We start from the raw sequence: 115,343 nt of genomic DNA, 5'->3' as shown, positions 1-115,343 counted from the left end.
TCAGGCCGCACTCGCTTTTTTGCATGGTTAATCGCTCGTGCGGCCCGACCCATTGCTTTAGACTACAACAAGCTTCGGGTGTTGCTTATGGAATGAGGTGCGAGCTTGATAAGCTTTTGCAATAGAAGTGATCTGCATCTCGCCCCAAGCGCGGCCCATCATCGCCATACCCGTCGGCAAGTTGTGATCGCCGAAGCCGTTGGGAACGCTGATCTCCGGAAGGCCGGCGAGATTGCCGGGACTGCCGAGGCCGGTGACGCCGTTGAATTTTGCGGGGTAGGCTTTTTCGAACTTGATGCCGACCGGATATGAAACCGTCGATCGCGTTGGATGAACGATCGCGTCGTAACCGGCGAAGGCCTTTCCAACGGCTTCGTTCAGCAGTGTCCGGCGGCGCATTCCATCCACATAGTCGACCGCGAGCGCGTTGTAGACTTGATAGCCGCCCAAGCGATCGTCGGTAGATTGCAATTCGCGGGACTTTCCGCTTTCGATGAGATCGCGGAACGCCGAAGCGCATTCGCCCGCGAAGATCGCCTCGAAGACGGAGCCGTACGGGCCGCGCGGCAGCGCAACATTTGTGGTGACGTCGGCGAATTCGCGCAGCACGTCCAGTGAAGCGAGAAAGTTCGTGGCGACTGCCGGCATGATGCGCTCGGTCGATCGCGCCAGGACGCCGATCTTCGGCTTGCGGCCGCGGATACCCAAGAACGGCGCGTCGAGCGACGTGCGATCGGCGGGATCGTGGCCTGCAATCGCGCGGAGCACGAGCTCGGTGTCACGTGCCGAGCGGCACATCGGCCCCAGTTTGTCGGAGGTCCACATCAGCGCCATGGCCCCGTGACGGCTCACGCGCCCGTACGTCGGACGCAAGCCGGCGACGCCGCAGTACGCGGCCGGTGCCATGATCGATCCATTCGTTTCGGATCCGATCGCAAAGCCGACCAGCCCGGCGGCCACAGCCGCTCCGGGTCCGCTCGAAGATCCGCCGCTCCAGTAATCGCGATTCCACGGCGTGCGTCCCGGGCCCGTGAACGATGCGTCGGCATCGTCGTAACCGAAACCGCCGGCCAATTCCACCATGGCGAGCTTCGCGAGCAGTACGCCGCCGGCCGCGCGCAGCTTCTGCACGACGGTGGCGTCAAAATCGAAGACTTGATTGCGGTATGGCGCCGCACCCCAGGTGGTCGGCGCGCCGACGGCTGCCAACAGATCTTTCACGCCGTACGGCACGCCGTGCAGCGGCCCGCGCGATTTTCCGGCCGCCAGCTCGCGATCGGCGCTGCGCGCCTCGCGCAGCGCGCGGTCGTACATAATGGTAACGACTGCTCCGTACGTACTGCCGTATTTTTGCAAGCGTGCGAGATAGAGTTTGGTCAGTTCGACCGACGAGACTTTCTTTTTTGCGATCAGCGAGCCGAGCGTCGTCGCATCGGAAAAGGCGAGTTGCTCTTCGGTCATGACGTTATCACCTTAAATGAAGTAGCCGGCTCGATCGAATTCGGGATTGACGTGCCCTTCGGATTGACTGCGCGGCCGATCTGCAAGCCTCCGTCGATACCTTCGGCGATCGTCTGAAGCTCGTCGTCGGTGAGTTTCGGATCGAAAGCGCGCATGCGCGCGGCGAGCGCCGTCGCTGCGTCGGACGGCTTTCTCGGCGCCGGCGTGGCTGTGGGTGCGGGCGTGGGGGCGGATTTCGCCCCGGCCGGAGCTGCCAAAATGGCCCCGGCGCTAACGGCCGCGGCGATGAACTGTTTGCGCGTTTTCAAAGTTAATCAAACCTCCATTACTACCGGCACGATGATCGGCCGGCGTTTGTAGCGGGCCATAATGGCCTTGGCTAGACCCTCGCGAATGTGCTCCTTCACCGTGTTGACGTCACGCAGACCTTCGACTGAAACCTCTTGTATGAGCGTCGTGAGTTCGGCGCGCAGCTCTTCAATGACGCCGCCGGCGTCGGGCATGTAAAAGACGCCGCGCGAGATGATGTCGGGCCCGGCAATCACGTGCGCTTCCTCGGCGTCGATCGTCACGACCACCATCATGAAGCCGTCGGCCGCCAGCAGCCGGCGGTCGCGCAAGACCGCTTCGCCCACGTCGCCGACGCCGGAGCCGTCCACAAAAACATGGCCGCCGTACGTCTTACCGATCTTGTCGCCGTAGTCGGGCGTAAACTCGAGCACGTCGCCGTTCTCTACGACGAACACGTTGCGCGCCTCCACGCCGGTTCGCTGCGCCAGCTTACCGTGCTGCACGAGCATGCGATACTCGCCGTGCACCGGCACGAAAAACTCGGGGCGCACCAGGTTGAGCATCAGGAGCAGCTCTTCTTGCGATCCGTGCCCGGAAACGTGCGAACGCCCGTCGGTGCCGTGCACGACGATCGCGCCGAGCCGGTAGAGATTGTTAATCGTTTTGTAGACGCCTTTTTCGTTGCCGGGAATCGGCGTCGCGCTGATCACGACCGTGTCGCCCGGCACGATCTTCAGCTTTGGATGATCGCGAACCGACATGCGCGTCAGCCCGCTCATCGGCTCGCCTTGAGACCCGGTCGTCATGACCACGACTTTATCGGGCGGCAATTCGTCGATCTCCTCGACGCGAATCGTGCGATCGGACGGAACGCTCAAATAGCCGAGTTCGGATGCAAAGTGCACGACGTTGGTCAGCGAGCGTCCCAGAAACGCGATCTTTCGATCGAAGGCAATCGCGTGTTCGATCACTTGTTGAATACGCGGAACATTCGAAGCGAAGGATGCAACGATGATCCGGCCCTTCGCGTGCGAGAAAACATTTGTAAACGCTTCGCCGACGATCCGCTCCGAGAGTGTGTGCCCCGGACGTTCGGCGTTCGTACTGTCGGAGAGCATGCACAGCACGCCCTCGTCGCCGACGCGCGCGATCGCAGCGAAGTCCGCGGGCCTTCCGTCGATCGGCGTTTGGTCGAATTTGAAGTCGCCCGTGTGGAAAACCGTTCCGACTTGGGTGCGCAACGCCAGCGCGCAGGCTCCCGAAACCGAGTGGTTGATGTGGATGAACTCCGCGTCGATCGATCCGTAGCTCACGCGGTCGCCGGGCTTGACCGTGACCAGCTGCGCGTCGCCGATCATCTTATGGTCGCGCGACTTGGCCTTGATCAACGCCAGGGTCAGCGGCGTTCCGACGACCGGTACGTTGAACTCGCGCAAGAGGTAAGGAATTCCGCCGATGTGATCTTCGTGGCCGTGCGTGACCAGCAGCGCGCGAAACTTGTCGCGGCGCTCGCGTAAGTACGTGAAATCGTTGATGACGATGTCCACGCCGTACATCTCTTCGTCGGGGAACATCAATCCGCAATCGACGGCGATCAGGTCGTCGTTCGTTTCGATCACGGTCATGTTGCGCCCGATCTCCCCGCAGCCGCCCAGCGGAATGATCCGCAGGTATGGGCCGGCCGGAGGCTCGGGGACTGTCAGTGCGGTTGGGTGCACAGTATCGGGATACTACACGCGGGAATCCACGCGACCCCGGCCAGGAGCAGCGCGAAAATGCAGGGCAAGGTCGAATTCTGTCTCCGCGGCGCCGGTCGAGGGCGCCGTGGGGCTCGCGTCAGGCGCGGCAGGACGTGCCGAAAATCCCTCAGGACGAGCTCGCCTACTGCCGCGTACAGTCGCGGATAGCGCCTCAGCATCGCTTCGCAGTCCGAAACCATTGCCTGACAGCATTCCTCCTCTGGACACACAAGGTGATGCCCAAACGCAGCGGGGCTTCGAAGAATCTCTTCCACGGCGTTTTCCATCTCGACAAGCAGAGCCTTCTGGTGAGAGCATGCGCCGCGCTGTCTGCAATGCGCGCTTGTTTCGCGACAATTCGCTCTCAAATCAGATTCCAAAATCCCTTGGAAGCCGTACCGCACCGCGATGTATTTGCTCTGCGTCTTTGGTCTGTTCTGGTTGGCTCCATCTTGAACCAGAGCCGCCCAGTCATCACGTGACATTTTAAAGTGGCGAGCAACTTCGAGCAGCAATTGCGCACAAAACGACGCTCTCACTCGGTCAACGTACATCGCCTGACGTTGACGCACGGCACACTCATTCTTCAACATTCACCAAAACACAGCGGAGCCACCAGGGGAAAAACCACGCTCACCGAATCAGCATACGTCGCACGCGCGCGTTCTCTCCTGCGCCTGCCCTCCATCAAAAAAGGTGCGAGGAAGACACCAATTGAACGCGAAGCCGCCGCCACTTCTTGGTCCAAGACCAAGTCTTGTAAACAAAACTTGTCGACGCGGCGAATGCACATCGCGCTTGCCGGCGCAAACGTACATCCATCGTCAATTTACGCAAACTGCCGCAATAAATTAAGATGCTCTCCTTCTGAATTGAGGAGGAGAGCAATGCATTTTGTCGCCGATCCCGATGCGCGGGTTGGGCGCACCGCCAACCGCCGTAAACCAAAGTCCGGGCCAGTTTCTTGGCCACGCCCCAGCGCGTCCAGCGTGGCCGATCGACGTGCTCGCCTGAAGGAATTCATGCTTTCGGAACCGGCGCAATCCGTTCGAGAAATGTCGTCTGAGCTGGCCGGCCTGGTCGACCTTGCACTAGAACAAGCGGACGAGGATCGCCCTAACACGGAACGCGCGTACGCAGGCGATCAACGCCATTACATTGCGGCGACCGAATCGGCAAAGCTCGATTTCCTAATGCCGACGCGCGAGTTCTGGAGGAGTTATTTCACACAGCTGGCGAGTGAACCACAAGCCGAAGGGCGACCGTGTCGGCGACATCGCACCGTGCTACGGCACGCGGCCGGGATTGCCGCGTTATTCCGGCAATACGGCCTAACATCTCCCACGCGAACGTCCGAACACAAGAGGCTCATGCGCAAGCTGGCCCGTTTTGATCACCGGGCTACGCACAAGGCTAAACCATTGTCTCGACCAGTCATTACCAAGCTGTTGTCGCATGAAACTGAAACGCTACGCGGCGCAAGGGACGCTGCGATCGAGACGTTGGGGTCAAATCGAGGCTTCCGTGGCGCTAGCATCACCAGTATTCGGCTAGAGCATCTGACGTTCAAGCCAAAGGGAGTGCTTATAGGCTGGCGACACCAAAAGACCGACTCAACCTATGAACTCTACTGGGTCGGCGTTCGGCATCAAAAGAAACATGTCAATTGCGCGCCGTGCGCATTGCATCATTACGTCCAAAAGTTGAATTTACCGCGCGGGCCTGCTTTTCGTAAGATAGACCGCTGGGATCACGTTGGCGAACGTGCGCTTTCCCCAAAATCCGTGAGCTATTTACTGAGACATAATCTTCGTCGGGCTGGTGTCCCGCATTATGAACATTATACAAGTCATTCGTACCGGCATTGGGTAGTCAAGGAAGGCATCCGCCAGGGCTGGTCTGACGAGGAGATCATGCATACCACTCTCCATCGTTCACGTGCCGGTTTACGCGCATATATTGAGCAGATCGATCCATGGCAGCGGGTGCCGTCTGACTCACTTCTCGATAAACAAACCGCCGAGTCCACTGATCCGGATCGCGGATGGCGTCATGACGCGTGACGTTCAGCGGCGCACTCATCGCGAGCAACTTGAAGCTTTCGCCAAAGAGTGGTTCTGTGTTGAGCCAGATATGATCCGAGAAGATCCCCACATCTTCGCTTTTCTTTCGTATTGTACAACTCGACCAGTTACTTATGATAGAACGGGCCGCACAGCAGAACGGCCGTTTCGCCGAACATTGCCCGACCTTGTTGTCAGCATTGAGAGCTCATACCGCGCTTCCGGACAACGCTGCCCGATCACGCGGCGCTCGCACGCCTTCGCGCGACGCCTTTGCAAGCGCCTGTGCGAAGCGCCGCGCAAAGCCAAGCCACTTCTCCCCCGGCTGATGCGCAAGTGCGCGCAGGCTCTTAGTGCTAAATATCCCTGGCAGCGTCGGCTGAAAGCGATTCTGTTGCTGCTGTGTGATACCTGGTGTCGACCGAGCGAAGTACTCAGGCTACGATATCCTGCCGGCATACTTGCTGCATACGACAAGGGAATCGTACTGACAATCTCGCGTTCAAAAACAAATCAAAGTGGCGATCCGGAATTCATTCCGGTTGCGCACACAGCAGATGCCTCGATCTGTCCAGTCTGCGCGCTGAAAGATTGGATCGATTTCCTTGGATGGAATCATCGAGGACTACTCTTTCCAACGTTCCGGCCCGGGTATAAGATCGGATGTTCAGTGGTGGCCACCGGCAGTTTCACGCGATCGCTGAAAGATACGCTCCGACGCGTAGGTTGCTCGCCCAAGGGCTACTCAGCCTACTCCACACGACGGGGGGCGGCGACCGGCGCAGTGGTTGCAAATTGGCCCTGGGACAGAATTCAACGTAAACTTCGACACAAACATATTTTCGCAACTTTCGGATATGTCGACGATGACGTGCTAATGCAGCGTGCGCGGTCCGCACTGGACCCCTCTCGGTGAAAGCTCGGCAAAACGTGCTCGCCTACCGCAAGCGATTTCGGCAGTTCTTGGCAACACACGGTGTGGTGGATCGTCAAGTCAATGCGATGCACAAAATTGCCTGGCTGGAATCCTTCGTTGACCCGGATAACGGATATGCCTACCACACGCTCGACAATATGGCCCGTGCTATTCGCCAGATCGGCCCAAATCGAAAGGCAGAACTCGAGGAACAGCATGAGCTTGTGCTGGCCTTTCTTGCACAGCTCAAACGAAGCGCCCACGTAAAGCCACCGAATGACCCTTCACCGCTCATGCTGAAATCGGATTTTCGGCAAGTCTTGGCAACTTTTCGTCCCGACACATTCTTCGGTTCAAGAGCCCGCGCGACGCACTTGCTTGTCTGGTGGACCGGTCTAGCCGAGATAAGTTTGTCCCAGCTGAAACTCGGTTGGATCAAGCCAAGGCGAAAGCTAAAGGGGATAACGTTGCGCTGGTTACCATCTCACGCGCACGCTTATCGGCAGATGGCCGTACCTAAATCCAAGGATCCGACCTACTGTGCCGTCGCAGCCGTCGAAGATTGGCTGCGGATCGCGGGGGCTCCAACTGACCCTCAAGCATATGTATTTCCGCTGACACAGGGTTCGGCCAGGATCAACACCTGGTATGAGCCATTTCAAGAGGTGAACGCGCTTGTAGGCGTTCCATTAAGACTTGCTCTTGCAAAAATTGGTCACGGGCACAAAGGCTATAACACCACGTCGATACGGCGCGCACACGCGCTGCGGTCCCTCAAAGAGCTAGGCCCGGGGCTGGCGCTCTACCGAAGCGGCTTCGGCGAGGAGCGATCGTTCAGGCGCCTCCTGCGAGCCGAACCGGATTGGAACAGCCTCCCGCCAAGCCTGCTGGATTAGGGCCTTGAACGAGGATGTTGCGGACACGCTGGATCGCGTTAGAAGACTCGCGAACGCAGTATTCGGCGATGAACAATTGGCGAAAAGGTGGCTTTCGAGCCCAAAGGCGCGTCTCGACGGCAAGACCCCACACGAAATGCTCCTGATTCCCGACGGAGCGAAGATCGTGACTGAACTTCTCCTTCAAGCTTACTTCGGAAACGTTGGCTAATGTTCGGCGGCGCGCACACTCGCTAGTAAGCGCAAATAAACGCGACTCTTCAAAAAACGAGTTTAACCTTCGTGCTCTTGCCCTTTTTTCCCAGTCTTGTAGCTGTCGCAACAGCGTGCCCCTCATCGGTCCCGCGATAACAGTTTAGAGTCACGATCATGCGTTACAGAATCGACCCAAGTCGGTTGCGTCATTTATCCCGCAATTCCAAGGCAATGGCAGCCCAGCCGTGAACTCATTCCGCAGGGTTCCATGTTTTAGTAAGCGGCGCCCGGTGAACCGTTCGTACCACGTCAGGAGACGGTCCATCGTTGGCGTTTCGACACCTACAAGCTCCGCAAGCGATCTGAGGACGGTAAGTCCGTATTCAAAGTCTTCTACGAAATACGGCGACTGAAGGTCCGCGACATATCCGGTGTCGTCTCTGTTTTTTATGAGCGGAGCGTAGACGTGGTCTTGCGCAACGATATTGCGCATACGTTCGGTCAGCTCAGCACAACATGTGACTTCGAAGTGTTGTAGGACGTGCCTGAGGCTCGAGGTATCAGCCGGCAATGATCGACTCAACGCGCTGAGTTCATCGTCCAAGGAGAGGAGCATATGAGAGGCTTCGGTATCCCAATCGGCCAGGAAACGAGGTACCTCCGGATAGACGTAATCTTGAGCAGCACCGTTAAAGAGTGAATACACTCTCGGTGGATGCGCGATCGGGTTCGTCGTCGCAAGCATGACGGACATACAACCAGCGTCCGGGTCGATCGGCATGTTGAGCGCTCCGGATATTACTGCCGACAGATGCCCTGAAAATGATGATGGCCGGGTGCCCAAGAGCAGCCTCCTGCGTATCCCGGTCACCTCGACGGATTTCCCGTAATCAACTGCGGCTCTGACGTATGGCACGCGGTCAGTCCCAAAGAGCACGCGATCACCGAGAGCCGCCGATGCGGTCCAAAAGAAACCGCCAGCCGCGGGAAACGAACCTACAAACGCCCGGCTTTTTAGATAAGGTTTTATATTGGATAGTAGTTCGATGCGCTGAGACGCTGGAACGGCGCAAATCACGATATCGGCGGACCGTACCGCGGTACGAGCATCGTGCGATGCTAAGATGCCTTGGCCGACGAGAACGCAGTCTTTGTAGTAGAGGAGCAGGGTCGAACGCCACGCCTCCGCGTCAGGCGTTAATACTGTGACTTCTAAGCCGGCTGCCGAGAACACGACGGCTAATGCATGCGCGAGGCTCCCGTTCCCGCAGATGCAGACGTTCACACAGGCACCGAGCACAAGCCACGAAGCGCCTCAGTGATTGCCTGCAACGTGGGAACGGGTGTTCCCGCGCAACGGGCCGTCTCGAGCATTGCCGGCAGCCCGCACAGTGCCTCCTCCTTAACAATGCGATTCTCTACGTCCAGAACGTAGTGATCTCCCGATTTTCGCATTGGAATCATGGCGCCAGATAAAGATGCCAACCCTCGCAGGCGCTTCGTGAGCTGTGCAGCCGTAACAACGCCGTAATGCTCCTTCAAGGTTGGCAAATCGTTGATACGCAAAGCCTTCGTGACCGTCTTGATATCTTCGTCCATGCGCAGGGCAATCTCGCTCGCGCAGTCATCCCACTCTGAATACATACCTAACGGTCGAGACAGTGCAGCACCATTCATCATTACACTGACGAGGCGCGCGGAGTGCATTACCGCGTTTGCCGGACAAAGTGTAATACTCTCGAAAGACGACACTAATCTCACCGGAATATTCAGTGAGCTTTCCAGCCATGGGACGATGTTCTGCGTGTCACCTGAACCGGCAAGTTCAATGCAATTTGCAACACCCGTCACTGCAGCGTCGAAATCGAAACTCGATCGAACCGTGAAAGGCGTCCGGCGCGAGCCCAAAAACGAGTGCTGGGTTACGGCGCGGATCTGTCGATCAAGTCCACCGTTGCCGGGAAGCGACAATAAGCACGCGTGACGAGGCAAATACGGCAGAATGCTAGATAGGATATCGCTTCGCACATGTGAAGGAACCGCGAGAAAGACAATATCGGCGTCTTTGACCGCTTCAGCCGGATCGTGAGAGATCAGGTTGACGTAACCTAAAAGGATGTCGCGCCCAACCAGAATCTCGAATTGTCGGCGCCGCGCACTCCTCGAGCCGGAGAGAACGCGGACGGAGGTTGCTGGGTCTGTAGAAAGTACAGCCGCAAGGGTGCTGCCCACGGCGCCGGCGCCACACACTGTGACGTTCACGAAACTGCTTTAGCGGAAGTCTGCTCATACAGCTCTTCAAAATAGGTTCGAAAGAAGGCTCCGATCTCACGCAAGTACTGTAAAATCTGTTCATTCCCAAACCGCCGGCCTAACCCCGCGGCCAATGTCAAGATCATGTTGTAGTGATCCTCACCGTCGTCGATCTTCAGATGCGCGCGAGAACCACGAACATGATCGCGGGAGAACTGCGACTCAACCTTATCGGTCACTAATGCAGAATAGCGCTCAGAATTCCATTCTACGAACAGCGAGTAAGCGATCGTAGCGGTCGGCCCGGTTGTTTCGATCTCCCGCTCCAGAGCTGAGATCATTCGCAGCGTACTGGGAAACGGTTGAGTGTCCGCCACCATTTTAGCGGTGACACCATGAGCCTGAAGGTCCGCCAAAAACAGACGATCGTGGTCAAGCTCAGTGCAAGCATACCGAGCCCACGTGCGCGCGGCCTCGTAATCCATTACGATAAACTGAGCGAGCGCTAAAGCGTCTAATCGAGCCGTTAGTCTAATCCGCTTTATCGTTTCAATGCGGTGTCGTAGGTAATAAGCCTCGTTTAGGCGACCTTCACCCGTGAGGTGACTTGCATATGGAACGGTGCGGAGAAACATGGTGACTTCGTTTGCGATCGTAGCATCGACATCGTCGCGAAATCCCATGTTTGGGCTACTTGATAATGTCCATACCGTTCGGAAGCCGCGCGATGATCCGTCGGCCCCCTATCTCACCAAGATCCCCCATTTCTACGCGTTCTCTGAGCATTTGATCCAGAATCTCGACGTCCGAGTGGCTCAATTCACTCTTTCTTAGCCTCTCTCGAACCGCATTATAGTCCGTATTACTCATTCGATTGCTCCTCAGATTGATTACTGTCCCGGTTCGGCTGCCCGGCGCTTATCGGCGCTGTTCGACTAAAATGTTGACTTGCCCGATTCGCACGGGCGACAACACCTTCGGAGTTGAAGGTTTACCGTTGATCAGAATGCCGTGTGGCACCAATGTCGCAGTGACACGCTCCTCATTTAGCCGTAACGAAGCCGCCACCGCCTTATTTATTGCATAGCTGAATCTCGCCGGCTGGAACTCGCGATTGCCGTGGGTATCGCTTCTTATGCCCGTCCCAAAAAGCGAGAGATTGCCTACATAAAAGGGGCCTTTTGGGTTCGCTGCGGCATTCGCAGGCAAACCAACGTACACTTCCCAAACGACGCCCGGCTGACGCTGCGCGACCACGTTGCTAAAATCCAACATGAGCGTTCTTGTCTGGCTCTCCGCTAATCCGAAAAGCTTTTCTCTTAGCGGAGCCGTGTTGAATAATGGAAACGAGACTCTTTCTTGCCCAAGCGTCTCCGGCGGAACGGGAATGTGGAGAAAAGGAACCCGATAATAAAGAGGGATAGGCGGTTTGAAAAAGAGACGACAATACTCATTCACTTGAGCCGGCTCGCCCTCATACCGGTAGTTGAGCTGCAGCGCGGCGCGCAAAACATCGCAACTGGTCATGTGCACGGTAGCGCCGTTCTCGTCGAAAAAAGTCCAGATTGTGTTTTTCCATGGATTGTCTGCCAGCGGATCCGTCCGTCCTCCGCCCTGCGCGAGCCACAGATTCCACAGGCGATCGATGTTGCTGTGATGCAAATAGAAAATCGGATCCTGCGCCGCCGTAGGCACGTCGCCCATCCAGCCGCCGATGTCAACATGGACGTCGCCATGTGGAGTTCCCTGGATAAAGCCGTTTGCGTCCGCAAAGCCAGCAAACGCGAACGCCGCGCTGTAATCGACGTCCGTCGCCGGAAGCGAGCCGGTCCCATCGTTGAATGAAGGATTCCGGTTCGGCGTATACAGCTCGCTAGTAACATCGCGGAACATCGACGGGAGGTGCCGTTCGCTAGCGGATGTCCAATTCCAATATGGAAGCGCCCACGTCGGATCGCTCGACATCTTACGGACGATCCGCTCGAACCAGTACAAGTACATCCGGTGCCAGGACCAAAAGAACAGCGTTCCATGCTGACACGTGTTCCAGGCGAGCTTCGTGGGCATCGTCCGGGTCCCGTGAATTGCGGCTTGGTACGCCCACCCTCGCGGATCGTTAGGATTATTCATCGAAAGCGTCTGCATAGCTTTGACGGCCTTTCGATACGAAACGATGATCGGATCGGTCGCCATCAAGCCGCCAATATCACGTCTCACAAACGGTCCGGCGCCCTCGGCGATTCCAGCGTTCAATAGAGACGAGCCGATTAGCGTAGTCGATGCGATAGCGCCTGCGGCGCCGATAAAACGCCGCCGCGTTGGGCTAGTGGTCATGATAGAAGCTCCATCTGCACTTGCTTCCAAGGCAGCCGTATTGCAGGTCCGAACCCGACGGACAACTGAGCCTCGACGTCTGGCTAAGGAGCCACACTCACGACAGGCTCCAACGGTTCTTCTCTCGCCCGCTGGAAATCGGCCCTCATAATTCTGCGCCTGACGAAGGCGCGAGTCAAGGGGAAAACTGACCCATTTGTGCTAGTTTTGATCGGGCCCGCGCCCGTGGAGCCGCGGGCCAGTCGCCACTCGATCGGGTGATCGGTCCTCAAAGGAGACACTGCGCGTTGCTTCGATGGCCGCTCGGCGCCACTGCGGGTGCCGTGATACCCCAGTTCCCCGCTTCCTTTCGCTTTGGCGTCGCAACCGCAGATCACCAATGTGAGGCGCACATTCCCGGCCAGGACGATATTCGTGATCGGTGGGAGGCAGTGCGCGGTCTGACCGCGCGCGGGAAAGCAACCGATTTTTGGAATCGGTACAGCGAAGATATCGAAACGGCACGCCAGCTGGGATGCCGCGCGTTCCGACTGTCATTGTCCTGGGCGACGTTGGAGCCGGCAGCCGGCCAGTGGGATAGCCAGGCCTTCGCGCATTATCGACAGGTGCTGCAACGGATCCGCGACGCCGACATGGTCGCCGTCGTCACATTGCACCACAATACGTGGCCCATTCATGTCCAAGCGTCCGGAGCCGGCGCAGGACTTCTCGACGCGGGATTCCCCGAATTGTTCGCTGCTTATGCGCGCCAGGTTGCCGAGCAACTCGGCGATCTGATTGACTATTACGTTACGATAAATGAACCGAATCAGTTGGTCTACGGCTTCATCAAAGGCTGGGGGATGCGCGCTTATCCAATGCCGCCCGGGCTAGAGCCTTTTGCCACCTCAGCCGAGCAGATGGATGCCGTATTGCGCTTAATCCCAAATCTGTTTCGCGCCCACAGCCGCGCGCGAACAGCGATTCGTGGAGTGCACCCCACGGCTAGAGTGGGAGCTAACCCGCTTATTTTAGGATTACCGCGATGCTTGCAGGCTCTTGTTGATCGGCGAGCTACACGTGTTCGGAACCCCGCAGACGTACGCAAGCAAAGTCGTACTTTGTCACAGCGCGAGTTCCTGGAGTCCGGCGCCGTCGACCTTTCAATCGCGCAGATCACCCTCACACAAAATCGGATGGACCAGGTCTTGTTCTCGGAGCCCTACTTCATCGCACATCTTTGCGCTCTGCATCCGGCAACGCTCAGCTTGCCCGCCGATTTGGCCACTTGGCCTGGCCGCATCGGCGTAACGCGCAACACCGCCCCAGCCTATCAAGCTCCAACATTCTTCCCCGCGGCTTCGATTATCAGCTTCCAAAAAACGGCGGATACGATGGCCGGCCTTTCCCGTGGCGAAATTGACCTCGTTTTTGACGATGACGTCGTTCTGCGACAATACGTGAGCGACGGGCTCGTGCTGGTCAACGTCGCCGGGAGCGACCAACCGTTTGCAGCTGCCATGGCTCTTGGGAGCCGCACGCTGTTGAACGCCGTGGATATTGCCCTTCGCGAGTTCAAGCTTCGCGACGCTTCGGGTCTTTCACGCTGGGACCAAGCGATGGAAGCGGCTTTCCCGGGATTAGCTCACGACAGCCCGCCAAACGTCGATAACCGCAAAACTGTAGCGAACATCGGAAAGGCGGCGGCTCAGCCAGTCTGCTCGAGCTCACGCATCGAAGTGCCTGATCTCGACAAGTCACTACAAGCAATACGAAATCGGGGACTGCTACGCGTCGGCGTGCATCCCGGTGTTGTTGGGCTTTGTATGCAGGACGCCTCGGGTAGCTACAGCGGGCTTGAAATAGACCTCGCGAACTACGTGGCTCAGCGAATTCTCGGTCCCGGGAAGGACCGTGTCTTGTTCGTTTCCTTGAGTGGACAGGCACGGTTGAACGCCACTCGGTCGTGGTTGCGTTTTCTCGATCCGCTCCGCAGAACGATCTCGATGTTAACCACGATCGTCGCGACTAACTGGTGGAATCTTGGCATGGCCGGCAAGCTCCCCGAATTTTTGTGCCCGGCAGAATGCATCGGTCAGCTTGACTACGTTGGACTGGACTACTATTGGGGAGTAAGAACGCTTTGGCCATCGAGATTGCAGCATCTCGCCTCCGCAGCCGAATCCCGCTATGCAAACGCACCTGTCTGGCCGGAGGTATTGTACGATCTGCTCCGAGAGCAGCAGCAACAGTTTCCCGGGAAGCCTATCATTGTCGTCGAGAATGGGTGCGTTCCTAGTGCTGACGGAGTCTCTCGTTCCCAATATCTCGAGCGGCACATTTACCAGGTCCAACGTGCCGTTGCCGATGGCGTTCCAGTCGAAGCTTATCTGTGTTGGAGCATAACCTCGAATCGGGAATGGGGGCTTACGTTCGACGAAAACAGCGATTTCGGCATCTATCGCATCGACCTCGATCACGATCCTAATCTGGAGCGCGTGGCAACTCCCTCAGCGAAACGATACGCAGAGATTATCGCAAAGCGTTCCGCAATCGGATAGTAATGGAACAGCGATTTGACGCGGTCATCGTCGGTTCAGGGTTTGGCGGCTCCGTCATGGCGTATCGCCTTGCGCGTGCCGGCAAGCGCGTCTGTCTACTCGAGCGTGGAAAGCCGTATCCGCCAGGCTCCTTCTCCCGCACTCCACTCGAACTCAATAACAATTTTTGGGACCCAAGTGAGGAGCACTACGGACTCTTCAACATCTGGTCATTTCGTGGGATGGCTGCGGTTGTCTCGGCCGGATTGGGCGGCGGCTCCTTAATCTACGCGAATGTCCTTATTCGCAAAGACGAACGCTGGTTTGCCGATTCACTGATGCCAGGCGGCGGTACGTGGCCAATAACACGCGCGATCTTGGATCCCCATTATGACGCAGTCGAACAGGTTCTTCGCCCGTCGGCCTACCCGATACAATATCAGCGCGATAACAAGACCGCGGCTATGCGCGCTGCTGCGCGAAAGCTGAGCATTCCCGAAACAACGGGGGATGGCAATCCTTCTGAGCCGCAGTGGTACCTACCCCATCTGGCCGTTACGTTTAATGTCGAGGGCGAAGCGCCACTTCCCGGACGAGTGTTTGATCCCGGAGAGAATTATCACCAAGCGCCTCGGGAAACGTGTCGCCTTTGCGGTGAGTGCGACGTCGGATGCAACTATGGGTCAAAAAACACCCTTGATTACAATTACATTACGCTTGCAAAACGGGCCGGCGCCGAGATCCGAACGCTTACTGAAGTTAAATCGTTTGCCCCGGAGCCTGCCGGCGGATACCGTATCAGCTGCGTAAAGCATGATATCGCGCAAAAAACCGTCCCCGGCGTCCTTCCGGTGGGGCGAAGCTACGAAATTATTGCGGACAAGCTTATCTTGTCAGCCGGGACGCTCGGCTCTACCTATCTTCTGCTCAAAATGAACGCCCTTGGCGGATTCGATCGAATCAGTGCGGCATTGGGCACGCGTTTCTCAGGAAATGGTGACCTCCTCATGTTCGCCACTAGCTGCATGGATAAGGATCGAAATCCCGTCCGCATGAACGCTTCGAGAGCTCCGGTCATCACCAGCACGTTTCGCTTTCCCGACACCCAAGACAATCCAAACGAAGGGCGTGGCTTTTATCTTCAGGATGCGGGATATCCGCTAGCGCTCGACTACCTTTGGGAGTTGCTGGATAGAAACATACTTAGTCGCGCATTCCGCTTCGCGCGGGGCTTCATCCAAACATGGATAACCGGGAACGCGCGCGGCGAGATTGACCGGCAACTTGGCGACCTTATCGGCGAAGGAACTCTTTCATCGACCTCGATGCCGCTACTCGGCATGGGCCGCGACGTGCCCGACGGCCAGATGACAACGAGGATCGATCCGAAGACCGGCGTGCCCCTTCTGCAGCTTGCGTGGAATGACGCGCGTTCCCGAGGCTACTTGAAACGCGCTAACGCCGCAGGTCGCCAAGTCGCTCGGGCACTGGGCGGCCGATATTCGCTCAACCCATTGACGTGGCTGTTTAATAATTTGATCACTGTGCACCCGCTCGGAGGGTGCCCGATGGGTCACGACGTCAGCGAGGGCGTCGTCGATTCTTATGGACGAGTCTTCAATTATCCAGGACTCTATGTAGCCGACGGATCGATTATGCCGGGGCCTGTTGGCGCGAATCCAAGCTTCACAATCGCGGCCTTGTCTGACCGAATCGCTGATGCCGTGCTAAACGACCCTTAGGAAAACTGCACGCCTGCCGCCGTCTGCCGATTCTAAAGAAATAACCGGAAGACTCAAATCCTAGCACTCAGCTCGCGCGCGATAAGTTCGGATCGCGACTTGACACCGTATCGCAGGAAAATAACGCCCAGGTAGTTGCGCACGGTGTATTGGCTAAGGCGCATGCGCTTGGCTATCTCTTTCGTACTTAAGCCTTCCAGAAGCAAATCGACAACGCGCGCCTGTTGGGCAGGCAGCTGTTCATAGACGGACATTACACCCTCCCTCAGCGGCGGCCGGTCCGTCCTGCACTCTCGCCCTAAAAGTGTGATCGCAATCAGCGTTCGGAGACCTCACAAAGGCGCAGGAATCGGACCACTAACTAGTACATTTATGCTAGTCTCGCCGGCTCGGTCTTTTGTTGGCCGCCTATTGTAGCGAGGCCTAGCGGCGATCCCCCACGGAGGTCACTACTTTAGTGGGGCACTCGATGCCAGAGTGGTCCAAATGGACTACGGGAGTCTTGGAATGAGCGCATCAGCCGTCAACCAATCGTCTTCACCGCGTGAAGCGCCCGCCTCGGCCCTGATGAATTTCGTCGACGACGCGTCACACAAATCCGATCGGCCTGGTGACGAGCCGCTGCTCTGCATCGACAACATCCAAGGCAACAGCATAGCCGGCTTCAACAAGGACTTTCAGACCCTCGTCTTCTTGCGAATTAGCGACCCGGCGGCCTTCAAGGCGTGGTTAGCAAACGAGGTTCCCTTCGTTTCCACGGCCGCCGAAGTGCTTAGCTTCAACCGGCTCTTTAAAGCTTTACGATTCCGGCGCGGCGCCGAGAAGCGTAGCATTAAGGCGACTTGGTTCAATATCGGCGTTTCAGCGGCAGGATTGCGCCTGCTCATGGATCCGTCGGAAGTAGACGCTTTTTTGGATGCTCCTTTTAAAGCCGCGCTATTCGCGCAGTCTGCATCCTTGAACGATCCCAGCGATGCCGCTTCGGACGGTGCGCCGCAGAATTGGCTCTTCGGCGGCAACGCCGATTCGGACGCACACGTTGTCCTTATCTGTGCAAGCGACGATCAAAGCGATCTTGATGCAGAGATCGATCGCATTCAAGCAGCCATCGAGGGTACGACCGACACCCGTCAGGCCGCTACCGCCCATCGTAGCGGTGCAACAATCCTGTACATCCAGCGAGGCGCGACGCTCCCTCAACCGCTAACTGGTCACGAACATTTCGGGTGGCTAGATGGCGTGTCACAACCGGGCATTCGAGGAAAACTCTCGGCCAACAACGACGACCTGCTAACGCCGCGTCAGAATCCCAATGAGCCGGGGCAAGGGAAACCCGGACAAGACTGCCTTTACCCTGGCGAGTTTGTGTTCGGCTACCTCAAACAAGATGCTGGCGCAGCTGACCCCGCCGCCCCAACCGGCACGTTCTCGAAAGCGCGAGGCTCGGCGGGCGCGGATTGGACGGATGACGGCAGCTTCTACGTTGTGCGGCGATTGCGTCAGGACGTTGCCGGATTCCATCGGTGGTTGAGTGACACCGCCGCGCAACACGACCTAAGTGCGGAGGAGCTCGGTTCGGCGCTCGTCGGACGACATCCACACGGAGCGCCGGTGCTCGCGGCGACGGCTGATGATCGGGTGATCGGGAACGACGACTGCCGAAATAACTTCTTCGAATTTCAAAATCCGCCGGCCAGCGGACAAGCGCCCAAAGACGACAGCCAATGTAACCCGGGGCCTGCAGCGGCTGCCGATCCGCAAGGCCAGCGTTGCCCGTTTAGCGCTCACATTCGCAAGGCGTATCCGCGTGACGACAAGAGTACGCTGATCGCGCAACTGACCGAATCCGATACCCAGACGCACCGTTTGCTGCGGCGCGGAATTCCTTTCGGAGACCCGATCGCCGATGAAGGAAACCTGTCAAAAGATACCGGTGATCGCGGCCTCCTATTCGCGGCATATCAAACCTCAATAGCCAATCAATTCGAGTTCGTCACGAAGAATTGGGTCAACAATCCAAACTTCAAAGAGGCCGGCGTCGGACAAGATCCTATTCTGGGACAGAACGCACAGGATGGCCGGCAGCGCCAATTTGTGACCGCATTCACCGATGACGACAACAACTTCCACGACCCGACCCTGACAATACCGGCTGACTTCGTCGTGCCGACCGGCGGCGGTTACTTCTTCACGCCTTCAATCGATGGGCTCTACCACATCGCCGGAAGGACGGACGTTCCACCCGTTTGCCTCGGAGGTCACGTGCCTCCGCAACCCCCGCAGCCACCCACGCCCCGCTATGGCGGATAATACGCAATTTATTTTGGAGGTTCGCATGTTCAAGAGAATCGCAATCATCACTGCAACCGTCATCTGTTGCCTGGCTCCGGCGGCCGCGTCGCCGACAGATTGGCATATGACCGCAGCATCGACCGTTCACGCGTTTCGAATTGCATCCGGTATCCAGATCACTGCGAGCGTCGAATTGGCTAACCCCTGTTATGAGGCAGCCGTTCATCGCTCACCGCTAAAGATTCTTCCAGTCCAGTATCAAGTCGTGACCCGAGTCAAGCCAGCGAATGCGCACAAGGTGTGCGCGATGGTGATCGTGCCCGCGATAGCGAAAGGCGATTTTGTTGTGCCTCAGGTTCCCCCGACCGTCGTGGTACATGCCACAAACAAACGGTTCATCGTTCCCGTCGAGATTTCGGCCAAATAGCGTCTCATGTCTTGAGCGCTTAAGCTAATAACGAGGGCGGTGTGTCGTGAATAGAGCCATTCTTCTCTGTATCGTGGTGGCGGCCGGACTCGCTTGCAGCTTCACGATGGGCGCATCGGGCAGCGCAGTCGCGGCTCCGATAACCACTGCAACCTGCGACAATGCGGATGCCCTTCAAATTCTCAAGCTACTACCTGCTAGGGGTCAGCAGCCGATGGGCGATGATATCTTGAGGTCGCGAATCACGGCTTGCCGCAAAAAGATCTCAAAGACCCTGAGTGACCTACCCACACCGCCACCCGACGATCCCTGGTTTGCAACACCTTCTCCTAACGAATCTTGCACTTCTCAGGAAGGCATTAACGAGGCCCAGCTTTACAGCATACTCACGGATTGCGTGGCATACCTCAAGGAGCTTTCTGGTCCCAGCGCTTCGCCACTTCCGTTCCTGGCAAGGCGTCCAACGTTCTATGTTTTCTCAACGGGCATCGTCGACCAGACGACCAATGCCATGATTGTCCGATCAATCGTTGACCGTTTATCAAAGACGCTCGCCCTTCCATCAAAGGCTGACGACTGGGAAGTAATCGGCAGGGGCGACTGGACAAGCGTAGCGAGTTTCGATTCGCAATGTCAGCTCGATCCGCAAACGCAAGGAGCAATCGTCGTTGAGGCCGATTACCCGCAGCCGTATTCCAATTCGTTTCTCATTTTAGTAAACAATGGGACTCGAATCGATGCCAACGTAGAGGTGCTTGGGTGCGGTCCCGAAGACCACAACTCCTCGGCGTCACCATTAAATCTATGGAGCGCTAAGGACGTTGATGGCCGAGGCAGGCAGCTGGTTGCGCCGCTGAACATCCTCGCTAGCACCGTTGCCCTGTTTGCGCAGAGCAGGAGCACAAACACAACAACAACTCTACAAACCGGGCCAACGCCGATTTCGAGTGCAGCGCCCGGGACAACCATTCAAACCACAACGACCTCAACTCAGGCTAATCTCTCGCCTCTGCTTATTGCTAGCACTGTCGCGGGCTCGCTCAGCTCGCAGACGGTACCGTCAAGCAACCCGAGCGGTCAGCTCAGCGAAGCAGCGTGGGAACTTACCAACAGGCTAATGACCCAATTGAGCGGGGGCTGCGGCGACGCTGTCGTGGTCGAGATCCAAAGAGTCATCCAAACCGGTACATACACGAAGGACCCATATGGTGCGGATTTCTATCGCGGGGCGTATCAATTTGGTCGATATTGTAAGCGTTTCAATGGCTTCCGCACGCTACCGGGCAGGTGAGTCACGTCGATATCACGCCGACGCTAGGGTGACTTATAAGGCTCCGAGGTTTCGACTGAATAGCTAAACACTGGTGAAGACCGCAATCCGATTTCCGGTCCCTCGCAAGAAGAGCAGGCAAGCGTCGATGTACGCATGGCGACTTTGCCATTCGAAAACTAGTCAATTCGAACTAGTCTCTCCTAGGCCTCTTCCCCAGGGCTGTCGCATGAGTCGCCTCTAGCCTTTGAGCTAGCACAAACATACTAGTCCACTGAGTGGACAAGGACGACAAAAATCATGCGACTATTGCGTGTTTCTTTTTTCGTATTTCTTGCCTTGACTAGCGCATCTGCGTGCACGAGTCGTAATCTCGGAAATGGGTTCGTACCAAGTACACGACACGTGCTTGACACCGGCGGCGGAAACCCCGGCATGCCAGCTGATCCAAACAATCCAGATCCCGGACCTACGCCAACGCCCTAAGGATCGTAGGAGGGGCGTTAGCCAACGCCCCTCCTTCATCGCTGCTGTCTTCGGCTCTCTTTATGGAAGCAATCCGCGTTTCGATGCTTCCGCTAAGAGCGCCGTGCGACGGTTCACGCCAAAAGATTCAAACACCAACCTCAAATGGTTTCGCACGGTAGATTCGCTGAGTTTAAGCCGCGTCGCGATTTCAGTCGTAGAGAATCCGCGGCAGATTTCCAAAAATACCTTCTCCTGCATCCGCGTCAGGTCAACGCCACCTTTAGTGACTTTCATCAAGTCTTGTCCAAGCCAGCTCGCGGTATAGTTCTTGAGTTTTTCGCGTGCGATTGCAAGAATCGAGCGATCGCGCGTAGCCTCATAGATGCGTAAGGCGGCTCGGCCAGCCCGCCAATCATATCCAACTCGGTCGAAGATCGCGAAACTGTCGCGAAGGGAACGTAGCCCTTGCTTGCGGTGATCCAGCGTGAGTTCAACGACTCCGTGGACATATTTCGCAATCGCCTGCAAACGTTCGTCGCCGGAAGCAAAATTGAGCAACGGATCACGTAAAGTGCCCGGAGATCCGAATTGAGCCAAATAGAAGGCTGCCTTTCCGCGATCGAGCGGCGCGAAAAGCTCGGCGAACAAGAGGAGCGCGATCCGCTCCTCACCGTCTCTGCTGCGCCAATCGACTCGCGCCGATACTTCTTCGGCTTCGGCAAGCTCTTGACGCGACCACGCCGACTCGCCAATGCATTTGGCGAGATACGCCCGATCCAAAAGCGCCATAGTTCTCCATGCATCGTCAGGCGCGGTCGAGGCGGCCGCCTTCAAGTACCGAAACCCGTTGAAGTGGTCCCCTTGGAGAGCACAGCTCCACGCCAGCGCCTTTTCCGTTTGAAAGCGGTTCTCTCGAAAATATTCGGGCCAGGATTCAGCTAGCTCTGACTCGATGACTGCTCGCGCGCTCGGAAGATGCATTTCGCGAGCGAGGCCTGCTAATGTGTGTGTGGCCCAGACGGCGAATTCCGGCGCCGGCTCTCGAGATTGATCTATGAAGTGGAGCAGCTCAGTTAGCGTCGCGGCCTGATCTTGATATCTTTGCCGCCGGCCTTCAATCAGACTCTGCAAGTCGAGGGCTCGCACTCGAGCCTTAAAGGTCCGAGGATTTGCAAGGTTAGAAAAACTGCCTTCGGCTCGCTCCAGGTCCCCGATTGCGACAGACTCTCGTGCCGACCAATACACGATTTCGGAAAGCAGGTCGCGGAGTTTGGCCGATTGCGCGAGCCGCTGCGCGGTCCGAAAATGCTCTTCAGCAAGATCGTGATCTTCCGAACGACCGTAGGCCATGCCGAGAAGCATGTGACGCTCTGCCTCAGCCGCCGGAGCACCTTTGGGTGCAGGGTGATCGATCAGGAATCTGATCGCAGCGGCAAATTCTTTCTTGGCATAGATACGCGCACGCCACAGCACAGCCTCATAGGGCAGGCGGGCAACAGCATTCGCGTCAAAAACGGCTGCCGCGATTCCGAACTCAGCCGATCCGTACGCTCGGCTCATCTCTTCCAGCCAATTGCGCGATCCTGAGAGTCGGCGAGACGGAACCTTAAGGGTCTTAGGTAGCACGAGGGTTGTTCCTTAGGCAAAAGCTACTAGTCATCTTCATCGGACGATCAAATGTTTTCAGCGCGTCGAAGGGTTGCGCCTTGACGGTAAGCCCGCTGAGCGAGCCGCAACGGTGATATCGCCCAGGTTACTAGCGCAGCAAGCGACAGTAGGGTACAATCTCATATATGCACGGCAAGGATAACGAAGGCGCGGCAGCAGCCATGCCGGACCTATCGCCTGAAGAGTACGGTTCGCTGCTCCAGGAGACGATCGGTTCCGTTGCTGAGGGCCAGCCCTCACGCGTCCAGCGTCTTGTCAGCTCTTCTAGCCCAGCGGCGAGAATCGAGAAACTGCAGACGTTGCGGGAGAAACTCGGCACCGATTAAACTTCGTTCCTGATTTTGTTTTGAACGTCCGGCGAAGTGCTAGCCGGGCGTTTTGCTTTGAGCGGCTGCTGCAGCGATCTTCAGAGCCGAGCGCGCCGCTGCGCTCCCCATGGCATATGCCAAGACCTGCGCTAACGCGCAAGCTACATTCTCCTGCTCCGGCGCAAAGTACGTTTCTTGTTTGCGTCGCACGCACAACATTCCCAATTTCTGATTCTCGTAGCGAATCGGCACCAAGAGAATCCCTTTGTAATCCTGATATTCATTATGAACAGGGACGAAGGCCGGTAACGCCTTCGCGTTCTTTTCATTCCACAGCCGTTGCTCGAGAAATGCTTGCCCTAAGCAACCCTCGCCGACCCGCCAAATCCGAGCGTGCACGGGCGCTTCGCCAATTTTCTTCGGATAGAGAACCTGTAAGCCGTTTTGGTCGTAATTCCAAACCGACAGCATGAAACCGTCGTCGCCCGGAGCGCTCAGCCACTCTGTTGCTTCACCCGCACGATCACGAATAAATCCGAAGATTCTATCCGGGGCGAGCACAGGATCGTCGACCAACCATCCAGCTAGCAGGTTGATAGACTCCGCCCAGTTCCGTAATAGCTCGGTCGCGCTCTCGGTCAACGCCCCGATGTTCTTAATCGTATCCTTGAGTTTGAACGTCGCGCCGGCAAAGCCGAACTCCTCGAGTCTGGGAAGCAAAAATCCTAACAATGCTAACGCGACCCAACCCAGAGCAACAAGATCAAACGCGGGGACATAACTCGCCGAGCCCTTGGTTTCGGTCCAGAATATGTGCGCTAGACTTCCGCCAACACCAACAAGAATCAGCAGCAATTGCATGCTGCGCATGGCGTCCTTGTCTGATACGTCGGCGCCGAAACGCGCAGCAAAAAAAGCATAAATTGCAACGGCAACCAGGAAAAAAATGAGGATCAGCGCCTCGATTTTCCAAAAACGAACCCACGAGAGCGACAGGCGCGTGGCCTGATCAAGGCGCGCATACTGCGCCGGCTCGGATGGCCCCAACAAGGCCGTGCTCCCAGAAGGCGCGGGAGCGTGTGCGACCTTGGAGGGATTTTTCGTCGTGCGATGTCCATTCGAAACGGGCGGTCTGTGCACGAGCACGTTTGGAGTCGATTGCGTGCTCGGAACCGCGCGGCTGGCATGGACTAAGATCTGAAGCTGATTGAGCTCCGCGTAGTTATACGCCGTACACAAAATAAATGCAGACAAACATATTACAAGCCAGCGCATCAGCTTGCTACCGGCCCTAGCAATATCGGAACGCTAGGATCATGCACCGAGCTCCTCAATAAGACCCCCGGCCCTCATAGCTAGGCCATCTGTCCTGGCCTGCGGCGCCGCAAAGCAACGGTCCTTCCGGCCTGAAACCGGGCCTTTCGTGGCCCTCAGAGGCCCGGGCTAGGTTATTTGTGCTAGTTCCTGCGCTTGCCTCGGCCGGGGAGTACGGTAGGCCCGGAGAAGGCCCGTTTTCGGGAGAGAAATCGGCCGGCGGGAGGCGACCCATATGAACCATTCAATCGCGGCAACTCCGTTCGTGGCCACAAGCCGTCACCAGGCCTCATTCTAGCTCGTTGGTGGGTCTTGATTCGCACATTGCTACGGTGGAGAGCATGGATGATATAAGAATCGCGTCGACGCTCCATACACTTGAAAAAGCGTTGTGCGACGCAGACGATGACGAGCGCTTCGTGAACTTTACGCTTGCCGTTATCAACGGTTCTCTATACTATTCGGAAAGCACGCCGGAAGAAAAACAATACGTAAACAGGATTGAGAACCTCATTTCCACCGCAGCATATCAACAAAAACATCTGTCCGATCTTGCCGCAACGCTTCGACAGCTGCGCGAGGAACTCAACTTTATCGCTGAGGGCATGCGGATGCGGCACTTCGGAGGATCTTTCGAGATAAACATGGATCAGCAAGTTCTTTTCTTGCTGGCCAAAATCGAGCAAGATCTGAAGGAATACGAATCGACATCGCTGAGCCGGAACAACACTCTGTCGAAGCTAAACGAACCCAAACCGCCGCCATTTCGGCTAAGCTAAGTCCGCGATAGAAATTTCCAGCGCACGCCAAACATCTTCCTTGACCAGCGGCCGCAATCCGATCGTAAACAGCACTTCCTTAAAGGCACTCGAAAAGGTGCGGAAGCCCTCACTTCTGACGCGGTCAACTCGGTATCTGCAAACCTCTGTGACGAGCCCCAATGGAATTGGGCCGATCGTTAGTCCCTTGCGATCGCAAATGGTTCCAAGACTATCGCCAATGAACTTGACGTTAAACATCGCCTGCCATGAAAGCCCGAGAACATCGTCGAGACTCATGTACTGCATCAGACGAACGACCAGCCTGAGTGCGATATTATCGAGTGTTGACTGGTCTCTAGCGACGTCCATTGACCCTCAAGACGCCATCCAGCGTGACAACTAAACCGCCGCACGCGACTGCTACAGCTTTCGCCAACGCTCGCTTTTCTTCGATCTCAGCGGAAAGCCAGAGTTCGGCCGCCTTTTTAACTAGTTCCCGGGCATGGTCAACCTTGGTTGTCCTGGCATCATCGGTTACTAACTGATTCTCAATCGCGGCGACCGTCGACCCCAAAGCGAGCTCGACGTCAGTGAGATCCGAAAGTCGCCACTGCAGGTCGCTCTTGGAAATCGCACCGCTTTCGAATGCTTCGAAGATTTTGCGCCGGCTGCGCTCCACCCCGCCCAATTCACGTTTGCGTGCGCTCAGCTTTGCCGCGAGACTCTTACGGCTCGGGCCCTGATTCTGGTTTGAAACATACCGTTCGAGTAAGGCGTCGTCTGCCGACAGACGCTGGAGCAGATCGACGAATTGTGCGTCGATTTTTGCGATCGGGTGGTGACGAGAACGCCCGTCGTGTTTCTCGAGGTGCGAGCAATGATAGTTGCGCCATGGACCCTTGCTTCGACTGGAGCCGGTATGGCCGGCCAGGGTGTAGCCGCATTCGCACTGGAGCGCGCCGCCGAGCGGATACTCGATCTTCTGCGTCCTGCGACGAACCTCGCGGCGGCGCTGCGCGCTCTGCCAGGTCGCGACGTCAACAATCGTCCCACGGTAGGCAGGCTTGATGACAAGTTGGCGAACACGATCGGCCGACCAGGCCTGTGGAACGGCGCGACCACCCTTTAGAATCATTGGCGGCGCTGTCGCCCGAATGCGTTTGGCTATCGTATAACTGCCATAGCCCTCCAATCGTAGATCATAGATTTGGCGAACCGTGTCGGCTTCAGGAAGATGCTCGACATAGCGTCCGTTGACATATTGCAAACCATAGGGAGGGCGATTGCTTAACGCAATCGCGGGGTCGGTTTTGTTCGCTTCGCGTCGGCGCGCATATTGCGCGTGCAGCTTGTCGCGGCGGACCTCGTTTTCGAGTCCTCCGATAAAAAACCGAAGAACCGGAAAAAGCAGCTCGCTCGCCCGGTCATACCCGACGTCACCATCTAGGCGGGTGTGGACAACTATCCCCAGCTTCCTGATGCGCAGAAAGCTTTCCATCGCCTCAAGCCCGTTACCGCGTCCCAGCCGTTCGAGGCGTATCATCAATATGCGTTGCGGCCGCGACTCCGCCGGAAGCTCTTCGAGTTCGACAATCATCCCCCCAGCGAGGGCTCGCGTTCCGTGTTTTCCGCTTGAGACGCCGGAAAACGTGCGCGTGATCGCCCAGTCGTTTCGCTCGGCGGTTTCCCGCGCCCAAGCCTCTTGATGCGGCAGCGTCTCGGCTTGCCCGGAATCCGAAACGACAAGTAACGCCCACGCCGTGGACGGTGCGAACTTCTTCTTCTTCGGCTGCTGCTTCATCTAGGAGACCCTCGGATTCCCGAGGATTGCCGTTTGCCAATCGGCAACTCCTACATATTGATGAATGTCAACGAGCGCCCTCTTGGAGGCTGAGGGCGCGAAGTCCGCCACGCAATTGGTGTACGAATATGCTGTCGCCGCTGGCCGAACGGTCTCCGCTCGAGAGCTCGTTACCGCGCTTCCGGAGAAAACGCGCTCGTCGATCACCTTCGCCCTGACCCGCCTTACCCGCGAAGGCAGCCTCAAACGCCTCGAACACGGCCGATACCGGGCTACGATCGGAACCGAACGAAACCCCTCAATCGAGCGCGAGGACGACCAATACCTAGCCGAGCTTTTCGAACGAATCCGGCCGCAATTGCAATTCGCGGACCTGGCCTTTCTGTACGAAATTGTGGCCGCGTCGCGGCGGCTCATACCGGAGACTTTTCGCGTGGCTCGAGTCCGGGCCAAGCCGGGCGAAACCTCGGCGCCGACTACACCCAGCGACTGACGCACGTTACTTGTCGTCACGACGCTTCGCCGATTTACGTTGGGCGGCGATCCGGTCCAGAACCGCCAAAACAGCCATCCCTTCAGCGTTATCAGCCAGCAGAAATGGCTGAGCCTCAGAGGCTTTTCCAGCTAAATGGAGGTCTGACTCAGTGGCTTTATGCTTGATGACCAACCATCCTAACCGCCGATAAGCATGGTTATCGCCGGTGAAGGTGGCCGTGTTCAAAGAGCACTGTGGCAATCTCCCATTAAGCCACTCCGTCTCTCAGAAATTGCTATTTGGCAATTATTTGTGCTTGATTTTCGCAGTAGAGAACCGGGGACCGATGTGGCAAACCAGCCCTAATGCCCAAATCCCTCGGCCGCGCGATCAAGTCCATGCGTGAGCAACGCAATCTGCAAGCCAAGACGCTAGCCCGCGCCGCGCACCTCAGCCAAGCCACGTTGACGCGCCTGGAAAAGGGCGAACGCGAAGGCATCAATCTAGTAACAGCCTGCCGGCTGGCGCAGGCTCTGGGTGTTTCTCTGGACGAGCTTGCCGCGAAGGCCGGCCTCTTGGATATCCCAAACGTCGTCTATGCCGACGTCGGCGGGCAGGGTGCTCAGGTCGCCCAAGCAGTGGACGCGGCTCAAAAACGCCTGAAGGCGGCTCTCAAAGATCTGGACCGCGCCGGCGCAAGCCTTAAGAAAAAGGTGTAGCGCAACGCGCGGGTACGATGGTCATTAGTGGCTATTTCGTGCTTGCGAATCGGCGGCGCGACCCACTAATTAACATTTGAAACTTAGGTCTCTCCAAATCCGACATCACTAAGCGTCAGGCTGGCGCAGATTGAGACCATAGTCTCGCGACACGGCGTCGCGACTACAGCCGGGCTCTCTACCTAGACAAGACTCCCGATGTCTATTTTGCCGACGCGCTAACGCGATAGTTTGGGTTGCAAAATGGTGCCTGGACAGGCATCCCCGGAAGATGTGGCGGAGGACTTTCGGCATACTTTTTGACGTCTGCAATTGGCTCGCTCGGAGGCGGCGGGATCGGTGTTTCTTGCCCAGGCCTGTTCGTCTGGCCCGGAGTCGGCGTCGGCCAGGCACAGTTCATTTCGCGAACGATATTGTATACCGCGCCCTCGATCGCGTTCCAAGCTTGAGCGTCGTCCGCCGGGATAACCGGAAGCACCGTACTGTTCGTTGCGGCCGACGTTAATAAAGCCTGCGACTGCGTCCCAAAGCCAGAATTCGTCGACGACGTCGATGAACTGGTCATCGATGACGGCCAGCTGCTTGGCAGCGGCGGCGTGGGCGAAGGAAAACTTGTCGTGGAAGACACCGTGAACGACTTCGACGGCGCGAAGGCTTCGTAGATTGCGACAAACGATAACAACGCCGTTACGAACGAAAAATAACGCGCCGTGTTTGTACTCGTCTTCCACTCTTGGCCAAATTGCGTATGGGACGACCAGATGTAAGCGTAGACAGGCGGCGGCGCCGGGGCAGCGCTAGGACTTGCAGACGGCTTAAGCGTTCCGTGATTTTTCGAAGGAACAAACTTTGCGAAATCAGCTTTCGGCGGTGACTTCTTCTTAAGAGCACAATCGGCATACAGCACGTTGACGCCGGCTTCTACTTTCGAGCGATATGTCGTAAAGGCGTCATGCAATCCCGATGCGAGTGCCACTACGGCAATAACGAGCGCGCCCTCCTTTGGGGCGTTGGGAAGTTGGCGGTCTGCCTCGCATTGGGTAACGAAATCGTCCGTAGTCCACGTCGGCTCGGCAACCAGCCTCGCGTCGTCTGCCAAATAATAATTTTGAAGCTGATCGGTCAGCGTTGCTACGAGTCTTCCTCGCGTTCCCTGATCCGCTGCCAATCCGATCATAAAAATGACTCGTTCTTTTGCGTTACAAGCCGCAAGTGGATCGCCCAAGATTGGCGCTGGGTTGACGGCAAGGCAGTATGGGATGATGCTCGGGGGCTTGCTGGGTTTGGGCGCAGGCGTTAATACCAGTATGGGAGTCGGCGACTCCGTCTGCGCCGCTCCCTGCGCAACTGCGGCGGGCGACATGCCGCTCCACGTCGTCACCAAAATGGCAATAAGACCGACGGATAAGAAAACGCGCGCCTTCACTACACCCTCCGATACGTTCCGCAGAACTAAGCCCTGGGAGCAGCCCTATCGTAGACCTAACGGAACAAAAACTCCAGCCTATTAGGCAAAAAGGCCCACACCCGAGTTTTCAAAAGAAAAGCCGGCGGCGACTGCTGAAAGTTCCACCTAAGGTTTGAGAAATTACGCTTAACCGTGAGAAGTACACCTAGTGCAGGGAAATAGGTGCGCGCGCGTGCTTGGGACCCACGGCCGCGTAAAGACCCGGTTTACACTTAATTCGTTAGTTGACAAAGGCGTTGATCAGGGATAGACTCCGCTAATCAATCATTTCTAAATCAAGAGGCCGGTAACGATGAAAGTACATTCGATCCGGCGCGAGATCCAGATTCTGCGCGTCTATACACTAGTGTCCACGGTCGCAGCCGGCGCATTTTTGCTCGGCGCCGTGCACGAATCCAAGAACGCCTCGTTCGATACCGTCACCCTCCACCAGATCAACGTCGTCGATCGCGAGGGCAAATTGGCGATGGTCATCACCAACCACGACAACGCTCCTGATGCCATCATCAACGGAAAGCACGTCAGGCGGAGCGACGCTGGCGATGACAACGAGATCGTGTTTTACAACGAACTCGGGAACGAACAGGGCGCGCTCGCATGGAACGGACGCATTAAAAAGGACGGAAGTTTTCAATCCGGCAACGTCCTGTCGTACGACTCCGTCAAGTCCGACCAGTTGCTGCAGGTCGACGCCTTCAACGACAATGGCCACCAGAGCGCCTATATGATCGGCTGGAACGAGCCCGACAACAGCACCTCGGAAGCTCAGGCCTTTAGCCAGGAATGGCATGCCGCTAAAACCGACGCACAGAAGCGAGCCGTGCACGCGAAATATCCAAACCAGCGAATCTACGAACGTTTCTTCTTCGGTAACGATGGCACTCAGTCAAGGGTGATGCTGCACGACGCGAAGGGCCGGCCACGCATCAACATGTTCGTAACGAACGACGGACAGGCGGAGCTACAGTTCTTGGATGCGGACGGCAAAGTTACGTACCAACTCCCTCAATAAGCCCCAACCCGCAAAGCCCTGTCCTTCGGCCGGGAGTCTTTTCGAAACAGCAAGCGAAGCTGATGCAACATGGACCTAGTGCAAGCGGCAGTGATCTACGCATCGACAATTCTAGCAAAACGGAGTACCCTGCGAACACTGTATTACGATTCCCTAAATAGTTGGCAGGAATCGGAAATACTGGGAAAGCGCCGTGATGCACTTTACGTCCATCGGCCTGATGGCTCCGATGTGGTCCGACCAGGCCACGAAGCGGAAGAGCGATATGTGACCGAGTCGTCGACAATTGAATTGTCGGTATCGCAAGATGCCGCGAACGCCTTCGTGCTAATTGTTGACTATTCACTGGAACGGTTCGCGGAGGAAGCTGACCTCGATTCTAAAGATTGTCGAAAACTCGGCGTCGAGACGTACGGTGGCGTCAAACTCAATGACGCGATCTACGCTCTGGCAAACCACGCGCGCCATCTTCACAGTTGGAGGAAGGACCCGAAAAATATACATGCGATCAACCGGGACACCCTGAAGCAGCTCGGCATCGACCCGTTGGACGATCACGCCGCCTGTCGTTTCCTGCATAATGTGGCAATACCATCATATCTAGACCTCGAAGCGTCGCTTATCATTACGGCGCACGAAGCACTTGCCGGCACCGGGCAGCAACTGGCCTTCACTCATCGTGGCGTAGATGCTGTTCCAATCTCCATGCCGCCTATTGTGCCGTCCCGCACCTAATTCATCGAGAGATGTCCCATGACGTCGTCGGATTGCTCGTAAGCTTCCGGCGCTTGTTTTGATCACTCTCGAAAAACCGCGAACAGAACTCGCCACTCCACCAAAGCAGCCTAGTTGCTTTCGCAGCCCGTCCTTCCTGAGCGACGGGACTGTTGATTGCATAATGATAGCAATTTATGCTACCATACCCCTATGGGCGCTACGTTCAATATCCGCGATATCCCCGACGACATTGCTACTTCAATACAAGCAGCAGCAGCAGCAGCCGGTGCGCGGTCTCGTGAAGCATATCTGCGTGACCTCCTCGGAAGAGTTTTCGGTCCGAACGAATCGCTCGTAGCCGCGGTCTCAGCGCGTGCGCGGGCGGCGGTATTACACTTTGAGGACTTAGGACGTTTTCGGGTTTTACAGCCGGCTCCCACGATTTCGAGGATCGCTCGCGCGCTCGGGCACGAGGATCCGAGCGTCCTTGAAGCCGAGTTGCGCGGTGACCGGCCCCTTTCATTCTCTGACGGAGATCGGCTCTGCGATTTGCTGAGTTTGGATGCCGAGTGGCTTGAGTCGGGCGGGCACGATCAACCGCGTTTTCGGACGCGCGCCCAATATCACGACTGTCGTTTGCTACTGCGAGCGTTTTTGGAGGCAGGCGTGAACTATGATGAGCTCTACTTCACGCTTTCTGACGGCGAAGGCAGCGAGGGATCTATTATTGGACACACCGCGAGTGAAGATCCCGCCATTGGCTGGCGCTATGATCTCCTCGTCGCCGGCATACCCATACACAACAGCGTAGGGGCAACTGGAGCAAGGCAACGACGAGACTTCGCTGACTTGATGATCGCGCTGTACGATGAACGCCTTTTTCCTGATTCGCCGACATGCATAGGCCGTTTGGTGCCTCATTCGCAGTATCTGGCGATGCTCTCAGGGTACGTGCACCCAGCAACGCTCACGAACACTTATGCGCTTGGTAATGCGCAGCCGATGGCACGGCAGTCAGATTGGCACGAAGATTTCTGCGAATTCGACAGCGTTGAAAGACACACACGAAGTTACAGCGCGGGACATTCAGCTCTTTTAGAGGATCTAAAGGTGGACGGCATCACCTCGACCGACCGTTACCAAGAAGCAGTTAGAAAGAGGCTCGCGTCTTGGAAAGTGCAAGGCGCCTTGTAATCGGTGGGCAGCTGGCCCTCGCTCAGTATGACATGGTGAGCCTTGACGCGGTGGTCTTCGTGCTTCTGCGGCTCGCTGCCGAAGCAATCATCGATGAGCAAGCGAATCCTAAGTGTCGCACGGAAAGCGAGAAGACATCGAACACAAGCGCGTAGGGCGGGCATCGCGCGCCGAGCGACGCGCTCGAGCACCTAGCGTTATCGAAATCGAACGTGCCCTGGGTAACGCCAGACATTACCTCGACCTATTGCGCACCCATGAGGCTGCGGCGCAGACGGCCGATTCACGCAGTGACGCAGCGCAATTGCAGGAATCAAAGAATGCATTCTTTCGTGACCTAGAGGCGTGCCTGAACGCGGGCAGGACAGCTCGAAACTATCTCTATGCGGCGGCGGAGCCGGCCGGCGCTCGCGCATGGCTTGACGAGCGCCTGGCCGCACCGCTCTATAAGTTTCATGCCGACGTCGCTGGTACCGATTTCCATGATCGGGCAATTAGCTTAAGCAATAGCTTTGGCGTAGAAATTCACATGGGGAGCGGCTCGGCGCAATTCGAGATGATCAATATGCCGGACGGCGCCATCGGGGTGAAGGGACTAACTAAAAACGTTTCGGTCATACCGCGCCGCTTTATTTACAATAGACCAGATTTGGGGCCTAAGCTGGATGCCGAACTCGAGAAGATCAACCCGAAGCCCGAACCGATCGTCGAGTTGCTGCAAATTTTCCTTACTGGACTGCAGCAGATACTAAAGAATGCCGTTCGCAACAATCGTTTCTAAATTCAACGCTTCCGCGGGTCCGCTCAGACTAGACTCTTCTTTGCGCAGGGCTCCTTTTGTCAGAACCCCAAATGCGAAGCTGGTCAGCATCGGCTGCAAAAATTGCGCAGCGCGGAGTCCAAGAAGGTTGGGTCATCCTGATAGTAACCGATTGTGAGGCTTTGAGCGGGCCCACGACGTCGGGTGTGAGCGATCTCCGATCGCACGCCGCGAACCCGCGCCCGCCTCTTCCTTCACGCAGCATCGCCACCTTTGCCGCCGGGACGCCCGCATCTCCGGGACCCGCAAAAGCACCCAGCTCCCCCTGAATCTATACCGAATTTAACCAAAGTTATCGATGCATGCGCGATTTTCGAACTTCGCTAACTTCTGCATACTTTTAGCCGCAGGAAGGTGCCAGAACAGCGCTCGTTGGCTGAGGGACAATCTGACAACGCGAGTCAAAAAGAGCTGCGGCCGGCATCAGCCCATTGCGATCACTGCCATCGCACCAAGGAAAATACTTTGTCGATGCCGACGATAAAGCGGACTTTAGTCTCATCGTCAACGTCGCTCAGACATGATGATCTGGTGATATACTTTTAGCCATGGCTTCAGACTCGCAAATACCCAAGCAGTCGATCACCTTCGAGGTGACTGTTAACAAGGGTAACCGAATCACGATACCAAGCCGCGCCGCCACGCTATTGGCGATACGCGAAGGCGCTGTTATTGTCTTGGAAATCAACGACGGCTCTGCGACGCTTCGGCCGGTCTTAAAGTCGTATGCGAGCATCGGTAAAGGCAGCTACGGTGACGCAAACCGCTACGTCGGCCAGGAACGTTCAGATTGGGAGTAGACGTCTGGCGTGCCGTTCGTAGATTTCCGCCCGTCTTCGGCGCCTTGCTGCTGGCAATTGCTGCGTGTTCAGCTCCGGTGGACAATCCTAACGGGTCCTCTGAGTTAGAAATGTCCCGACAGGTCAAGCCGTCCGTGTCAGCGGCGAAGATTGCCGGGAACCCGCTGAAGTATGTCGGCGTTGTCGTGAAGCTGAGGTGCACCATTGTCGACGTCCCTAGCGCTGACTTCGCAAACGCGACGTGCGGACCAAAGGATCCCGATTTTAGCGTTCCGTCGACTGCGAATGTGGACTATACGGATCCGGACTCCATCGCTAAGTACGAGCAAAGGCAAGAAGCTGCGTTCGCCAAGAGCGCCGAAGCGCTGAAGGAACAAGGATCCCTGGTTCTCGAGGGCGAGGTTGCCACGTTTGATGCAAATCAAGTCATCACACTCATTGGTACTGTCGTGCAACCCATGAACGGGAAGAACCGAATGGGAGTGGAGCAAGACTTCCCCGCCGTCCGAATCGACTATGTCATTACGCCGAACAGCCCTAGTACGATACAAGCGAGAGTTCATGCTCAGACGTCGTGCGTCAGGCGCTTTGAGTTGCGAATGGACGTCTTGCCAATGCGCGGCCACCCATTGACCGACAACGACATCTCGAGTTTTCTGGACAGAGTCTTTGATGGTATAGAGCGCTGCGACGTTGATAACGGCTTCGCGTTCATGCCATCGGATGAGATCAGCAAAATAGGTAGTGGAGAGCTTTATCCGGTGACAAAGGCGGCACCGACCGCTTTGCCAAGTGCCCCTCCAAAAACGAGCCCTCTGTCGTCGCGCATCGCTTATCAAGCGAAATGTGTGAAGTATATGTCCGACTACTATCCATGGTTTGTTAAACATAACGCTAAGAACGCGCAACAACACTGGTCAGGGCTGGCGGCGGACCTTTTCAATTCCCTTGAAGACTGCGATGACCTGAGCGGATTGGGCAGCGTTGATTCTGACCGTATGATACGGTGGGCAAAGAAGGCGCTGAGATAAATAATATCCACTGAACCAGCACGAGCTAAGGGTAGGGTGCCACAGAATGAAGCACGTCATCGCGAGCAATGTCCGTCGCGCACATCTGGGCGGGACTCAGCCAAAGTGGTTTGTCGATGCCGATAACAAAGTATACGTCGTGAAGGCACCGGCCGATCCTGCCGGCGCCGCTCATGGCGGCACGAACAGCAAGGAGCTGTTTAACGAGCTTTTCGCCTGTGCCCTGGCAGATCGCATAGGGCTTCGTGTCCCCGAACACGCGCTCGTTGAAATAAGTGACAATGCAAATGCCGGCCTTCCGCGAGGTCGCCACTTTGGCTCTGTTTTTTTGGCAGACTATCGGCCGCTTCCAGACGGCTCTCATATCGTCTCGACCCTGGATGACTACGACGCGCGCGATCTGTACTTGCTCTTAGCGTTTGACGAGCTGCTGCGGAATCCGGATCGGAAAGCTGGTGATATTCTAGTCCCAGATTCAGCGAATGTCAGTCGCCCGGTCAAATTCCTCGCCATCGATCACGCAAATGCGTTTACCGGCAGTCATTGGGATGCGGCCCATGTCGCCGCGAATCGCACCGGTAACTCAGGCTACAACGACCCCTGGCTATTTTGGGGGCTCAGTAATACGAAGTTGGCGATGCAAGCGGCGGAGCGGGTCTCGAAATCAAGTAGTGAGTTCGCGGCCATCGTCGCTGATGTTGCTGCCTGTTCCGGCGTCGACGCCGCCGAGCAACGTGCGATTGCGGATTTTCTGAAGGCGAGAGCGCATAATTTAGAACGTTGGACCTTGAAGGCGCTGGAGATAGCCCGCAAGGATTGAGGCCGACGGACAGTAGATTTGCGCCAGGTCTCTCCGTCATTTCCCGCGCATGATATCAATCTGTAGTTGAATGTCATCATCCAAACGCCTGGCCGCCTCGGCAAAAATTCCTCGAAGCGCTGCGGTCTGCCGCATGAAAGCATCATATTTTCTCAACGCCGTATGCTCATCTACTTCCTCGCGGAGCGATTCTAATCGTTTGCGCCAAGCTACAACAGGATCTGATTTTACTTTCCACGGAAATGTTTCGATAAACCATTGAACGAGTTCAAAATGATTCTTCGCTGCGTAATCTCGGCTTGACGCGAATTTCCGCCCTTCTTCTGAGAACGCCAGATGCCACGCTTGAACGGAAATAATTTCCTCGTCGCGTGAGTGTGCATTGGGATTGTTTTCGACCCAGAACTCAAGCGTGCCATCAAAATCGTCAATTGTTGCCTCCATGTCCGATGCGAGGTCTTCAATCATACGTTTTTCGAACGCGTCGGCGACCTCTGAGAGTCGGACATAGGCGCTTTCTAGAGGAGACGCGCTAAATAGTTCCCTCGAGGAGCCGATGTATTTCCGAGCACGATGCGAAACCGAATCATCGCTACCGTGCGACTGTACTCGTGGCTTGTATTCTCGTAGGAGCATGCACGCGTTCTTGGCATAGAAGATTGCCAAGGAGTGTAGGATGCCCTCGTGCCGGACGCCACGATGATATGCTGTATTTCTGAATGCATGCAGCGTTCGAAGACTTTGTGCCGATGCTTCCGACAGAAGCCCCAAGGAGCTTGCCAGCGCAACTTTCGCCTTGAAATCATTGTTCAGTGCTCGCTCAACCGCTTGTTCATCAAACTGCGGAGACTCCTTGTAATAGCGGTACACCTTGTTTTCCTGATCCATGTCTTCTGCAAATTTGTGTAAGGTGAGCTCAACAACATTGTCTATAAGGAGCAAGGCGAATCTGTCAAAATTGCGATCCGATACGGCAATTTGGTCCAGCGCCAAGTCTACTTGGTCGATAGCGTCAGCGAAGAATTGAAACGTTGTTACCATAAGGCGTCAGCGCGATCACCATCTACGCGGGTCACTAGAAACGCCCTATGTCTTGGCATGTTTCGTGGTCCACCGGCGGAACGAGCGAACCCGGTGGACGAGGGGTTCCCGTTTAGTCATCGTGACCATCTAACAAGAACTGGTCGAAGCCACTCAAATGCCGCTGCTGCCGCCGTGCCCAGTAACCCGCCAACCAGCACGAGAAGAATATCCCGGAATTGTTCGGCATCGACGTCGCGCCAAGAAACAACGACGTCGCTGCTTCCATTTGCGATCACGCGATTGTCGCGCATAACACCGCTGGCGTGAACGTCATGTTGCTGCGAAAACCGCGAGATGTCGAACAACACCTCTTGAGACCGCGCTGGACGAAATTGATGAAACGCTGGCGCGCCAAGCTCATCAATGCTCACACGTAGTTCTCGTTCCGTGAAGGTCTTGTGAAAGGGCGGGATGTTAAAGGAGCAGATTATGTAGCCGTTCTTACTTACTAGAAATGCAGAGCGATACAGCTGTGTTTCGACGCCGTTCTTGTCATTTGGCCCATTAGCGGCGCCTTCGTGCGTAACAGTGCTCTCATCCATGCATTGGATGTCTCGTACGCCCGATATAAAAACGGCAATTGGCTTACGCACGAGCGATCGGCCTGCAAAATATGCGCGTAGTTCCACCAGGACGTCAGAGCCTGGCAAATCTGAAAGAAATGCTCCCTGAGGCATGTTCATGTAGACATCGCCAGCGCGCAACTGACCCAAACCAAGGAGCGTGACGACAACGCCTCTGTAGGTCGTAGGGTCGGCATACTCATGGTGCGTCAAGACCTGAGTAATAGCAGCCGAGGCCACTAGACAAAGTAGAGACACGGCGCCCCAAAAGTGGCGAGCCGCGACTCTTCTTATTCGAGAAAGCCTTCTTGCCAGCCTCGGCATGATCTCGTATCGCACCGAATTCCGCAGTCGCTTCTTGTTTATTTTATTCCGTGAATGGCGGCGTAAAACTTCACTGCGACGACTAGGGACGTGATCACAACAAGCCCCCAAATACCGATACGCAGGTTGTTCAGTTTCCGCTCAATCTTCGGGTTATTAGATTCCAGTGAATCTACGATCGCCCCAACAGCGGCTTTGAGAGTCGTAATCGGATACCACGGAAACTTTTCCTCAAATTCGCGCGGATTTGGAGCATCCGTGTACGTGACCGGTAAGAGTGCGATGAGAAGGAACACGATCGGGATTAGATATAAGCCGGCCGCGATTGTCGCGTAAATCGAGCCCGACTTGTCCAATGAGAATCCAAGGGCGGCAAAGGCACCGGCAATAACCACGGCGATCTTTGATTCGATTCGGTCGAGCCGCTCACGGTCATCATCGCGGCGTTTTGTTAGAATTTCGAGTTCATATCGGTAATCGACCGGCGAGCCGTAAGGCAATGGCTCGTCTTCTTTGCGCGGCGGTCCGGGGTCTTGCGCTGACAAACCCGCGCTATCGATCTTTCGGCGGATTGCCCTCAGTGAGGGGTTGAACCATCGTATCGCGGTCGGGAGGTGGGGGTGGGGGCGGTGGTGGCGGTTCGCCATTTCCGTCTTTGGCGCTTGGCCTTCCAGTCGAAGGCGCACTCGCCGCATGCGGCGCGGCCGAGGCAGTTTTTGCCCTGGGAACTCCGACCGCTGTCTCACCCGCCGCGTGTGGCGCCGTTGCTGCAGCTTTTGATGTGCGAATGCCGACTTTAGCCTCGGTCGAGGGCTTCTCGCCCGCGCTTATAGCGCAAACGGTCCCAGACATGCTGAGACGTGTGGGGGGAGACGGCGCCGATACCTGCGGCGCGGCCTTACTGCTGTCGGCATTGGGAATCACCATTTTGTTCCATTCTAGTGTTTCGCGACCCGGGCCCCCTCCGAAAATCCGGGCCGAATACTTTCGATCTGTTTCGTGAATGAAGCCGACCCGGGAAGACGCGATGTGACCTTCGAGGCGTGGTGCAAGCACGAATGGTTCCTTGTCATGGGGTGACGGACGCTTATCAAGCGCGCGCGTAAGTCCGCATCTCGTCAGGACCTACCGATAGGACTGTTAGAATGCAATCCTTCCCGATTTTGACGCTGAGAGGCAGGCGCCAAATCCCAAACTGCTCGACAGCATTCGCGGATCCCGGACAAGCTGAGAGAACGCGCGACTGCCGGGCCTGAAGCGCAGATGAATGGCTTGAATCGCTCCCTGTCGAGGCGTAATCCGCAACTATCTTCTCCGGTGATGAGCGGAAATTTGGTGCCGTCAGATGGCTCCTAGAAAGGCCAGATCCTCGAGGCACAGAGCTCCGGCGAAATCGCCGGCGCCGGTAGATCGGCGCAAGACCCTTGGGGCCAGGCGGCGCCTATCTAAGCAAGACCTTAGCCTATTGCTAAACACCGCGATACTGATAGTGACTATTATCGAGGCCCTTGTGCGAAGATGACACTTCGTACAAAATGGCGATTCGCGCACCAGTTCGGGGTTCGCAAACGACGGCATGACTGGAACCCTAACGCCGCAAGAGGACGTCAACCAAAGTCACAATGAGTCTGACAATGTTGATCAGGACGTTCACGTCAAGTCTAAATTCCGGCTTTGGATTGGCGGGAACTGTGACATGCTTGACCGCCGATTCAGAAAAATTCTTGCCATGCGGCGAACTCTTTCGCGTTCGGCAATTGCGTTTTTTGTCGTGCAACATTTGACAAATCATTCGCTGCGCTCAAGGCACACTATATGATCGGCGGTGAACCCAGATCAGGACGCGATTCACAAAGACCACGGGCAGCGCTGTATAGTGCGGTGAGTGCGGGCACGACGTCTTGGTGCGCGAGAACACGGGAGGGAGCTTCGGACCGAAGGCGGATCTCACGGATGCCGAATCCGAAGTGCCGTTTCATATCGTAACCCCTCCGCGCCGGGCCCACAGCATCAGGGCGACCGCCCCGTTCATTACAATAAGGGAGCCAGGGTAGAGCCACGTCTCCAGCGAGTATGACTGAAGCGCAATGATCGCGACGACATACTTGGTTGAATTCAGCGCGAAGGGCAACACCATGTCCTCATTCGGTTTGAGCCATCCCTTACGGAGGGTCGGCCCGTAGCCCAAGACATCGGTCGCGGTTAAGGCGATTACGGATAATGTCACATTCTTGGCCACAAACCACAGAAGCAGCGCGAGTAAAGACCCGCAGAGGAAGGCCCAGTCCAACGCATGGAAACGCCGGTCGCTCACCCTTAACGCCAAGATGCCTATTGCCGCGCAAGCGACGGAGCTGGCTCCCGTCGCCCAAGCGCCGGCTCCGCCGCCTTTCACAACTTGAGCCGCAAATGCCGTTCCCGTTAGGAGAGCCCAAAGAAGCCAAGAGAATGCGTGCGGCTTGGTGCTGCCACTAGAGATGCCGTTCAAATACGTAGCATACGCGATTAGAGCGATCACGATAGCGACCGCCCCAAGTATCGTCTTTATTTCAACGTAATGCATAGTGCGCGCAGCTTTCGGGATCGCAATCGAGCTGGGTAAGCCGAGGTCGACATAGTCATACACTTGAGTTTGCGAATTAGATTATATCTGTCGCATCCGTCCCAAATGCGATCTTACCAGAATACAGGGCTTTCGCTAGACCGATAAAAATTGACGTTTTTAGGGGTGCTAAACCACTGCCGTAGATGCCGCACACTCCAAGAACTTATATTCTGGCGCTTGCGTCCAGTGGTTCTCGAAGACACTCTTCAAAACAGAGATCTTCCTGGGTCGCTCATCTTTCGCCACAAGCAGTGTAGAAAAGGCCCAACCCCTTTCCTCAAGCTTGGTTTCATTGAAAACGTAAATTGCTCGCTTGCCTGAAAGCCAGAAGGTAATTGCCGGCGGCAGGGCCCCTGCGCGTTTGAGCGCGACTCCGCTTCGAAGCAACATTTCCTCAAAATATCGTTCGCGCGACCAGAGCAGCGCCAGAAGAGGACCCCCGTCATCCCGGCTTGCAGTGAACGTTCCAGCGGGGTTGTAAACCGTGGAGCTGGCACGATTCATCCAAGCACAGAGCTCATCGGCGCTTGGAACCTGGTCTTGCTGAGCATAGCACTTCACCCAAGACAGTATCTCGCGGCAATCGTCCGCTTTGTGCTCATCCAACCATTCTCTGAACGGCTGCGCGTCAGTGCTCTTCTCGTCTCTTAGATACTCAATATAGCGATTCAGATACTCGATGAAGTGCATATCGGCCATGCGTTCTTCGTGCTTCATTTCAATAAACTCGGCGGCGCTTGTTATAGGCCGAATTGGTCCGGCAACCAGCATTCGGATCGCGCGCCCGCTCTTACGAAGATCAACTAGCATTTTGACAATTAGACGATGTAGAGCTGGATGGAAGAAGCTTCCGTAGTCGGCACAATCCACCAGTATATCGACACAATCGCGTGGACGCTGGTTCACCAGCCTTCTCAGGGCTTCTAAGTGAAAGGGAAATGGGCCGCCGTAGGTTCGCCGTGCCAGGTTATTTATCTCGACGAGCTGATCTTTGAGGCTATTGGCTCGCTCCGAATCCTGTGCGTAGCTTTCCTCAATGAACTTGTTGATTTTTGCCAGGGTCTTCGGGCGCGCGGCCTGCGTCTTCCCGTCATATATATCCTTAATAGTATCCGTTTTGCAGCTCAGTTTTTCCGCGAAGGCCTCTACGCTGAGACGTTTCTCCAATTGACGATTTTTTAAGAACGCCGCAAGCGGCGGAGGTGGTAAGACGGAACGCGTCATGTCGGCATAATGCTGAGGGCTCGGGCTTTCACCTTTTTGCGTAAGGAGCCGATCGCCGTAGGGGAGAAACCGGACCCAGAGAGTTGTGACGTCCGCGACCAGTAGCGGTTCGAGCACGCGGACAGTGGCGTTGAAGTTTATTAAGTCGACAGGGAGGTGCACGTCTTATGGCAACTTTTCTTGTAAGAGTCGAGCTGCATGGCGCCGAGCATGACGCCAACGTATACACGAACCTCCATGCCGCCATGGCAAACGCCAATTTTGCGCGGTTCGTGCACTACTCAGATGGAGATTATTGGCTTCCGACGGCCATGTATGTTATCGAAGGGCAGTCCGGAACCTGTGCCGATGTGCGTAACGCTGTCAGCATCATCGTAAGGCAGACAGGATACGCATTCCAATCGTTTGTTTGCGAGATCTACGGCAGTCAGTACTGTAGCGCCGGCCTTATCAAGAAAGGTTAGGAACCCGGCTCACCCAGTCCGATACGTCGAACTCGCCCAGGAAATCGCTCGGCTCAATTTGCCTGAACGTTCTGGCTCGGTGGTGTTGCCTCGATATTCTGGGGCTCTTTAATAGTGATTAGGACGGGGATCCGCGCGACGTTCTCCCACGCCTCTCCCTTCAGAAGCGCAACGCTGAAATAATATCGACCTTTGTCAGGCCAGGCGAACTTATTGATTGCAATGCCACTGCGGGCAAATCCCTCAGCCTTAAACTCTACCGTGTACTCTTCAGATGCACTAAGCTCATCGCCCTGGGCGTTCGAAAACATGATTTTATACTTGCTGGTTTCAGGAGCCTCGCTGAACCAGCTTGTAAATATTTCGAAATCTATTCCCGACTCATCATTCGCTTTTAAATCTATCTGCTCAATCAAATCGACTAAGGAAACTTTTCCCGTCTGGCTATCTACCAACGATCGCCGGCATAAGACACTCCACCGGTGTTCCAATTATTTTCTCACCAATTACGACACTTTGCGTTCCAAATGACCATAGACGAAGAATTCGGGAACGTTAGCCCGCTGGAGCTTTACTCCGTGGTGATTGAGCGCGAAATCTAAAAATATCGGACCCTTGGCAATCCATTCGCCGCGCGGATTTACCGGAAATGTCTTGCCACGGCTCAGGACCTTGCCGGCGTCTGTCACCAGGAACGCACGAAGCGGAACTTCTCCACCGAGCTTTGCAGCGCTCGATTCCGCGACATATTTCTGCGAAAAGGCGAACGGTTGCAGATGAGATGCTAGTCTGCGTGCCCACCAGAGATCGCGCCGGGCGGCATACTGATCTATGATGGGTAGCGAGTAGTCTTTTCCGGCGCAGTCAAGAATCGCAAGATAGGCTGCTAGCGCTGCGTCTGATGGATTACGATAAGCAGGATCAAAGCGCCGTTCCAAAAGATCCTTGACGCGGTCCATCAGCGGCGCGAGCATCTGCGGATCGCAGCGCTGCTTCATTAGCTGTTTGAATTCGTCTTGCTCGTTTAGCAGATCAACGAACGTCGAGAGACTATTCGCTATACCAAGGCGCGCGCTGAACTCCAGCGACTCAATCGAGTCAAATGGGAGGGACCGTCTAGTCATTTTCGATCCGTAATAAACCGCTTGTCGCGCCCGTAGATCTCCGGAACATCGTCAATCTTGTGAATGTACTCTCCACCCTCGCCCCACTTGCTCAAGACTAAAACGTCAAAACCGCCAAACTCATTCTTGCCGATTTGGGTGATTACCCCAACATGCTGGGGATTTCCGTCCCGGTAGTAGACGACTAGGTCCCCCGTTACCGCTTCGGCCAGGCCTCCACCCAGTTCCCTCAGGCAATCGTCTTTGCCGAAGCGGCCCAAGAAGCGACAATCGATCGTGGTCCGCCTGGAGGCAAAAGCGACCCCCATACAGTTGTAGACCGCGGTAAGCGCACGCATTAAAACGGGCGAGGTCTTCGAGGTGGCATCCCGATGAATTGCGTTCAATTCCTCGGCCGATCTCTCTGACGGCCTCTCGTTCTCGACAAAATTGTTTGCCCGCGTATACAGTTTGTACGCCAGCGGGTCGAGCTCGGTTCCTCTTCCAATAATCACCCAAAGTACTGAATCGCGCGCCGGGCAAACTACTCCTTCCCCGAACGCTCTCCAATCTACGTTGCCTGATCGAAGGGTATGCCTTCCGAGGCGAGCTCCCGACGCCCCGAACTGTCCATCGCTTCAACCTTCGAATAGCTGGGGTCTAGAACCGAGCGGTAATTCTCGGTCCCGAACCAGCGGGTTTTGTTCAAGCCGGCGATCACGCCATATAAGAGTCAGCTTCAGATCCGTTATTGTTTCCTTCTCAACGGAGCCGCCCGAATACGCCCGATCAACTATCGTAACCGTACTGCCCCTGTAGATCAGCTCGTCTCCGACCTGCGGAATCGGAACGTGATCCGGCCAGTCTATATCAATCTCCGATTTTTCCGGACCTCGAATGATCTCGAAAGCGGAAGGCTTCCATCCTATTAGCATAGTCCGATACTCCGATTTATTATCGCGGCTACCTGTGTATCAACAGTAGTCTTCATCCGACAACGAAGTCGCCAGCCGTTTGAACATGTTAATGCCAGTTCGTTCGCAGGTCGCCGCCAGCCACATACTGCCAGTGTTTGGTAATTTTCGGCTCGACATCTTCTGGGTCGGTTACTTTTCCGGCGGTTCTGAGCGCATACATGAGGGGTCGACGAGCCATTCGCACCACCGTGTCGCTTGAAAAGTCGACATTGAAAGGGAACTCGCCGTCACCAGCTAGCCGTTCTGCGCCGAGACCCCCGACCGTACGATGACAGATCAGCGAACAGCGGGCCCGGGGGCCCAAGCCCAATGCAAGCAATATCTGCGAACCCATTTGGTACAGATTGCAGAGTACGCTGATGAGCGACTCTTCATACGATCCTTCAACCTCAGTTTCGCGAAGTTCGAGACGGCCGTCCGCACCGACGTAGGCCCGCCGGCTCCAACGAACGCCTCGCGATTCGTCGATCACAACCGCGCGGTCGGAAACCGGCCTGAGCTGTCGCTCAAAAAGGACACCTTCCGGATAAGGAATCGGAATCGCATCGGTCAGCTTATTTACGTGCCCAACAATCCGTTCAATTTCATTCTGACGCGATTTTGAAAGCGGCTCATCTTCTGCAATGGTTTCCGGAAACAGCATGGCTCCGACGAACCCATCAGAGACCGAACGGTCAAACGACAGCATCGGATGCCAATTAGGACGCTGTATTATGGACACATCGGCCGAACCGTCACGGCGCCGTATCATCGTCTCGAGTTCGCGCAAGCTCATGCCTGCGATCGCCGTACCGCGGCGAATTAAGAATCGCCCGCGATCATTCAAGTGTTCGTGCGGTGCAGACATACTCGAGGCGACACGGAGAACTAGGGCTTTTTCGTTGCCATTACTCGCGGTGTAACCCGCAGCTTCTAACGATAAGCTCGGATAGACTCGACTCTGGATCTTACTAAGAAGCCGCCGGCGGGCCGGTTCGTCGATCTTATCGGGAAAAGAGAACGGTTTGAGCGGCGTACCCTCCATAGGATCGTCGAAGCCCACCACAACCAGTCCACCGCTTCCGTTTGCCATGGCGACCGCCTGCCGGGCTAGTTCCTCCGGATCGATTTCGCGCTTGAATTCCAACCGCTGCGTTTCGGATCCGACATCTCTGAAAGCTTCGCAGAGCGACTCGTACGTGAGTTGGTCGAGCGGCGCTGTAAACGGGTCGAGCAAAGGACCATCGTAGACTTTCGGGCTAACCGGGGCTGCAGACATAGAAACCAACCTTTTTGGGCGAGTGCTGAGGTGGAAATTCGATGCTTACTATTCTCCATCGAAGAGTGCCGACTGTATGGCATTCTGGCTTTCGCGCGACCCAAAAAAAGCCATCACGCGTCAGGCCGCTCGCTCGTTGCCGAATCGAAGGGTGCTGTACTAGCCACGGCGGCAGCGCCCATCGCCCCCAAAACGGCTCCTTCGATGACTGAGGTCACGGTCGCGCCGTCCGTTGCCTGGCTTTCGACCCAGCGTGAAGCTTTGGGAGACAGTCTAACGGAAAAGGGCACTCGGCAGTGAGCCAGGCCTTTTGTTGGCCGGCCGGCGGGGTTGTTGCGAGAGCCTTTGGGTGCGGCCATAGTCAGGGATTAGATAATGTATTACAATATCTAACAGGAAGCAAGAGCCCCGAGCACGGCGCTGAACCCCTTGTGGGCGCAGGCCGTTATATGGAAGAGACGGGTAAAAGGTACCACTCGGGCCGAGGTGCAGCAGGATGAGGTTACTACGCGAAGGGCTAAAAGTGGCGGATGCCGCGCGACGCGCGCTGTCCGGCCGGCGTCATCGCCGTGACAGCTCGGGGAGTCATATTGTGAACAACAGCCAACAGGTTTCCGGGACCGGGTCGGCAGGTTTGAATCTACCCGAATCCCCTTCGTCTCAGCCAATTGATCTCGCAGATGCCGTGAGGGAGTCCGATGCTGACGTCAAGCGCTATCTTGACGATCATCAGGTAACTCAACGCACCCTCGACCTTGTCATAAGCGTTTAGGCCTTCTCTCCGGGTGCCGTTCGAAGTCCGTCCTTTTAACAAGGACGCTCTATATGAGTGTCTTTCCAATCGCTACGTTTCTGCGACGTATATCGAAGCGCACTTTCGACAGCCGCAATACCTGGTTGGATATTTGGGCGAGCTCGGCGCTAAGACGATCGTCGACGAGAAAGAGTACATTGACGGAGACTACCTCGATGATTACGCGTCGTATTACGTTCGTTGCTTCGATCAATACGGTAACCGGTGCCGACGGCTTCATTTCTTCCGCAATGTTTTTTTAGACGCGGACCTCCAAAAATGGATCACTGAGCCCAACGCGAGCTCTGACAAGAATCTACAGAAATCGTATCTTGGTTACGTCGTGGTGAGGCCGCTTCCGGAAGCCGTGATCGGAAGGACTGCGCTGATCACCTACGAGCCTCAGCCATTGCGAACGTATAGCGCGCTGAAAGAATACAAGGTAAGTCTTTTCGGCATTCCATTAACCATTCGAAGCTTGGCCTATCAGCAGCAGGATACCGTTGTCGCAGCGTGTGCGACCGTCGCTCTCTGGAGCGCATTCCACAAGACGGCTGATCTATTTCAAACGCCGGTCATGCGCCCTGCCGCCATCACAAACGTCGCCAATCAGGTGAAGGTCCCGGGCCGCGCAATGCCTTCTCACGGCCTACGGCTTGAACAAATGTGCGAAGCAGTCCGACAAGTCGGCCTTGAGCCGCTCGTCGAGCCTGTAGGGCCGAGCACACCGCTCTTGTCGATTATTCACGGCTACCTCGAGTACGAACTTCCGATCGTTTTAGGTGTGGGAGTTCGACGTGAGGAGAATGGCAAAGTTAGCTATCCGGCACATGCGATTACAATAGTGGGCTGCAAATTAGCAGACAGTGTGCCTTCGGTATCGGAGCCGAAACGCGACAACGTTCAGTCTATTGGGTCACGAATTTACAAGGTGTACGCCCACGACGATGAGGTGGGTCCATTTGCACGTTTCGCGGTGGAGGCACTGCCACGCGAACTCAAACCTCATTCTAGAGAGTTCGGCCACATTCGACCACCGTTCGTATTTTGCGGATATGGCATCACCGGCTTGCCGGAAACGACCCTGGCTCCCCTCTTCGTACTCGTGCCCGTTTACGGGAAGATCCGTGTCACCTACACCGAGGTTGATGCCTGGGCACAATACTTTGCGAATCTGCTGAAACTCTTTGATCTGGACCCGCTTGCTCTCGAGTGGGACATCCATCTTACGGACACGCAACGATATAAACAATTGCTCCGCGAGAAATACATTGCCGTTCCAGGGGTGCGAGACCTTATTGTGCAGCCACAACCGCGTTTTATATGGCGAGCCGTCGCGAGATTTGAAGAAACAGTCTTGTTCGAGTTTGCTGCCGATGCAACCGGCTTGGAGCGATCGTGCCCACTCTTTGCCCTTATCTGGCACGATGGCAGTTTTGAGCGTTGGTTTAAAGCAAACCTAACCCGGACAACCAAGGACCAAGTCGCTAGACTTTACACTCAGCGGTTCGCCGACCTTATCTTTTAAACGACCTGTCAATTCCGTGAATTAGAGCTACCGTTCGTAGGAGTCGAGCACCCGTGCGACATACGCCCGTGTTTCGGCATATGGTGGAACGCCGCCGTATTTGTTAACCGCACCGGGCCCAGCATTGTAGGCGGCGACCGCTAACTTCACGTTGTTATGGTAGCGCCTCAGTAAACCACCCAAATAACGCGTGCCGCAGTCCACGTTCTCAAACGGATCGAACGGATTGCCGATACCGCAACCATGAGCAGTGCCCGGCATCAGCTGCATCAGCCCTTGCGCGCCCGCGCTGCTGAGCGCATTGGGCCTGCCCGCAGATTCAGCCATGAGCACTGCGTGCACTAATCCGCTGGGCACCGCATACCTCCCGGCAGCTGAGGTCACAATGCTCTCAAGGCGAGCCGAGCTTAATTTGGAGATAGGCGGTAGATACCCGCTTCCGCTACAACCGGATATTACGGCGCAAAGGAACGCAACCGGAACAAAACTTCCAATACAGCTAATTTTCACTGCGGATCACCTTCGTCTTCGTACGGATGACGAAGTCGACGTCCGCGACACGACGCTCACGGGAATAGGAATTACTGACGACGTCCCATCGTTCTTGCTGGCTGTCAGCGTAAGCTGGATGGTTGCATTAGGCACAGGCAATCCAACTAGCGTGAATGGGAACGTTGCCGCCCACTGGCCCGCCCCGCTCTGCGCGATCGAGGTTTGCACGCCGTTGTAGCTGAGCGTGACGTTGTTCACGTTGCTCGTCGTGATCGCGTTGAGAGTGATCGGCGTTCCATAGGAAACGACAGTCGGGGAGAGCGACACGTAGAAAATCTGCACGGCATCGCCGGGCGCGGCGAAATTATTGGGTGGCGGCGATCCAAAGACAAACGTATTGGTTTGCGCAAAGGCCGACGGCATCGGTGCCGGCATTGGCGTCAGCAGCGGCGTGGGCGTAAACAGCTTCGATACTACAACCGGAAGCCGTCGGCCGATCGGGTGGAACGGCGCGGGCGGAGTGGGTAAATTCCGCGCAAAACTGAAGTTACGCGGCAGTGCCGCGGACGAAGGTAGGACCGTTCCTGGCGCTAAGGTCGGCAACGCTGCCGGCGTAGGAACGGTTTGCAACGGCGCGCCCGGATAGAGTCCATCCGGTGTTCCCGGTATCACCACATGCGGCGTGACGGTAATGATCAACTCGTTACTCACGCCGTTGAGTGTTTCGTTGCGGAAAAGATGGCCGACGAGCGGAATGTCGCCTAGCACAGGAATCTTCGATTCGGTGCGCTGTGTGTTGTCCTGAATGAGCCCGCCGATCACCAACGTTTGATTCTCGCGAAGCGCAACGGTGGTTTGCGTGTCGCGCGTGGAGATCTGTGGAATTCCGTTGAGGATGCCGGTTAAGCTGTTAACAACCGGATGAAGCGCCACTGTAATGAGTCCGTCGTCGTTGACGATCGGCGTGATGTCGAGCGTCACACCCGTTTGAAACGTCTGTATTTGAGTGGTCGCAACCGTTCCCGCACCGCCGCCGGCTTGGAGTTGGATCGAGAGATTGTCGCCGGCGCGAATCGTCGCCGTGTGACCTGAGAGCGTGGTGATGCGCGGATCTGCGAGGACGCGCGCCGAGCCGTGCTGGATTGCCAGATTAAGCTGGAAGCCGAACGCGATCGGCGTGCGAATGAGTTTTGTTGGCCGCATCAACCCGGGCGTGATGCCGGTAATGGGGTCCGGCGACGGCGTCGACTCGCCGATCAGCGTACCGATGCTGAAATCTCCGCCGAAGAGCGATGAGAGCTGGATACCGAGGTTCTTAGCCGTGTTCTCGTCGACCTCAAGAATCTCTGTATCGAGGACCACTAGCTTTTCTGAGACGTCAAGTTTTGCGATCAAATCCTTGGCCAGCTTTATCGAATACGGATTGCCAGTCAGGATCAATTTGGGCGCGTCAGGCGAGACCGTAATATGTAAGTCCGGCGCTTGCGATGACAGGGACTGGGTCACAAGCGTCGCCAGATCACTGGCGGTCGTGGAATTGCTGCCATTGGTTGCCGGCAGCGCAGCCTTCAGGGTATAGATTTCCGCGGTTCCACCCCCACCGCCACCACCGTTCGAGCCTGGAGCCGGGCTCGGTACTGCGTCGAGCTGCGCAATTCCGTCGGAAATGCGCCGCTGGTCCGCCGCCGTTGCGGAGACACTGAGCGCGTTGATCTCCGCGTCAACTGTGACTTTGGCGTTAGGATAGGATCGCGCAATGAGATCGCCGACTGACTGAGCATCGAGCGTTCGGAGTCGATAAACCGCGGTGTACCGCGCCCCAACTGACGGCGCATCGAGTACTGCGATAACCTCCTTGGCGCGCGCGACGAGATCTGGTGCGCCGGCTAGCACAATGGTTTGACCGGCCACTCCGACGCGCAATCCGTGAACGGCGCCGGCGACCTCCCTCGCTATCATCCGAGGGCTTGCTTGCAAGATACGCACCACCTCAGTATCTGGTGCGCTTGGCAGCGGCCGTGGAGTCGGGGTTTGCGGAGGCTGATCGATTGCTGAAACCAGCGCCTGCATTTGCTGCAAATCAGAATTGACCGCGCTCACTAGGAGGGTATGCCGGTTCACGATTGACAGTTTTGCGCTCGGATAGAGTGGGTGCAAGCGAGCGGCAATCTGCTGAGCATCCATACGATGTAAAATGAACGACGTCGCTACTGGCGTCAGCGGGTTTTTCGTGTCGATTGCCGCGCCGATCTGGCGAAGCGCGGCAGCGTCATCCGGTCCAGCGAGGACGACGACCGCGTTCGCGGCTTCATCAATGGTGAATGACAGGTGCGGATAGAGCCGGCGCAATACGCGCGCGGCATCTTGCGCGCGCACCGTCGTGAACGTCAGGACGATTGGGGTTGGCGATATGTGCGTCGCACGATGTTGTGCAGCCGAAAGTCCGCCGCAGAGCGAAATCACCAACGACGTGGCGCAAAATAGAGAAAACCAGTAGCGGCTTTTCATTAATCACCCGATCATGTTACGCCAACTTTACTCTACCGCATCCCCACGATCAAGAGCATGCAATCAGAAAACAAGAGTTATCCACAACTTTGTTTGTAAAACCTGTTGACGATGTATTTTTTCAGCTCTATCATCTTGCCATTCAAGTAAGCGACTGCGCGTTTGCGCTTTGTTGCAAACTTGAAACGGGGAGGGTGGACCGGGTGAATACGTTCCGTCACGAACGCCTCGATCAGCGCATTAGAAACGGAACTTAGCAAAGTGCACCGCTATGGGTAAGCGGTGCACTTCTGTTATCTGTTAGCCGTCTTTATTTGTTTTGGCTTGATTCAAGCCGCTGCTTCGAGGAGATTCTCATATGCGTCGCTTCATCTGCGCAACGCTCCTAGCAACATTTTGCCTCCAGGCCACCGGCGCCGCCGCTGCACCAGTAACAAGCTCAGACAGCATCGGAGTCCTTGATCAATTTCGACTTGATATGCGAGGCCTCGGGAACTGGTGGTCTCAGACTCCGGTTCTCGCCTTGATTGTAGATCCAGCGCGGTATGCGGCCATGCACGCGTCGAGACCAAAGCGACCTGTCGCACCGCGTTTGGATCCGAGCATCGCCTTCCACCACAACCTCGCTAGACCGACAACAGCGGGACCTGGTAGCCGTGGCAATCCGCCCGCGATGTTATTGCGGCCTCTCCTACCGAAGGAAGCAGAAAAACTTCGTCCACCCACTGCCGCCGCAGGAAGTCCAGCCCCAAGCGTCCGAGCGCAGAGCGCTCGCGCACTCCCGGGTATCTCACGCGTTACGTCACCGCGACCGACGCGCGTTGGTAGCTTACGTAGCGGCGCCCACCCGATGGATGTCACCATGGGTGCAGCAAATCCAACCGGAACCAATTCGTGGTGGACATATCGCGGGGGTGGCCTTCCCGGGGTAGGCGAGTACATGGTCAATGTCGCCAATGGTAACTTGGTCGTGGAAACTACGGATGTCGATGTGCACGAACGGGGAGTCAATCTCACCTTCCAACGGAACTACAACTCCCTGAGTCTACGCAATTGGAACGCAAATGGGCAAAGCGATGACGGCGCTCCTACGCCGAGTACCTATGGTTCAGGCTGGACCAATACTTTTGACACCCATCTGGCAGGCAATTCCTCTGGTGGCATTTCTGTTTTTGACGCTGACGGCGCGCGCTATGACTATACGCCGAATGGCACCGGTTGTTTAACGGCGCCGGCGGGAGTGCACACGACGCTTTGCTTTGATGGCGGTTGCGGGTATCTGTGGGGCAAGAAAGATGGCACGGTCTACTACTATTGGACACCGTGGCTCGCAACGAATTGCTTGGGCGGTAGACCGGATCTTGCGGCATATTCCGGCCGCCTCTATATGATCTTCGGCCGCAACAACAACAACTGGATCCGTTTAACATACTCTTGGGCAGGCGGAGACTCTTCTACGACTTCCAACCTCACGCAAATAGTTGCCCAACATGAAAACGGACAGGCCCTTACGCTCTCGTTTGGTAGTCTCAACGGAAAAATACTTCTCTCGAGCATCACGCGCCCGGATAATCAGCAGATCATTTATCAGTACGCCCCCAATCCTGGCGGGTCAAACGCCTACAGCAACTTAGAAGAAGTTGACCTCCCCGGCAATAACGCAGGTACCATTCACCAACAATACGGTTACTATTCGGACACAGGTCTCATGTACTGGGCCAATTCACCCAGGTGGTTCGGCAGCGGCGCCGGCGAAGGTTCCTTCACAATCTTTTACTATGATGGCAGTGCTCGTATCAGTGCGGTTGACCTATACGGCTGGGGCAATTTTACGCCTGCAGATGGTACGGGAGCCGTACTCCAATCCAATTATCCAAATCAGTACGGCACGATACGATACCTAACTCTTTCGTACTCTTCAGGCGAAACACAGTTTACCGACCTCGATGGGCACGCGACGAACTGGTTTTTTGACACACTAGGCCGAGTCACCCAGACTCAAAGTTGGACCGGTTCTCTCTGGCTGATCTCATCGGCTACGTGGAACAGCGACAATGCTCCCACGGAAATGGTAGACCAGCGTGGAAATGCCTCAGACTACGCTTACGATTCAAACGGAAACATTATCGCAGCAGCGCTTCCGGCCGTCTCAACGAGTCAGGGGACTTTCAGGCCAACGAGCTTATATTCTTATGATCGCACGAACAATGCGAACAACATCGTAGCCTATTGTGATGCTACTCGAACGCATGCTCTAGGCCAAGACTGGGCCGGCAGTCCCGGCAGCAGTGACTCGCTCTGCCCGAACCAAGCCGGCGCAACGCGATACAGTTGGGATTATAGCGACGGCGCCGAGCCCTTTGGACGAATCACGAGCTCTTTTACGCCGTTGGGCTATCACCGATCGTTTTCATACGATTCCGGAGCACAGGGCGGCGACTTCGGCCTACCTACTGCCCAAACGGGTGACTGCGTCTCACAAAATGACGGCACCAACCGGTGTCCATCGCAAACGTATTCCTACGACGGCCTCGGCAATCTAACGTCGCATAATAAAGGCAACGGCACATGGACATCGACGTTTGATGCAATGAATCAGCCTGTTTCGACAACGGATCCGGATGGCGTGACCATCCGCACCTGCTATTATTCGAATGGACAAATCAGCGCGCGGCAATCCGCGTTACAATACCAAATGGACGGGGGAACGGTCTGCGGGTCGCATTCTGTCGCGTTTACGTATGATTTCAATGGAAACGAAAAAACTGAAACACACCATTTTGGAAACGTTGCGGCGACAACAACAAAATGGTATGACGGCGTTGACCGTTTGGTGGAGGTTAAGCAGCCTCAAGATCCGCAGGACGTCTATCAGAACGCTTGGATCACTCGATACCTGTACGATCTATCGCAAGGTGGAACCGTAAGCTTCACTAACGGAACTACACAATACTACGCTGCACACGGAAGTCTTTTTAAGACCCAAGAACTCCTTGCCGCAACGTCGACTTGGTACTGGGGGCTTGCCCAGCTTAACAACAACGCATTCCAAGACATCAAGGGCACAGCGCGTGATGCGCTCGATCGGGTAGTCTCGAGATATGGTCCGAACGAGACATTTACATACGATAGCTCGCCCGGCACGTACGGCGCTCTGGCTCAGCATTGCAACGCGTTGAACGTTTGTGGGAATGTTTCATATGACAATGCCGGTCAGACCATCCAAGTATCATTTACCGATGGGTCTACTCCGTCAGCAACCGCTATGTATGATCCAAATGGTCGCGCAGTCAGCCTGACCTCTTCCGTATTTGGGGCGCAGTCCTATAGCTTTGACGCAGACGGCAGGGAGACGCAATCTGTAGAGCCATCGGGCGGCGGGGTGACCTCGCCGGCGACAATAACCTATCACTACTACGCTGACGGCCGTCGCTCATCACTGGACGTATCTTCGTCGGGGCTAAGCCAAGCGAATCTCTTGAGCTACTCCTACCGCGCCGACGGCAAGCTCCAACAGCAGCAGATTAATTTATCCAGTAACGCAATCGTGGGAAATAGCGCGATCAATATGACCTACAGTAACGGCGGCCGAATCGTTCAGCGAAGCGAGAGCGGGCCGGCGGCCAACCCGACACCCACGACGGTATCCTACGACATAAACAACGGCTCAAACACGGGAACCGTCACCGCCCTAAACTATCCCGCCGTGAATGTCAGTGGGTTCTCATACGACGCGGAAGGCGATCTTCTCAGCTATCAGGACTCAATCGTTAACGTTGGAGCGTCAACGCGCTCCTTCGCATATACTGATCGGCACGAAGAGCAAATGGATTCCCGCTCAAATGTTCCGGCAGGTACAAACGCAAACGCCAACTTTGCGAATGGCGTCATGGTAGCAGGCACGTATAACCAGAATGAATTGTCTTGGAACGCGACAGGCGGAACCGCCACAGGCTGGGATAATCCGTCAAACAGTGAGACCGGCAACTCGACCGCTTTTGGCTACGATACCGCCGGGCGACAAACATCTCGCGATGACACAATTTACAGGTTCGGAAATCCTTTCAGCTACGTCTCGACCCGCCAGTACGACGCGGAGAACCGTATCATCAGCGGTTCGCAACAAACGCGCGGCCTGGGATTAGCCGGCACATACAATACCCTGACAGCCGACCAATGGGGTCCAAACGGCCATCCAATACTGATCGGATCCACTCCGAGGGTATCAAACGCAACTCCTTCGACGTCACAACTCGCTTATGACACCTTGCATTGGGATGGTGGCCGTTTGCTCTTCACCACCAATTCGCAAGGGCAGGTCGACGATATCAAGCTAGCGGCTGGAGGAGACGTAACGCCGCTCGACGCCGGATACTCAGGACTGACTTTCTGGGACCGTCTTGCTGGGTCTGTGGCCTTTTGCCATAACGCAACCGGTGCAGCAGGCAACGACGCAAGCTCGACAACGCACACAGCCAACGGTTGTACTCTGGTAGGTGGACAATCTATGCAACAGCCCACCTCAATTGCTTGGAGCAGCGCGGGGTTGGCTGGAGGTGTGGGCCAGGGTCATATTCTGGGCATGCCGGGAACCGACGGGCTCTCGGACGGAACCGGAATTCTTCAAGGTGTCAGGCTATACGATCCGCAGCTGGGCGGATGGACAACTCCCGACGCCTTCCAAGGCAGACTCGACAGTCCCATCACTCAGAAGAGCTATGTCTGGAACAACGACAACTCGCTCGCTTTCAGCGATCCGAGCGGAAACGATCCGGCCGGCGAGACCTTCTGGGGTACCGTCGGCGGAACGGTCGGCTTCATACTGGGCGCCGTCGCCGTTGTCGCCGTATGTGTACTGATAGTTGCGGCTGCGCCGGAGGTCCTTGCAGCAGTCGCCGTAGTTGCGGGGGAGGCCGCGCTTGAATCCACGGCGATTGAGGTCACCGCGGCGGATGTCGTAGAGGGACTCGATACCGTTGCCGGCTTTGACGTGCCGCTCTTCAGAATACCGTTCGTCAGAATTCCTGCGATAGCGCAGCCACTTGCGAAAATGGCGGGTGCCGTCGGCGCCGCAATAGGATCGCACATCGGCGAGGACTATGCGAAATCCAAAGACACAGCTCCGTCGCATAATTCGTTTGTCTTTACATACATCTGGGGAGATTTCGAAACTATGGACCATCAAGTACTCCAGTATTTCTATGTGACAAGGGTCCATAATGCGGAAAACTACGGCTTCCATCATGGCGTACTCCACGACCCATTCGAGGGACTAAACGGTGCATACGACACGATGCAAAGCGCCCTTAACGGCGGCCCGGGCATGATGAACTACTGCTGGTCCTGCGATCACAGTAGCTTTGCGCCCGCTGGAAATCCGTTCCCGCGTTAAAGGTCGCGGCACGATTAGTATGACTTTGCCCGCGAAGGCAAAACGGGGGATACCGCAGATGCGATATCCCCCACAAGAATGGACGAGCCATTCTCGGCGGCTACGCGCTCTTGCCTTGACGATCACTGGCGATTTGCTATGCTTTCGTAATGAGCGATAAAACACGACGAAGCCCGCCGATCTGGGCGCTAGCTGGGGCGTTTGTCCTGAGTATCTTGTTTTCGGGATTTGCGAGATTTGCGCAGCTCTCTACCCCGCACGAAAGTGCGGCATACCCATGGTACGCGGCTTTTGCATACATAGGCTGGTTTGCCATTGTGGTTACCGGAGTCGCGCTCTCCCTGCGCGTGATTAAAGCAAGAACGCGCTAAGATGCGCCGCCCGGGCGAGGGACTGGTTTTCGGGATGTCGAGGGGAAAATGAAATACGCATCAATACTCCAAGAGGCAAGGTCTAGAAAATAAGGCCCTCATCACCTCTGCTTACAAAGGAAGTAAAGAATTGACAACAAGGGTGGCATTTCGCTCAGAACAAGAGGCCGGTCGAATTGCGGTTCTCATTTCTCGGAAAACTATAGTTGAAGCGGATGAGAACGGCCTGAGGTGGTTCATCCAAAGACAGCTCTTCGGCTGGAATCTGGTAACCATAATAATGTTCGACGTCCGCTGGGATGAGCTAGCAAGAGTTGAGCTCCGCGGCTCGGGCGATAACGCGCGGCTTCGGATAATTCCGCGAAATCCCGAACTTTTCAAGAGAAACGCACAAATTCAAGGGGCCGTAGGCCAAACGACTGCAGCTTACCGGATCAAGAGCGATGCTGAAGGAGCTGTGTATTTAACACAGGGCCAGCGCGCGCAAGATCTCTACGGCGCCTGCATTGGATACTTACCGGGCACCGTAGGCGATGAGACTGCGGGGTCGGCCTGATCCGCGATGCCGGGACCTCAGATAGAGGCTAAAAAGGCGATGTAGTACGCCGAGAGGGTGTGTTCACCGCATCTTTACATTCGAGGGGCAGCGCGTGATTGGTAGAGCGGAGGCCATTATGCTCGACCGATACCGCGCCGCGCTGGCGCTGACCTCGCTCCTCGCACTTGGGGCCGCGCCCGCTTACAGCCATCACCGTCACCCCGCGCGTCACCGGCCTATCCTGGCCGCGCCGCCGGCGGGCATCGAACTCTACTCGCGTCGCGCCCTGCGGCGAGCGAAGATTATCTTGCAATTAAGGCTGCTCGAACTTCATGAGGAAGAACTCGACCGCGTCCGCCGCGCCGTCGAGCGGCATCTACCGATCGATCTCTCCACCCCGCGTCCATAAAGGCGGGGCCCGGCGGCCCGTGAAACATTCGGTTTGCCGACGGCGTATTGCCGAGCGGCAAGCTTCCGTTTGTAGGGGAGGTCCTTTTCATGGAGACGCCAGCACCGGCTGCTGCTAAACAAAGCGGTTTATCGACCGTTGTCAACACGATCGCATCGCCATCCGAAGCATTCGAAACTCTTCGCACCGCGCCGACCTGGGGTTGGGCGTTGATCTTCGCGATCATTTTGATGATCGTCGGGACCTATTTGCAAGGACCGGCGGCGCGTCACGCGGGCGTCGTGCAGACGCAACAAATGATGTCGACGAACTCGTTCTTTGCGAGCTTGACGCCGGCTCAGAAACAAGAGGCGATCGCCCGCGCGGGCCGGCCTTCACCCTGGGCTTATGTCACAGTGATCTTTGTGCTGTTCTTCGCCGCCCTCTTCAATTCGCTCATCATGCTGATTGGCAACGCCGTCGGACGCGGCCAAGCCGGTTTCAAACAGCTGTGGGCCGGGTCGATGAACATCGCGGTGCCCACTCTGGGGCTGGGCGCCGTTGTCTTAGGAATCATCACGATGCTGCGCAGCCCCGACTCCTTCAACAGCACGCTGGATGTCGTGAAGGCGATGCCAAGCTTGGCATATCTGGCACCGCATGCGTCGGCCGCGACCGTGGCGTTCTTGTCCTCCATTAGCGTATTTACACTCTGGGGACTCTTCCTCAACGCTACAATGCTGCGCGTTACCGGACGCACCAGCAGCGGCGTTGCATACGGATTCGCGGCGTTAGTGACTCTACTTGGCGCGGTTTTCGCCGCCGGAGGCGTGGCCATGCTTCACAACTTCGGGATGGGATAATCCACGCATGATCGCTCGCGGGCGTACGATTGCAACTTCATGTCTGCTTCTCTCGCTAGCGGCGCCGGCATCAGCCGGCGCCGCCGGCCTGACGCTGCCCGACGCGGTGAAATACGCCGTTACGCACAGTCCTCAAGTTATTAAACAGCAATCCGTTGTCGCGCAACTTCACGAGCAATACGTAAAACTGCACTCGGCATCGCTTCCGAACGCGACGGGGCAGCTGCAAAACTTCTCGCAAAAATCCAATAACCTGCAAGGCAACTTTGCCATAGCCGGCATCTCGCAGGCGCGCACGTTCAGTCAAAACACCGCGCAAATCGGCTCGAACTATACGTTCGACACCGGCTTTCTTTCGACGCTCCAAGCACTTGCCGCCAAGTCGCAAGAGGCTGCGGCGCAAGCCGACTTGCGCAAGACGAAGGATGATCTGGCGAACAGCGTGGCGGCCGGCTTCTATGACATTGCCACCAAGGATGAGACCACGCGGTTGGCGGCGTCGGACGTGCAGTACCAGCACGTTCTGCTGACCGTCGCGCAAGCCAAAGCACGCGCAGGTGTCGCGGCCGAAGTAGACGTGCTGCGCGCCCAAGCGTCCGAAGATAAAAGCCGCTCGACCCTGATCGCAGACCAGTCGCAAGCAGCCAACGCGCGCGAGACGCTCGCGCAGCTGATCGGCGCGCCGCTGGATACCGCTTTCGATGTGCCGTCCACGATCGCGCAGCCGCCGCTTCCTTCGGAGCCGCTCGACCGGCTTATCGCAATCGCGCAAGCGAACCGGCCGGACATTGTCAGCGCGCAGTCCAGCTTGGCCGCCGCGCAGACCACGCGCAAGGGCTTCGATCGCGAACTCTTTCCGACGGTGCAGATGTCGGCTTTTTTCGGTAATCAATTCTCGCCGACGAACGCCGTACAACTGCAGGATCAGCTGAACTCGCAATTCCCGCCGGGTCAGGCGCCCAAGGTTCCGCGCGGGTCGCCCGGCTTTTGGCAACTGCAAGCGATCAGCACCTTCACGCTGCCGCTCTGGGACTACGGAGCTCGCAGGTCGGAACGTGAAAACGACGACGCGCAAGTGGTCGCGGCGCAAAACTCGCTCGATACCGCCAATCAGCAAGTGGCGTTGGAAGTACGCCAAGCCTACCGAGCGGCCCAAACGGCGCAGGCGCAACTGCAGTACGCCGGCGGCGAAGTGCGCGCGGCCGTCGAGTCGGCGCGCGTCGCCCGCCTGCAATACCGGAGCGGCCTCATTGCAATCGGCGACGTTCTGCTAGCGCAGGAGGCCGCACTCTCTTCTCAGATCGATCTTTACAACGCACGCGTCGCTTACGTCGAAGCGATCATCAAACTGCGCGTCGCGCTCGGCATCTATGATGCCCCAGCTGCGGTCGCCGGACTCTAGGATGCACGGAGCCTCTCTTACATGAGCAAACGCAATCGCAACTTGATCATCATCGTCGGCGCGCTCGTCGTGCTGATAGGCATCGCCTTGATCGTGGGGCGCGGCCAGCGCTCGACGGTTACCGTCAGCGTCGTCTCGGTCAAGCCCTCAACCTTCAACTCCAAGCTTCCTGAAAGCGGCATCGTGCAGCGTCCACGCGTCGCAACGATTCCGGCGCTCATCTCCGGCAACCTCGCGCAGATTTACGTGAAACCCGGCGATAACGTCGCGGCGGGTCAGCTCCTGGCAACCATCGTCAATCCGACGCTTGCAGCCAACGCCGCGGGTTCGCAGGCCGACTATAACTCCGCAGCCGCGAACATCAGCACGGCGCGCATCAACGAGCAGAACGCCAAGGTCGGCTACGAAGCCGCCGTGCAAACGGCCAAAACCAACCTCGATGAAGCGCAGCGCATTTACAAGGCGGACGTCAATCTCTACAACAATAAAGCCATTCCGCGCAACCAGGTCGACTTAGACAAAGCCAAACTCGATCAGGCGCAAGTGCAGTACTCTCAAGCGCTGCGCCAACTGCAACTCGGCGCGGTCGCCGGATATGGGCAGAGCAGTGTACAGTACGCGCAGGCGGCAGCTCAAAAAGCGCAGATCCTGAATCAATCGAATCAGCAGCAGCTCGGCTTTACGCGCATCAGCGCGCCGGTGGACGGCACGATTCAAACGGTCGCGACCCAGCCGTCGGATCCGCTGACGCAGCTTCGCCCCGGCGATCCCGTCACCGCGGGGCAAGGACTGTTCACAATCGCAGCCGGCGGCGGATTTGTCGTGAAGGCGCAAGTCGACGAACAGGACATCATCAACGTCCGGCTCGGACAGCCGGTCGACGTTACCGGTCAGGACTTTCCCGGGCGTACGCTCACCGGCCGTGTTGCCTCCATCTCTCCGGTCGCTACCAAATCAACGGATCCGTCCAGCACAGCGCGGCAAATTGTAACCACGGTGCGGCTCGACCAATCGCCAAGCTTCCTGCGCGACGGCATGACGGTTGACGTCGACATTCTCACAACCAATGTGAAGAATGCGCTTGTCGTCCCCACCGCGGCACTCGGTAAAGATGGGAAGCGCGCCTACGTCTTCGTTGTCCGCAAAGGAAAGCTGATAAAAACCTACGTCAGTACCGGAACCAAGAACGACACGCAAACCGTCGTCAAGTCGGGTCTGGCGCGAGGCGACAAAGTAGTCGCGGCGACCACGCCGCTCCTGCGTGACGGCGAGACCGTGACCACCGCACCGGCCGGCAAAGCCACACCCGCGAGCTAATGTCGCGCTTCCTGGCCTACGTTCCGGAAGCGTTCGAAAGCATCTGGCGCAACGGATCGCGATCGGCGCTTTCCGCACTCGGCATGATCATCGGTATCGCATCTGTGATCGCGGTCCTGGGTCTGAGCCAAGCGGGAGCCAGCGGAATGAAAGAGCAGATTGCAAGCGGCGGCGACCCCGGCTTCATAGTCGTCCCCGACCAAGCGCAGAACAATCCAGCTGCTGCCACGCTCTACTATCGCGACGCGGCGCTCGTGCAAGCATATGCGGCCGGGTCGGTTTCGCAGGCCATCCCAATGTACCAGCAGCGAAATTACCGCGTCACGGTGAGCGGAAAAAGCGAGTTCGTCAGTGTCACCTCAACGCGAGATCTCACGAAGGAGACCGGCCTCATCGTCGATTCCGGGCGGTTGACCGATTCGCAGGACGTCGCCGCAGGTGCGAACGTCGCCGAACTATCGCACGACGCAGCCCAAACATTTTTCCCGAATGGCGGTGCGGTCGGCAGCACGATCAACATCGGGACGCAACGGCTCGCCGTGATCGGCGTGCTTTCGATAAAGGCCAACCTGTTTCGCAGCTTGGTCGGTGAAGTGGTCTGGGTGCCTTACACAACGATGCATCATATCTCGCCGGGGCCTATCGATTACATCGAGTTCTGGCCGCTGAGCCGCTCGCAGAATCCCGTGGAGGTGATTTCGGACGTAAAAGCTGCGCTGGCTCGTATACACCGCCGCGGAGAATACAACGTTCAGGATCAGCTCGCTTTCAACGCCATTTTCGAAAACGTCCTCAACTTTATCGGCGTGGGACTCACCTTCATTGGCGGTGTCGCGCTTTTTGTGGCGGGTGTCGGGATCATGAACATCATGCTCGTCTCCGTCAGCGAACGCACGCGCGAGATCGGCATACGCAAATCGATCGGCGCCAACGCGCAAGATATCGCCATGCAGTTCCTTATTGAAGCGACGCTGCTCTCGCTGGGCGGCGGACTGATCGGAACAGTGATCGGCGTGCTGGTCGTGATCTTGATGCGTCCGGTCATTGCCCATGCCGTCGGCTCCGCGCCGGTCCCATGGGCGTTTGTGATCGGCATCGCTGCGGGCTTCTCGCTCGCGGTAGGCATCGGTTTTGGCTTCTATCCGGCCGCGCGCGCCGGTAAGCTCGATCCGGTGGAAGCGTTGCGCGGCTGATGTTCGCTTACGTTATTGAAGCGGCCCGCGTGCTGCTCGCCAATCGCGCGCGCTCGATACTCACGGTCATTGGCCTTATCGTGGGCGTCGCGACGATCGTATCGGTGCAAGTTGCAGCACAAGGCATGGCCGGCGCCGTCAGCGGCATTTTTAAAGGTACGAACGCAAGTACGTTTTTCGTCTTTCCAAAAGCTACACAAGGGAACATCGTTCGCGCCGCCCTCAAGCTGAGCGACCTTGCGCTCGTACAGCAAAGAGTGCCCGGTGTCGTGAGCGTCATTCCATTCTCGAGACGGCAAACGATCATCGACGCCGGGCATCAACGGGTTCGCCTGCGATTCGGAGGCGAGTCCGACAAACGATTCAGCACGTCGCCGCTGGCGGCCGGCCGTACCTTAGACGCGAACGATATCGCGAGCGCCGCTTCCGTTTGCGTGATTTCAAACAACGCTCTCACCCGCCTTTTCCCTAACGCCACCTCGTCCGCAGGCGTCCTCGGCAACTCGATTTATGTCGGCAGCAAACGGTATGTGATCGTCGGCGTGTTGGGAAAGACGAAAATCGATACGGCGGCGCTTGGGCTTGACGTCAGCAACGACGTGGCTATCCCGTGGACAACCTTTTACAACAATTACCAGCGCGGCAGCAGCTTCTTCGGCATCTCGGTACTGGCCGCACAGGGCACAGATCTCAAGTCGCTCGAGGATCAGACGCAAGCGCTGCTGGCCCGCGAACATGGCGCGCAGTATCAGTACTTTGACTTTGGCTTCTTCGCCAAAGCGATCAACGGCTTCTTCAGCGTCGTCGGCTTGATCGTCGGCGCGGTCGGCGCGATCTCGCTGGTCGTCGCCGGGATCGGAATTATGAACATCATGCTGGTTTCCGTCACCGAACGAACGCGCGAGATCGGGATTCGCAAAGCGATTGGCGCGCGTCGCGGGCAGGTGCTGTTCCAGTTTTTCGTCGAGGCGCTGCTGCTCTCTGCGTTTGGCTGCCTTACCGGTATGCTGCTCGGAGTTTTGCTCGGCTTCATCGTCGACAAAGGTTTCATCGCGAGGCTCTCCGGCGTCACCGGCGGCATCCCGTGGCTCGAAGCCGTCGTGATTGCGGTCGGCTTTGCGACGCTGGTGACACTCGTTTTCGGAACTTATCCGGCGTATCGCGCAGCCAAACTCGACCCGATTGAGGCGCTGCGCTATGAATAGACCCGATAATGTCATCGACGTCCAGAACCTGACCAAGACTTATGCGAGCGGCGCGCTGCAAGTGCAGGCGCTGCGCGGATTGACGTTCACGATCGCGCGCGGTGAGTACGTCGCGATCATGGGTCCGTCCGGTTCCGGCAAGTCAACGCTAATGAACGTGCTGGGCTGCCTGGATCGCGCAACCACCGGAACGTACCATCTGGACGGCATCGACGTCTCGGGACTCGACGACAATCAGCTCGCCGAGATCCGTTTGAAAAAGCTGGGCTTCGTCTTTCAAGGCTTCAACCTGTTGCCGCGCACCGACGCGCTGCGGAACGTCACGCTGCCGCTCTTCTACGCGGGCATGCCCGCCAAAGAACGGGAGCGCCGCGCGCTCGAACGTCTGACGGAAGTAGGAATCGGCGAACGCGCCCGGCACAAGCCGACCGAGCTCTCCGGCGGCGAGCAGCAGCGGGTCGCGATCGCGCGCGCCCTCGTCAACGACCCCGCCGTGCTCCTCGCCGACGAGCCGACCGGCAACTTGGACTCCAAGACCAGCACGGAGATTCTGGCGCTCTTCGACCGGGTCAATGCCGGCGGGCGTACCATCATCATCGTGACCCACGACGAAGGCGTGGCCTCACGCGCCCGGCGCATCCTGCGCATGCTGGACGGCGTTATAATGAGTGATGCGCCGACCGGGGCGCCCGCCTAGCATCCAGGCGGTTCTAAGCAACCTTTAAGCAACATATCGCAACCATCGGGGTAGGTAAGCGATAACACACTACACTGTGAGTAGCGTTATAACATTATGAAAAACAGCATTTTGCCGGCCGCGATAATCGCACTCGCCGGCGCCGTGGTCGGTTCGTTCGCGATGATGCTCTATGCGAGCACGCACTTCGTTGCCGTCACCGGCCCGGTCCACGAGCCGCCTGCAGTCAGAGCCGCGTCCATTTCGGGCGGGAGCGATCAGGAGCGCATCATCAGCGCCGTCAAGCGCGTGAAAGCCTCGGTCGTTGCCATCGACGTCTCGGTCAACGGCAAGCAGTACATTCCGATCGACCCGATCATGCAACAGTTCTTCGGGCAGCAAGGACCCGGCGTGCTCCAACCGTACAGTGCGCGCGACTCGGGTTCGGGCTTCATCTACGGCTCGCAGGGTTACATCGTAACGAATGCGCACGTCGTGCGGCCGATCCCGGGCGCGCAGACGACTTCGATTACGGTTGTCTTTCCGAACGGTCAGAAAGTGCCGGCTAAGCTGGTCGCGGCCAACGTCGGCGCGGATCTCGCGCTGCTCAAACTGAACGACGGCCGCCAGCTTCCGCCCGGACTCGCGTTGGCGGATTCGGACAAACTGCAGCAGGGGCAATGGGCGATCGCAATCGGCGAGCCATACGAACTCCAACAAAGCGTGACGGTCGGCGTCGTTTCGGCCTTCGACCGCAGCGAGCCGATTCAGACCGACACGGGGCAATCGATTACATATAAAGGGTTGCTGCAAACGTCCGCGCCGATCAACTTCGGTAACTCCGGCGGACCGCTCATCGACATGAACGGCGACGTCATCGGCGTCAATCAGTCCACGCTGGGCGGACGCGCTCAGGGCATCGGCTTCGCGATTCCCTCGAACACCGTCAAGCGTGTGGTCGAGCAGATGATCGCGCACCCGGGCATCACGCAGCCGCCGGCGCAAGCCTTTATGGGCGTCGGCCTGCAGCCGGTCACCTCAGGCTTCCGCAATCAAACCAATTATCGCGGCCAAGGCGGCGTCGCGGTCACGCAAGTGGTCAGCGGCTCGGCCGCCGACGCAGCCGGCATCGAGCCGGGCGACGTCATCTTGAAGATGAACGGCAAAGCGTACAACGATGCGGCCGCGCTGAACACCGCCATCGGAAAACTGCATCCCGGCGATAAGGTCAACGTCGAGTTCTGGTCGCAGGGCAACAAGCGCCTGGCCCAGGTAACGCTCGGCGCCCGCCCTGAGGCCATGGTCCAGCAGCAGTCCGACCAGCAGCCGGACCAATCCCAGTAAGGCCAGAGACACCTAAAGAAAGGGCCGCGCGAGCGGCCCTTTTTGATGTTACCGAAGCCGGCGGAATGGGCAGGAACTCCCTGCAACCGGGCGGCCTGCCAACTTGTTTAACTAAGTGGAACAGGATGGGGCCGATGGCGTACTATAATCGGAACCTCTGTTGTCCTTGTAGTCCATAAGTGGCAAGGCCCAGCGAACGGCATTCGTTCGTGACGGCTGGTCCGGGACTCGGAAAGGTATTTTTACTATGGCAAAAGTGGTCGGTATCGACCTCGGCACGACCAACTCCGTCGTCGCCGTTATGGAGGGCACTCAGCCCACAGTTATTCCGAATGCTGAAGGATCGCGTACGACGCCTTCCGTTGTGGCATTCACAAAAACGGGCGAGCGGCTCGTGGGGCAACTCGCGAAGCGGCAAGCCATCACCAACCCGGAACGCACGATCTCTTCGATCAAGCGGCACATGGGTACGGACTTCGCCGTCAAGATCGACGGCAAGGATTACACGCCGCAAGAAATTTCGGCGATGATTCTGCAAAAGCTCGTAAACGATGCGAGCAACTATCTCGGCGAACGCGTGACCAAAGCGGTCATCACGGTCCCGGCATACTTTAACGACGCGCAGCGGCAAGCCACCAAAGACGCCGGCAAGATCGCCGGCCTCGACGTGCTGCGCATTATCAACGAGCCGACGGCAGCCGCACTCGCGTACGGGCTAGACAAAAAGGGCAACGAAACGATCCTCGTCTGGGATCTCGGCGGCGGCACGTTCGACGTTTCGATTCTCGACGTCGGCGAAGGCGTCTTCGAAGTCAAAGCCACCAACGGCGACACGCACTTGGGCGGCGACGACTACGATCAGCGCGTCGTCGAATGGCTCGTCGGCGAGTTCCGCAAGGAACAAGGCATCGATCTTTCGACCGACAAGCAGGCCATGCAGCGGCTCACGGAAGCCGCCGAAAAAGCCAAGATCGAGTTGAGCTCCGTCGTGCAAACGACGATCAACCTGCCGTTCATCACGGCCGATCAAAGCGGTCCCAAGCATCTCGACTTCACGCTCACGCGGGCGAAGTTTGAAGAACTCACCAGCGATCTGACCGATCGCTGCGTCGAGCCCTTCAAGAAAGCGATCGCGGACGCGAAGCTCGACCTTTCGAAGATCAACGAAGTGATCATGGTCGGCGGCGCGACGCGCATGCCGGTCATTCAGCAACTCGTGCGCAAGCTCACGGGCAAGGATCCGAACCTGACCGTGAACCCGGACGAAGTCGTGGCGCTCGGCGCGGCGATTCAAGCCGGCGTGCTGGCCGGTGAAGTCAGCAACGTCGTGTTGCTCGACGTCACCCCGCTCTCGCTGGGACTCGAAACGCTCGGCGGCGTGATGACCAAACTCATCGAACGGAACACCACAATTCCGACGAAGAAGTCGCAGATCTTCACGACGGCGGACGACGGCCAAACCTCTGTAGACATTCACGTGCTTCAGGGCGAGCGGCCGATGGCAGCCGACAACAGAACGATGGGACGCTTCCGGCTCGAAGGAATTCCGCCGGCTCCGCGCGGCGTGCCGCAGATCGAAGTCTCGTTCAACATTGATGCCAACGGCATCGTGAACGTAGCCGCCAAAGATCTGGGCACCGGCAAGGAGCAGCAGATCACGATCACCTCTTCGACCAACCTCAGCAAAGAGGAAGTCGATCGTATGGTGCGCGACGCCGAAGCTTCGGCTGCAAGCGATCAAGCCAAACGCGAAGAGGCCGAGGTCCGCAATCAGGCTTCGAGCCTGATCTACTCGACCGAGAAATCGCTGAAAGAAGTCGGCGAGAAACTCGACGAGGGCGCACGCGGCGAAGTGGAGACCGCGCTTGGCGATCTCAAGAAGGTCAGCGAAAACGGCACGGTAGCGGAGATCAAACCCGCGATCGACCGCCTTCAGCAAGCCAGCTACAAGATGGCCGAGCTGCTCTACAAGAGCGCGCCGGGATCGGAAGCCGGCCCGTCCGGAAACGGCGCCTCGGGCGCACATCCGGAAGGCGAGGCCGAACCTTCGAAGCCGAGCGAAGACGTAATCGACGCGGAGTTCAAGGAATCTAAGTAGACTAGCTCGCCTACCATCGGTCCCAAGGACAGGTATGTTTAGTCCTTGGGACCGACGGTAGGCTCGCTTGTTCTTCTTGAATTCTGCGATTTGCAACAACAATGAATGAAGATAGAGTAACCACGCAAGCTGATGTGCCCGTGTCTGACGAGATCGAAGCGATCGCGGAGGCGCCCGATCTTGAAACGCAGCTGGCTGCGGCATCCGCGCGTGCCGACGAGAACTACAACAAGTTTCTGCTCGCGATGGCGGACTTCGAAAATTACAAGAAACGCAGCGAGCGGCACAGCCGGGAGATCGCGGAGCACAAGCGCCGCGATCTTTTAAAGAGCTTGCTGCCCGTCATCGACAACCTGGAGCGCGCGCTCGCATCCGAGGGTGAGGACGCCGCGCCGCTGCGCGAAGGCGTCGCACAAACGCTCAAAGGATTCGAGGCGCTGCTCGCGGCGCAAGGCGTCAAAACGCTGAGCGTTAAGGGCAAGCCGTTCGACCCCGCGTTCGCCGAAGCGATTGCGACGCTGCCTTCGAGCGACTCCGAGGACGGCGTCGTTGTCGAAGAAGCACAAAAAGGCTACACGATTGGCGACGAGCTGCTGCGGCCTGCGAAAGTCATTGTTTCACAGCATCCGAGCGCATGAACTACAAGGATTACTATCAAATCCTCGGCGTTCCCAAGAATGCGGCGGAAAAAGATATAAAGTCCGCTTACCGCAAGCTCGCAAAGAAATGGCATCCGGACGCCAACCCGTCTAATCAAAAAGAAGCCGAAGATAAGTTCAAAGAGATCCAGGAGGCCTACGAGGTCTTAGGCGACTCGGACAAGCGGCGTAAGTACGACGTGCTCGGCAGCAACTGGCAAGAAGCTGCGCAGCAAGCCGAGCAACAGCGCCGGTACCGCAGCGCGCAGAACGACGCATTTCAATTTGATTTCGCGGATTTCGGCGGACAGCCCGGCGCAGGCCCCAGCGGCTTCTCCGATTTCTTCGACATGTTTTTCTCCGGAGTCGGCCGCCGCAGCACCGCGCAAAGCACCGGATTCTCGCAACGCGGACAAGATTTGGAAACCAGCATCGAGCTTTCGCTGCGCGACGTATACGACGGCGGAAAGAAATCGATCTCACTGCAGCTCGAGGACGTCTGTCCGCGCTGCCGCGGCACCGGCACGGTCAGCGGCGCGCTCTGCCCGCAGTGTCACGGCACGGGGCGGCTGCTCACCACGAAAAAATTTGAGGTCACGATTCCGCGCGGTATCGGCGAAGGACAGCGCATCCGCTTGGCGGGCCAAGGCGGCGCCGGTATCGGCGGCGGATCCAACGGCGATCTCTTTTTGGTCGTAAAGATCAAAGACGATCCCACGTACAAACGCAAGGGCGACGATCTTTATGTAGATCTGCCGGTCAGCATTTACGATCTTGCGCTCGGCGGTGAAGTCAAAGTGCCGACGATGGCCGGACAAGTCGCGATGACCATTCCGGCGGGGACGCAGAGCAATCGTTTGCTGCGCCTGGGCGGCAAGGGTATGCCGAAGGTGCGCGACGGCGGTGCCGGCGACCAATACGTCCGGCTCGTCGGCCAACTGCCGGCCAATCTCAGCGACAAAGAGAAAAAGCTCTTTAAAGAATTAGCCGCCATCCGCAACGGCAAGCAGTAACGCATGTTCGGCGGACATTTGATGTGGGGCAACATCTACGGCGAGAAGCCGAAGATGAGCCTGAAGGTCAACTGGCGGCGTATCGGCGCATTTTTCTTGCCCTACTGGCGCGAGGAGGCGACGGTGCTCTTCTGCATCGTCGTCGCGTCACTGCTGGGATTGGTCCCGGCATACATGGTCGCGCGCATCATCGACAGCGCGCTTCCGCACCGCAATCTACGCGAACTGGGCATAGACGTCGGCATCATCATCGGCTCGGCGCTGGTGGGGATCGCGTTCGGCGTCGTGCAGGGCTACCTGAACTCGATCGTCGGCGAAGGCATCATGCGGGATATGCGAACCAGTTTGGTTTCGCATCTTCACAAGATGCCGCTCTCGTTCTTTACCGGCACGAAGACCGGCGAGATCATGAATCGCGTCGGAAGCGACGTCGACAATATCGACAACGTCGTAACCGGCACGCTGACGTCCATCGTCACAAATGTCGTGACGATCGCGACGACGGTCGTCTGGATGTTCATTTGGAACTGGCGATTGGCGCTCTTATCGATCGTGATCGTCCCGTTGATGGTTCTTCCGCTCGCCCCCGTCGGGCGTCGCATGTACAACGTCCGGAAACAGACGCGCGAGAAGCGCGACGAGATCGAGTCGATCACCCAAGAAACGCTTTCGATTTCAGGCATCACGCTGATCAAGTCGTTCACGCGCGAGGCTTACGAAAAAAGCCGCTTCTACCGCGTCGGCAGCGACCTCATGCACCTCGAGATCAGCCTCGCCATGGTCGGCCGCTGGTTTATCGCCGCCATCGGCGCGACGGTAACGATCGGACCGGCAATCGTCTGGTTCGGCGGCGGATGGCTGGCGCTCGCAGGCGCAATCAATGTCGGCGTCGTCGTCGCGTTCGTGCAATACATTCAATTCCGGCTCTACGGGCCCGGTGCGGCACTCGCCGGCATTCAAGTGCAGATCGTCAGCGCGCTGGCGGTCTTCGAACGAATCTTCGGGTACCTCGACATGACGCCCGAAGAATACGAGCCGCCGGATGCGGTGGCGCTGACTACGGCGCGCGGCGAAATCCGTTTTGAAGACGTACAGTTTTCATACGGAAACGATCGCACTGCGCTCCAAAGCGTGAACTTCACGGTCGAACCCGGACAGGTGGCGGCCTTCGTCGGGCCTTCGGGCGCCGGCAAGACGACGATCACTCAGCTCGTTCCGCGCTTTTACGATCCGCAAGCAGGGCGCGTTCTTGTTGACGGGCACGACGTGCGCACGCTTACTCTCGAGTCGTTGCGCCGCGACATCGGCATCGTCACCCAAGAGACCTATCTCTTTCACGACACCATCGCCAATAATCTGCGCTACGCCAAGCCGGATGCGACCGACGAGGAACTGCGCGCCGCCTCGCAAGCGGCGAATATCGACGATTTTGTTACAAGTCTGCCGGAAGGGTATCAGACGGTGGTGGGAGAGCGCGGACACAAACTTTCCGGAGGCGAGCGCCAGCGCTTGGCGATCGCGCGCGTTCTGTTAAAGAACCCGCGCATTCTGATCCTCGACGAGGCGACCAGTTCGCTCGACTCGCACAGTGAAGCCGCGATTCAAGCCGCGCTCGTGCCGCTGATGCGCGGGCGGACGAGCTTGGTTATCGCGCATCGTCTCTCAACCATCCTGAGCGCGGACGTAATCTTCGTCGTCGAGGGCGGCCGCATCGTCGAAAGCGGGACGCACCCCGTTCTGCTCGCGCGAAACGGCCCGTACGCGCGTCTGTACAACAGGCAGTTCCGCGACGAAACGAGCGTCGCGACGTAGTGCCCGAACTCGTCATCTCTTCGCTCAAGAAATCATTCGGCAAGACGCTGGCCGTTGACGGCGTCTCGTTCAACGTTGCGGGCGGCGAAATTGTCGGCCTGCTCGGACCCAACGGCGCCGGCAAGAGCACGACGTTCCTTTGCGCCGCCGGGTTACTGCGCCCGGACGCGGGCACGTTCTCGTGGGACAGGCGCGAACTCGGTTCCAAGCGTGGACAAACGATCGCGCTGATCTCTGAAACGCCGGACGTCTACCCGATGCTCACCGTTTGGGAGCACATGGTCTTCGTCGCCAAGAGTTGCCGTTTACCGGCCGGGTGGGAAATGCGCGCGACCGATCTGCTCGAACGGTTCGCCATGATCGCGCAGCGCGACACGCTGGGCAATGCACTCTCAAAGGGGATGCGTCAAAAAACGCTGGTGGCGGCGACTGTACTAGCGGCGACGCCGGTCATTCTCTTCGACGAGCCGATGGTCGGGCTCGACCCGCTCGGACAGCGCGAGCTGCGCGGCATCATCAGGCATTTGCGCGACAGCGGCACGGCGATCGTCATGAGTACGCACATGCTGGAACAAGCTCAGACGATCTGCGATCGCGTCGTCATTCTCAAGACCGGACACATCGTCGCTTCCGGGACGTTCGATGAATTACAGGCGCGTTCGGGCTCGCACGGCAGCGCCGAGGACCTGTTTCTGGAACTCACGCGGTGAGCGATTTTCTCACCCTTGCTTACCTAGACGCTCACCAGCTGCTGCACCGCGTCCAAACGGTCTTCCGCCAGCCGGGCCGCCTGATCGTCTATGCGATAGCCATCGGCTATTTCATATTTGTCGGCCTTGCGCGAGGATCGCGTTCGCACATGTCGGCGTTCCCGGTCGTCGTTCCGGAACCGTTCGCCTCTGCGATTATGTTCGCGTTCATCGCGCTGCTCGGCATCATTATGTACGGCGCCGCATCGGGTTTCGTCGGCGTCTTCTCGTCGTTGGCGGATGCGCGTTTTCTTTGCGGCTCGCGCCTCTCCGAGGCGTCGGTCGTCACGTGGCTGCAACTGCGGCGCTGCGCATCGGTCGTGCTGCGCACTGCCTTCTCAATCATTTTTTACGCGCTGGTCTTCCCGCGCGCCGCGCGCTTCGGAACAACCGGCCTGATCGGAGTGGCGGTAATCGCCGGCACGCTGTTCACGGCCGCGACCGCCGTCCCGATGCTAAAGCTGCGCGCGACGGCCGGTTCGCGGTTTGCGCGAACATTCGCAGCGGCGATTGTGGCGGCCGGGTTGCTGCCGCTTGCGATCCTGCTCGGCAACCTCTTAAGCCCCGGCCTCGATCCGTGGGCGCGCGCCATCCAATCGATCGGCGCCGGTTACGCGGTCAACGCGCTCTTTCACGGCAACGCGCCCGGACTCGCCGCGTTTTACGCGGCGGCCGGCGCAATGCTATGCCTCTCATTCTTCACCGGACGCGATCTCTATCCGGAACTTTACGCATCGTCGTTGCGCGTGCAATCCTTTCGTCAGCGGCGACGCCGCGTTCAGGGCTTCATCACAACCGAGCGAGCCTATAAATCTACCGGTCCGCTGGCTCCCTCGCGCATCTTCGAAGGCGCGCGCGGCGCGTGGACGATCGGGTGGAAAGAATGGATCGCGTTCATGCGCGCGCCCGGAGCGCGGCGCATGTTTTGGGTTGGGTTGGTCGGCTGCGCGGTCGCGGGCGCCATCTTCGGAAACATCGCCAGGCACTCGCACAATCCGCTCGAAACCGCGCTCATCTTGAGCAGCAGCGTTGCGAACATGGTGATCATCTTCATCACGATCGCTTCTTCATTTGGTTTGGCCGAAGATCTGCGCAAACCGCTCTGGTGGATGGGAACGGACCCGATCTGGCTGCGGCTGGTCGCTTGGGTGCTGGCAACGTCGTGGCGGCTCGCGCTCTGCATTGCCATCGGGACTGTCGTTTTCGCGGCTACGCTCGGGCTAAGCGTCATAGCGCTCACCGGAATACCGATCGCGATAACGATCGCCGTTTACTTGCGCAGCATCGGGCTCGCGCTCTATGCGCTGCTGCCATCCGGACTCGATCAGCGCGGGCCCTTGGCCATGCTGCGCGCGCTGCTCACCTATCTCTTCACGCTTCCCGGGATCGGCGCAAGCGTAGTGACAGCTCTCCTCACACACTCGCTGGCGGCCGCCGTCGCAGCCGGCATAATCGTCTCGTTGGCGGAAGCGCTGGGACTGATCGCCTTCGCTGCCGCGCAGATACAAGGGCGCGGCGCGACCTTTGCCCAAGCTGAAGCCGCATAACCCGTCTAACCCACGGGAGAATTGGAGCGTTTATGAAACGGCGTTGGGCTTTGTTTCTAGCGGCGGCGTTCGCGATCTCGATCTCCGCCGTCACAACGGCGGGAGCGTCCGACCATTCCTTATCGGGATACGCGGGCACCTATAGCTGCGCGGCGGGAAACGATCACTATTCAATGGTTATAACGTCGGAATTTGGCGGAAGAGCGATTCGCGTCGATTCGCACGGCAAGTACGACAGCGAATACATCGTGACGTACGTGCCGGCCCGCGGAGTGTATGTCGCAGAGTACGCCGATGCGCGCGGCGGCTATGAAGTCATGGAAGGCAGACCATCCGGTACGGCTATAAGGTATCACGAGGTTTATCCGGGCAAAACCGACACGATGGTCGAGAGCGGGCCGTCCGCCAAAATGTTCAGCGAAACCTACACGACGATGTCGAACGGCAAACCGCAAAGCTTCAGCGATACTTGCAGAAGGCTGCCGTGAAACGCATCCTTAGCGCTACCTGCGCGGCGCTTTTCTGCGCGCTTGCAATCATGCCGGCAATTGCAAAGACAACAAACCCCGTCACTCAGGTTAGCGCGTGGACCGGAACGTGGAACTGCGGGTCAGGCAAGAATCGAAATACGGAAACGTTCGTTCCCATGCTCAACGGTAAAGGCATGCACGTTACCGTCACCGGGCCCTTCGCTTCCGAAGGCGTGGCCACGTTCGACTCGCATAGTAATGCCTGGTTTTACACCTTCGTCAACGCCGATGGCACCTACGCGACATTTTGGGGTCCCGTCAGCGGTCCGACGATCGCATTCAAACAAGTCTTTCCGGCCGGCAACGGAAAAGACGCGATCCGTCAAATCTCACCTACGAAGTATTCCAGCGTCTACACTGTTGTCGTCAACCACAGACCCGTTACATCCAGTGAGATCTGTACGAAAAGCTAGCTGACGCCCTCGGGAATCTTCATCGCAGCGGGCTCCGCAGGCACATGCACCTCGGGGCCCGTCGCTCTTTTTACGTCGTCGACCGAGACACCCGGCGCAAGTTCGCGCAGCACGAGCCCGCGTTCTTCTATGTCGATCACGGCTAAATCCGTGATGATGCGATCGACCACGCGCTTTCCAGTCAAAGGAAGCGTGCACTCCTTGACGATTTTATGCTCGCCGCCTTTGGAAACGTGCTCCATCATCACGATGAGTTGCTTGGCGCCGTGCACAAGATCCATCGCACCGCCCATGCCCTTGACCATCTTGCCGGGAATCATCCAGTTGGCGAGGTCGCCTTTTTCGGAAACCTGCATTGCACCGAGGACGGCCAGATCGATGTGGCCGCCGCGAATCATCCCGAACGACAACGCCGAATCGAAGAAGGCGGCGCCCGGCAGCACCGTCACGGTCTCCTTACCGGCGTTGATGAGATCGGGATCTTCTGTGCCCTCGTACGGATAAGGTCCCAAGCCGAGGATTCCGTTTTCGCTTTGCAAGACGACGGTGACACCCGGCGGCACGTAGTTCGGAACGAGCGTCGGCAAACCGATGCCCAGATTGATGTACTCCCCGTCGCGCAACTCTTGCGCGACGCGCGCGGCCAGCTGCGTTCGCGTTAGCGGCATCAGTTCTGCTTCTTTCGCGTGGTCACGCGCTCGATACGCTTGCCCTCTGCGCCGACATGCACGACACGCTGCACGAAAATGCCTTGCAGATGCACGTTTTCCGGATCGATCGCGCCGGGTTCGACCAACTCCTCGACTTCGGCGACCGTAATCTTGCCGGCCATGGCGCAGAGCGGATTGAAATTGCGGGTTGACTTGTGAAAGATCAGATTACCGTCGTGGTCGCCGACGCTCGCTCGCACCAAGGCAAAGTCGCAAACGATCCCGTGCTCCAGCACGTACTCCTGACCGTTAAACGTTCGCGTCTCTTTCTTTGGCGAGGGCAACGCGATGCTGCCGTCGGGATTATGACGCCACGGCAGGCCGCCCTCAGCCACTTGCGTTCCCACGCCCGCGGGCGTATAGAATGCCGGAATTCCGCAGCCGCCGGCGCGCAGCCGTTCGGCGAGCGTTCCCTGCGGCACCAGTTCCACTTCCAATTCGCCTTGCAAATACTGCCGCTCGAACTCGCGATTCTCGCCGACGTACGAGCCCGTCGTTCGCTTAATGCGTTTTGCGTCGAGCAGTATGCCCAGTCCCCAGCCGTCCACGCCGCAGTTGTTGGAGACGGTGACGAGATCGGTCGCGCCCTGTGCGAGCAGCGCTTGTATCAGGTTAAACGGAATGCCGTTGAGCCCGAAACCGCCCACCGCAATAGACGCGCCGCTTGGAATATCCCTCACCGCCTCGGCGCAGGAAGCAACCACTTTGTCCATCCGTTTGCCGTCATAGGCTTTCCGTGTGGGGAAACCCTGGCGGTTGCCGAACAAGCCGCGCATGTCCGTTGCCGCATCGCGCACCGCTCCCGACGAAGAAGCGCAGGTACTCGCGGCCGTGCGCGAGCTGGTTGCGAAAAAAGTCGCACCGCGCGCCGCCGAGATCGACGAGCGCGGCGAGTTTCCCCAAGACATCCGCAAGCTGTTCGCCGAGAACGACATGATGGGCATCCCGATTCCGGTTGAATACGGCGGACTCGGCGGCACATTTCAAACCTACGTCAAAGTCGTCGAAGAGATCGCCAAGGCGTGCGCTTCCAGTTCGCTCATCGTAGCAGTGCAAGAGCTCGCAATGCTGCCGGTCCTGATCGCCGGCACCGACGAGCAAAAAGAAAAATACCTGCCGAAGCTGGCAACGGGCGAGTGGATTGCCGCGTATGCGCTTACCGAAGCCGGCAGCGGTTCGGACGCCGCCGGTTCGATGCGCACGCGCGCGGAGAAGCGCGGCGACAAATACATTCTCAACGGTCAGAAGATTTGGATTACCAACGGCAGCGTTGCCGACGCCGTCTGCGTTTTCGCGGTTACAGATCCGCAAAAGGGAGCCAACGGTATCGGCGCGTTCATGGTCGAGAAGACCTTCCCGGGTTTTCAAGTCGGCAAGATCGAGAAAAAGATGGGCATTCGCGGTTCGCCGACCGTCGAGCTCATCTTCGATAACTGCGAAGTACCGGCAGCCAATCTGATTGGGCCCGAAGGCGACGGATTCAAGATTGCGATGAAGGTGCTCGACAAGTCGCGCCCCGGAATTGCAGCGCAAGCGCTTGGAATCGCGCAAGGCGCGCTCGAGTACGCCACCAAGTACGCACAGGAGCGCATGGCCTTCGGAAAACCGATAGGACAACAGCAAGGCGTCGGCTTCATGCTGGCCGACATGAAGACGGAAGTTGAGGCCGCACGGCTGCTGCTCTACGAAGCCGCTCGCAAATGCGACGAAGCGGCCGACGACGTGACGCTCTGGGCCGCGATGTGCAAATTGAAATGCGGCGACGTTGCAATGCGCGTTACGACCGACGCCGTGCAGGTGCTCGGCGGTTACGGCTACTCGGTGGATTATCCGGTCGAACGCATGATGCGCGACGCGAAGATCACGCAGATTTACGAAGGCACCCAGCAGATTCAGCGGCTGGTCATTTCCCGCGCGCTCGTGGGGCGCTGGAAGGGCTAGATCTCGCCCGCGAGGGGCACTTTCCGGTAGGACGAATCGTTATCGCGCTAGCCGGTACTCTGATGGAGTCCCGCGCTACTATCACGGAAAGGAGGAGCACACTTTGAAACAGCTACTCGCGTCATTAACCGCGGCGGCTTTCCTCATGACGGGCACGGCCATGGCCGCAAACGCCCCGATGGCGAAGGTCAGCCCGGCGGCGCATATGGCGAAACCCTCGCCCAAACCCACGAAGAAACCGTGGCGCCGTAAAGGCATCAAGCCCGGTAAACCCACTCCGAAACCCTCACCGAAATCCACGAAGAAACCGTGGCGCCGCAACGGCATGAAACCCGGTAAACCGTCACCGAAGCCTACAAAGAAACCCTAACCCGTCTTTATTTCGATCCATCCTGGCGCAGCGCAAGCTGCGCCTTTTTTTAGAAGCCGCCGGGTTTGGCGTGAAAGAGCAGCGGGATGACGTAGCCGGCTGCGAACGAGAGCGCGAAAACGATCGAGCCGTAGAACGCGATCTCCAAGCCGCGCAGCCACTTGTTGCGCGCGCTCAAACTTCCCGCGTAAACGCCGATCCCGAACAAACCGGCGATCGCGATCGCAAAGCTGGTGTAAACAGCTTGCCCCGGCGTCAACCCTGCGACGAAGTACGGCACGATCGGAAGGAGCGAGCCCGCTGCGTAAGACGTGCCCATCGCGAGCGCCGGCAGAATATCCGAAGACTCGGCGACGCGCGGATCGATCCCGAATTCGTCGCGCATCATCTCGTACAAATAAATCTCGGGATTCTTGGCCAGCCGCGAAACGATCGTATGCGCCTCGTCGGCGCTGAAGCCTTTGAGTTTGTAATAGGCTACGAGCTCCGCAAACTCGTCTTTGGGATTCTCGGCCATCTCGCGCTTCTCCATCTCGATGGAGGCGCGGACCACTTCGCGTTCCGATTTGCTGCCTTGATACTCGCCTACGGCCATCGAGAGCGAGCCGGCAATCAATGCGACCAATCCGCTGACGAGCACAGCGGTTCGCCCACCCGAGGCGACGCCGACGCCCGTGACCACGCCCATCGTCGTCAAGATTCCGTCCTTGGCGCCAAAAACGATCTCGCGAACGCGGCGCTGGCGCTCAAGATGGCGGCGCTGCGGCGTGTCGGGAATGCGCGGCTTTATCTTATGCCAGCCGGGCATATCGACGACGACTTTAAATTCCGGTTCAATGTGGCTCATAGATGCGCGAGCCACCACTGCAGCATGTGGCCGTACAGATGCCGGCGCTGCGCGAGACCCGCGATGCTGTGCGTACGGCGCGGGTACACCATGAAGTCAACGTTAGTGCGGTCCGCGTCGATGAAAGTTTGCATCAGCGAGATGGAGTTGGCCATGTGCACGTTGTCGTCGGAAGTTCCGTGGCTGATCAGCAGATCGCCGTGCAAGTTCGCGGCCGCCGGCAGCACCGAACTCGCGTCGTACGCCTTGAAATCATCCTGCGGCTTGCCCATGTAGCGTTCGGTGTAAATCGTGTCGTAAAAATGCCAATCGGTCACGGGCGCTACCGCGGCTCCGGCTTTAAAGAGGCCGCTGTGCGTGAGCGCGTAGGCGGTTTCGTAGCCGCCGAAGCTCCAGCCCCATATTCCGATGCGCTTCGGATCGACGTACGGCAACGAACTAAGATACCGCGCGCCAATCTCTTGACCCATCAGCGAGCCCGGACCGAAGTTGTGATAGAGGAGCCGCACATTCGCATCGCTGTCGACCTGCGAAGCCGGTCCGTCGATGCTGAACACGACGAAACCGCTCTGCGCGAGTAACCGATGATAGAGCGCGCGCTGATCGCCGAAGGTGTTGGCGGTCGTCGGCGCCGCCGGGCCACCGTACACGTAAACGATCACCGGATACTTGTGCGATGGATCGAAGTGCGGCGGCTTTATCATCGTCGCATCGAGCGGGCCGAACTGCGACTCGACGGTGAGCATCTCTACCGGAAGGACGTCTTGGCGCAGCGATTCATTTCGCGCCGCTAGCGTTGAATGCACGCTACGATCGGCAGTTGCGACAAGATCCGTTTGCGGCGGATCGTTCAGGGTCGAATGCGCGTCGACAAACAGAGCTCCGCCCGGCGCCAGTGAAACGCTGTGCGAACCCGGCGCCGGCGTAAGATTCACCACATCCCCGCCGTTTATGGGAACGGCCAGAAGCGCGCGATCGCGCCGCGTTGGATATGCGGCCGTGATGTACGCGGCGGAACCGTTGGGATCGGCTTGCAGCAGCGAGTCGGAGCGGTAAGTGCCGGTCAACCGCTTGAGATTACCTGCAGTATCTCGCAGATAAAGCCCGCTCGTTCCATCGCGGTCCAGGATCCACAATGTTCGTCCATCGGGAAGCCACGCCGGAAGATCGACGTCGTCGACCCACTTGGGATCGCTTTGCGAATACAAAGCTTGTTCCGAGCCGCCCGCGTTGCGCACCATGACGCGCAAGTGAGTCTGCCCGCGATCGAGCAGCTCGTACACCAATTGGCTTGAATTCGGCCGCCAACCAATAAAAGGCAGGTATTCATCTTGCGCTCCGGCGTCGTAAATGAGTGAGTCTGCGCCGTTCGCAAGCTGAACCACGCGCAGTTTCACGCGCGGGTTCTTCTCGCCGGCTAGCGGATATTTTTCGGTTGAAACGGCGTTGTCGTTGGCAAGGAAGTCGACGATCGGAAAATCCGTGACCGGGCGCTCGTCCATTTGCATGTACGCGATCGATTTGCCGTCGGGCGACCAGGCAAAGCCGTGCGAGGTGCTCAGCTCCTCCGGATACACCCAATCCAGACCGCCGTTCAAAATGTGATCTTCGCTTCCGCCGCGAGTCATCCGGCGAATGGAGATCTTCGCCGCGAGCGTCGCCACATACAGGTCGGCCGATTTTACATACGCAATCGCGCCGCCGCGCGGCGACCACTGCGGATCGGAGACACGGCGATCTATGAGCCGATCGGTATTTGTCGCCATGTCGCGCACGTAGAGCGCGCCGCGAACGGTAAAGGCCAAAGATCGCGAGTCGGGCGACCAAACTAGCGAGCCGGGCGTGGCCGAAGTTCCAAAAGCCTTGGTGTCGATCAGGACGCGATCTTGATTCGTGCGCGTATCGTACTGGTGAATTGGGACCGGCCTAAACGGGTCTTGCGATTGCAGGACGTAGAGAAATGAGGTTCCGTCGGGGGCCCAGGTGATGCGTGAGGGCTGCCAACCCCACGGGGGCGTCGCACCAAAGACCGAGTCCAGCGTGAGCTGCGCGGACGCCGGAGCGCCGGCCATCGCAAACAGCGCCAGCAGTGAGCACGCGACGAGAAAACGGCGCACCATGCAAGCGGACTTCACCGAAATGCACCGCGAATACTTGCGAGGTGCCAAATCCGTTCGACGAGGAGTTCACGCAGCAAAACCCGATCGTTGCGGCTGCAACCCGCATTCGCGCGCGCCGGGAGATCGAGCGCGCTGCCGACGGAAACGACTCCGAACCCATCGCCTTTGAGGACGCCGAGCAAGCCTTGAGCGCTTTCGGCGAACGGCTGGCGGCCGGCGCGAAACGGCTCAACGCGATTCTGGGCAACCGCGCGGCGCTGAAGTTCATCAAACTGATGCGCCCGCTGCGTCTGCGTTTGCGGTTTGCCGACAAACGCGTGAGTTTGGATTTGGACGAAGTGCATCAGTTGGTGCGCATCGCCGGACTCGATTTGGAAGGCGAGTGGCAATTCGACCCGGGCGCCCAGGTGCCGTCGCTGATCAACCTTTCGAAAATCTCGACCGAAGCCGGCTACGGCGAGGCGCTCACGCCTTCTTCTTTGCTGAAGCTGATCGCCGCCGACGCGGAGTTGGAGCCGCCCGCCCACCTGCAGGGGCCCGGCCCTTTGAGCTTCTAGCGATAATCTTCGGCGTCGGGCAGATCGCGTTAACGGGACAGACCCCGCAGAGCGGCGTCGGCGCCTTGCAGATCGCGCGGCCGTGCAAAATCAGCCAGTGGTGCGCGTGAATCCACTTCGCTCGCGGAACGATCGCTTGAAGATCGCGCTCGACGTCGCGCGGGGTCTTGCCGAGCGTCAATCCCAAGCGGTGTGCGACGCGGAAGACGTGGGTATCGACGGCAATCGCCGCTTCTCCGAATGCGACGGACATCACGACGCTAGCGGTCTTGCGCCCGACGCCGGAGAGCGCTTCGAGATCCTCGCGCGCCGAAGGCACTTCGCCGCCATGTCTTTCCACAAGACAGCGTGCGGCGTTAATGATGTTCTTGGCCTTCATGCGAAAGAATCCGCACGACTTTATGATTCTTTCGACGTCGCTTTGTTTGGCGTTCGCGAGTTTTTGCGCGGTCGGATATTTTTCGAAGAGCGTGGGAGTCGTCATGTTCACGCGCGCGTCGGTGCATTGCGCCGAGAGAATCACCGCAATCAAGAGTTGGAACGGGTTCGAGTAGTGCAGCGCCGTGACCGCGTGCGGGTAGGTGCGCTCGAGAATAGCGAGTTCTTCAGCCGCAACGGCCTCGCTCACACGCTTCTTCGGGAACGGGATCTTCGGCATGCGTGGAGCGGATTTGCCGTGCCGTTCGACGTATCCTCATAACCATGGCCGACATATCACGGCGCGATATTCTCATTGGCGGAGCCGCCGCCGCCGCAACAGCCGGAATCCTGAGCGTTGAGGGATGCAACCTCGTGAGCGGAAGCGGCGGTGGTTCGTTCACGCCTGGCGGCGGTCCGACCAGCACCTACTCGCTGATCACGCAATATTCCGACCACGTGCTGGGCGGTAAGACGCTGCGCACACGAACCTATAACGGCAGCATTCCGGGACCGACGATGGAGATCGTGCCGGGCCAGCAGCTGGTCGTCAACATCACCAACACGTTCCCGGCGAATCCGGCGGCCACGCCCGGCCCCGGCATCGATCCGATGAACAACCCGCATCTCTATAACACGACGAACCTGCACGTGCACGGCGTTCAGGTCGTGCCGCACATCTTCGAGCCCGTCGGAACGAGCAACCCGGCGGCGATGATGGTCGCCATTCAGCCGGGCACGACCTATCAGTACAATTTTGCAGTGCCGCCCGATCAGCCGACCGGACTATATTGGTATCACGCACACCATCACGGATCGACCGACGTCGAGGTTTCCGGCGGGATGGCCGGGTTGATTCTGGTCAAGGGCGCAATCGATCGCGTTCCGGAGATCGCGGCCGCTAGAGATATACAAGTAGCCTTTCAAACGATCAACGTCAACGCGAGCACCACGACGCCGGGAATTTACGATCTCGAGTATGCGGCGTACCAGCCACCTTCCACCGGCGGTTACAAACCGCGCGCCGACTACATGGCTGCCGTCGTAAACGGCCAGCTCGTCAACTGGGTCGACTTCACCACCGGTCCGGTGTGCGGTGCGGCAAAATGTGGAGTACCTAATCCCTCGCCGGCGCCCCAGTTGCAGATGCAGCCCGGCGAAGTGGTTCGTCTGCGGCTGCTCAACGGCTCCACTTTACTCAACCTGCCCGTGCAGCTGCCGGGCTTTGAAGTGTACGTCATCGCCTATGACGGCGTAAATCTCCTCGCGCCGCAACTCGTCGATACGGTCGCCAATCCGATTTTGCTCACCATGGGTGGCCGGCTCGAACTCCTCGTACGCGCGCCCGCCGCTCCGGGCAACTTCGCACTTTCAGCGCAAGCGGTGATTGCCGAGCAGCACCCGTGGCCGCCATTCAATCTCCTGCAGATCAGCGTTGGGGGCTCGGCGGTTTCGATGGCCATTCCGTCATCGCTGCCCACGCCCACCCGCGAATATCCGCTGATTGCCGATAGCGAGATCACGGGGAACCGCTCGGTGCAGTTCAGCAACATCTTTCCGTCGAGCTCGATTCTGTTCGGCACCGCGCTTACCGTCAACGGCGTCGTCTATAACGAGATGACCGTGCCACCCGAATTCGTTCTGCCGGTCGGTACGGCAGAAAAATGGACGATCACGAATACCATGAACGAAGGCCATCCCTTCCACTTGCACACGAACTCGTTCGAAGTGCACAGCATCACCGGCGCGGGCGGTACGGTGAACTATTCGCCGCCCATCATCGCCGACACCATATGGGTTCCGGCTAACGGTACCGTCGTGATGCGCGTGCGGTACAAACAGTGGCGCGGCAAAGACGTCTTCCATTGCCATAAACTGAACCACGAAGATCAGGGGATGATGGCAAACACAATGCTGGTCTGACTAGGGCTTGAGGTAACGTATTGTCATCCTGAGCGTAGCGTTTCGCCTTCAGCGAAATGCGAAGTCGAAGGGCGTCCGAGCCAGGCGAGGACCGCGGGAGATGGCGCTACGCGGAGTGGGAGCGAGCTAACCTCTTCAATTCAGCGAAATCGCCGCGCACTAGCGCGGCTTTTTTCTTTCGCGACCATCCTTTAAGCTGTTTTTCCCAACTGATGGCGCGATCGACTTCCGAAAACTCCATCGCATGAACGAGCGTGACGGGGCGCCGCGTAAAGGTGTACGACCGCGGGTCGGTACCTTCGTTGTGCTGCCACACACGATGTTCGACGTCGTGCGTGATGCCAATGTAATAACTTCCATCGTCGCAAAGGACCATGTACACCCAGTAGGATCTCATCGCCAATCATCTGCGACGAGCCTCACGACTAGCAACCCCTCGCGCTATGGCGACGCCTCCCGCGGCCCTCGACTACGCTCGGTCGCCCTTCGACCGGGCGCGCTCCCGCGCGCCGCTCAGGATGACAATGCTAAACCCACTGCACTCCGTGAGCGCCGCGATCTAGGGCTTGAGGTACTGAACTAGCCAGTCAACCCAGCGGCGGTTTACGTCCATTGCGCGGACGGGATCGCCGGGCGAGTGCCCGGACACGGGATACGCAAAGAAACGAACGGTTACGCCGTGATCTTTTAGCGCACGGAACATCTCGTATGACTGCGTAATCGGGACGCGCATATCGCCCGTGTCGCTGAGAATGAGCGTCGGCGCCGTGATGTTCCACGCGTACGTGATCGGCGATTGCGCGCGGTAGGCCTCCATGTTGTTCCCGACGTACGGCGAGCCGGCCAGCTGTGCGATGCCGACGGTAATATTGTTGTCCGAAAGCGTGTACTCGTCGACCCAATTGTTGACGGCAGCGCCTGCGACGGCCGCCTTCCAAATGTTGTAATGTCCCTCGAGCCACGACGTCATGAAGCCGCCGTACGACCAGCCTGAGACACCGATGCGCGATGCATCTACGTTCGCAGCTTGTTTAACGGCCGCAATTCCGGCTATCACATCGCGACCCGGTCCCGCGCCGGCGTCGTTGAAGATCGCATGCCAGTACGCTTCGCCCATGTTGTCGCTGCCGCGATAATTTGGATTGAAGACCAGAAAGCCGCGCGCAGCTAACAATTGATTCAGGGTACTGAACGATAAGATGGATGCCGAGTTCGGTCCGCCGTGAACGACCAGGACCAGCGGATACGCTTTGCTCGCGTCGTAGCCGGGCGGATACGTCAGGGTGCCGTTCTCGGAAAAACCCTCGAACGTCCATGAAAGCGGCTGCACTTTACCCAGGTCCAACTTCGCAACCGCGTCGTTGTATGACGTGAGCCGCTTCGGCGCTGTGTTGGCGGAGCTCATGTAATACAGCTCGGTCGGGTGGTTCGCTTCGCTGCCCGTAAAGGCGATCGCGCCCGTGTTGCTCACGCTCGCGTCGAGCCAGAACGGCTGCACCGGCTGAACCGCACCGAGTTGCAAGCGCTGCGGCGCGCCGCCGAGCGGTTTGATCCAAAGCGCGGCGTCGGTACCTTTATGGCCGGCGATCAGCAAAGACTTCGAATCCGGCATCCAGATCGCACGCGCGACGTTCGTGTCGATATCGCTGGCTGTAACGTCGTCGCCGTTACCGCCGCTTGCCGAAGTTACGAGAACGTCATTTTGCGCCGACGGATCCCCTTGGAACGGATAAAAGTACGCGATCTTGGTTCCATCGGGCGAGAAATACCCATAGCCTTCGTATTTGCCATGTGACGTAAGCGCGTGAATTGCGCCCGTCTGCACGTCAAGTACGTTGACCGCCGCCAGATAACCGTCGGTGTCATACGCGTTCGGCATGCGTGTGAAGAGCAGCGATCTCCCATCGGGCGACCACGAAAGCGGAGATGCGGGCGGACCCGGCGGCGTGGCCGTCGGCAAACTCCACGTGCCCTGCGTTAAACGTTTGTCGCCGCTGCCGTCGGCGTTGATCAGCCAGATGTGGTTTGGCGCCGGCGCCGCTTTTTCTTGATAGGCCTGATCGCCGACGACAAATGCATCCAGGTGATGCTCGATGTCTTTCTTGTTCACCGGATCGTCCGGCGTAACGTAAGCGATCGCTCCGCCATCCGGCCGCCAGGTGAATTGCTCCACGCCGTTGTCGGCGTGCGTGAGCTGCATCGCGTCCCCGCCGCGCATATCCAAAACGAAGATCTGCTCGGCAGCTTTGTCCCCTTCGCCCGTTATCGCTAGAAATGCCAAGCGCCGTCCGTCGGGCGACCACGCCGCCGAAGCCACGCCGCGGCGCGCGGCCGTGAGCGGGCGCGTACTTCCGTCGCGCAAGTCGTAGAGCATCAGCGTGCGGACGCTGCGGTCCGCCTTGTAGTCCGGTTTGGAAAGTGTAAACGCGATGACGCTGCCGTCGGGAGAAATAGCCGGATCCGAAATCCCGGACAGCAATTTCATGTCGTCCAGCACCATCGTCCGCGCCGAGGCGGTGGCGCCGGCCGCGATCGCGAGCGCAAGAACGAGCGTTAAAAATTTCATCATGTCCTCAAATACCGGTCGATCCACGCGAGCCAGCGCCTCGTTACGTCTTCAGAACGAACCGGGTCGCCTGGGAAATGTCCGTGCACGGGGTAGGCCACGAACTGAACCGGTACGCCGTTGTCCTTGAGCGCGTGATACATCTTGAACGAGTTCGTGATGGTGACGTTGTTGTCGCCGATGTCGCCTAGGATCAGCGTCGGCGTTTTAATGGACTGCGCGTAGGTAATCGGCGACTGGTCGCGCCACATGGCCGAATACTTCGGGTTCCAGGGCGAGCCGCCGAACCACGGTACGTCGGTGTACACGTAAAATGCAACGTTGTAGTCGTCGAACCAGTCGTTGAGCGCCGCACCCGCCACGGCCGTCTTCCAAATGTTGTAGTGGCCGGTCATCCACGACGTCATGTAGCCGCCGTACGACCAGCCCGACACTGCAATTTTGCTTTTGTCTACATTATAAGCTTTCTCCACCGCCGCGATGCCGGCCATCACGTCGCGCCCCGGACCCGCGCCTGCGTCGTGGTAGATTGCATGCTCGAATGCGTCGCCCCAATTGGTGCTGCCGCGATAGTTGGGATTGAAGACCAGGTAGCCGTGCGCGGCAAAAAGCTGATTCTGGCTGTTCCAGGCCAGCGTTGACGCCGATTGCGGGCCGCCGTGGATCACGAGCACGAGCGGATACGATTTCTGCGCATTGTATCCGGGCGGGAGCGTCAGCACGCCGTTCTCGGAGAATCCGTCGTTCTTCCAGTTAACGGCCGTGACTTGGCCGAGCTGAATCTTTGAAATGAATCCGTTGTAATTCGTCAGCCTTACCGGTTTTGATGACGGCGACGCGAGGTAGTACAACTCCGCCGGATGACTGGTCGTCGTACCGACGAATGCGAGCGCGCCTGTCTTACGCGCCACTTGGCCTGTCTGTGAAATGGCGACGTTTCCAAGATTCACTGTCTTTGTCGAGCCGCCGAGCGTGACGTACCACGCCGCCACCTGCGACCGATCGGGACCGAAAAGCCACATCGCTTTGCCGCTCGGATCCCACGCGGTGCCGTTAATCGTGCGATCGATTTGCTTGCGAATATCTTTGCCCGGGCCGCCGCCCAAACGCGTAACATACACTGCGTTTCCGTTTGTCGGATCGCCGCCCGTGTTACGGGAATACGAGATCGCCGAGCCGACGGGTGCGAACGTTCCGCCGCCTTCTAATCCTTTGTTACCGGTCAGCGGCGTGAACTTTCCGGTGCGCACGTCTATCACGTCGATCACGGTGCCGAGCGTATCCCCGTTCACCGCGGTCGGAAAATGGTCGAACGCGATCTTCGTGCTGTCGGGTGACCATGACAGCCCGGATGTCGATCCGGGATCGACGGTTCCCAAGCTCCACGGCCCGCTCGTCAAACGTCTGGCGTCACCGCCGGCGGAAGAAATAACCCACAGGTGCGACGGAATCGCCGCCTCGGTGTGGAGATAATCGTTCGCCCCGACTTCGAACGCGTCGAGATGCGCGTCAATTTGTTTTTTGTACGGATTGGCATCTTGCGTGATGAACGCAAACTGCCGGCCGTTCGGACTCCATGCAAATCCATCAACGCCTTGTTCGGCCTTGGTGACCGGTCGCGGGTCGCCGCCGTTCATCGGAAGCACGAATATCTCTTCCTGCGGATCGCTCACGCCCTCGACAGTCGTCGACATCAAGAACGCAATGCTCGATCCGTCCGGCGACCAACGCGGCGAACTTAAGCCTCGCCGGTTGAACGTGAGCTGCCGGACCTTCTTGGTTTTGACGTCGATGAGCATGAGATCGCTTTGCGAGCGATCCTTGGTGTAATCGGGGCGCGAACGGAAGAAAATGATTCGTTTGCCGTCCGGCGAGATTTGCGGGCTGCTCAAAGACGTAAGGTTCCGAAGATCGCCGAAATCGATCATCCGGGCAGAGCCTGCGGCGGGGAGAAAGGCCGCGATCGAAACCGCGGCAATTATTGCAAAACGCATCGATGCGAAGGTACGAGGGCCACGCGGGTCGCCCTGCCTAATCCGCCAGGGCCACCTGCGCCTTGCGCAACGTCACCAGACCATCGCGAGCGAGGGCCTTGACGAGCGCGGCGACTTCTTCGCGCGATCTGCCCGGCAGGTCGAGCTCGCGGTGTAAGACGAGCAGCGAAACCCGTTTGCCCGGCGGCAGCCGGCGCAACCGGTCGATGATACGGCCTCGCGCGAACCGGGTCGTTTGCGCGAACGGCATCGCCGCACGTTTCGGGGAACGCGCGCGCATCAACGCCGCAGCGTCTATCGGAGCGGCCGCGCAAAATTTTTGCAAAGGACAGATCTCACACTTTGGCGCGCGCGCGGTGCAGATCGTCGCGCCTAAATCCATCAGCGCCGAATTCCAATCGTGCCCGTGGGAGTGCGGCACGAAAGCTTGCGCTTCTGCATCGAGCTCGGCTTGGGTAACCTTCGGCGGATGCTCCACTCCATAACGCAAGCGGTGAACCACGCGGCGCACGTTCGTGTCGATCGCCGCGTCATCAATGTCAAACGCAAATGCGCGTAGCGCCGCAGCCGTGTATGCACCGATTCCGGGCAGCGTCCGTAGAGTCTCCGCATCGCTCGGCATCACACCGTTGAATCGCTCGATAACAATCTCCGCAATACGTTTCAAGCGGACAGCCCGCGAATTGTAGCCTAAGCCCTGCCATTCGCAAACGACGTCTGCTACCGAGGCCGCGGCCAGCTTTCCAAAATTGGGAAACCGTTTCAAAAACGCACGATACTTTGGAAGCACGCGTTCGACTTGCGTCTGCTGCAGCATAAATTCGCTCACCAGAATGCGATACGGATCGCGCGTCGTGCGCCACGGCAAATGCGCGCGTCCGTGGCGCGCATACCATGCGAGCAGCCGAGTTTGGGTCGCCTTCACGCCCCGATGCTTCGGCGGATGTGAGCACGAGCCCGTCGAAGCCGATGCGCATGGCTGAACATCAAGTAGACGCGGTCGTTATCGGCGCCGGTCCGGGCGGGTACCACGCCGCAATCCGGTTAGGGCAACTCGGGAAGAAAGTCATCTGCGTGGACCGCGACGAGGTGGGCGGCGTTTGCTTGAACTGGGGCTGCATTCCGACAAAAGCATTATTGCACGTGGGCGAAATCATCCGGCAGATCGATCATGCCGGCGCGCTCGGGTTAAAAGTTCCGAAGGCGGACGTCGAGCGCGAAGGCGTCGCCAAGTTCAGGACCGAGGTCGTCAACGCAAACGTTGGCGGCGTCAAGCAATTATTCAAATTCAACAACGTCGAGTTCATCTACGGCGAAGCCGCCTTCAAGAGCGCGACCGAAATCACGGTCAAGAAAAAAGAGGGCGGCACCGACACGATCAAGGCGCAGTTCGCGGTGATTGCGACCGGCGGCGCGCCGGTCGACGTGAAGGCGTGGCCGCGCGACGGCGAGACGATCATCAATTCGGACGACGCCGTGCAACTGAAAAGCACTCCGAAGTCGATCTTGATCATCGGCGGCGGCGTGATTGGCTTGGAGTTCGCGACCGTCTATGCGCGTATGGGCGCCAAAGTTTTGGTCATCGAGATGATGCCGCAGATCTTAACCGGCACGGATCTCGAGATCGGCAAAGAGCTCGGACGCATTCTCAAAAAACAGGGCATCGAGATCATGCTCAACACCAAAGTCGGCGATGTCAAAAAAGACGGGAAGACCGTCAAGGCGACATTCAACGGAGAAGGCACGAACGGCAAAGACGAAACGCGCGAGTTCGAATGCGTGCTCGTCGCGGTTGGACGCCGGCCGGTCGTCGATAACTTAAACTTGCAAGCCGCCGGTTTGCAGACCAACGATCGCGGTTTCATCGACGTCGACCCGCAGCGCCGTACCAAAGTAAAGAATATCTTCGCGATCGGCGACATCACTGGGATGCCGCTGCTCGCGCACAAAGCGATGAAAGAGGGCGTCATCGCCGCCGAAGTAATCGCGGGCGATCGCTCCGCCGCGTTCGATCCGGTCGCGATTCCGAATTGCGTCTACACAGATCCGGAAGTTGCAACCGTCGGCCTTTCAGAGGAAGACGCCAAGGCGGCCGGCTACGAGGTGCGCATCGGAAAGTTTCCGCAAAAAGCGAGCGGCCGCGCACGCACGATGAACGACACCGACGGCTTGATAAAACTCGTGGGCGACGCGAAGACCGACATGCTGCTCGGCATGCACATTGTCGCGCCGCAGGCCGAGTCGCTGATTGGCGAAGGCATCATCGCGCTCGAAATGGGGGCGACGCTGGAAGACATCGGCCTCTCTATCCACCCGCATCCGACGCTGACCGAAGGCATTATGGAGGCGGCCGAAGCCGCTCACGGCAAGGCGATTCATATCGTGAACCCCAAGCCGAAGACGCCCCAGCCGGTCCCCGCAAAATAGGGGGAGTGCAACAAACGTCTTTTCCGGGGTGTTCTGGGGGCTGACATGACGGCCAGAGTCCTCGAGCTCGGGTTAAGGCCCTACCGTGAGGTTTACGACCTACAGCGCGAACTGCATGAACGCGTCCGCACGGGCCGAGATCCCGAGACCTGGATCTTCGTCGAACATCCGCCGGTCATTACCCTCGGGCGGAATGCGAAGACCGCCAACATTCTTCTTTCGCGCGAAGTCCTGGCGCAGCGCGGCGTGGACGTGGTCGAGACCGAACGCGGCGGCGACGTCACGTATCATGGGCCCGGGCAGCTGGTCGTCTATACGATACGGCGCCTAGAGCGCTTTCGCGAAATAGTTCCGTTGGTGCGCGCGCTCGAAGGCGCCGTGATCGAAGCATGCGCAGGGTTCGGCGTGCACGGCGAGCGCTTCGCAGACCATGCCGGCGTCTGGGTCGGCAACAATCAACTGTGCGCGATCGGGCTGTCGGTAAGAAAAATGACATCGATGCATGGCATCGCGCTAAACGTTTCCAACGAACTTTCGTACGATCAGCTGATCAACCCGTGCGGGCTGACGGATCGCGGCCTTACGAGCTTGTCGCGCGAAACCGGCCGCGCGATCTCGATGGATGACGCGAAGAGTGCGTTGTTGGGAGCGTTCGCAAGAGAGTTTGACTTGGAGTGCGTGACCTCGTCTGCGGCGCCCGTGGCGCCTCGCTCGGTCGTCCTTCGACAGGCTCAGGATGACAATGTAATTGCCACCACGAGAGTCGTCGCATGATCGAAATCGACTTGACTCGCGAGCAGCGTGTGCCTAAGCCGGAGTGGCTCAAAGTGAAGCTGCCCCACGGCGACGATTACGAGCGCGTGAAGCGCGAAGTCACCGGGCTGCGTTTGAACACGGTCTGTCAAGAAGCCATGTGCCCGAATCTGGCGGAGTGCTGGGGCGCCGGCACGGCGACGATCATGATTCTCGGCGACACGTGCACGCGGGGCTGCCGCTTCTGCAACGTGAAGACCGGCAATCCAAAAGGCGAGGTGGACTGGCTCGAACCGGTGCGCGTCGCCGAAGCTGTGCGCGACTTAGGCTGGAAGTATTTGGTGCTGACGGCGGTCGACCGTGACGATCTGGCCGACGGCGGCGCACTGATCTTCGCCAACACGGTTCGCGAAATCCATGAACGCGTGCCCGGCTCGCGCGTCGAGATTCTCAGCGGCGACTACCGCGGCGACCTCAAGGCGCTCGACATCGTACTCGATGCCAAGCCCGACGTTTTTGCGCATAACTTGGAAACGGTTCGCCGTCTCACGCCGCGCGTTCGCGACAAGCGCGCAAAATACGACCAATCCATGCGCATTCTCGAGCATGCGAAGCTGCGCGCACCCGACCGTTTTACCAAAACCTCAATCATGCTCGGCTTGGGAGAAACGGACGACGAGATTGAGAGCGTTATGGACGACGCGCGGTCGATCGGCGTTGACATTTTTACGATGGGCCAATACTTGCAGCCCACGAAGAAGCATTTGGCCGTCGAGACGTTCATCCACCCGCAAAAGTTCGCGCAACTCGGGGCGCTCGCGAAATCAAAAGGCTTTCATCAGGTCGTTTCCAGCCCGCTATCGCGCAGTTCGTATCATGCCGAACAGGCCTTTGCTTAGCAACAAGACATGACTCCGTTCTTCTTACGCCGGCCGATTTTGGCGATCGTCTGTTCGCTGGTCGTCCTCATCGCGGGTTTCATCGTCATTCCGACGCTGCCGATCGCGCAGTATCCGCAGATCGCGCCGCCGGTCGTCACCATAAACGCGATTTACACCGGCGCGAACGCCCAGGCCGTCGAGTCGGCGGTGACGACGCCGCTGGAGCAGGCAGTGAACGGCGTCGAGGGGCTGCGCTACGTCACTTCGACCAGTTCGGATAACGGCACGAGCACGATCACGTGTACGTTCAATCTTGGAACGAATCTCGACATCGCCGCGACCGACGTGCAAAACGCGGTGCAGTCCGCTTTGGGCCGGCTGCCCAACGAAGTTAAACAGACGGGCGTTACGGTCTCAAAGAACTCCGGCAGCTTCGCGATGGCCATCGCGATGCAGTCCAATAACTCGCAATACGGCCAACTCTTCTTAAGCAACTACGCCGAGCTGGACGTCGTCAATTCGCTGAAACGCGTGCCCGGCGTCAGCAACGTCATCATCTTTGGCCAGCGGCGCTACGCGATGCGCATCTGGGTGAATCCGCAACAACTGCAGGCGCGCAATCTGGCGATCTCGGACGTACTCTCCTCGCTGCAAGAGCAAAACGTGGAAGTGGCGGCCGGCAGCATCGGCGGAGCGCCGCAACCGAGCAATCAGCCCTTCACTATAAGCGTGCGCGCTGAAGGGCGATTGAGCGATCCTTCGCAGTTCCGCAATATCATCGTCCGCGCCGATCCGGGCGGCGGATTCACTCGATTAGGCGACGTCGCTCGCGTCGAGCTCGGCGCCGAGGATTACTCTAGCGTCATTGCCTTCGATGGAAACAAGAACTCCGTCGGTATGGGCGTGCTGCAACTCCCATCCGCCAATGCGCTGCAGGTCTCCAAGGGCGTACGCGAACAGTTGGCGCTGCTGCAAAAATCATTCCCGCCCGGCGTTACCTGGGAGATGGCGTTCGACAGTTCGGAGTTCGTCAACGAATCGATCCGCGAAGTCGTGCTAACCCTGGTGCTTTCGATATTCCTCGTGATCGCGGTCATCTATCTCTTCTTGCAGGATCCGCGATCGACGATAATCCCGGCCGTCACGCTTCCGATTTCGCTCATCGGCACGTTCTTCGTGATGAAACTCTTCGGCTTCACGATCAACACCATTACGCTGTTCGGATTGACGCTCGCCACCGGTCTGGTAGTCGACGACGCCATCGTCGTGATCGAGAACATCGCGCGCTTCGTTCAAGAGAAAGGCATGTCCGGCGCCGAGGCGGCCGCGGCCGCCATGCACGAAGTCCAAGGCGCGGTCGTCGCGTCGTCGCTCGTCTTGCTGGCGGTCTTCGTACCGGTGGCGTTCTTTCCGGGAACGACCGGACAACTCTACCGCCAGTTCGCGATGACGATCGCCGCGTCGATTTCGATCTCGCTCTTTGCCTCGTTGACGCTGACGCCGGTGATGTCCGCCCGTTTGCTGCGCACGGACTATCACTCGCACTTCCCGCTGTTCGTCATCTTCAATCGCGGCTTGGCGGCGTTCCGAGGCTGGTATCGCGACGTGCTGCCGCACTTGTTCAAAGCTCGTTATATTGTGGCGGCAGTGTTCATCGGAGCACTGCTCCTGACGATTATCATGTTCCGGACCGCGCCGACCGCGTTTATTCCCGACGAGGATCAGGGCTTCTTCGTCGTCACGATTCAAGCGCCGGAGGGAACATCGCTCGCGCACGAGCTCGACGTGGCGCACCGGGTCGAGAAGATTCTCAAGCAGCCCGAGATCACGCACGTCTTCGACGTCTCGGGGTTTAGTTTCACCGGCAGCGGACCTAATCGCGGTATTCTGTTCGCGCGGCTTTCGCCGTGGTCCGACCGCCGCGGTTCGGAGCACCAGCTCGGGGCGCTGCTCCAACGCATTCAGATGCAATTCTTCGGAATCACCGATGCGCAGGTCTTTGCGTTCAATCTGCCCGCCATCCAGGGCGTCGGAAACTTCGGCGGCTTTTCGTTCGAATTGGAAGATCGCGGCAACGTCGGTCTACCGGTGTTGATGCAGACGGCCTTCGGCTATATGGGTCTGGGGAACCGGGACCCAAGCCTGAAAAACGTCTTCACCACCTTTAGAATTAATTCGCCGCAGATGCAGATCCATATCGATCGTGAGAAAGCCAAATCGGTCGGAGTCTCACTGACGGACATTTTCAATACGATGCAGACGGATCTCGGCTCGTTCTACGTCAACGATTTCGATTATCTGAACCGGTCCTACCGCGTCATGGTGCAGGCGGAGGAACCATACCGCACGTCGCTGCAGTCGCTACAATATTTGTACGTGCGCTCCAAGAGCGGCGGAATGATACCGCTCAGCGGACTCGCGACAACGAAATTGGGGCTATCCGCGCCGATCATCAACCATTACAACCTCTATCGGTCGATCGAAATCAACGGGCAGCCGGCTGATGGAAAGGGCTCGGGCCAGGCGATCTCGGCGATGCAGGCCTTGGCCGCAAAGATCGACCCGCCCGGCGTCTTCTACGAATGGTCCGGCATCTCGTTGGACGAGATTGAGGGCGGCGTGCTGTCGGCGCTGATCTTCGGCGTCGGCATCGTCTTCGTGTTTCTGGTTTTGGCCGCGCAGTACGAAAGTTTCGTCGATCCGTTTATCGTGCTGCTGGCGGTGCCGGTCGCGATTCTCGGCGCGCTCGTCTTTCTGGATATCCGTCATATTGCCAGCGACGCCTACGCGCAGGTCGGCTTCGTCATGTTAATCGGCCTCGCGAGCAAGAGTGCGATTCTTATCGTCGAGTTTGCGAATCAGCAGCTCGCGCAAGGCGCGGATGTTATCACGGCCGCTTCGCGAGCGGCTCAAACGCGACTCCGCCCGATTCTCATGACGTCAATTGCCTTTATCGTCGCCGTAACGCCGCTCGTGTTCGCAAGCGGCGCGGGCAGCGCGGCGCGCCATTCACTCGGGACCGTGGTTTTTGGCGGCATGATCGTTTCAACGTTCCTCAATCTGGCAATCACACCCGTACTCTACGTGATCGTGAAGTCGTGGGCATTGCGACGGAGGCGCCCCGTAGAGCTGCACCTCGATGCACCGGACGCTCCGGCCGTGCCCGTCGGCTAGCAAAGGTTTCATTCATGGCAACAATTCAGGACATTAAAAATGCGCAGCCGGGCAAACTCAAGCTCATCGACATCCGCAAGAGTCCCGACGAGCAGCAGATTCCCGGCTCGATACGAGCCGACGGTGCGGAGCTTGAAGCGATGGTCGATCTACCGTTTTCAAAGGACGAGCACGTCGTGCTGTATTGCGGAAGCGGCAACTCGTGTTCGCGCGTGGCGCAAACATTGCGAAGCAAAGGTTACACAAACGCGGAAGCGCTCGAAGGCGGCTACTCCGCATGGAAGGACGCCGGCCTCCCGACCGAACCCCGCCCCTGATGTCATGGCGGCACTGTGAGGTTCTCCCAAGGCGTCGGGATATTTTTGATTGCAGCGGGAGCGGCGATACTGAGCTGTCATTTCATTCCGTGGCGCGCAAGTTCTCAGCCTTACGCAGAGAGTTTTCCTCAACAGAACTTCCCAAGTTGGGTCCCAGAATTCGTGCGCAGCTTTTTTGCGCTTGACGATCCTGAGGCTGTCGATCAAGATCTGCGCCGCCGGGGTATCCTGTTCTCGATAGCGTGCATTTCGCTCGGCCTGGCCTTCTTACTCCTCACTTGAGAGGACACCACGGTTTTGCACATTACGTCTTTCTAGATGCCCGACAAAATTCAATGCCCGGTGTGCGGATACCGAGGTCTTGAGGAACCACCATATTTTGAGGGGTATCCCTCTTATGAGATCTGTCATTGTTGCGGTTTTGAGTTCGGCTTCGACGACAAATCGCAAGGCGTGTCATACGAAGAGTATAGAGAGAAATGGATTCCGAGGGCTGCCAGTGGTTTTTCAGAAATCCGCCCGCCGAATGGGATCGTCAAGAGCAGCTTCGATCCCTCGATAGCAGCGGCGATTAGGCGCACGGCATCACCCTTCGCTACCGCTCAGGGCCGCTCGCCTACCGGCTCGCGGTCGTTCGATACCTCACGATGACAGTTGGCTAGGCGTAAACCCCGCGGAGCTTTAGCGACTGCACGACGCGGTCGATTGCGACCATGTATGCCGCGGTGCGGTACGGGATGTTGTGCCGCTTCGCGATTCCGCGCAATTCGTGGAAATTCGTGATGAGCGTGTCTTCGAGGCGGTCATTCACCTCATTGAGCTTCCAAAAGTAACCCATCTTGTCCTGAACCCACTCGAAGTATGAAACGGTAACGCCGCCGGCATTGGCCATGATATCGGGAATGACCGTAATCCCGCGCTGGTACAAAATGTGATCGGCATCCGGCGTGGTCGGACCGTTCGCGCCCTCCACCACGAGCTTCGCCTTTACGTGCGGCGCGTTTTCTGATGTTAAGACGCGCTCGAGCGCAGCCGGCACTAGTACGTCGCACTCGCTCATCAAAAGCTCGGCGTTGCTGATTTTATCGCCGCCGCGAAATGCGCCAAGGTTGTGATCTTTCTCGGCCAGCTCGATGGCCGTGTCGAGATCGATGCCCTTTTCGTTATAGTATGCACCGGTAACGTCGGAGATGCCGACGATCTTGCACCCGCGCTGCGCAAAAAGGCGCGCGGCCCACATGCCTACGTTGCCGAATCCCTGAATCACGACCCTCGCCTGCGACGGCTTCATCTTCATGTTTTCCATCTCGTCCATCGCAACAATCGTCACGCCGCGGCCGGTCGCTTCGACGCGTCCCTTCGAGCCGCCGATCGCAAGCGGCTTACCGGTGACCACGCCCGGCGCCGTTTGCCGCATGTGCATCGAGTAGGTGTCCATGAACCACGCCATCGTCTGCGAGTTCGTGCCGACATCGGGCGCGGGCACATCTTTGTCCGGGCCGACGACCTCCACCAGTTCCGCCGCGTAGCGGCGCGTGATGCGTTCGAGTTCGTTTTGCGAAAGTTTTGACGGATCGCAGGTGACGCCGCCCTTCGCTCCGCCGAACGGCAGATCGACGACCGCGCATTTCCACGTCATCCAAAAAGCCAGCGCCGTTACTTCGTCGAGCGTCACGCCGGGGTGGTAGCGAATGCCGCCTTTAACCGGGCCGCGCGCGAAGTTGTACTGCACGCGATAGCCGGTGTAGACCTCGAACTCGCCCGAATCTCGCTGAAACGGAATCGAAAAGATGATCTGACGCGAGGGGTGGGTGAGAATGGCGCGCATCGAGCGCTCCAACTGCAACAGTTCGGCCGCTTCGTTGAAATAGGTGATGCCGTCGCCGAAGACTGAAACGTCGCGGGCTGAGGTGCTCACCGCCTGGGGGTTAGGGTCCGTTTTCAGCATGCCCTGTTTATACTCTATACGTTGAACCGGAAGTTCACGACATCGCCTTCCTGCATCACATAATCCTTACCCTCACTGCGAACCTTACCCGCCGCGCGCAGCGCATCCATCGTTTTATAGCGCACATAATCCGCGTAGTCTACGATTTCTGCACGAATGAAGCCGCGCTCGATGTCGCTGTGAATCTTGCCGGCGGCCTGCGGGGCCTTGGTTCCGCGCTCGATGGTCCAGGCGCGGCTCTCCTTCGGGCCCGCCGTCAGAAACGTCATGAGCCCAAGCGCGTCATAGGCGCTGGCCGCCAGCCGGTCCAGGCCGCTGCGCTCGATGCCCATCTCGGTCCGGAACTCCTTGGCCTCGGCCGCCGAAAGCCCGGCCAATTCCGCCTCGACCTTGCCGCACAGCACCACGACGCGGCTGCCCTCGGCCTTGGCAATGGCCTCCACAGCCTCGACCAGAGGCCCGGGCTGCACGAGTTGCTCCTCGTCCACATTGGCGACGTACAGCAACGGCTTGGCGGTCAGCAGAAACGATTCGGCGGCCACTTCCCGTTCGACCGATTCCGGGGCAAAGGAGCGCGCCGGACGGCCCTGCTCGAGCGCCACGATCAGGTTTTCCGTCGCCGCAACCTTGGGCCGCATTTTGGGATTGGCGCGCGCCTCGCGCGCGAGCTTGTCCACCCGCTTCTGCAAGGTCGTCAAATCCGCCAGCGCGAGCTCGATGCCCACGATTTCGATGTCGCGGCCCGGATCGGCGGTGCCCTCGACGTGCGTCACGTTTTCGTCTCGGAAGCAGCGTACGACCATCGCGATCGCGTCCGTCTCGCGAATGTGGCTCAGAAAGGCGTTGCCCAGGCCCTGGCCCGAGCTCGCGCCGCGAACCAGACCCGCGATGTCAACGAAACGCACGGTGGCCGGCACGATCCGTTCGGAATGCTCCAGCTCCGCCAGCACGTCTAATCGCTCGTCGGGGACCGGAACCTCGCCGACGTTGGGTTCGATGGTCGCGAACGGGTAGTTGGCAGCCAACGCCTGCGCCGAACGCGTGAGCGCGTTAAAGATGGTGGATTTGCCGACGTTGGGCAAACCGACGATGCCGCAAGAGAGCGCCATGGAACCGCGCTCCGTTCGGCTGGCCTGGACCGGCGACCTGGCAGGCGGGCCGCTTGCGCAAGAATGATTGCAAGCCGAGCGCGTAGGATTAGTTAGGCATGCGCCAGATGAAGGTCGATAAACTCGGGATCGATCTCCTCACGCACGATCCGGTCGTCATTCTGAAAGACGTCGACGGACAACGGTATCTTCCAATTCTCATCGGCCCATTTGAAGCCACCGCGATCGCGCTGGCGCTCGAAGGCGCGCCCGTTCCGCGCCCGCTTACGCACGACTTAATTCGCACGATTTTCGAAACACTGGACGCGCGGCTCGAGCAAGTCGTCATTCACGACATTCGCGAATCGACGTTCTTCGCCAAGCTCGTCGTGCGCAAGAACGGCGAGCTGCAAGAGATCGACACGCGCCCCTCCGACGGCATCGCGCTGGCCCTACGCATGAACGCGCCGATCTACGTCTCGGACAAAATCGTGTTAGAGGAGTCGGCGGGCGACAAGAAGACCGACAACGGCGCCGACATCGAGCACTTCAAGAAATTCATCGACGATCTAAAACCCAGCGATTTTAACCGCTAGTGCCGGCGCCTTTCAGCGCGATCGAGCACGTGCAGCTGGCCATGCCTGCCGGTGGCGAGGAGCGCGCACGCGCCTTTTTTCGAGATATCCTGGGCATGGTCGAGATTCCCAAGCCGACCGAGCTGGCGAAAAATGGCGGCTGCTGGTTTCAAAGTGATGCCGTGCAGATTCATATGGGCATTGAATCGGATTTTCATGCCGCGCGGAAGGCACACCCCGGACTCAAATGCACGGACTTGGAGACTTTGCTCGTACGGCTTCGTGAACATAGCGTGGAATGGATCGAAGATAATGCGACCGACGTACACCGGGTTTTCCTTCACGACCCTTTTGGAAATCGAATTGAGCTAGTCGGTTAATACCGCCCCTTCGACAAGCTCAGGATGACAATTGAATTAGATGTCCCACTCCCATATGTTGTACCAGGGCGTACTGCCCGGGTTCACTTTAAAATTCTGTAGCGCCGACGAGTGCACGCTTTGCCGGCGCAACTCATAAAGCGGAATGTACGGAACGGTGTTCCAGATGCGCGGCTCGGCTTGGCCGTAGATTGCCGCGCGCTTAGCCGTGTCATCCGTGAGCAGCCCTTGTTTCTCCAGCCGGTCGACGGTGCGGTCGCAGTAGCGGTAGACGTTCTCGCCGCGCGGATAGAAGAAATCGCAGCCCAGATAAAACAGATTGTCCGGATCCCATGGCAGTGTGACGGAGTAGATCGCGAAGTCGTACCGGTTTCCGTAGATCGGGCCCGTCGGAGTGAAGACCGCGTTGTATGGATACGGCTTGATCGACAGACCGATGCCAACGGCGCGCAGATATTGCTGCAATTGCACCGAGGCCAGCTGCTGACTGGTCGAACCCGAAATAATGACTAGCACGTAGTCGAGCCGCACGCCGTTACGCGTGCGGACGCCGCCCGCACCGCGCCGGTATCCGGCTTGGTCGAGCAGCGCTTGCGCGCCGGCCGGATCGAAGCGATAGGGCGCGTTCTTCGTATAGCCGATTGCGGTCGGCGGGATCACGTCGTATGCCCGCTCACCGACGCCATGCGTCACCTTCTTGATGATCGCGTCGTAATCGATTGCCATCGTGATCGCGCGGCGGACACGAACGTCGTTCAAACCCGGACTGCTGTTGTTGATGATGAAATACGATTGCGCATTCCAAGGCGACAGCTCGGTGACGACGTCCGGCACCTTCAGGTAATCGTAATGAAATGACGTCGTGGGCGAAGCGATCAGATCGATCTTGTGCAGTCGCAGCTCGTTGAGCATCGTTTGATCGTTCGGAATAACGTAAAACTCGATGCGACTGAGCTTCGGCTTGCCCTTAAAATAGGTGTCATTGCGGACAAGCACGATTTCGCGGCCGCGCTCCCAGCGCAGGAACTTAAAGGGCCCGGTGCCGATCGGTGCGGCGTTGAACGGAACTGTGTTAATGGAATGATAGCGCGCCAGCAAATGGGCGGGTAAGATTCCCTTACCGCCTTCTTGCAGCGGAGCAAAGAAACGCGAGACGAACGGCGGATAGCGGCGCTTTAAATGAACCACGACGGTGTAGCGGTCGGGCGTGTCGATCGACCTGACTTCGTCGTAGCCCTCGCGATGCAGCGTGTTGTTGGCGGGACTCACCACGGCTTGCCACGAGAACTTGACGTCAGCTGACGTAAAGGGGGCGCCGTCGTGCCAGCGCACGCCGCGGCGAAGGTGATAGACGTACGTCTTGCCGTCGCGCGAGATACCTCCGTTATTCAGCGCCGGGACTTGCGTCGCAAGATCGCCGACCAGATGTCCCTGGTCATCAGAGATGACCAAGTAGGAATAGATCATGGAGGAGAGATCGTAAACGAGGTCCATGGTCGACATGTAAGGATTGAGGCGATCGGGATCCGAGACATCCGCAAACCGTAAGACGTGGGGAACGCTGACGGCGCCCGAGCCCGCGCGGCTGCAACTCGCAAGCGATAGCGCGCAAAGCAGGGCGGCCGAGGCGCGTAGCGCGCTGGGGTTCACCCCAACTCCTTCGAGGGGCTCGACCGTTTTCCCAGAACTGCGCCCGCCATGCAGACGAAAGAACGCGCCGACATCGGCGTCTTTGGCGGCTCCGGTTTTTATTCGCTCATCGAGAATGCTCGCGAGGTCGAGGTGGAAACGCCGTACGGCTCGCCCAGCGACGCGTTCGCGCTCGGCGAGATCGCCGGCAAGCGCGTTGCGTTCTTGCCGCGCCACGGCAAGGCTCATCGCATCCCGCCGCACATGATTAATTACCGCGCCAACATGTGGGCGATGAAAGCGCTCGGCGTGAAGTGGATCATCGGCCCGACCGCTTGCGGCTCGCTGAGTGCGCCGGTCAAGCCCGGCTCGATGGTCGTGGCCGACCAAGTGGTCGATCGCACCAGCGGGCGCATCGACACATTTTACGACGGCCCAATTACCACGCACGTCAGCTTCTCCGACCCGTACTGTCCGACGATGCGGCCGATCGCCATCGAAGCACTCAAGTCGCTCAAGATCGACACGCACGAACGCGGCACGATCGTCGTCGTCGGCGGACCGCGTTTTTCAACCCGCTCCGAATCGAAGTGGTACGCGGCCGCTGGTTGGGAAGTAATCAACATGACCCAATACCCGGAATGCTACTTGGCGCGCGAACTCGAGATGTGCTACGTGAATATCTCGCTGATCACCGATTACGACGTTGGATTGGAAGGCGTCGAGGGCGGCACCCCGGTTTCGCATCATGAAGTGATCGAGGTCTTCAACAAAAATAATGCGCGCGTGAAGGACGCCATCTTCCGGATCGTCGACAAGATCGATATCAAGGCATCGTGCTCGTGTCAGTCGGCGCTGCAGGGAGCGCGTGCGTGACGCGAGGTCTCGACCTCTCGATGTACGTTCGAGCTCTGCCGCTCTTTGCGCGTAACCTCGGCGTGCTTCTCCCGCCGCTGGTGGTGGCGCTGCTCGCTATCGGGCTGAACTATTTCGGCGGCTGGTTTTTTGCAGCAATGGGCGGAGCCGGCGTGCCGCTTATCGGGTTTCTGATAATGGTGCTGTACGGTTTTGCGTTCGGGATCTCTGTGATTTTTGCGGATGACGCTTGGCGCCACGAACGCGCTCACCTCGGTGCGGCTTGGGACAATGCCGGCAGGAAAGCCGCCAACATCCTCATTGCTGTCATCGGTTTCTTATTTTTGGTTTGGATTGCGCGCTTGATCGGCGGTATGATTCTCGGCAACGTCGCAAGCTTGGCGCTCGGGGCGCTTGCCGTCTGGGCGTTTATCTACACGATTCCGGCAGCCGCGATTGGCGGGACGCCGGGCAGCGCCGCGTTGTCGGCGTCGCTGCAAGGGGCAAAGCGGGAGCCGGCGGCGACCGCGATTCTTGTCATCGTCAGTCTGGTTGTCTGGGCTGGGCTCACCATTTATGGCGCAGATGCTCTGCCGTTTTATGGAATCGGCTACGATATTGCGGCGGCGTTGCTAAAGGCGATCGGACTCGGCTACATCGCGCTTGTCGTCGCCAAGCAATACAGCGCCTTAGCGTTTCGTCCTTACTGGTAGCTGCTCGGCCCTCGACAGGCTCGGGCGTGCCCTTCGACAAGCTCAGGATGACATCCCGACAGAGCTCACCATGACACTATTGTACGGCGCTTAGGCCGCCGTACCACTGAGCGACATTCGCACGAGCTCGCTCACGAGTGCCGGTGAAACGTTTGTGCGAGCGAGCTTTTGGGCTTCGCCAATCTTCGTTAGCGCATTCAATGCCTTGGCGGGATTGATTTTTGGAAGCTTCTTCAGCTTCGGCGCATAGTCGACGGCCAACGCCGTGCCCGCCTCGCCGCTTTCGGGCCGCAGCGAAATCCAGTCGCGCACCAATGTCTTGACGATCTCAAGACCTTCGTCGAGCGATTCGCGTGAAGCCCAAGCCTCTTCCGGCGTTTCCCCGCTAACCACGTCGAAGAACCAGCGGGCTACTTGATCCCGCAGTTGCTCCTCATCTTCCGAAAGCGCGGCGAGGGCCCGCGTTACGGACCCTTGTGAAAGCGCGGCTCCGAGCTGCGCACGTTTCTTATCGTAGCCTTTGTCGTGCAAAATCTGCGCGACCTCGGTTTGCCGCAGCGACGGAAAGCGCACCTCTACCAAGCGCGAGCGGATCGTAGCTAACAGTCGCGATGGCGTAGCCGTCGTCAGTAACAAGACGACTCGCGGCGGAGGCTCTTCGAAAAATTTGAGGAGGGCGTTTGCCGCCGCGGGCGAGGCGAAATCGATGTCACCCAACACGAAGATACGGAAACCGCCGGAATACGATCGCAGCGAGAGCTGGCGGACCAAGTCGCGCGACGTCGTCGCGTCGGCTTCATGAAACGCCATCGGTTCGTCGGCCTCGCCGATCTTCAATGCGCCGATGCTTTCCAGCAGATCGGGGTGGCGGGTTTCGTCCTTGCCGATCAGCTTGCACGACGCGCACGTCCCGTCATAACCAAGCACATGTTCTTTGGGCGCCTCGCACAATAACGATTGAGCCAAGCGGCGCGCGAAAGTCTTCTTCCCGACGCCGGGAGGGCCGGTAAAGAGATAGGCGTGCGCGATCGTTGCTTTGTTCAAGCGGCCGAAGAACTGCTTCGGGCCTTCGGCGCCGACAACATCGAACTGCAGATCGCTCACGTTAGCACGCGCGCGAGCGCCTCCATCGCATCTTTGTAAACCTGCTCTTCACTATGCTCGCCGTCGATCACGATGATGCGCGGATCCGCTTCAGCCAGTTCGAGGAATCCTGCGCGAGCGCGCCGGTGGAATGCCTCTTCCATTTTTTCGAGCCGATCGTCAGCGTTGCCGCGCCGGTGCAAACGCTCGCGTGACGTTTCATATGAAACGTCAATCAGCAGCGTCAAATCCGGCATCAACCCGCCGGTTGCGGCGTTGCAGATTGCGCGCACGGCATCGAGCGACTGCTCGCGGCCATACCCTTGATACGCGAGCGATGAATGCACGTACCGATCGCACAACACGAGCTTTCCATCTTTTAGCGCCGGGCCGATAACGTCGGCCACCAATTGAGCTCGCGACGCGTTCACGAGCAGCGTTTCCGCCATCGGGCTCAGTTCAAAATGCGGCTCGATGAAGACACGGCGAATGGCGTCGCCGGCCGGCGTCCCGCCCGGTTCGCGCGTGACCACGAGATCGCGGCCTTGCGCGCGCAGCGGACCTTCTACCGCCGCGAGGAGCGTGGATTTGCCGCTCCCCTCAATTCCTTCGAATGAGATGAACACTTAAGGCTGAGGGTTGTTTACGCCTTATATATCCGGACCCTTCGATTCGGCTCCAATCCCGTGCTGCGCGATTGCAACCGGTATTTTTCAGCTAGCTGATGCTGCATCCGGCGAACGTACGACGTTTGCGGTGAAAGCTCGGCCGCTTGGCTGTCGAGTAACACCTGGTAGATCGCTTCCTCCGCCTCACGCAAGGCGATCTCTTCGGTGTCGATCGAAGGCAAGTTAAAGACGTCTTTCAGACAGCTCTGAATCTGCGTCGTCGTGTTCGTCTTGATTGCGTAGATCGGAATATTTTCCGAAGCGATCTGCTTAAGCCTCGGCTGTTCTTTGCGTTCGAGCGCCTTCAGCGTGAGAACGACGTCGGCATCGTCCCACTTGCGCGCGATCGAGGCGTTCACGCGCAGGTTGTGCACGGCGCGCTCGATCTTGTTGCGCGATACGCCGTAGGGGAAGATCATCAGCGGTTTTTCGCGATCCCCGTCGGGGACGTCATAGCCGGAAGTCATGTCGATGTGCGGCATGGACTCCGTATCCGCTTCCTGCACGATCGCCACGCCCGCGGCGGTCCGTTGACGGATCTCGGGCTGCGGCTGATAGCCGCGCAGCAGTGCGTCCACGACGTCGGCCACATTCTTGTGGATCGCCAGGCGGTCGCGGTCGTGAATCTCGACAATGACGTCGAACGTCGGAGGCGCCTTCCGCTCGAGGACCGTTTTGCGCGTGCCGCGGCGGCGGGCTTCTTCGTCCGAGAGCGTCACCGCCCCGATGCCGCCCATCAAGTCGGTCAGCGTCGGGTTCATCAAGAGGTTTTCCAGCGTCTGGCCGTGCGCGGTGCCGATCAGCTCCACGCCGCGTTCGGCAATCGTCCGCGCGGCTTCAGCTTCAGCCGACGTGCCGATTTCGTCAATGACGACCACCTGCGGCATGTGATTTTCGACCGCTTCGATCATCACCGCGTGCTGCAGCGCCGGATCGGTGACTTGCATGCGCCGCGCGGTGCCGATTCCGGGATGAGGGATGTCGCTGTCGCCGGCAATTTCATTCGAAGTGTCAACGATCACGACGCGCTTGCGATCTTCCGAAAGCACGCGCGCGCATTCGCGTAACATCGTGGTTTTGCCCACGCCGGGACGGCCCAGCAAACAGATGGACTTGCCGCTGCGCAGGATGTCCAGCAGAATATCGATCGTTCCGTAGACTGCGCGCCCTACGCGGCACGTCAAACCGACGATCTTCCCGGTGCGATTGCGGATGGCGCTGATGCGATGCAGCGTCTGCTCGATTCCGGCGCGATTGTCGGCACCGAAAGCCGAGAGACGCGAGCAAACGTGCGCGATGTCTTCGGTCGAAACCGGCGTCTCCGACAAATAGACGAAGTCGTCTTCGAAACGCGCCTCGGGCGGACGCCCAAGATCGAGCACAACCTCGATCATGCTCTCGAGATTGGGAAGACGAACTAACGATTGTCTTATCGGGAGAGGGAAGATGTCGAGGAGTTGCGTCAGCTCCCAGTTGGAAGCCATAGAGTCGGCTTTAACGGCCAATACCTGTCCTCGCTAAAGATTCCGTTTGAGCTACGTTTTACATGTCCAGGCTAGCACCCTGCAAGCGATTGGCGGTGGGCCTGTTCCCCGAAATGTCTGACTTTCTCGAGCTCGACAGGATGTCGACTTCAAAACTTTGTTATCTCGAGAAAGCAGTCAAGCGGCAAAATTTCAGGAGGTAATTTTGCCAGCGGTTTTGGGGAATAGGCCCATCGCCAATCGCTTTCTACTCATTTAACGACGCGGATGCGCTTGAGCTCGCGGTCATACGGGCCTTGCATCCGGACGCCGGCTTTGATCTCCAACGAGAGGTAGTCGATAATTTCGTCGGTGACTTCTTCGCCCGGCGAAATCACGGGAATGCCCGGCGGATAGGGCGAGATCGTCTCGGCGCAGATGCGTCCTTTGCTCGCTTTGAAGCGCACGGCTTCAGTTGGCGCCAAGAACGCGTCGCGAGGCAGCATGCGCATCGGCGGAATCTTCGGCAGTTTGTAACTGCCGGTCTTTAGGCGGCGCTCCAGGATGCCTGAGGGCGAGAAGATGTCGACAGGCCGATCCTCGCGTGCCATTTCGGCCACGCCTTGCACGAGCCGGTCGGCGGCCTCTTGGGACGTCCCGATCGTAAAGAGTGCGACAACATTGAAGAGATCGGCGAGCTCCACTTGCACGTTGTACCGGCGGCGCAGAATCGCCGAGGCCTCGTAACCCGTGTAGCCGAGATCCTTGACCGTGATCGCGACTTTGGTGGGATCGAGATCGAAGATGCCGGGCCGGCCCTTCAGCTCATCGCCGAAACAGTAGACGCCCGGGATCGCGTTTAGCCGCTTGCGCGTCTCTTGCGCCAGCTCGATCGTCCGGGTGAGCAACTCGACGCCGTCCATCGCCATCTGCTTGCGGGCAACGTCCAGCGAGGCGATCATCGGCAGGTTGGGCGATGTGGACAGAAACATCTTCAGCACGCCTTCTAGCCGGTCCACATGTACCCGCGGGCCGATTTGGTGCAGCATCGCGCACTGCGAGAACGCGGAGAGCATCTTGTGCGTCGAGTTGACCACCAAGTCGGCTTTGGCGGCCGTGGCCGAAAGCGGCAGCCCGGGATGAAAGTGAAAATGCGGGCCCCAGGCTTCATCCACCAGCACTAGTTTGCCGGCGCCGCGCGCGACCTTCACGATCGCTTTAATGTCGGCGGCTACGCCGTAGTAGGTCGGCGTGACGATGTAGACGGCTTTGACGTCCGGATGTTCGCGCAACGTTTCCGCGACCGTCTCGGGCGTAACGCAGTGGTCCATGTGCAGCGCTTCATCGACGACCGGCTGCATGTAGACCGGGTCGGCGCCGCTCATCACCAGCCCGCCCAGCATGGATTTGTGCGAGTTGCGCGGCACGGCGATCTTGTCGCCGGGGTTGACTGCGGCCATCATCATGGCTTGGTTGCCGCTGGTCGAGCCGTTGATCAAGAAGTACGTGCGATCGGCGCCGTAAGCTTCGGCGGCCAGTTGCTGCGCTTCGAGCAGCGACTCGGTGGGCTGCAACAGATCGTCGATGCCAGGCATCGGCGTCAAGTCGATCGCGCACAGATTGTCGCCGACGAATTCGCGGAACGCGAGATCCATGCCGATGCCTTGCTTGTGGCCCGGCGTGTGAAACGGAATCACGCCGGCGTCGACATAATCGAGCAGCGCTTGAAAGTACGGAGTCTTAGATTGGTCCACAGGTACTTCTCCCTCCCTGAGAGGGCGGCAAAGAGCGACGAAACGGCAGAATTAAATCTGCGAACGTCCCTTTGCCGTAGCGCTGTGGTGAGAGATGAGCCACGCCGCCATACGCAGCGCAATGCTGATGCTCGAGAGCGTCACGCCAATACCTCGAAACCGAGGCGATCGAGCATCGTGAAGTCTTCTTCGTCCTTGCGTCCCTGCGTCGTCAGATAATCGCCGAGCACCAAACCGCTCGCGCCGCTGCGCATTCCGAGATCCTGCAAGCCTTGCAGCGTCACTTCGCGCCCGCCCGCAAAACGAATGAGCGCAGTTGGCATGGCAAGTCGTGCGAGCGCGACAAAACGCAATGCTTCGGCGGGTTCCAGCAGCGGACGGTTTCCGAACGGCGTTCCCGGACGCGGGTTGAGAAAGTTAATCGGAACTTCCTGGGGCTGCAGTGTTTGCAGCTCGAGCAGGAAATCAACGCGATCGTCGAGCGTCTCACCCATGCCGATAATCCCGCCGCAGCAAAGTTCGAGGCCGAGCTGTTTGACGAGCAGACACGTTTGCCAGCGTTCGTCGTAGCTGTGCGTCGTGCAAACCTTCGGGAAGTATCGCCGCGAGCTTTCCAAATTGTGGTTGACTTTGTCGACACCGGCCTCAAGCAACTTCTGCAATTGCTCTTCCGTCATGATTCCGAGCGAAACGGCGACGGTCAGCGGATAGCGCGCCTTGATGGCCGGCACCGCTTCACAGACGCGCTCCAGCAGTCTTTGCGACGGACCGCGCACGGCAACCACAATGCAAAACTCACCGGCGCCGCGCGCGTGCGCGTCGCCCGCGGCTTGTACGAAACTCTCGACCGAACCGAGCGTCTCGGGTTCAACGTCCGTGGCGTAGCGCGCGCTCTGCGAACAGAAGTTGCAATCTTCGGAGCAGCCGCCTTTTTTGGCGTTGTACAGAACCTCGACCGCAATACCGTTGCCGCAGTGGCGTTCGCGCACTTCGTCGGCGGCCGCCAGCAGCTGTGGCACCTCGCTAACAGGCAAGCGAATGAGCTCGTTCAAGAGTTCGCGATCGGCCGGGAGTCTGTTGGTTATCTGCATCGTTATACGAGCGCAGCGAACAGCTGCGTGCCGTTCCGCACGGATGCGAGTTCGTCGCGCTCAAATGGCAAAATGCCAAGTATCTCGACTTTTCCCTGCAACGCGCGCCGCACATCGGCCACGTACGACGCTTCCGAGGTCTCCCACCGGTCGACCAGCACCGCGCCGGCAACCTGGAGCTCGAGCTGTTCGCAGAGGCTCAAGGTGAGCAACGCGTGATTCATGCAGCCAAGCCGCAAGCCGATTGCCAAAACGATCGAGAGCTGCGCGAGCTTTGCGACGGCGGCGAAATTGTCGAACCGGTTCAGCGGTACGGCGAGTCCGCCGGCTCCTTCGGCCACCACCGCGCCTTCGAGCGCATCCAAGACGCGCGCGAGATCCTCGGCGCGTATGACCGGCATTCCGTCGGCGAGCGCGGCCGACCAGGGGTCGGCAGCTTTGGTGAAGCGCGCGAGTTCGAGCCACGGGCAACCTGCCAGCTCGCTTACGCGATCCGCATCGCCGAGCTCGCCGGGGCTAACTCCGGTTTGTACGAGTTTCACGAACGTCGGCGCTTGGCCGGCATTTTGCAACGCGAGCGTGAGCGCGGCCGCGATGCGAGTCTTTCCGACATCCGTGTCGGTTCCGGTTACGAGGTAACGGCGCAAGCTAAGCTGTCGATCAGGAGATCGATTTGGGCGTCGGTGTGATCCGCGCGAACCGAGAGGCGCAAGCGCGACGTACCCGCCGGGACCGTCGGCGGCCGAATCGCGGGCGCGCGAATCCCACGTTCCGCGCAGCGCGCCATCGCTTCAAGTGCAAGCTCCTCGCTGCCGAAGATGACGGGCACAATCGGCCCGCGCGACGCAGGGACGTTCAACCCGATCGCTCGCAAGCCGTTGCGGAGCCGATCGGCTTTCACAAAGAGCCGTGCGCGCGCATCGTCCGCATTTCGCGCCAGCATGACGCCAACGCGCGCCGTAAAGGCGATCGGCGGCGGAAGTGCCGTATCGAATATGAACGTACGCGCCGTGTTCACGAGCAAGTCAATCACTTTAGCAGGCCCCGCTACGAAACCGCCGGCGGCGCCGAGCGCTTTGCTCAGCGTGCCGAGAACGAGAACGCGACCGTCGTCGAGATTGCGAGCCAGACCCGCGCCTCCGGTTCCGAAGACGCCGAGGGCGTGGGCTTCATCTATAAGCAGCACATCATCGTCACGCAGGCTTCGCAGCGCTGCGGCGACGTCGATTTCGTCGCCGTCCATCCCGAAATACGATTCGGTTACGATCAGCGCGGGGCCGCGCCGCGCATCTTCACGTGGTAAATCACCGTGCGGATAAATCTCACGCGGAAGTCCGCTTGCCCGAATGCCGTCGATGAGCGAAGCGTGGTTCAAGCTGTCTGAATAGATAACGTCCGTCAGCGAAGACAACACTTGCACGGCGCCAAGTGCCGCGAGGTAACCCGAGGAAAACAGCAGCGCGCGTTCGCGGCCGACCCAGCGGGCGAGATCTTCTTCTAGTAACCGAAGTTCGCGATGCCGGCCGCCCAGCAGTCGCGATCCGCCGGAGCCGACACGCTTGGCTTGCCGTAACGCCTCGACCATTCGCGAATCGGTCGCGAGCCCGAGATAATCGTTGGTTGAAAAATCAGCGACGGGGGTTTGGTCGTCACTCCCGATCTCGCGGTAGCGATGCTCGCCACGAATACGCTCCAACTCAGCATCGACACGCCTTAAGTATGTCATCGTGAGGTATCGAACGACCGCGAAGCGGAGCGAGCGGCCCTGAGCGGCAGCGAAGGGTTTAATGATGCAACGAGGTCACCAACGAACCGCGCCAACTCTTCCCGTGTGCTCGTTAATGGCGGAACGAGTTGAATGACGTCGCCAATCGGCCGCGTGAATTGCCCACGTTCGTAAAGATCGTTTGCAACGGGCCAGCCCAAGCCGCCCTCGAGCTCGATCCCAACCATGAGCCCAACGCGCCGCACATCGCGGACCAGCGGATGCGTGCGTAGCGGTTCCAGCAGTTCGTCGAGCACGCCGCACAACTCGCCCACGTGCTCCATCGTGCGGTCGCTCTCGAATATGTTGAGGCTTGCGATCGCCGCGGCACATGCTATCGGATTGCCGGCATACGAATGTCCGTGATAGAACTTCTCTCCGCGAAACGCATCAAAGACTCGTTCCTTCACAACCGTCGCCGAAAGGGGCAGCGCGCCGCCGCTCAATCCTTTGCCGATGCAGACGATGTCCGGCTGCAGTCCGAGCTGCTCGTGTGCGAACATCGTGCCAGTACGTCCGAACCCCGTCGCGATCTCGTCAACGATAACCAGCGGTTCGATACTCTTGAGCGGCTCGTACAACTCCGGCCGCACGATGCGCATCCCGGCCGCAGCTTGCACGATCGGCTCGACGATGACCGCCGCAATATCCGGCTCCGCCAACACAGCAGCGTCGCCGTCGTACGCGCGCGCCTCAAACGTGATCGCCCCGAAACGCGACTTAAAAATCTCAACTCCCGATACGCTCATCGCACCGGCCGTGTCCCCGTGATACGCATCGACAAGCCGCACGAAGCGCGTGCGGTCCGGCTGACCCGCACTCTGCCAAACCTGCAGGGCCATCTTTATCGCGGCTTCCACGGCGCTTGCTCCGTCGCTCGCATAGAAAACGCGGTCGAGCCGTAACCGCTCCGCGAGCCGCGCGGCGAGTTCTTCCGCAACCGGATTCGTTGCGCCGAGCAGTGTCGAATGATCGAGTTGCGTGGCCTGCCACGCAATTGCGGCGACGATCTCCGGCCGGCAGTGCCCGTGAATCGTCGTCCAAATCGAGCTGACGGCGTCGAAGACGCGACTGCCGCGCGAGTCAAAAAGATAATTGCCGTCCCCGCGCACGAAATTGCGCGGCGCTGAGTCGGAACCGTCCATTTGCGTGAACGGGAGCCAAAGATGGCCGAGGGCTGTGCGAATCACGGGCCTTTACTGTTGGAGCCCGTTCGCCTCGTGCCTGCCGGCCTAGTGCCAGTCGGTATCGTGAACGAGCTGCATTACCGCGGTTACCAGGCTCCCCAAGGAATTCGGCCACGTGTTCTTGTCCGGAGCATCAACTTCGTACTTGAAGCCATCGCTGTACCACCAGCCGAACGAGACGCCCCACATGTCCGTAGCGTGCAAGGGATACTCCGGGGCGAGCGTTTCAAACTTCGACGACGCCAGTAGCGCACGTATTTTCTCGAACGGCACGGTTGCCGTGCCATCTCCATTCAGCCGCTTCAACTCGGGAACGAAGCGAATGTTGCTTATAGTAGCCGTTCCATTCCTGTTAAACACTACCTCATACGCCGGGCACGTGCCGAAGCAGCCCTTACTGACAAAAGTAAAACTCTCGAGCAGGTCGAGCCGCTTCAGATGCGCTTGCGTCGCCGCACACTGCGCCTGGCAACGTTGTGCGGGAAGCACGATTTTCTTTACGGCCGGCGGCGAAGTAGTTACGCCGGTAACCAAGACAGCGAGGAAAAGGGTGGCGGTTCGAAACGTCACTTTACACCAACGCGAGGCTTGATGGCGTTGTGACCCCGCAAGCCGCTCGCCGCCGAGATCGTGATCCCGAGTACCGGGTGAATCTCGATGCCGGTCGGTGTGCCGCCGAAGAGTCCAGCGGTTTGTCCATGCAGCAAATCGAAAAAAAGCGGTCCGTATAGTGTAACCTCTCGATTCGCGGGCTTCCACGTACTCATAACGGGCGTACCGAACTCGGCGATGAACTCGCGGCGCGTTCGTGCTACCGCTAAGCGATATATGTTCGGGGCGCCGGTCATGCGGCTTGGATCAGGAATCTCCGCGATCATCGTGTCCTGGGGATGGCCCGGCTGCGCGATGGCGAGGTGGATGTCGCCGTCACTCGCCAGCGTGAAACGTAGCAGATCGGCGTCCACCCGATACACCTGACGCTCTTCCGCAACCCGCGCCGCATCTCGATCATCGACGCCCGCAGGCCGCGGCATCTTGCGCAATCTGTCGACCGTCGTAACTATCGGCTTGAGATTGATTGTAGCGCCGTCACCCAATGTTTTTGCCGGCCAGCGTGAATGTCCGCAGCCGGCTGCTCCGATAAGTACGATTAAAAAGAGCGCCGCCGCTCGCGCTCCGCGCATCGGACTAAACTTCGATTCGTTCGTCGATCGAAACGTTGTAAAGGAACAGAAACTTGCCCCATTCGTCCGGCAGCGTATTGCGCTTGATCTGAATCCACGGAATGTACTTGGGCTGACGCGGCTTGCGCTTCAGCGTCATGTTGGCGTCGTGCGGCGAGCGGTTGTTCTTGCGATTGTTGCACCGCATGCACGCGCACACGAGGTTTTCCCACGTGGATGGTCCGCCCTTACTTCGCGGGATGACGTGGTCGACCGTCATAAGACGATCGCCGCGCAGACCGCAGTACTGGCACGAGTGGTCGTCGCGGATCAGGATGTTCTTCTTCGTCAGCGCGACCTTTTGCATCGGCCGGCGGATGTAATACAGCATGCGGATGATGGACGGCATGCGCATTTCGAACGACGTGGACGCAATGATGCGTTCGCGGCCATGAACCAGCTCGGCCTTGCCTGCGAAGATGAGCTTGACCGCGCGCTGAAAGTTGGTGATATTCAGCGCTTCGTACGTAAAGTTCAGCACGAGGACGTCGGTCATCGCGCCCTACTTAAGCGATTTTGCGGCTCTTCCCTACAAGCGCGTTGCGGACCATCTGCGTGAAGTACTCGTGCACGCGGGGATCCGCCGACAGTTCGGGGTGGAACGACGTTGCCAGCACGTTTTCTTGACGGACCATCACTGCGTGACCGTCACGTTCGGCGAGTATTTCGACGCCGCGGCCGGCGCGGTCGACCCAGGGCGCGCGAATAAAAATCCCTGGAAAAGGCTGCTCGCCGAGGGCCGGAATCGCGAGCGGAACTTCGGCCGATTCATTTTGCCGCCCGAACGCGTTGCGGCGCACCGAGATGTCGATTAAATCGAGCGTGGGTTGTTTGGTCCCGGCGACATCGCGAGCGATCACGATCATCCCCATGCACGTTCCCCAAAGCGGCATGCCGCTTTGCGCGCGTTCCACGATCGGTTCCGCCAGCTCGAAACGATCGAGCAATTTCATGACGGTGGTGGACTCGCCGCCCGGAATAACCAAGGCATCCACGCGTTCGAGTTCAGCGATCGTCTTTACCGATACCGCCGCAATGCCGTTGCCGTGCATCGCGTGCAAATGCTCGACGACGTCGCCTTGCAGGGCGAGAACGCCGATGGTTATTTCGCTAGTTGCCACGGGGAGCCAGCAGCTCCGACTCGGGAAGTTTGCGCAGATCGAGGCCCTCCATCGCACGGCTGTCTTTGCCTAGCGAGAGGCTGGCTTCGATCACGACCTTCGGATCGTTGAAGTGTGTGGTGGCGTCAACGATCGCTTTCGCGAACGCGCGCGGGTTATTCGATTTGAAAATTCCGCTGCCGACGAAGATGCCTTCCGCGCCGAGCTGCATCATCAGCGCCGCGTCGGCCGGCGTCGAGACGCCGCCCGCGCAGAATAACACGACCGGCAGTTTGCCGTTCTTCGCAACGTCTTGAACGAGCTCCAGCGGCGCGCCGAGGTCCCGCGCGCGCGCAACGAGCTCTTCTTCCGGAACAATCGTCAGTTCTTTGATTCCATCGTTAATCGCGCGCATGTGCCGGACAGCCTCGACGATGTTTCCGCTGCCAGCTTCGCCCTTGCTGCGAATCATCGCCGCGCCTTCGGCGATCCGGCGCAGCGCTTCGCCGAGGTCGCGCGCGCCGCAAACGAACGGCGTTGTGAACTTCTGCTTGTCAACGTGGTACTTGTCGTCGGCAGGCGTGAGCACTTCGGATTCGTCGACAAAATCGACGCCGAGTGCTTGCAGCGCTTGCGCTTCCGCGAAATGGCCGATGCGGCATTTGGCCATCACCGGAATCGTCACGGCGTCCATGATCGAGCGCACGAGTTCCAAATTGCTCATGCGCGCAACGCCGCCGGCGGCGCGAATGTCGGCCGGAATGCGTTCGAGCGCCATCACCGCGACGGCGCCGGCTTCCTGGGCGATCAGCGCGTGTTCGGGCGTGACGACGTCCATGATGACGCCGCCTTTGAGCATCTGGGCTAAGCCGCGTTTGACGGTAGTAGTGCCGGTCTCGGCCATAACAAACTCCTAGTGTATCGGGTGCGATCTCATCATATCAGCCGGGGCCAATGATGACACCCATAACACCCCTTAAGGCCGGGACGTTTGCTGTGGCTCCGGCGAGGCGCTGGCGGGAGGGCCAGGGGTGGTCTCGGACGGCGCCAGCGTAGGCAGGGGAGCAGCGCGGCGCCACACGGGCAGGTTCAGATTGGGCGTAGCCTTCACTCTGGGGCCTGTCTTCGGAGCCGCAAAGGTGGCCGGCGTGTAACTCGGGATCGGCGAGGGCGTGGGCGGCGGCGCGGGCGGAACCCGCGGATCGGGGAAACCGGGGTCGGGCGCGGCCGCCATCACGTCGCTGCGCTTCCAATCGGGCCCGTATGGAACGACCGTCGCCTCGGGGGCAGCCGGCGCCACAGTAATGGGAGCGATGCTTTCGAGGCGCTTTTCGGTGACTTGGCCGATGACGCGATCGCCGGCGCGCTCGCCAATCACAATAGCGACGACGAGCACGACGATCCCGAGCGCCATAACGATGGTCGCGAATCGTTTAGATGGATCCGGCACCGGACGATTATACATGCTGCAGCGTTTGCGGCGCGACGTCGCGTGCCGCAGCTTGGGCGCGCCGCTCGGCGGGCTTGCCTACCAAGTGGAGTTCGTGCAGTTCGCCGGCCTCCATCGAGATGCGTTCGGTGAGGCCCCGGAATTCGACCGAGACGTGCCGCGACTGATCGTCGAGATTGCAGATAAAGA

Annotated in this window: 103 protein-coding genes (1 of these 103 cut by a window edge); 50 read left to right on the top strand and 53 right to left on the bottom strand. The window is 58.4% G+C overall.

Annotation, left to right across the window (positions count from 1 at the left end; translation table 11 throughout):
• Positions 1 to 57 precede the first annotated feature (57 nt).
• From VFO29_01730 to VFO29_01720, 3 genes are read right to left on the bottom strand one after another with little or no spacing between them, the layout of a single operon-like run.
• The gene (locus VFO29_01730) at positions 58 to 1,461 is read right to left on the bottom strand and encodes an amidase (protein ID HET9392232.1); all 1,404 of its coding nucleotides are present in this window, start codon (positions 1,459 to 1,461) and stop codon (positions 58 to 60) included.
• Positions 1,458 to 1,769, bottom strand: coding sequence for a hypothetical protein (locus VFO29_01725; protein ID HET9392231.1), 312 nt, complete (start codon positions 1,767 to 1,769; stop codon positions 1,458 to 1,460). The genes VFO29_01730 and VFO29_01725 overlap by 4 nt, the downstream gene beginning before the upstream one ends.
• A 6-nt stretch (positions 1,770 to 1,775) precedes the next feature.
• Positions 1,776 to 3,470, bottom strand: coding sequence for a ribonuclease J (locus tag VFO29_01720; GenBank protein HET9392230.1), 1,695 nt, complete (start codon positions 3,468 to 3,470; stop codon positions 1,776 to 1,778).
• Between the two features lie 512 nt (positions 3,471 to 3,982).
• Between VFO29_01720 and VFO29_01715 the strand changes: the two genes are divergently transcribed.
• Both VFO29_01715 and VFO29_01710 read left to right on the top strand, forming a co-directional pair.
• A complete protein-coding gene (locus VFO29_01715; protein ID HET9392229.1) occupies positions 3,983 to 5,554 on the top strand; it encodes a hypothetical protein in 1,572 nt (523 codons plus the stop codon).
• A gap of 930 nt (positions 5,555 to 6,484) precedes the next feature.
• The gene (locus tag VFO29_01710; GenBank protein HET9392228.1) at positions 6,485 to 7,366 is read left to right on the top strand and encodes a hypothetical protein; all 882 of its coding nucleotides are present in this window, start codon (positions 6,485 to 6,487) and stop codon (positions 7,364 to 7,366) included.
• Positions 7,367 to 7,733: 367 nt separating this feature from the next.
• Here VFO29_01710 and VFO29_01705 read toward each other — a convergent pair whose 3' ends face one another.
• From VFO29_01705 to VFO29_01690, 4 genes are all read right to left on the bottom strand, one after another.
• Positions 7,734 to 8,846, bottom strand: coding sequence for an NAD/NADP octopine/nopaline dehydrogenase family protein (locus tag VFO29_01705; GenBank protein ID HET9392227.1), 1,113 nt, complete (start codon positions 8,844 to 8,846; stop codon positions 7,734 to 7,736).
• Positions 8,843 to 9,823 (bottom strand): NAD/NADP octopine/nopaline dehydrogenase family protein, encoded by a 981-nt coding sequence (locus VFO29_01700; protein HET9392226.1) that lies wholly within the window; start codon positions 9,821 to 9,823, stop codon positions 8,843 to 8,845. Before VFO29_01700 ends, VFO29_01705 begins: the two co-directional genes overlap by 4 nt.
• Positions 9,820 to 10,497, bottom strand: coding sequence for a hypothetical protein (locus tag VFO29_01695; protein ID HET9392225.1), 678 nt, complete (start codon positions 10,495 to 10,497; stop codon positions 9,820 to 9,822). Before VFO29_01695 ends, VFO29_01700 begins: the two co-directional genes overlap by 4 nt.
• A 235-nt stretch (positions 10,498 to 10,732) precedes the next feature.
• Positions 10,733 to 12,148: a tyrosinase family protein gene (locus VFO29_01690; GenBank protein ID HET9392224.1), complete on the bottom strand. Its 1,416-nt coding sequence runs from the start codon at positions 12,146 to 12,148 to the stop codon at positions 10,733 to 10,735.
• A gap of 257 nt (positions 12,149 to 12,405) precedes the next feature.
• Between VFO29_01690 and VFO29_01685 the strand changes: the two genes are divergently transcribed.
• Together VFO29_01685 and VFO29_01680 are read left to right on the top strand one after the other, a co-directional pair.
• Positions 12,406 to 14,688, top strand: coding sequence for a family 1 glycosylhydrolase (locus tag VFO29_01685; GenBank protein HET9392223.1), 2,283 nt, complete (start codon positions 12,406 to 12,408; stop codon positions 14,686 to 14,688).
• A 2-nt stretch (positions 14,689 to 14,690) separates the two neighbouring features.
• Positions 14,691 to 16,409, top strand: a complete 1,719-nt coding sequence (locus VFO29_01680; GenBank protein HET9392222.1) for a GMC family oxidoreductase — start codon at positions 14,691 to 14,693, stop codon at positions 16,407 to 16,409.
• Between the two features lie 53 nt (positions 16,410 to 16,462).
• Here VFO29_01680 and VFO29_01675 read toward each other — a convergent pair whose 3' ends face one another.
• A complete protein-coding gene (locus tag VFO29_01675; GenBank protein ID HET9392221.1) occupies positions 16,463 to 16,678 on the bottom strand; it encodes a LuxR C-terminal-related transcriptional regulator in 216 nt (71 codons plus the stop codon).
• Positions 16,679 to 16,916: 238 nt separating this feature from the next.
• Between VFO29_01675 and VFO29_01670 the strand changes: the two genes are divergently transcribed.
• Genes VFO29_01670 through VFO29_01660 form a run of 3 tightly spaced genes read left to right on the top strand, consistent with a single transcriptional unit; the run spans position 16,917 to position 20,419 of the window.
• On the top strand, positions 16,917 to 18,719 hold the full coding sequence (locus tag VFO29_01670) for a Dyp-type peroxidase (protein HET9392220.1): 1,803 nt from the start codon (positions 16,917 to 16,919) through the stop codon (positions 18,717 to 18,719).
• 25 nt (positions 18,720 to 18,744) lie between these two features.
• The gene (locus tag VFO29_01665) at positions 18,745 to 19,128 is read left to right on the top strand and encodes a hypothetical protein (GenBank protein ID HET9392219.1); all 384 of its coding nucleotides are present in this window, start codon (positions 18,745 to 18,747) and stop codon (positions 19,126 to 19,128) included.
• Positions 19,129 to 19,174: 46 nt separating this feature from the next.
• On the top strand, positions 19,175 to 20,419 hold the full coding sequence (locus tag VFO29_01660) for a hypothetical protein (protein HET9392218.1): 1,245 nt from the start codon (positions 19,175 to 19,177) through the stop codon (positions 20,417 to 20,419).
• A 525-nt stretch (positions 20,420 to 20,944) separates the two neighbouring features.
• On the opposite strand, the gene VFO29_01655 is transcribed toward VFO29_01660, so the two are convergent.
• Positions 20,945 to 21,514 (bottom strand): LuxR C-terminal-related transcriptional regulator, encoded by a 570-nt coding sequence (locus VFO29_01655; GenBank protein ID HET9392217.1) that lies wholly within the window; start codon positions 21,512 to 21,514, stop codon positions 20,945 to 20,947.
• Between the two features lie 630 nt (positions 21,515 to 22,144).
• Between VFO29_01655 and VFO29_01650 the strand changes: the two genes are divergently transcribed.
• Together VFO29_01650 and VFO29_01645 are read left to right on the top strand one after the other, a co-directional pair.
• The gene (locus tag VFO29_01650) at positions 22,145 to 22,453 is read left to right on the top strand and encodes a hypothetical protein (protein HET9392216.1); all 309 of its coding nucleotides are present in this window, start codon (positions 22,145 to 22,147) and stop codon (positions 22,451 to 22,453) included.
• Positions 22,454 to 22,659: 206 nt separating this feature from the next.
• On the top strand, positions 22,660 to 22,860 hold the full coding sequence (locus VFO29_01645; protein HET9392215.1) for a hypothetical protein: 201 nt from the start codon (positions 22,660 to 22,662) through the stop codon (positions 22,858 to 22,860).
• 39 nt (positions 22,861 to 22,899) lie between these two features.
• Here the strand turns inward: VFO29_01645 and VFO29_01640 are convergent, their stop codons facing one another.
• The gene (locus VFO29_01640; protein ID HET9392214.1) at positions 22,900 to 24,117 is read right to left on the bottom strand and encodes a GAF domain-containing protein; all 1,218 of its coding nucleotides are present in this window, start codon (positions 24,115 to 24,117) and stop codon (positions 22,900 to 22,902) included.
• A 371-nt stretch (positions 24,118 to 24,488) separates the two neighbouring features.
• Here VFO29_01640 and VFO29_01635 point away from each other — a divergent pair, with 371 nt between their 5' ends.
• The gene (locus VFO29_01635) at positions 24,489 to 24,935 is read left to right on the top strand and encodes a hypothetical protein (GenBank protein ID HET9392213.1); all 447 of its coding nucleotides are present in this window, start codon (positions 24,489 to 24,491) and stop codon (positions 24,933 to 24,935) included.
• Here the strand turns inward: VFO29_01635 and VFO29_01630 are convergent.
• A complete protein-coding gene (locus tag VFO29_01630) occupies positions 24,927 to 25,286 on the bottom strand; it encodes a hypothetical protein (GenBank protein HET9392212.1) in 360 nt (119 codons plus the stop codon). The two genes, VFO29_01635 and VFO29_01630, sit on opposite strands and share 9 nt — an antisense overlap.
• Positions 25,273 to 26,718 (bottom strand): recombinase family protein, encoded by a 1,446-nt coding sequence (locus VFO29_01625; GenBank protein ID HET9392211.1) that lies wholly within the window; start codon positions 26,716 to 26,718, stop codon positions 25,273 to 25,275. The genes VFO29_01630 and VFO29_01625 overlap by 14 nt, the downstream gene beginning before the upstream one ends.
• Positions 26,719 to 26,782: 64 nt before the next feature.
• Between VFO29_01625 and VFO29_01620 the strand changes: the two genes are divergently transcribed.
• Positions 26,783 to 27,211, top strand: coding sequence for a hypothetical protein (locus tag VFO29_01620; protein HET9392210.1), 429 nt, complete (start codon positions 26,783 to 26,785; stop codon positions 27,209 to 27,211).
• Between the two features lie 6 nt (positions 27,212 to 27,217).
• On the opposite strand, the gene VFO29_01615 is transcribed toward VFO29_01620, so the two are convergent.
• Entirely contained in the window at positions 27,218 to 27,439 is a 222-nt protein-coding gene (locus VFO29_01615) for a hypothetical protein (protein HET9392209.1), read from the bottom strand.
• Positions 27,440 to 27,558: 119 nt separating this feature from the next.
• Here VFO29_01615 and VFO29_01610 point away from each other — a divergent pair, with 119 nt between their 5' ends.
• Positions 27,559 to 27,912, top strand: a complete 354-nt coding sequence (locus VFO29_01610; protein ID HET9392208.1) for a helix-turn-helix transcriptional regulator — start codon at positions 27,559 to 27,561, stop codon at positions 27,910 to 27,912.
• A 218-nt stretch (positions 27,913 to 28,130) separates the two neighbouring features.
• Here VFO29_01610 and VFO29_01605 read toward each other — a convergent pair whose 3' ends face one another.
• Positions 28,131 to 28,643 (bottom strand): hypothetical protein, encoded by a 513-nt coding sequence (locus VFO29_01605; protein ID HET9392207.1) that lies wholly within the window; start codon positions 28,641 to 28,643, stop codon positions 28,131 to 28,133.
• Positions 28,644 to 29,672: 1,029 nt separating this feature from the next.
• Between VFO29_01605 and VFO29_01600 the strand changes: the two genes are divergently transcribed.
• From VFO29_01600 to VFO29_01575, 6 genes are all read left to right on the top strand, one after another.
• On the top strand, positions 29,673 to 30,392 hold the full coding sequence (locus tag VFO29_01600) for a hypothetical protein (protein HET9392206.1): 720 nt from the start codon (positions 29,673 to 29,675) through the stop codon (positions 30,390 to 30,392).
• Between the two features lie 69 nt (positions 30,393 to 30,461).
• Entirely contained in the window at positions 30,462 to 31,127 is a 666-nt protein-coding gene (locus VFO29_01595; GenBank protein ID HET9392205.1) for a hypothetical protein, read from the top strand.
• A gap of 192 nt (positions 31,128 to 31,319) precedes the next feature.
• The gene (locus tag VFO29_01590; protein HET9392204.1) at positions 31,320 to 32,303 is read left to right on the top strand and encodes a hypothetical protein; all 984 of its coding nucleotides are present in this window, start codon (positions 31,320 to 31,322) and stop codon (positions 32,301 to 32,303) included.
• Between the two features lie 112 nt (positions 32,304 to 32,415).
• Positions 32,416 to 33,084: a hypothetical protein gene (locus tag VFO29_01585; protein ID HET9392203.1), complete on the top strand. Its 669-nt coding sequence runs from the start codon at positions 32,416 to 32,418 to the stop codon at positions 33,082 to 33,084.
• A gap of 829 nt (positions 33,085 to 33,913) precedes the next feature.
• A complete protein-coding gene (locus tag VFO29_01580) occupies positions 33,914 to 34,954 on the top strand; it encodes a hypothetical protein (GenBank protein HET9392202.1) in 1,041 nt (346 codons plus the stop codon).
• Positions 34,955 to 35,000: 46 nt separating this feature from the next.
• Positions 35,001 to 35,774, top strand: a complete 774-nt coding sequence (locus tag VFO29_01575; GenBank protein ID HET9392201.1) for a HipA family kinase — start codon at positions 35,001 to 35,003, stop codon at positions 35,772 to 35,774.
• Positions 35,775 to 35,810: 36 nt separating this feature from the next.
• Here VFO29_01575 and VFO29_01570 read toward each other — a convergent pair whose 3' ends face one another.
• The 5 genes from VFO29_01570 to VFO29_01550 all read right to left on the bottom strand — a co-directional run bounded on the left by VFO29_01570 (position 35,811) and on the right by VFO29_01550 (position 41,735).
• Positions 35,811 to 36,767, bottom strand: coding sequence for a hypothetical protein (locus tag VFO29_01570; GenBank protein HET9392200.1), 957 nt, complete (start codon positions 36,765 to 36,767; stop codon positions 35,811 to 35,813).
• Between the two features lie 164 nt (positions 36,768 to 36,931).
• Positions 36,932 to 37,633 (bottom strand): hypothetical protein, encoded by a 702-nt coding sequence (locus VFO29_01565; GenBank protein ID HET9392199.1) that lies wholly within the window; start codon positions 37,631 to 37,633, stop codon positions 36,932 to 36,934.
• 149 nt (positions 37,634 to 37,782) lie between these two features.
• Positions 37,783 to 38,391, bottom strand: coding sequence for a hypothetical protein (locus VFO29_01560; GenBank protein ID HET9392198.1), 609 nt, complete (start codon positions 38,389 to 38,391; stop codon positions 37,783 to 37,785).
• A gap of 1,328 nt (positions 38,392 to 39,719) precedes the next feature.
• The gene (locus tag VFO29_01555) at positions 39,720 to 40,370 is read right to left on the bottom strand and encodes a hypothetical protein (protein ID HET9392197.1); all 651 of its coding nucleotides are present in this window, start codon (positions 40,368 to 40,370) and stop codon (positions 39,720 to 39,722) included.
• 105 nt (positions 40,371 to 40,475) lie between these two features.
• The gene (locus VFO29_01550) at positions 40,476 to 41,735 is read right to left on the bottom strand and encodes a hypothetical protein (GenBank protein ID HET9392196.1); all 1,260 of its coding nucleotides are present in this window, start codon (positions 41,733 to 41,735) and stop codon (positions 40,476 to 40,478) included.
• Positions 41,736 to 41,740: 5 nt separating this feature from the next.
• On the opposite strand from VFO29_01550, the gene VFO29_01545 reads away from it, so the two are divergent.
• Positions 41,741 to 42,037: a hypothetical protein gene (locus tag VFO29_01545; protein ID HET9392195.1), complete on the top strand. Its 297-nt coding sequence runs from the start codon at positions 41,741 to 41,743 to the stop codon at positions 42,035 to 42,037.
• Positions 42,038 to 42,090: 53 nt separating this feature from the next.
• Here the strand turns inward: VFO29_01545 and VFO29_01540 are convergent, their stop codons facing one another.
• The 4 genes from VFO29_01540 to VFO29_01525 all read right to left on the bottom strand — a co-directional run bounded on the left by VFO29_01540 (position 42,091) and on the right by VFO29_01525 (position 45,375).
• Positions 42,091 to 42,453 carry a hypothetical protein gene (locus VFO29_01540; protein HET9392194.1) on the bottom strand — a complete coding sequence of 121 codons (363 nt, stop codon included), beginning with the start codon at positions 42,451 to 42,453 and terminating at the stop codon, positions 42,091 to 42,093.
• Positions 42,454 to 42,543: 90 nt separating this feature from the next.
• On the bottom strand, positions 42,544 to 43,035 hold the full coding sequence (locus tag VFO29_01535; GenBank protein ID HET9392193.1) for a hypothetical protein: 492 nt from the start codon (positions 43,033 to 43,035) through the stop codon (positions 42,544 to 42,546).
• Positions 43,036 to 43,157: 122 nt separating this feature from the next.
• Positions 43,158 to 43,469 (bottom strand): hypothetical protein, encoded by a 312-nt coding sequence (locus tag VFO29_01530; protein HET9392192.1) that lies wholly within the window; start codon positions 43,467 to 43,469, stop codon positions 43,158 to 43,160.
• Between the two features lie 694 nt (positions 43,470 to 44,163).
• The gene (locus tag VFO29_01525; GenBank protein HET9392191.1) at positions 44,164 to 45,375 is read right to left on the bottom strand and encodes an ATP-binding protein; all 1,212 of its coding nucleotides are present in this window, start codon (positions 45,373 to 45,375) and stop codon (positions 44,164 to 44,166) included.
• A gap of 785 nt (positions 45,376 to 46,160) precedes the next feature.
• Between VFO29_01525 and VFO29_01520 the strand changes: the two genes are divergently transcribed.
• A complete protein-coding gene (locus VFO29_01520; GenBank protein HET9392190.1) occupies positions 46,161 to 47,696 on the top strand; it encodes a hypothetical protein in 1,536 nt (511 codons plus the stop codon).
• 27 nt (positions 47,697 to 47,723) lie between these two features.
• Here the strand turns inward: VFO29_01520 and VFO29_01515 are convergent, their stop codons facing one another.
• The 3 genes from VFO29_01515 to VFO29_01505 all read right to left on the bottom strand — a co-directional run bounded on the left by VFO29_01515 (position 47,724) and on the right by VFO29_01505 (position 51,490).
• Positions 47,724 to 48,080 carry a lytic transglycosylase domain-containing protein gene (locus tag VFO29_01515; GenBank protein ID HET9392189.1) on the bottom strand — a complete coding sequence of 119 codons (357 nt, stop codon included), beginning with the start codon at positions 48,078 to 48,080 and terminating at the stop codon, positions 47,724 to 47,726.
• Between the two features lie 132 nt (positions 48,081 to 48,212).
• Positions 48,213 to 50,696, bottom strand: a complete 2,484-nt coding sequence (locus VFO29_01510) for a hypothetical protein (GenBank protein HET9392188.1) — start codon at positions 50,694 to 50,696, stop codon at positions 48,213 to 48,215.
• 626 nt (positions 50,697 to 51,322) lie between these two features.
• Complete coding sequence (locus VFO29_01505; protein ID HET9392187.1) at positions 51,323 to 51,490, bottom strand: hypothetical protein; 168 nt, start codon at positions 51,488 to 51,490, stop codon at positions 51,323 to 51,325.
• Positions 51,491 to 51,546: 56 nt separating this feature from the next.
• Here VFO29_01505 and VFO29_01500 point away from each other — a divergent pair, with 56 nt between their 5' ends.
• The 17 genes from VFO29_01500 (at position 51,547) to VFO29_01420 (ending at position 74,185) form a co-directional block, all read left to right on the top strand.
• Positions 51,547 to 56,088, top strand: coding sequence for a DUF6531 domain-containing protein (locus VFO29_01500; GenBank protein ID HET9392186.1), 4,542 nt, complete (start codon positions 51,547 to 51,549; stop codon positions 56,086 to 56,088).
• Between the two features lie 1,021 nt (positions 56,089 to 57,109).
• Positions 57,110 to 57,406: a hypothetical protein gene (locus tag VFO29_01495; protein ID HET9392185.1), complete on the top strand. Its 297-nt coding sequence runs from the start codon at positions 57,110 to 57,112 to the stop codon at positions 57,404 to 57,406.
• Between the two features lie 89 nt (positions 57,407 to 57,495).
• The gene (locus VFO29_01490; protein ID HET9392184.1) at positions 57,496 to 58,248 is read left to right on the top strand and encodes a hypothetical protein; all 753 of its coding nucleotides are present in this window, start codon (positions 57,496 to 57,498) and stop codon (positions 58,246 to 58,248) included.
• Between the two features lie 7 nt (positions 58,249 to 58,255).
• Positions 58,256 to 59,650 (top strand): TolC family protein, encoded by a 1,395-nt coding sequence (locus tag VFO29_01485; protein HET9392183.1) that lies wholly within the window; start codon positions 58,256 to 58,258, stop codon positions 59,648 to 59,650.
• Positions 59,651 to 59,671: 21 nt separating this feature from the next.
• Entirely contained in the window at positions 59,672 to 60,967 is a 1,296-nt protein-coding gene (locus VFO29_01480) for an efflux RND transporter periplasmic adaptor subunit (GenBank protein HET9392182.1), read from the top strand.
• Positions 60,967 to 62,160: an ABC transporter permease gene (locus VFO29_01475; GenBank protein ID HET9392181.1), complete on the top strand. Its 1,194-nt coding sequence runs from the start codon at positions 60,967 to 60,969 to the stop codon at positions 62,158 to 62,160. The genes VFO29_01480 and VFO29_01475 overlap by 1 nt, the downstream gene beginning before the upstream one ends.
• Positions 62,160 to 63,365 carry an ABC transporter permease gene (locus tag VFO29_01470; GenBank protein ID HET9392180.1) on the top strand — a complete coding sequence of 402 codons (1,206 nt, stop codon included), beginning with the start codon at positions 62,160 to 62,162 and terminating at the stop codon, positions 63,363 to 63,365. Before VFO29_01475 ends, VFO29_01470 begins: the two co-directional genes overlap by 1 nt.
• A complete protein-coding gene (locus VFO29_01465; protein HET9392179.1) occupies positions 63,358 to 64,062 on the top strand; it encodes an ABC transporter ATP-binding protein in 705 nt (234 codons plus the stop codon). Before VFO29_01470 ends, VFO29_01465 begins: the two co-directional genes overlap by 8 nt.
• A gap of 96 nt (positions 64,063 to 64,158) precedes the next feature.
• Positions 64,159 to 65,385 (top strand): trypsin-like peptidase domain-containing protein, encoded by a 1,227-nt coding sequence (locus VFO29_01460; protein HET9392178.1) that lies wholly within the window; start codon positions 64,159 to 64,161, stop codon positions 65,383 to 65,385.
• Between the two features lie 247 nt (positions 65,386 to 65,632).
• Positions 65,633 to 67,483 (top strand): molecular chaperone DnaK, encoded by a 1,851-nt coding sequence (dnaK, locus tag VFO29_01455; protein ID HET9392177.1) that lies wholly within the window; start codon positions 65,633 to 65,635, stop codon positions 67,481 to 67,483.
• Between the two features lie 101 nt (positions 67,484 to 67,584).
• The gene (locus VFO29_01450) at positions 67,585 to 68,121 is read left to right on the top strand and encodes a nucleotide exchange factor GrpE (protein HET9392176.1); all 537 of its coding nucleotides are present in this window, start codon (positions 67,585 to 67,587) and stop codon (positions 68,119 to 68,121) included.
• Positions 68,118 to 69,134 carry a DnaJ C-terminal domain-containing protein gene (locus tag VFO29_01445; protein HET9392175.1) on the top strand — a complete coding sequence of 339 codons (1,017 nt, stop codon included), beginning with the start codon at positions 68,118 to 68,120 and terminating at the stop codon, positions 69,132 to 69,134. Before VFO29_01450 ends, VFO29_01445 begins: the two co-directional genes overlap by 4 nt.
• A gap of 3 nt (positions 69,135 to 69,137) precedes the next feature.
• Positions 69,138 to 70,946, top strand: a complete 1,809-nt coding sequence (locus VFO29_01440) for an ABC transporter ATP-binding protein (protein HET9392174.1) — start codon at positions 69,138 to 69,140, stop codon at positions 70,944 to 70,946.
• On the top strand, positions 70,946 to 71,656 hold the full coding sequence (locus VFO29_01435) for an ABC transporter ATP-binding protein (protein HET9392173.1): 711 nt from the start codon (positions 70,946 to 70,948) through the stop codon (positions 71,654 to 71,656). Before VFO29_01440 ends, VFO29_01435 begins: the two co-directional genes overlap by 1 nt.
• Positions 71,653 to 73,242: a putative ABC exporter domain-containing protein gene (locus VFO29_01430; GenBank protein ID HET9392172.1), complete on the top strand. Its 1,590-nt coding sequence runs from the start codon at positions 71,653 to 71,655 to the stop codon at positions 73,240 to 73,242. The genes VFO29_01435 and VFO29_01430 overlap by 4 nt, the downstream gene beginning before the upstream one ends.
• A 32-nt stretch (positions 73,243 to 73,274) precedes the next feature.
• Positions 73,275 to 73,730 (top strand): hypothetical protein, encoded by a 456-nt coding sequence (locus VFO29_01425; protein HET9392171.1) that lies wholly within the window; start codon positions 73,275 to 73,277, stop codon positions 73,728 to 73,730.
• A complete protein-coding gene (locus VFO29_01420; protein HET9392170.1) occupies positions 73,727 to 74,185 on the top strand; it encodes a hypothetical protein in 459 nt (152 codons plus the stop codon). The genes VFO29_01425 and VFO29_01420 overlap by 4 nt, the downstream gene beginning before the upstream one ends.
• Here the strand turns inward: VFO29_01420 and VFO29_01415 are convergent.
• Together VFO29_01415 and VFO29_01410 are read right to left on the bottom strand one after the other, a co-directional pair.
• Positions 74,182 to 74,853, bottom strand: a complete 672-nt coding sequence (locus tag VFO29_01415) for a CoA transferase subunit B (GenBank protein ID HET9392169.1) — start codon at positions 74,851 to 74,853, stop codon at positions 74,182 to 74,184. The two genes, VFO29_01420 and VFO29_01415, sit on opposite strands and share 4 nt — an antisense overlap.
• Complete coding sequence (locus VFO29_01410) at positions 74,853 to 75,671, bottom strand: CoA transferase subunit A (protein HET9392168.1); 819 nt, start codon at positions 75,669 to 75,671, stop codon at positions 74,853 to 74,855. The genes VFO29_01415 and VFO29_01410 overlap by 1 nt, the downstream gene beginning before the upstream one ends.
• On the opposite strand from VFO29_01410, the gene VFO29_01405 reads away from it, so the two are divergent.
• Positions 75,670 to 76,836 carry an acyl-CoA dehydrogenase family protein gene (locus VFO29_01405; GenBank protein HET9392167.1) on the top strand — a complete coding sequence of 389 codons (1,167 nt, stop codon included), beginning with the start codon at positions 75,670 to 75,672 and terminating at the stop codon, positions 76,834 to 76,836. The genes VFO29_01410 and VFO29_01405 overlap by 2 nt on opposite strands.
• 103 nt (positions 76,837 to 76,939) lie before the next feature.
• Positions 76,940 to 77,206, top strand: coding sequence for a hypothetical protein (locus VFO29_01400; GenBank protein HET9392166.1), 267 nt, complete (start codon positions 76,940 to 76,942; stop codon positions 77,204 to 77,206).
• Between the two features lie 49 nt (positions 77,207 to 77,255).
• Here the strand turns inward: VFO29_01400 and VFO29_01395 are convergent, their stop codons facing one another.
• Positions 77,256 to 78,053 carry a VIT1/CCC1 transporter family protein gene (locus VFO29_01395; GenBank protein ID HET9392165.1) on the bottom strand — a complete coding sequence of 266 codons (798 nt, stop codon included), beginning with the start codon at positions 78,051 to 78,053 and terminating at the stop codon, positions 77,256 to 77,258.
• Positions 78,050 to 80,173 (bottom strand): DPP IV N-terminal domain-containing protein, encoded by a 2,124-nt coding sequence (locus tag VFO29_01390; protein HET9392164.1) that lies wholly within the window; start codon positions 80,171 to 80,173, stop codon positions 78,050 to 78,052. The genes VFO29_01395 and VFO29_01390 overlap by 4 nt, the downstream gene beginning before the upstream one ends.
• A 41-nt stretch (positions 80,174 to 80,214) precedes the next feature.
• Between VFO29_01390 and VFO29_01385 the strand changes: the two genes are divergently transcribed.
• The gene (locus tag VFO29_01385; protein HET9392163.1) at positions 80,215 to 80,730 is read left to right on the top strand and encodes a hypothetical protein; all 516 of its coding nucleotides are present in this window, start codon (positions 80,215 to 80,217) and stop codon (positions 80,728 to 80,730) included.
• Here the strand turns inward: VFO29_01385 and nth are convergent.
• Positions 80,639 to 81,388 carry an endonuclease III gene (nth, locus tag VFO29_01380; GenBank protein ID HET9392162.1) on the bottom strand — a complete coding sequence of 250 codons (750 nt, stop codon included), beginning with the start codon at positions 81,386 to 81,388 and terminating at the stop codon, positions 80,639 to 80,641. The genes VFO29_01385 and nth overlap by 92 nt on opposite strands.
• Before the next feature lie 44 nt (positions 81,389 to 81,432).
• On the opposite strand from nth, the gene VFO29_01375 reads away from it, so the two are divergent.
• Complete coding sequence (locus VFO29_01375) at positions 81,433 to 83,070, top strand: multicopper oxidase family protein (protein HET9392161.1); 1,638 nt, start codon at positions 81,433 to 81,435, stop codon at positions 83,068 to 83,070.
• A 106-nt stretch (positions 83,071 to 83,176) separates the two neighbouring features.
• Here the strand turns inward: VFO29_01375 and VFO29_01370 are convergent, their stop codons facing one another.
• The 4 genes from VFO29_01370 to VFO29_01355 form a co-directional block, all read right to left on the bottom strand.
• On the bottom strand, positions 83,177 to 83,467 hold the full coding sequence (locus VFO29_01370) for a GIY-YIG nuclease family protein (GenBank protein HET9392160.1): 291 nt from the start codon (positions 83,465 to 83,467) through the stop codon (positions 83,177 to 83,179).
• Positions 83,468 to 83,629: 162 nt separating this feature from the next.
• On the bottom strand, positions 83,630 to 85,639 hold the full coding sequence (locus VFO29_01365) for a S9 family peptidase (protein ID HET9392159.1): 2,010 nt from the start codon (positions 85,637 to 85,639) through the stop codon (positions 83,630 to 83,632).
• The gene (locus tag VFO29_01360; protein ID HET9392158.1) at positions 85,636 to 87,630 is read right to left on the bottom strand and encodes a S9 family peptidase; all 1,995 of its coding nucleotides are present in this window, start codon (positions 87,628 to 87,630) and stop codon (positions 85,636 to 85,638) included. Before VFO29_01360 ends, VFO29_01365 begins: the two co-directional genes overlap by 4 nt.
• Positions 87,631 to 87,667: 37 nt before the next feature.
• Positions 87,668 to 88,555 carry an A/G-specific adenine glycosylase gene (locus tag VFO29_01355; protein HET9392157.1) on the bottom strand — a complete coding sequence of 296 codons (888 nt, stop codon included), beginning with the start codon at positions 88,553 to 88,555 and terminating at the stop codon, positions 87,668 to 87,670.
• A 50-nt stretch (positions 88,556 to 88,605) separates the two neighbouring features.
• Between VFO29_01355 and lpdA the strand changes: the two genes are divergently transcribed.
• From lpdA to VFO29_01330, 5 genes are read left to right on the top strand one after another with little or no spacing between them, the layout of a single operon-like run.
• On the top strand, positions 88,606 to 90,057 hold the full coding sequence (lpdA, locus tag VFO29_01350) for a dihydrolipoyl dehydrogenase (protein ID HET9392156.1): 1,452 nt from the start codon (positions 88,606 to 88,608) through the stop codon (positions 90,055 to 90,057).
• Positions 90,058 to 90,102: 45 nt separating this feature from the next.
• On the top strand, positions 90,103 to 90,831 hold the full coding sequence (gene lipB, locus VFO29_01345) for a lipoyl(octanoyl) transferase LipB (protein ID HET9392155.1): 729 nt from the start codon (positions 90,103 to 90,105) through the stop codon (positions 90,829 to 90,831).
• Positions 90,828 to 91,709, top strand: a complete 882-nt coding sequence (gene lipA, locus VFO29_01340) for a lipoyl synthase (GenBank protein ID HET9392154.1) — start codon at positions 90,828 to 90,830, stop codon at positions 91,707 to 91,709. Before lipB ends, lipA begins: the two co-directional genes overlap by 4 nt.
• A 9-nt stretch (positions 91,710 to 91,718) precedes the next feature.
• Positions 91,719 to 94,865: an efflux RND transporter permease subunit gene (locus VFO29_01335; protein HET9392153.1), complete on the top strand. Its 3,147-nt coding sequence runs from the start codon at positions 91,719 to 91,721 to the stop codon at positions 94,863 to 94,865.
• A 14-nt stretch (positions 94,866 to 94,879) separates the two neighbouring features.
• Complete coding sequence (locus VFO29_01330) at positions 94,880 to 95,182, top strand: rhodanese-like domain-containing protein (protein HET9392152.1); 303 nt, start codon at positions 94,880 to 94,882, stop codon at positions 95,180 to 95,182.
• Positions 95,183 to 95,840: 658 nt separating this feature from the next.
• Here the strand turns inward: VFO29_01330 and VFO29_01325 are convergent.
• On the bottom strand, positions 95,841 to 97,100 hold the full coding sequence (locus VFO29_01325) for a Glu/Leu/Phe/Val dehydrogenase (GenBank protein ID HET9392151.1): 1,260 nt from the start codon (positions 97,098 to 97,100) through the stop codon (positions 95,841 to 95,843).
• 44 nt (positions 97,101 to 97,144) lie between these two features.
• Positions 97,145 to 98,239, bottom strand: coding sequence for a redox-regulated ATPase YchF (gene ychF, locus VFO29_01320; GenBank protein HET9392150.1), 1,095 nt, complete (start codon positions 98,237 to 98,239; stop codon positions 97,145 to 97,147).
• Between the two features lie 98 nt (positions 98,240 to 98,337).
• On the opposite strand from ychF, the gene VFO29_01315 reads away from it, so the two are divergent.
• Positions 98,338 to 98,814 (top strand): bifunctional nuclease family protein, encoded by a 477-nt coding sequence (locus VFO29_01315; GenBank protein HET9392149.1) that lies wholly within the window; start codon positions 98,338 to 98,340, stop codon positions 98,812 to 98,814.
• A 29-nt stretch (positions 98,815 to 98,843) separates the two neighbouring features.
• Positions 98,844 to 99,173 carry a hypothetical protein gene (locus VFO29_01310; GenBank protein HET9392148.1) on the top strand — a complete coding sequence of 110 codons (330 nt, stop codon included), beginning with the start codon at positions 98,844 to 98,846 and terminating at the stop codon, positions 99,171 to 99,173.
• 36 nt (positions 99,174 to 99,209) lie between these two features.
• On the opposite strand, the gene VFO29_01305 is transcribed toward VFO29_01310, so the two are convergent.
• Positions 99,210 to 100,823 carry a peptide ABC transporter substrate-binding protein gene (locus tag VFO29_01305; protein ID HET9392147.1) on the bottom strand — a complete coding sequence of 538 codons (1,614 nt, stop codon included), beginning with the start codon at positions 100,821 to 100,823 and terminating at the stop codon, positions 99,210 to 99,212.
• 48 nt (positions 100,824 to 100,871) lie between these two features.
• On the opposite strand from VFO29_01305, the gene VFO29_01300 reads away from it, so the two are divergent.
• Positions 100,872 to 101,678 carry an S-methyl-5'-thioadenosine phosphorylase gene (locus tag VFO29_01300; GenBank protein ID HET9392146.1) on the top strand — a complete coding sequence of 269 codons (807 nt, stop codon included), beginning with the start codon at positions 100,872 to 100,874 and terminating at the stop codon, positions 101,676 to 101,678.
• Entirely contained in the window at positions 101,675 to 102,370 is a 696-nt protein-coding gene (locus VFO29_01295) for a hypothetical protein (protein HET9392145.1), read from the top strand. Before VFO29_01300 ends, VFO29_01295 begins: the two co-directional genes overlap by 4 nt.
• A gap of 90 nt (positions 102,371 to 102,460) precedes the next feature.
• Here VFO29_01295 and VFO29_01290 read toward each other — a convergent pair whose 3' ends face one another.
• The 15 genes from VFO29_01290 to VFO29_01220 all read right to left on the bottom strand — a co-directional run.
• Entirely contained in the window at positions 102,461 to 103,474 is a 1,014-nt protein-coding gene (locus tag VFO29_01290; GenBank protein ID HET9392144.1) for an AAA family ATPase, read from the bottom strand.
• Complete coding sequence (gene tmk, locus VFO29_01285; GenBank protein HET9392143.1) at positions 103,471 to 104,079, bottom strand: dTMP kinase; 609 nt, start codon at positions 104,077 to 104,079, stop codon at positions 103,471 to 103,473. Before tmk ends, VFO29_01290 begins: the two co-directional genes overlap by 4 nt.
• A gap of 17 nt (positions 104,080 to 104,096) precedes the next feature.
• A complete protein-coding gene (locus VFO29_01280) occupies positions 104,097 to 105,515 on the bottom strand; it encodes a R3H domain-containing nucleic acid-binding protein (GenBank protein ID HET9392142.1) in 1,419 nt (472 codons plus the stop codon).
• Positions 105,516 to 105,856: 341 nt separating this feature from the next.
• The gene (locus tag VFO29_01275; protein ID HET9392141.1) at positions 105,857 to 107,338 is read right to left on the bottom strand and encodes an aminotransferase class I/II-fold pyridoxal phosphate-dependent enzyme; all 1,482 of its coding nucleotides are present in this window, start codon (positions 107,336 to 107,338) and stop codon (positions 105,857 to 105,859) included.
• A 140-nt stretch (positions 107,339 to 107,478) separates the two neighbouring features.
• A complete protein-coding gene (bioB, locus tag VFO29_01270; GenBank protein HET9392140.1) occupies positions 107,479 to 108,390 on the bottom strand; it encodes a biotin synthase BioB in 912 nt (303 codons plus the stop codon).
• Positions 108,391 to 108,431: 41 nt separating this feature from the next.
• Entirely contained in the window at positions 108,432 to 109,076 is a 645-nt protein-coding gene (bioD, locus tag VFO29_01265) for a dethiobiotin synthase (protein ID HET9392139.1), read from the bottom strand.
• Entirely contained in the window at positions 109,058 to 110,125 is a 1,068-nt protein-coding gene (locus VFO29_01260) for an aminotransferase class I/II-fold pyridoxal phosphate-dependent enzyme (GenBank protein HET9392138.1), read from the bottom strand. Before VFO29_01260 ends, bioD begins: the two co-directional genes overlap by 19 nt.
• A gap of 26 nt (positions 110,126 to 110,151) precedes the next feature.
• Positions 110,152 to 111,384 (bottom strand): aminotransferase class III-fold pyridoxal phosphate-dependent enzyme, encoded by a 1,233-nt coding sequence (locus VFO29_01255; protein ID HET9392137.1) that lies wholly within the window; start codon positions 111,382 to 111,384, stop codon positions 110,152 to 110,154.
• Between the two features lie 42 nt (positions 111,385 to 111,426).
• The gene (locus VFO29_01250; protein ID HET9392136.1) at positions 111,427 to 111,951 is read right to left on the bottom strand and encodes a DUF6438 domain-containing protein; all 525 of its coding nucleotides are present in this window, start codon (positions 111,949 to 111,951) and stop codon (positions 111,427 to 111,429) included.
• Entirely contained in the window at positions 111,948 to 112,565 is a 618-nt protein-coding gene (locus VFO29_01245) for a hypothetical protein (protein HET9392135.1), read from the bottom strand. Before VFO29_01245 ends, VFO29_01250 begins: the two co-directional genes overlap by 4 nt.
• Before the next feature lie 4 nt (positions 112,566 to 112,569).
• Positions 112,570 to 113,100, bottom strand: coding sequence for an HNH endonuclease (locus VFO29_01240; GenBank protein ID HET9392134.1), 531 nt, complete (start codon positions 113,098 to 113,100; stop codon positions 112,570 to 112,572).
• 10 nt (positions 113,101 to 113,110) lie between these two features.
• The gene (gene pdxT / locus VFO29_01235) at positions 113,111 to 113,725 is read right to left on the bottom strand and encodes a pyridoxal 5'-phosphate synthase glutaminase subunit PdxT (protein ID HET9392133.1); all 615 of its coding nucleotides are present in this window, start codon (positions 113,723 to 113,725) and stop codon (positions 113,111 to 113,113) included.
• A complete protein-coding gene (pdxS, locus tag VFO29_01230) occupies positions 113,715 to 114,608 on the bottom strand; it encodes a pyridoxal 5'-phosphate synthase lyase subunit PdxS (GenBank protein ID HET9392132.1) in 894 nt (297 codons plus the stop codon). The genes pdxT and pdxS overlap by 11 nt, the downstream gene beginning before the upstream one ends.
• A 72-nt stretch (positions 114,609 to 114,680) precedes the next feature.
• Entirely contained in the window at positions 114,681 to 115,169 is a 489-nt protein-coding gene (locus tag VFO29_01225; protein HET9392131.1) for a hypothetical protein, read from the bottom strand.
• On the bottom strand, positions 115,162 to 115,343 hold the end of the coding sequence (locus VFO29_01220) for a trehalase family glycosidase (GenBank protein ID HET9392130.1). The gene runs 2,263 nt beyond the window's last position; only the last 182 of its 2,445 coding nucleotides appear in the window; the start codon falls outside the window, past its right edge; it ends in the stop codon at positions 115,162 to 115,164. The genes VFO29_01225 and VFO29_01220 overlap by 8 nt, the downstream gene beginning before the upstream one ends.

The sequence above is a fragment of the Candidatus Rubrimentiphilum sp. genome (assembly GCA_035710515.1).
Classification (GTDB): Bacteria; Vulcanimicrobiota; Vulcanimicrobiia; order Vulcanimicrobiales; family Vulcanimicrobiaceae; genus Rubrimentiphilum.
Note: the sequence above shows the minus strand (reverse complement) of the source record. Positions and strands in the feature narration are given on the sequence as shown.

Bases quoted from the DNA above. Each gene is read 5' to 3' on its own strand.
- VFO29_01730 (HET9392232.1), bottom strand. From the start codon at position 1,461: ATGACCGAAGAGCAACTCGCCTTTTCCGATGCGACGACGCTCGGCTCG.
- VFO29_01695 (HET9392225.1), bottom strand. From the start codon at position 10,497: ATGGGATTTCGCGACGATGTCGATGCTACGATCGCAAACGAAGTCACC.
- VFO29_01690 (HET9392224.1), bottom strand. From the start codon at position 12,148: ATGACCACTAGCCCAACGCGGCGGCGTTTTATCGGCGCCGCAGGCGCT.
- VFO29_01680 (HET9392222.1), top strand. From the start codon at position 14,691: ATGGAACAGCGATTTGACGCGGTCATCGTCGGTTCAGGGTTTGGCGGC.
- VFO29_01670 (HET9392220.1), top strand. From the start codon at position 16,917: ATGAGCGCATCAGCCGTCAACCAATCGTCTTCACCGCGTGAAGCGCCC.
- VFO29_01665 (HET9392219.1), top strand. From the start codon at position 18,745: ATGTTCAAGAGAATCGCAATCATCACTGCAACCGTCATCTGTTGCCTG.
- VFO29_01645 (HET9392215.1), top strand. From the start codon at position 22,660: ATGCACGGCAAGGATAACGAAGGCGCGGCAGCAGCCATGCCGGACCTA.
- VFO29_01640 (HET9392214.1), bottom strand. From the start codon at position 24,117: ATGCGCTGGCTTGTAATATGTTTGTCTGCATTTATTTTGTGTACGGCG.
- VFO29_01630 (HET9392212.1), bottom strand. From the start codon at position 25,286: ATGGACGTCGCTAGAGACCAGTCAACACTCGATAATATCGCACTCAGG.
- VFO29_01625 (HET9392211.1), bottom strand. From the start codon at position 26,718: ATGAAGCAGCAGCCGAAGAAGAAGAAGTTCGCACCGTCCACGGCGTGG.
- VFO29_01620 (HET9392210.1), top strand. From the start codon at position 26,783: ATGTCAACGAGCGCCCTCTTGGAGGCTGAGGGCGCGAAGTCCGCCACG.
- VFO29_01610 (HET9392208.1), top strand. From the start codon at position 27,559: ATGCCCAAATCCCTCGGCCGCGCGATCAAGTCCATGCGTGAGCAACGC.
- VFO29_01600 (HET9392206.1), top strand. From the start codon at position 29,673: ATGAAAGTACATTCGATCCGGCGCGAGATCCAGATTCTGCGCGTCTAT.
- VFO29_01595 (HET9392205.1), top strand. From the start codon at position 30,462: ATGGACCTAGTGCAAGCGGCAGTGATCTACGCATCGACAATTCTAGCA.
- VFO29_01590 (HET9392204.1), top strand. From the start codon at position 31,320: ATGGGCGCTACGTTCAATATCCGCGATATCCCCGACGACATTGCTACT.
- VFO29_01575 (HET9392201.1), top strand. From the start codon at position 35,001: ATGAAGCACGTCATCGCGAGCAATGTCCGTCGCGCACATCTGGGCGGG.
- VFO29_01560 (HET9392198.1), bottom strand. From the start codon at position 38,391: ATGGCGAACCGCCACCACCGCCCCCACCCCCACCTCCCGACCGCGATA.
- VFO29_01545 (HET9392195.1), top strand. From the start codon at position 41,741: ATGGCAACTTTTCTTGTAAGAGTCGAGCTGCATGGCGCCGAGCATGAC.
- VFO29_01535 (HET9392193.1), bottom strand. From the start codon at position 43,035: ATGAAGCAGCGCTGCGATCCGCAGATGCTCGCGCCGCTGATGGACCGC.
- VFO29_01530 (HET9392192.1), bottom strand. From the start codon at position 43,469: ATGGGGGTCGCTTTTGCCTCCAGGCGGACCACGATCGATTGTCGCTTC.
- VFO29_01525 (HET9392191.1), bottom strand. From the start codon at position 45,375: ATGTCTGCAGCCCCGGTTAGCCCGAAAGTCTACGATGGTCCTTTGCTC.
- VFO29_01510 (HET9392188.1), bottom strand. From the start codon at position 50,696: ATGAAAAGCCGCTACTGGTTTTCTCTATTTTGCGCCACGTCGTTGGTG.
- VFO29_01500 (HET9392186.1), top strand. From the start codon at position 51,547: ATGGATGTCACCATGGGTGCAGCAAATCCAACCGGAACCAATTCGTGG.
- VFO29_01490 (HET9392184.1), top strand. From the start codon at position 57,496: ATGGAGACGCCAGCACCGGCTGCTGCTAAACAAAGCGGTTTATCGACC.
- VFO29_01485 (HET9392183.1), top strand. From the start codon at position 58,256: ATGATCGCTCGCGGGCGTACGATTGCAACTTCATGTCTGCTTCTCTCG.
- VFO29_01480 (HET9392182.1), top strand. From the start codon at position 59,672: ATGAGCAAACGCAATCGCAACTTGATCATCATCGTCGGCGCGCTCGTC.
- VFO29_01475 (HET9392181.1), top strand. From the start codon at position 60,967: ATGTCGCGCTTCCTGGCCTACGTTCCGGAAGCGTTCGAAAGCATCTGG.
- VFO29_01470 (HET9392180.1), top strand. From the start codon at position 62,160: ATGTTCGCTTACGTTATTGAAGCGGCCCGCGTGCTGCTCGCCAATCGC.
- VFO29_01465 (HET9392179.1), top strand. From the start codon at position 63,358: ATGAATAGACCCGATAATGTCATCGACGTCCAGAACCTGACCAAGACT.
- VFO29_01460 (HET9392178.1), top strand. From the start codon at position 64,159: ATGAAAAACAGCATTTTGCCGGCCGCGATAATCGCACTCGCCGGCGCC.
- dnaK (HET9392177.1), top strand. From the start codon at position 65,633: ATGGCAAAAGTGGTCGGTATCGACCTCGGCACGACCAACTCCGTCGTC.
- VFO29_01450 (HET9392176.1), top strand. From the start codon at position 67,585: ATGAATGAAGATAGAGTAACCACGCAAGCTGATGTGCCCGTGTCTGAC.
- VFO29_01445 (HET9392175.1), top strand. From the start codon at position 68,118: ATGAACTACAAGGATTACTATCAAATCCTCGGCGTTCCCAAGAATGCG.
- VFO29_01440 (HET9392174.1), top strand. From the start codon at position 69,138: ATGTTCGGCGGACATTTGATGTGGGGCAACATCTACGGCGAGAAGCCG.
- VFO29_01425 (HET9392171.1), top strand. From the start codon at position 73,275: ATGAAACGGCGTTGGGCTTTGTTTCTAGCGGCGGCGTTCGCGATCTCG.
- VFO29_01415 (HET9392169.1), bottom strand. From the start codon at position 74,853: ATGCCGCTAACGCGAACGCAGCTGGCCGCGCGCGTCGCGCAAGAGTTG.
- VFO29_01405 (HET9392167.1), top strand. From the start codon at position 75,670: ATGTCCGTTGCCGCATCGCGCACCGCTCCCGACGAAGAAGCGCAGGTA.
- VFO29_01410 (HET9392168.1), bottom strand. From the start codon at position 75,671: ATGCGCGGCTTGTTCGGCAACCGCCAGGGTTTCCCCACACGGAAAGCC.
- VFO29_01395 (HET9392165.1), bottom strand. From the start codon at position 78,053: ATGAGCCACATTGAACCGGAATTTAAAGTCGTCGTCGATATGCCCGGC.
- VFO29_01390 (HET9392164.1), bottom strand. From the start codon at position 80,173: ATGGTGCGCCGTTTTCTCGTCGCGTGCTCACTGCTGGCGCTGTTTGCG.
- nth (HET9392162.1), bottom strand. From the start codon at position 81,388: ATGCCGAAGATCCCGTTCCCGAAGAAGCGTGTGAGCGAGGCCGTTGCG.
- VFO29_01375 (HET9392161.1), top strand. From the start codon at position 81,433: ATGGCCGACATATCACGGCGCGATATTCTCATTGGCGGAGCCGCCGCC.
- VFO29_01370 (HET9392160.1), bottom strand. From the start codon at position 83,467: ATGAGATCCTACTGGGTGTACATGGTCCTTTGCGACGATGGAAGTTAT.
- VFO29_01365 (HET9392159.1), bottom strand. From the start codon at position 85,639: ATGATGAAATTTTTAACGCTCGTTCTTGCGCTCGCGATCGCGGCCGGC.
- VFO29_01360 (HET9392158.1), bottom strand. From the start codon at position 87,630: ATGCGTTTTGCAATAATTGCCGCGGTTTCGATCGCGGCCTTTCTCCCC.
- lpdA (HET9392156.1), top strand. From the start codon at position 88,606: ATGGCTGAACATCAAGTAGACGCGGTCGTTATCGGCGCCGGTCCGGGC.
- lipB (HET9392155.1), top strand. From the start codon at position 90,103: ATGACGGCCAGAGTCCTCGAGCTCGGGTTAAGGCCCTACCGTGAGGTT.
- lipA (HET9392154.1), top strand. From the start codon at position 90,828: ATGATCGAAATCGACTTGACTCGCGAGCAGCGTGTGCCTAAGCCGGAG.
- VFO29_01335 (HET9392153.1), top strand. From the start codon at position 91,719: ATGACTCCGTTCTTCTTACGCCGGCCGATTTTGGCGATCGTCTGTTCG.
- VFO29_01330 (HET9392152.1), top strand. From the start codon at position 94,880: ATGGCAACAATTCAGGACATTAAAAATGCGCAGCCGGGCAAACTCAAG.
- ychF (HET9392150.1), bottom strand. From the start codon at position 98,239: ATGGCGCTCTCTTGCGGCATCGTCGGTTTGCCCAACGTCGGCAAATCC.
- VFO29_01315 (HET9392149.1), top strand. From the start codon at position 98,338: ATGCGCCAGATGAAGGTCGATAAACTCGGGATCGATCTCCTCACGCAC.
- VFO29_01300 (HET9392146.1), top strand. From the start codon at position 100,872: ATGCAGACGAAAGAACGCGCCGACATCGGCGTCTTTGGCGGCTCCGGT.
- VFO29_01280 (HET9392142.1), bottom strand. From the start codon at position 105,515: ATGATCGAGGTTGTGCTCGATCTTGGGCGTCCGCCCGAGGCGCGTTTC.
- VFO29_01245 (HET9392135.1), bottom strand. From the start codon at position 112,565: ATGCGCGGAGCGCGAGCGGCGGCGCTCTTTTTAATCGTACTTATCGGA.
- VFO29_01240 (HET9392134.1), bottom strand. From the start codon at position 113,100: ATGACCGACGTCCTCGTGCTGAACTTTACGTACGAAGCGCTGAATATC.
- pdxS (HET9392132.1), bottom strand. From the start codon at position 114,608: ATGGCCGAGACCGGCACTACTACCGTCAAACGCGGCTTAGCCCAGATG.
- VFO29_01225 (HET9392131.1), bottom strand. From the start codon at position 115,169: ATGTATAATCGTCCGGTGCCGGATCCATCTAAACGATTCGCGACCATC.